At 72.9% G+C, this 100,746-nt stretch carries 84 protein-coding genes, 1 tRNA gene and 1 pseudogene (1 of these 86 running past the window's edge); 54 read left to right on the top strand and 32 right to left on the bottom strand.

Annotated elements, in window-relative coordinates:
• Positions 1–79: pseudogene (locus tag AB0I41_RS09980) on the bottom strand (alkaline phosphatase); the annotation flags it as partial.
• 27 nt (positions 80–106) lie between these two features.
• Between AB0I41_RS09980 and AB0I41_RS09975 the strand changes: the two are divergent.
• Positions 107–571, top strand: coding sequence for a PPOX class F420-dependent oxidoreductase (locus tag AB0I41_RS09975; protein WP_357104284.1), 465 nt, complete (start codon positions 107–109; stop codon positions 569–571).
• A 3-nt stretch (positions 572–574) separates the two neighbouring features.
• Here the strand turns inward: AB0I41_RS09975 and AB0I41_RS09970 are convergent, their stop codons facing one another.
• Positions 575–1,216: an NAD(P)H-binding protein gene (locus tag AB0I41_RS09970; RefSeq protein WP_357104281.1), complete on the bottom strand. Its 642-nt coding sequence runs from the start codon at positions 1,214–1,216 to the stop codon at positions 575–577.
• A 206-nt stretch (positions 1,217–1,422) separates the two neighbouring features.
• The gene (locus AB0I41_RS09965; protein WP_357104278.1) at positions 1,423–2,655 is read right to left on the bottom strand and encodes a serine hydrolase domain-containing protein; all 1,233 of its coding nucleotides are present in this window, start codon (positions 2,653–2,655) and stop codon (positions 1,423–1,425) included.
• A 77-nt stretch (positions 2,656–2,732) separates the two neighbouring features.
• Here AB0I41_RS09965 and AB0I41_RS09960 point away from each other — a divergent pair, with 77 nt between their 5' ends.
• From AB0I41_RS09960 to AB0I41_RS09950, 3 genes are all read left to right on the top strand, one after another.
• Positions 2,733–3,326: a pentapeptide repeat-containing protein gene (locus AB0I41_RS09960; RefSeq protein WP_357104275.1), complete on the top strand. Its 594-nt coding sequence runs from the start codon at positions 2,733–2,735 to the stop codon at positions 3,324–3,326.
• Positions 3,327–3,429: 103 nt separating this feature from the next.
• Complete coding sequence (locus tag AB0I41_RS09955) at positions 3,430–3,780, top strand: DUF1330 domain-containing protein (RefSeq protein WP_357104272.1); 351 nt, start codon at positions 3,430–3,432, stop codon at positions 3,778–3,780.
• 74 nt (positions 3,781–3,854) lie between these two features.
• Entirely contained in the window at positions 3,855–4,814 is a 960-nt protein-coding gene (locus AB0I41_RS09950) for a hypothetical protein (protein WP_357104269.1), read from the top strand.
• 31 nt (positions 4,815–4,845) lie between these two features.
• Here AB0I41_RS09950 and dacB read toward each other — a convergent pair whose 3' ends face one another.
• The gene (dacB, locus tag AB0I41_RS09945) at positions 4,846–6,429 is read right to left on the bottom strand and encodes a D-alanyl-D-alanine carboxypeptidase/D-alanyl-D-alanine-endopeptidase (RefSeq protein WP_357104267.1); all 1,584 of its coding nucleotides are present in this window, start codon (positions 6,427–6,429) and stop codon (positions 4,846–4,848) included.
• Between the two features lie 301 nt (positions 6,430–6,730).
• Here dacB and AB0I41_RS09940 point away from each other — a divergent pair, with 301 nt between their 5' ends.
• Positions 6,731–7,012 (top strand): iron-sulfur cluster biosynthesis family protein, encoded by a 282-nt coding sequence (locus AB0I41_RS09940; RefSeq protein WP_357104264.1) that lies wholly within the window; start codon positions 6,731–6,733, stop codon positions 7,010–7,012.
• Between the two features lie 157 nt (positions 7,013–7,169).
• On the opposite strand, the gene AB0I41_RS09935 is transcribed toward AB0I41_RS09940, so the two are convergent.
• Positions 7,170–8,066, bottom strand: a complete 897-nt coding sequence (locus tag AB0I41_RS09935) for a sigma-70 family RNA polymerase sigma factor (RefSeq protein WP_357104261.1) — start codon at positions 8,064–8,066, stop codon at positions 7,170–7,172.
• Positions 8,067–8,116: 50 nt separating this feature from the next.
• On the opposite strand from AB0I41_RS09935, the gene AB0I41_RS09930 reads away from it, so the two are divergent.
• Together AB0I41_RS09930 and AB0I41_RS09925 are read left to right on the top strand one after the other, a co-directional pair.
• Positions 8,117–8,713 carry a dihydrofolate reductase family protein gene (locus AB0I41_RS09930; RefSeq protein ID WP_357104258.1) on the top strand — a complete coding sequence of 199 codons (597 nt, stop codon included), beginning with the start codon at positions 8,117–8,119 and terminating at the stop codon, positions 8,711–8,713.
• A 151-nt stretch (positions 8,714–8,864) separates the two neighbouring features.
• Positions 8,865–9,443 carry an NAD(P)H-dependent oxidoreductase gene (locus AB0I41_RS09925; protein ID WP_357104256.1) on the top strand — a complete coding sequence of 193 codons (579 nt, stop codon included), beginning with the start codon at positions 8,865–8,867 and terminating at the stop codon, positions 9,441–9,443.
• A gap of 37 nt (positions 9,444–9,480) precedes the next feature.
• Here AB0I41_RS09925 and AB0I41_RS09920 read toward each other — a convergent pair whose 3' ends face one another.
• From AB0I41_RS09920 to AB0I41_RS09910, 3 genes are all read right to left on the bottom strand, one after another.
• Positions 9,481–10,086, bottom strand: coding sequence for a PepSY domain-containing protein (locus AB0I41_RS09920; protein ID WP_357104254.1), 606 nt, complete (start codon positions 10,084–10,086; stop codon positions 9,481–9,483).
• Positions 10,087–10,176: 90 nt separating this feature from the next.
• Entirely contained in the window at positions 10,177–11,457 is a 1,281-nt protein-coding gene (locus AB0I41_RS09915) for a HAMP domain-containing sensor histidine kinase (RefSeq protein WP_357104252.1), read from the bottom strand.
• Positions 11,454–12,152: a response regulator transcription factor gene (locus tag AB0I41_RS09910; RefSeq protein WP_357104249.1), complete on the bottom strand. Its 699-nt coding sequence runs from the start codon at positions 12,150–12,152 to the stop codon at positions 11,454–11,456. The genes AB0I41_RS09915 and AB0I41_RS09910 overlap by 4 nt, the downstream gene beginning before the upstream one ends.
• A gap of 103 nt (positions 12,153–12,255) precedes the next feature.
• Between AB0I41_RS09910 and AB0I41_RS09905 the strand changes: the two genes are divergently transcribed.
• From AB0I41_RS09905 to AB0I41_RS09890, 4 genes are all read left to right on the top strand, one after another.
• On the top strand, positions 12,256–12,729 hold the full coding sequence (locus AB0I41_RS09905; RefSeq protein ID WP_357104246.1) for a septum formation initiator: 474 nt from the start codon (positions 12,256–12,258) through the stop codon (positions 12,727–12,729).
• 170 nt (positions 12,730–12,899) lie between these two features.
• The gene (locus AB0I41_RS09900) at positions 12,900–13,307 is read left to right on the top strand and encodes a hypothetical protein (protein ID WP_357104244.1); all 408 of its coding nucleotides are present in this window, start codon (positions 12,900–12,902) and stop codon (positions 13,305–13,307) included.
• 249 nt (positions 13,308–13,556) lie between these two features.
• Entirely contained in the window at positions 13,557–13,949 is a 393-nt protein-coding gene (locus AB0I41_RS09895; protein WP_357104241.1) for a cupin domain-containing protein, read from the top strand.
• A gap of 55 nt (positions 13,950–14,004) precedes the next feature.
• Positions 14,005–15,789 carry a glycoside hydrolase family 15 protein gene (locus AB0I41_RS09890; RefSeq protein ID WP_357104239.1) on the top strand — a complete coding sequence of 595 codons (1,785 nt, stop codon included), beginning with the start codon at positions 14,005–14,007 and terminating at the stop codon, positions 15,787–15,789.
• Between the two features lie 18 nt (positions 15,790–15,807).
• Here AB0I41_RS09890 and AB0I41_RS09885 read toward each other — a convergent pair whose 3' ends face one another.
• Positions 15,808–17,007, bottom strand: a complete 1,200-nt coding sequence (locus AB0I41_RS09885) for a threonine synthase (RefSeq protein ID WP_357104236.1) — start codon at positions 17,005–17,007, stop codon at positions 15,808–15,810.
• A gap of 14 nt (positions 17,008–17,021) precedes the next feature.
• Positions 17,022–18,071, bottom strand: a complete 1,050-nt coding sequence (locus AB0I41_RS09880) for a DNA polymerase ligase N-terminal domain-containing protein (RefSeq protein ID WP_357104232.1) — start codon at positions 18,069–18,071, stop codon at positions 17,022–17,024.
• Between the two features lie 86 nt (positions 18,072–18,157).
• Between AB0I41_RS09880 and AB0I41_RS09875 the strand changes: the two genes are divergently transcribed.
• From AB0I41_RS09875 to ctaD, 7 genes are all read left to right on the top strand, one after another.
• Positions 18,158–18,943, top strand: a complete 786-nt coding sequence (locus AB0I41_RS09875) for an aldo/keto reductase (RefSeq protein WP_357104229.1) — start codon at positions 18,158–18,160, stop codon at positions 18,941–18,943.
• Positions 18,944–19,657: 714 nt separating this feature from the next.
• Positions 19,658–22,780 carry a DNRLRE domain-containing protein gene (locus AB0I41_RS09870; protein ID WP_357104227.1) on the top strand — a complete coding sequence of 1,041 codons (3,123 nt, stop codon included), beginning with the start codon at positions 19,658–19,660 and terminating at the stop codon, positions 22,778–22,780.
• A gap of 92 nt (positions 22,781–22,872) precedes the next feature.
• Entirely contained in the window at positions 22,873–26,376 is a 3,504-nt protein-coding gene (locus AB0I41_RS09865; protein ID WP_357104301.1) for a LamG-like jellyroll fold domain-containing protein, read from the top strand.
• A gap of 106 nt (positions 26,377–26,482) precedes the next feature.
• Positions 26,483–33,313, top strand: coding sequence for a polymorphic toxin-type HINT domain-containing protein (locus tag AB0I41_RS09860; protein WP_357104224.1), 6,831 nt, complete (start codon positions 26,483–26,485; stop codon positions 33,311–33,313).
• 94 nt (positions 33,314–33,407) lie between these two features.
• A complete protein-coding gene (locus AB0I41_RS09855) occupies positions 33,408–33,785 on the top strand; it encodes a hypothetical protein (protein ID WP_357104221.1) in 378 nt (125 codons plus the stop codon).
• Positions 33,786–34,305: 520 nt separating this feature from the next.
• Complete coding sequence (locus AB0I41_RS09850; RefSeq protein ID WP_357104219.1) at positions 34,306–35,412, top strand: FAD-dependent monooxygenase; 1,107 nt, start codon at positions 34,306–34,308, stop codon at positions 35,410–35,412.
• Positions 35,413–35,541: 129 nt separating this feature from the next.
• Positions 35,542–37,299: a cytochrome c oxidase subunit I gene (gene ctaD / locus AB0I41_RS09845; protein WP_357104216.1), complete on the top strand. Its 1,758-nt coding sequence runs from the start codon at positions 35,542–35,544 to the stop codon at positions 37,297–37,299.
• Positions 37,300–37,724: 425 nt separating this feature from the next.
• Here the strand turns inward: ctaD and AB0I41_RS09840 are convergent, their stop codons facing one another.
• The 5 genes from AB0I41_RS09840 to AB0I41_RS09820 all read right to left on the bottom strand — a co-directional run bounded on the left by AB0I41_RS09840 (position 37,725) and on the right by AB0I41_RS09820 (position 45,160).
• On the bottom strand, positions 37,725–39,155 hold the full coding sequence (locus AB0I41_RS09840; RefSeq protein WP_357104213.1) for a M28 family peptidase: 1,431 nt from the start codon (positions 39,153–39,155) through the stop codon (positions 37,725–37,727).
• Between the two features lie 148 nt (positions 39,156–39,303).
• Positions 39,304–40,518 carry an MFS transporter gene (locus AB0I41_RS09835; protein WP_357104210.1) on the bottom strand — a complete coding sequence of 405 codons (1,215 nt, stop codon included), beginning with the start codon at positions 40,516–40,518 and terminating at the stop codon, positions 39,304–39,306.
• A gap of 78 nt (positions 40,519–40,596) precedes the next feature.
• Positions 40,597–41,163, bottom strand: coding sequence for an isochorismatase family protein (locus AB0I41_RS09830; protein WP_357104207.1), 567 nt, complete (start codon positions 41,161–41,163; stop codon positions 40,597–40,599).
• A gap of 15 nt (positions 41,164–41,178) precedes the next feature.
• The gene (locus tag AB0I41_RS09825) at positions 41,179–42,465 is read right to left on the bottom strand and encodes a nicotinate phosphoribosyltransferase (RefSeq protein ID WP_357104205.1); all 1,287 of its coding nucleotides are present in this window, start codon (positions 42,463–42,465) and stop codon (positions 41,179–41,181) included.
• A gap of 16 nt (positions 42,466–42,481) precedes the next feature.
• Entirely contained in the window at positions 42,482–45,160 is a 2,679-nt protein-coding gene (locus AB0I41_RS09820) for a LuxR C-terminal-related transcriptional regulator (protein ID WP_357104202.1), read from the bottom strand.
• A 200-nt stretch (positions 45,161–45,360) separates the two neighbouring features.
• Here AB0I41_RS09820 and AB0I41_RS09815 point away from each other — a divergent pair, with 200 nt between their 5' ends.
• The 13 genes from AB0I41_RS09815 to rdgB all read left to right on the top strand — a co-directional run bounded on the left by AB0I41_RS09815 (position 45,361) and on the right by rdgB (position 56,488).
• A complete protein-coding gene (locus AB0I41_RS09815) occupies positions 45,361–46,935 on the top strand; it encodes a hypothetical protein (RefSeq protein WP_357104199.1) in 1,575 nt (524 codons plus the stop codon).
• A 115-nt stretch (positions 46,936–47,050) separates the two neighbouring features.
• On the top strand, positions 47,051–47,341 hold the full coding sequence (gene clpS, locus AB0I41_RS09810; protein ID WP_357104196.1) for an ATP-dependent Clp protease adapter ClpS: 291 nt from the start codon (positions 47,051–47,053) through the stop codon (positions 47,339–47,341).
• A 2-nt stretch (positions 47,342–47,343) separates the two neighbouring features.
• Positions 47,344–47,838, top strand: a complete 495-nt coding sequence (locus tag AB0I41_RS09805; RefSeq protein WP_357104299.1) for a DUF2017 domain-containing protein — start codon at positions 47,344–47,346, stop codon at positions 47,836–47,838.
• A 54-nt stretch (positions 47,839–47,892) separates the two neighbouring features.
• Positions 47,893–48,381 (top strand): M67 family metallopeptidase, encoded by a 489-nt coding sequence (locus AB0I41_RS09800; protein WP_357104193.1) that lies wholly within the window; start codon positions 47,893–47,895, stop codon positions 48,379–48,381.
• Between the two features lie 61 nt (positions 48,382–48,442).
• Positions 48,443–48,790, top strand: a complete 348-nt coding sequence (locus AB0I41_RS09795) for a MoaD family protein (RefSeq protein WP_357104190.1) — start codon at positions 48,443–48,445, stop codon at positions 48,788–48,790.
• An 11-nt stretch (positions 48,791–48,801) separates the two neighbouring features.
• Entirely contained in the window at positions 48,802–49,767 is a 966-nt protein-coding gene (locus tag AB0I41_RS09790; RefSeq protein ID WP_357104187.1) for a pyridoxal-phosphate dependent enzyme, read from the top strand.
• 193 nt (positions 49,768–49,960) lie between these two features.
• Complete coding sequence (locus tag AB0I41_RS09785; protein ID WP_357104185.1) at positions 49,961–50,707, top strand: MBL fold metallo-hydrolase; 747 nt, start codon at positions 49,961–49,963, stop codon at positions 50,705–50,707.
• Positions 50,708–50,782: 75 nt separating this feature from the next.
• Positions 50,783–51,532, top strand: a complete 750-nt coding sequence (locus AB0I41_RS09780) for a hypothetical protein (RefSeq protein WP_357104182.1) — start codon at positions 50,783–50,785, stop codon at positions 51,530–51,532.
• Between the two features lie 159 nt (positions 51,533–51,691).
• Complete coding sequence (locus AB0I41_RS09775) at positions 51,692–52,534, top strand: hypothetical protein (protein ID WP_357104180.1); 843 nt, start codon at positions 51,692–51,694, stop codon at positions 52,532–52,534.
• A gap of 204 nt (positions 52,535–52,738) precedes the next feature.
• A complete protein-coding gene (locus tag AB0I41_RS09770) occupies positions 52,739–53,878 on the top strand; it encodes a glycosyltransferase family 1 protein (RefSeq protein WP_357104177.1) in 1,140 nt (379 codons plus the stop codon).
• 14 nt (positions 53,879–53,892) lie between these two features.
• Positions 53,893–55,077 carry a glycosyltransferase gene (locus tag AB0I41_RS09765; protein ID WP_357104174.1) on the top strand — a complete coding sequence of 395 codons (1,185 nt, stop codon included), beginning with the start codon at positions 53,893–53,895 and terminating at the stop codon, positions 55,075–55,077.
• A 9-nt stretch (positions 55,078–55,086) separates the two neighbouring features.
• A complete protein-coding gene (gene rph, locus AB0I41_RS09760) occupies positions 55,087–55,815 on the top strand; it encodes a ribonuclease PH (protein ID WP_357104171.1) in 729 nt (242 codons plus the stop codon).
• A gap of 52 nt (positions 55,816–55,867) precedes the next feature.
• Positions 55,868–56,488 carry an RdgB/HAM1 family non-canonical purine NTP pyrophosphatase gene (gene rdgB, locus AB0I41_RS09755; RefSeq protein WP_357104169.1) on the top strand — a complete coding sequence of 207 codons (621 nt, stop codon included), beginning with the start codon at positions 55,868–55,870 and terminating at the stop codon, positions 56,486–56,488.
• Between the two features lie 103 nt (positions 56,489–56,591).
• Here the strand turns inward: rdgB and AB0I41_RS09750 are convergent, their stop codons facing one another.
• Positions 56,592–57,473 carry a LysR family transcriptional regulator gene (locus AB0I41_RS09750; RefSeq protein ID WP_357104167.1) on the bottom strand — a complete coding sequence of 294 codons (882 nt, stop codon included), beginning with the start codon at positions 57,471–57,473 and terminating at the stop codon, positions 56,592–56,594.
• A gap of 116 nt (positions 57,474–57,589) precedes the next feature.
• Between AB0I41_RS09750 and kdgD the strand changes: the two genes are divergently transcribed.
• From kdgD to AB0I41_RS09710, 8 genes are read left to right on the top strand one after another with little or no spacing between them, the layout of a single operon-like run.
• Positions 57,590–58,504 carry a 5-dehydro-4-deoxyglucarate dehydratase gene (gene kdgD / locus AB0I41_RS09745; RefSeq protein WP_357104165.1) on the top strand — a complete coding sequence of 305 codons (915 nt, stop codon included), beginning with the start codon at positions 57,590–57,592 and terminating at the stop codon, positions 58,502–58,504.
• Between the two features lie 3 nt (positions 58,505–58,507).
• The gene (locus tag AB0I41_RS09740) at positions 58,508–60,127 is read left to right on the top strand and encodes an aldehyde dehydrogenase (NADP(+)) (RefSeq protein ID WP_357104163.1); all 1,620 of its coding nucleotides are present in this window, start codon (positions 58,508–58,510) and stop codon (positions 60,125–60,127) included.
• Between the two features lie 44 nt (positions 60,128–60,171).
• On the top strand, positions 60,172–61,527 hold the full coding sequence (gudD, locus tag AB0I41_RS09735; RefSeq protein WP_357104160.1) for a glucarate dehydratase: 1,356 nt from the start codon (positions 60,172–60,174) through the stop codon (positions 61,525–61,527).
• 38 nt (positions 61,528–61,565) lie between these two features.
• Positions 61,566–62,582 carry a tripartite tricarboxylate transporter substrate binding protein gene (locus AB0I41_RS09730; RefSeq protein ID WP_357104158.1) on the top strand — a complete coding sequence of 339 codons (1,017 nt, stop codon included), beginning with the start codon at positions 61,566–61,568 and terminating at the stop codon, positions 62,580–62,582.
• 2 nt (positions 62,583–62,584) lie between these two features.
• Positions 62,585–63,160: a tripartite tricarboxylate transporter TctB family protein gene (locus AB0I41_RS09725; protein ID WP_357104156.1), complete on the top strand. Its 576-nt coding sequence runs from the start codon at positions 62,585–62,587 to the stop codon at positions 63,158–63,160.
• 27 nt (positions 63,161–63,187) lie between these two features.
• Positions 63,188–64,747 carry a tripartite tricarboxylate transporter permease gene (locus AB0I41_RS09720; protein ID WP_357104154.1) on the top strand — a complete coding sequence of 520 codons (1,560 nt, stop codon included), beginning with the start codon at positions 63,188–63,190 and terminating at the stop codon, positions 64,745–64,747.
• 2 nt (positions 64,748–64,749) lie between these two features.
• A complete protein-coding gene (locus tag AB0I41_RS09715; RefSeq protein WP_357104151.1) occupies positions 64,750–65,919 on the top strand; it encodes a mandelate racemase/muconate lactonizing enzyme family protein in 1,170 nt (389 codons plus the stop codon).
• A 33-nt stretch (positions 65,920–65,952) separates the two neighbouring features.
• The gene (locus AB0I41_RS09710) at positions 65,953–66,876 is read left to right on the top strand and encodes an AEC family transporter (protein ID WP_357104149.1); all 924 of its coding nucleotides are present in this window, start codon (positions 65,953–65,955) and stop codon (positions 66,874–66,876) included.
• Positions 66,877–66,921: 45 nt separating this feature from the next.
• Here AB0I41_RS09710 and hutH read toward each other — a convergent pair whose 3' ends face one another.
• Genes hutH through AB0I41_RS09680 form a run of 6 tightly spaced genes read right to left on the bottom strand, consistent with a single transcriptional unit; the run spans position 66,922 to position 74,791 of the window.
• The gene (gene hutH / locus AB0I41_RS09705; RefSeq protein WP_357104146.1) at positions 66,922–68,460 is read right to left on the bottom strand and encodes a histidine ammonia-lyase; all 1,539 of its coding nucleotides are present in this window, start codon (positions 68,458–68,460) and stop codon (positions 66,922–66,924) included.
• Positions 68,457–69,626: an imidazolonepropionase gene (hutI, locus tag AB0I41_RS09700; RefSeq protein WP_357104143.1), complete on the bottom strand. Its 1,170-nt coding sequence runs from the start codon at positions 69,624–69,626 to the stop codon at positions 68,457–68,459. Before hutI ends, hutH begins: the two co-directional genes overlap by 4 nt.
• A 30-nt stretch (positions 69,627–69,656) precedes the next feature.
• The gene (locus AB0I41_RS09695) at positions 69,657–71,018 is read right to left on the bottom strand and encodes a formimidoylglutamate deiminase (RefSeq protein ID WP_357104296.1); all 1,362 of its coding nucleotides are present in this window, start codon (positions 71,016–71,018) and stop codon (positions 69,657–69,659) included.
• A complete protein-coding gene (locus AB0I41_RS09690) occupies positions 71,015–72,214 on the bottom strand; it encodes an allantoate amidohydrolase (protein ID WP_357104141.1) in 1,200 nt (399 codons plus the stop codon). Before AB0I41_RS09690 ends, AB0I41_RS09695 begins: the two co-directional genes overlap by 4 nt.
• Positions 72,211–73,923, bottom strand: a complete 1,713-nt coding sequence (gene hutU, locus AB0I41_RS09685; protein WP_357104139.1) for a urocanate hydratase — start codon at positions 73,921–73,923, stop codon at positions 72,211–72,213. Before hutU ends, AB0I41_RS09690 begins: the two co-directional genes overlap by 4 nt.
• A gap of 13 nt (positions 73,924–73,936) precedes the next feature.
• Positions 73,937–74,791 (bottom strand): MurR/RpiR family transcriptional regulator, encoded by an 855-nt coding sequence (locus AB0I41_RS09680; protein WP_357104137.1) that lies wholly within the window; start codon positions 74,789–74,791, stop codon positions 73,937–73,939.
• A gap of 188 nt (positions 74,792–74,979) precedes the next feature.
• Between AB0I41_RS09680 and AB0I41_RS09675 the strand changes: the two genes are divergently transcribed.
• From AB0I41_RS09675 to AB0I41_RS09640, 8 genes are read left to right on the top strand one after another with little or no spacing between them, the layout of a single operon-like run.
• Positions 74,980–76,281 carry a hypothetical protein gene (locus AB0I41_RS09675; RefSeq protein ID WP_357104136.1) on the top strand — a complete coding sequence of 434 codons (1,302 nt, stop codon included), beginning with the start codon at positions 74,980–74,982 and terminating at the stop codon, positions 76,279–76,281.
• A 35-nt stretch (positions 76,282–76,316) separates the two neighbouring features.
• Positions 76,317–79,886: an SGNH hydrolase domain-containing protein gene (locus tag AB0I41_RS09670; RefSeq protein WP_357104134.1), complete on the top strand. Its 3,570-nt coding sequence runs from the start codon at positions 76,317–76,319 to the stop codon at positions 79,884–79,886.
• 5 nt (positions 79,887–79,891) lie between these two features.
• Positions 79,892–81,040: a glycosyltransferase gene (locus AB0I41_RS09665; RefSeq protein WP_357104132.1), complete on the top strand. Its 1,149-nt coding sequence runs from the start codon at positions 79,892–79,894 to the stop codon at positions 81,038–81,040.
• A complete protein-coding gene (locus AB0I41_RS09660; protein WP_357104129.1) occupies positions 81,027–82,517 on the top strand; it encodes a hypothetical protein in 1,491 nt (496 codons plus the stop codon). The genes AB0I41_RS09665 and AB0I41_RS09660 overlap by 14 nt, the downstream gene beginning before the upstream one ends.
• Positions 82,510–83,724, top strand: coding sequence for a glycosyltransferase (locus AB0I41_RS09655; RefSeq protein ID WP_357104126.1), 1,215 nt, complete (start codon positions 82,510–82,512; stop codon positions 83,722–83,724). The genes AB0I41_RS09660 and AB0I41_RS09655 overlap by 8 nt, the downstream gene beginning before the upstream one ends.
• Entirely contained in the window at positions 83,721–84,974 is a 1,254-nt protein-coding gene (locus AB0I41_RS09650) for a hypothetical protein (protein ID WP_357104123.1), read from the top strand. Before AB0I41_RS09655 ends, AB0I41_RS09650 begins: the two co-directional genes overlap by 4 nt.
• Before the next feature lie 28 nt (positions 84,975–85,002).
• Positions 85,003–86,271, top strand: a complete 1,269-nt coding sequence (locus tag AB0I41_RS09645) for a DUF1800 family protein (RefSeq protein WP_357104121.1) — start codon at positions 85,003–85,005, stop codon at positions 86,269–86,271.
• A gap of 2 nt (positions 86,272–86,273) precedes the next feature.
• Complete coding sequence (locus AB0I41_RS09640) at positions 86,274–87,527, top strand: DUF1501 domain-containing protein (RefSeq protein ID WP_357104293.1); 1,254 nt, start codon at positions 86,274–86,276, stop codon at positions 87,525–87,527.
• An 18-nt stretch (positions 87,528–87,545) separates the two neighbouring features.
• On the opposite strand, the gene AB0I41_RS09635 is transcribed toward AB0I41_RS09640, so the two are convergent.
• Complete coding sequence (locus AB0I41_RS09635) at positions 87,546–88,850, bottom strand: sugar transferase (protein ID WP_357104290.1); 1,305 nt, start codon at positions 88,848–88,850, stop codon at positions 87,546–87,548.
• 360 nt (positions 88,851–89,210) lie between these two features.
• The gene (locus AB0I41_RS09630; RefSeq protein WP_357104118.1) at positions 89,211–90,287 is read right to left on the bottom strand and encodes an LCP family protein; all 1,077 of its coding nucleotides are present in this window, start codon (positions 90,285–90,287) and stop codon (positions 89,211–89,213) included.
• Positions 90,288–90,415: 128 nt separating this feature from the next.
• Between AB0I41_RS09630 and AB0I41_RS09625 the strand changes: the two genes are divergently transcribed.
• Positions 90,416–91,249 carry a class I SAM-dependent methyltransferase gene (locus tag AB0I41_RS09625; RefSeq protein ID WP_357104116.1) on the top strand — a complete coding sequence of 278 codons (834 nt, stop codon included), beginning with the start codon at positions 90,416–90,418 and terminating at the stop codon, positions 91,247–91,249.
• Positions 91,250–91,316: 67 nt separating this feature from the next.
• Here the strand turns inward: AB0I41_RS09625 and AB0I41_RS09620 are convergent, their stop codons facing one another.
• From AB0I41_RS09620 to bcp, 4 genes are all read right to left on the bottom strand, one after another.
• Complete coding sequence (locus AB0I41_RS09620; RefSeq protein ID WP_357104113.1) at positions 91,317–91,847, bottom strand: GNAT family N-acetyltransferase; 531 nt, start codon at positions 91,845–91,847, stop codon at positions 91,317–91,319.
• A 64-nt stretch (positions 91,848–91,911) separates the two neighbouring features.
• Positions 91,912–91,998: transfer RNA gene (locus AB0I41_RS09615), tRNA-Leu, on the bottom strand.
• A gap of 148 nt (positions 91,999–92,146) precedes the next feature.
• Positions 92,147–92,695 carry a hypothetical protein gene (locus AB0I41_RS09610; protein ID WP_357104111.1) on the bottom strand — a complete coding sequence of 183 codons (549 nt, stop codon included), beginning with the start codon at positions 92,693–92,695 and terminating at the stop codon, positions 92,147–92,149.
• 31 nt (positions 92,696–92,726) lie between these two features.
• Positions 92,727–93,203 carry a thioredoxin-dependent thiol peroxidase gene (gene bcp, locus AB0I41_RS09605; RefSeq protein ID WP_357104108.1) on the bottom strand — a complete coding sequence of 159 codons (477 nt, stop codon included), beginning with the start codon at positions 93,201–93,203 and terminating at the stop codon, positions 92,727–92,729.
• A 123-nt stretch (positions 93,204–93,326) separates the two neighbouring features.
• On the opposite strand from bcp, the gene AB0I41_RS09600 reads away from it, so the two are divergent.
• Genes AB0I41_RS09600 through AB0I41_RS09585 form a run of 4 tightly spaced genes read left to right on the top strand, consistent with a single transcriptional unit; the run spans position 93,327 to position 95,994 of the window.
• Positions 93,327–94,043, top strand: a complete 717-nt coding sequence (locus tag AB0I41_RS09600; RefSeq protein ID WP_357104105.1) for an energy-coupling factor ABC transporter permease — start codon at positions 93,327–93,329, stop codon at positions 94,041–94,043.
• Positions 94,040–94,441 (top strand): PDGLE domain-containing protein, encoded by a 402-nt coding sequence (locus AB0I41_RS09595; RefSeq protein WP_357104103.1) that lies wholly within the window; start codon positions 94,040–94,042, stop codon positions 94,439–94,441. The genes AB0I41_RS09600 and AB0I41_RS09595 overlap by 4 nt, the downstream gene beginning before the upstream one ends.
• Before the next feature lie 15 nt (positions 94,442–94,456).
• Positions 94,457–95,227 (top strand): cobalt ECF transporter T component CbiQ, encoded by a 771-nt coding sequence (gene cbiQ / locus AB0I41_RS09590; RefSeq protein ID WP_357104101.1) that lies wholly within the window; start codon positions 94,457–94,459, stop codon positions 95,225–95,227.
• Positions 95,224–95,994, top strand: coding sequence for an ABC transporter ATP-binding protein (locus AB0I41_RS09585; RefSeq protein WP_357104099.1), 771 nt, complete (start codon positions 95,224–95,226; stop codon positions 95,992–95,994). Before cbiQ ends, AB0I41_RS09585 begins: the two co-directional genes overlap by 4 nt.
• A 181-nt stretch (positions 95,995–96,175) precedes the next feature.
• On the opposite strand, the gene AB0I41_RS09580 is transcribed toward AB0I41_RS09585, so the two are convergent.
• Genes AB0I41_RS09580 through AB0I41_RS09565 form a run of 4 tightly spaced genes read right to left on the bottom strand, consistent with a single transcriptional unit; the run spans position 96,176 to position 99,142 of the window.
• Entirely contained in the window at positions 96,176–97,288 is a 1,113-nt protein-coding gene (locus tag AB0I41_RS09580) for a hypothetical protein (RefSeq protein ID WP_357104097.1), read from the bottom strand.
• Positions 97,285–98,001, bottom strand: coding sequence for a thioredoxin domain-containing protein (locus tag AB0I41_RS09575; protein WP_357104094.1), 717 nt, complete (start codon positions 97,999–98,001; stop codon positions 97,285–97,287). Before AB0I41_RS09575 ends, AB0I41_RS09580 begins: the two co-directional genes overlap by 4 nt.
• On the bottom strand, positions 97,994–98,518 hold the full coding sequence (locus AB0I41_RS09570; RefSeq protein ID WP_357104091.1) for a MauE/DoxX family redox-associated membrane protein: 525 nt from the start codon (positions 98,516–98,518) through the stop codon (positions 97,994–97,996). Before AB0I41_RS09570 ends, AB0I41_RS09575 begins: the two co-directional genes overlap by 8 nt.
• 33 nt (positions 98,519–98,551) lie before the next feature.
• Positions 98,552–99,142 (bottom strand): sigma-70 family RNA polymerase sigma factor, encoded by a 591-nt coding sequence (locus tag AB0I41_RS09565; protein ID WP_357104089.1) that lies wholly within the window; start codon positions 99,140–99,142, stop codon positions 98,552–98,554.
• A gap of 107 nt (positions 99,143–99,249) precedes the next feature.
• On the opposite strand from AB0I41_RS09565, the gene AB0I41_RS09560 reads away from it, so the two are divergent.
• Both AB0I41_RS09560 and AB0I41_RS09555 read left to right on the top strand, forming a co-directional pair.
• The gene (locus tag AB0I41_RS09560; RefSeq protein ID WP_357104087.1) at positions 99,250–99,894 is read left to right on the top strand and encodes a zf-HC2 domain-containing protein; all 645 of its coding nucleotides are present in this window, start codon (positions 99,250–99,252) and stop codon (positions 99,892–99,894) included.
• 44 nt (positions 99,895–99,938) lie between these two features.
• A protein-coding gene (locus tag AB0I41_RS09555; RefSeq protein WP_357104086.1) for a copper resistance protein CopC crosses the window boundary here: on the top strand, positions 99,939–100,746 show its beginning. Its footprint extends 860 nt past the window's final position; 808 of the gene's 1,668 nt are visible here — the first part of the coding sequence; it begins with the start codon at positions 99,939–99,941; its stop codon lies beyond the right edge, outside the window.

Raw genomic sequence — 100,746 nt, 5'->3', positions numbered from 1 at the left:
TCAGCGCATTGGTGACCACGGTCAGCTGGGCGCCCTCGGCGCTGGTGTTCAGGTCGGGACGGACGGCCAGGGGGCGCGCGCCCCCGCGGCCTGGTAGAACCGACGCATGGCACGCACCATCGCGAGCAACACCCGGGTCGACCGGGACGCCCTGATCGAGTTCATCCGCCCCCGGCACAAGGTCCTGCTGATGACCACCCGGTCCGACGGCCGGCCGCAGTCCTCCCCGGTCTCCTGCGGCGTCGACGCCGAGGGCCGGCTGGTGATCTCCACCTATCCGGAGCGGGCGAAGGTGACCAACATCCGCCGCGACCCGCGCGTCTCCGCGTGCGTGCTCTCCGACGACTGGAACGGCCCCTGGGTGCAGGTCGACGGCACCGCCGAGGTGCTCGACCTGCCGGAGGCCCTGGAACCGCTGGTGGACTACTTCCGCGGCATCTCCGGCGAGCACCCGGACTGGGACGAGTACCGGCAGGCGATGGTCCGGCAGGGCAAGTCGCTGATCCGGGTCACCATCGACAGCTGGGGGCCGGTCGCCACCGGCGGCTTCCCGGCGCGGCTGGCCGACTGACGCTCAGTACGCGGCGGTGAACCGCATGTTCTCGAAGCGCGGGTTCTCGATCTCGTCGACGATGGCCACCGCCAGGTCCTCGTAGGTCAGCACCGAGCGCCCGCGCTCGTCGACCACCGGGTGCTCGGTGCCGGTGCGGTAGCGGCCGGTCCGCTCGCCGGGATGGAACTCCAGCGGCGGCGGGGAGAGGTACGTCCAGGTCAGCCCGTCGGGCGAGGAACGGTAGAGGGCGAGGGCGTCGGCCTGGCCCAGCGCCGCGTCGCGGTACTCGTCGGGGAAGTCCGGCTCGTCGAGGAACCGGGTGTCGTTCGGCGTCAGCAGCGTCGCCCCGCCCCCGACGTGGATGAGCCGGGGCGGGTTCGGCACGTCCCGCAGCACGGTGACCAGGTTCTCCGCCGCGTCCCGCCAGAGCGCCCGCTCCCCGCCGCCGATCGCCACCACGATCACGTCGGCCCCGGGGGCCAGCTCCCGGACGCTGCGCGCCGAGGTGGCGTCCCCGGTCACCACGTGGACCCCGGCCGGCAGCCAGGTGGCCGCCTCCGGGCGGCGGACCACCGCCGTGACCCGGTGCCCCCGACCGGCCGCCTCCGTGACGATCCGCGAGCCCGCGGTGCCACCCGCGCCGTACACCACGACGTTGCTCATGCCGACACTCCGCTTCGCTTCGTGCCGCCATGAGGCACCATCGCGCTGAGCCTGACGATTCGCTCGCTGCGCTCGCTCATGCCGACACTCCGCTTCGCTCCGTGCCGCCATGAGGCACCATCGCGCTGAGCCTGACGATTCGCTCGCTGCGCTCGCTCATGCCGTCCAGGCTATGGACCGGCCCGGCCGCCCGTCGGCGGAACGGCTCAGTCGAGCAGGGCGGAGTAGACCAGCTGGCGCAGCTGCGAGCGCAGCGGGTACGTGCTCGACGGCATCAGCTGGGTGAACAGCAGCGCGGTGACCTCCTCCGCCGGGTCGACCCAGAACGCGGTGCTGGCCAGGCCGCCCCAGTAGTACTCGCCGACGCTGCTGGGCACCCGGGCCGGCACCGGGTCCTGCACCACGGCGAAGCCCAGGCCGAAGCCGATGCCGTCCAGCACCGTCTCGGCGAACCCCGCCGGCTCGAACGACGCCAGGTCGCCGCCGCCGGGCAGGTGGTTGCGGGTCATGTAGCGCACCGTGCGGGGCCCCAGCAGGCGTACGCCGCCCAGCTCGCCGCCGCGCAGCAGCAGCTGCGTGAACTGGTGGTAGTCGGCGGCCGTGGAGACCAGCCCGCCGCCGCCGGAGAGGCAGTCGGGACGGTTCAGCGCGGCGGCCCCGATCCGGTCGGCGCGGATCGCCCGGCCGGTGCCCGGGTGCGGGGTGTAGAGGGCGGCGAGCCGCTTGGCGTCCGGCTCGTCGACCCACCAGCGGGTGTCGGTCATGCCCAGCGGGGTGAGGATCCGCTCGGTGAAGAACTCGTCCAGGCTCTGCCCGGAGACCACCTCGACCAGCCGGCCCAGCACGTCGGTGGAGACGCCGTAGTTCCAGCCGGAGCCGGGCTGGAACATCAGCGGCAGCCGGGCCATCCCGGCCGAGGCGCCGGCCAGGTCCAGCCCGGGCGGCACGCCCAGGTCGTAGCCGGCGGCGCGGTAGAGCGCGTCGACCACCGAGGTCTGCGCGAAGCCGTACGTCAGGCCGGAGGTGTGGGTGAGCAGGTGCCAGACCCGGATCGGCTCCGTCGCCGGCACCGTGTACGCCTTGAGCGCCGAGCCCTTGTCGAAGACCCGGACGTCGGCGAACTCCGGCAGCCAGCGGCTGATCGGGTCGTTCAGCTCGAAGTGGCCCTCCTCCCACAGCATCATCGCCGCGACGGAGGTGATCGGCTTGGTCATCGAGTAGATGCGCCAGAGGGTGTCCCGCTCCACCGGCGCGCCGGTCTCCACGTCCCGCATGCCGTACGTCGAGGAGTGCGCGATCTCGCCGCGGCGGGTGACCACGATCTGCCAGCCGGCGAGCCGGCCGTCGTCGACGTACCGGCCGAAGTGTTCGTCGATGCGCGCGAGCCGCGCGGGGTCGAAGCCGATGAGGTCCGGGTCGGTGGTGCGTGCCACGCTCACGTCGCGAACCTACTAGTCGGTACGCCGCCGGCGGAAGGCCCACCGCCGCTGTCGGTGCCGGCGCATAGGGTGGTGCGATGCCCGAGCCGACCGAGGACGTCACGTTCCGCCACCAGGACTGGTACGCCGAGGAGCTGGTCGACCGGCATTTCGTCAGCTGTGTCTTCCACGACGTCGACCTCACCGAGGCGGTCAGCCGGGGCGCGTCCTTCACCGGGTGCACCTTCGGCAACGTGCGGTTCAACTCCTCCCGGCACGTCGACTCGGCCTTCACCCGCTGCGTGTTCCGGCGGTGCAACTTCTTCGAGGCCGAGTTCACCGGCTGCAAGCTGGTGGGCAGCACCTTCGAGCAGTGTGACCTGCGGCCGTTGCGGGTCGACGGCGGCGACTGGTCGTTCGTCGCGCTGCCCGGGGCCGACCTGCGCGGAGTGAGCCTCACCGGCGTGCGGATGCGCGAGACGGACCTGACCGGGGCCAATCTGACGGGGGCCACGGTGACCGGCGTGGACCTCTCCGCCGCGCAGCTGCACGCGGCCCGGCTCACCCGCGCCGACCTGCGGGGAAGCGACCTCACCGCGCTCGACCCGACCGCGGTGGAGCGGGCCGGGGCGATGATCGACGCGGAGCAGGCGGTCGTGCTGGCCCAGGCGCTCGGCTTCGAGATCCGCTGACCGGCGCGACCACTTACCCGAGAGGTAATCGACGCGGCCCGGTGACCGACGCAGAATCGTCCCCAGTGGCCCGGCGACACGGGCCGATCCCACGGGAGGGACGATGCCCGCCTTCGCGCTGGCCCACCTGCGCACACCGCAGATCAACGAGGACGTCCTCGAGTACATCGAGAAGATCCAGTCCACTCTCGACCCGTACCAGGGCCGGTTCCGGGTGCACGGCACCGAGGTGGAGGTGAAGGAGGGCGACTGGCCCGGCACCGTGGTGATCGTCGAGTTCCCGGACGTCGAGCGCGCCCGGGCCTGGTACGAGTCGCCGGCGTACCAGGAGATCCTGCCGCTGCGCACCCGGCACATCGAGGGCTCGACGCTCATCGTCCAGGGAGTCGGGCCGGACTACGACCCGCGCCGTACCGCCGCCCGACTGCGGGAGGCGCACGAAGTCACCGGCTGAGTCCCACCGGCGGGGGAGCACCGCCCCTCCCCGTCGGGAGCCCGCGCGTCCCGGCTGGCGACAGGCTGGACGGCATGACACTCAGCCTGCCCACCGGCACCCGTCCCGCTCTGCTGCCGTACGCCGTCGGGGCGTGGGCCGCCGGCTACGGCGCCCTCCGCCTGGCCTGGGCGGTGACCGGCGCGCCGGAGTTCCCACCGCTCGGCACCGACCTGGTGGTCTTCACCGGTTGGTGGGCGGTGGCGCTCTGCGCTGCCGCCGGGCTGGTCGCGGCCGGCCTGGCGACGGCCCGCTCGTGGCGTCCAGCGCTGGCAGTCGGCGGCTGGGTGGTCTGCGTGGCGGTCGTGGCCGCCTGCGCGCTGCTCCTGCTCGACCTCGTGGGGCTGCTGATCCTGCATCCGTTCGCCGGATTCACCGTCGCCGGCTTCGCCAGCCGGCTCGGCGCGCTGACCGGCGCGCTGCTGCTGCACGCGGCGCTGGTGCAGCATCGCCGCCGGTTCCGGTCGGACTGCCGGGAGTGTGGCCGGACCGGCCCGGTGGCAGTGCCGGGGACGGGTGTGCCGGGCTGGGCCCGCGCCGGGGCCTGGCTGGCGGTCGCCGGTTGCCTGGTGCGGCTGGCCGCCCAGGCGGCGGCCGGCTTCGGCGAGGTGCCGCTGGCGCAGGGCGCCTCGATGGTCGCCTTCGAGGTGGGTTTCCTGCTCGCCGGGGTGCTGCTGCCGCTGGCCCTGGTGCACTCCTGGGGACGGATCTGGCCGCGCTGGGTGCCGCTGCTGGCCGGCCGGCGGATCCCCCGCCCGATGCTGCTCGTCCCGGCCACGGTCCTCTCGGTAGGCCTGGTCGTCTACTTCGGCGTCGGCCTGACCCAGCTCGCCGTGGAGACCGTCGCCGGCACCTTCGACGGTGAAGGGCACTACTCGCTGGCGTTCTTCTGGGTGGCCGAGCTGGGTTACTGGGTCTGGGGTTGGGGCCTGGGCGCCGCCGCGTGCGGATACCACCTGCGCACCCGGCGGCCCTGCCCGGACTGCGGTCGGTGAGGGCCCCGCAGACGCGGGGCCCTCACCGCGCTCAGCAGGCGATCGGCTTCACCCAGGAGCACTCCAGCCCCTCGGGGGCGCGTGGCGCGTCGGGCGCCACCGGCGGCGCCACCCGCGCGGTGGTCACGCTCTTTTCGGTGTACGACGCCAGCGCGATCGCGATCTGGTCCTCCAGCCCCTTCACCGACGAGGCCAGGTAGTTGTTGAGCACCACCGAGAAGGCCAGCACCCGGCCGTCGGCGTCGGTGACGTAGCCGGACAGGCCGGAGACCCCGGTCAGGCTGCCGGTCTTGGCGTGCACGTTGTTCGCCGCCGGCGTGTTGCGCATCCGGCTGCGCAGCGTCCCGCCGACGAAACGTTCGGCGTTGCCGGCGATCGGAAGGGCGTCGTACCAGTCGGCGAACCAGGGCTCGGCGCGGACCGCCGCGAGCAGGGCGACGAACTCGGCCGGCGGGATGAAATTGCGCCGGGACAGCCCCGAGCCGTCGCGCTGGCGCAGGGTGCCGGTGTCCATGCCGGTGTCGGCGACGTACCCGCTGATCGCGGTCAGCCCCGCCGACCAGGTGCCCGAGTCGGAGATGACCCGGCCGATCTCCTTGGTCAGCACCTCGGCGTGCCCGTTGTTGGACAGCTTCAGGAACGGCACCATCAGCTCGGCCAGGGTCATCGAGTCGTGCCGGGCCACCGGCGTCGCGTCGGCCGGGGTGGCCCGGCCGAGCACGGTGTTCCCGAGCACCCGCACCCCGTGCCGGCGCAGCGCGGCCCGGAAGACGTCGGCGGCGTACCCGGTGGGCTCCCAGACGGTCATCCAGTCGCTGGACGGGTCGTCGCCGATCGCGATCTGGCCGGTGACCACCACGGTGTTGGTGCCGTGCTCCCGTTCGAAGGCGATGGTGGTCCTGCCCTCGGCGACCGTCTCGGCCCGGTTGTCGATCCGCACGTAGCCGTTGGGTGGCGTCATGGTGACCGTCGGCGGGGCACCGGCGGTGGCGGCCGGGGCGGCGTGCACGATCACGGTGCCGGCGTCGTAGTCGGTGTCCGGGGCGACGGTCAGCGCGGAGACCTGCGCCGAGTAGTAGTACGACTCGTCGTCCCACGCCCAGTCCGGACCGAGCCGGGTGCGGTCGTAGCGGGTGTCGTCGGCGACCAGGTTGCCGGTCACCACCCGTACGCCGCTCGCGGCCACCTCGGCGGCGAGCGCGTCGTAGTCGGCGGCGAGCATCGTCGGGTCGCCGCCGCCGCGCAGGTAGAGGTTGCCGGAGACCATCCCGGCCCGGTGCTGCCCGGTGGTGCGCACGTCGGTGGTGAACCGGTGCCCCGGGCCGAGCAGTTCCAGCGCCGCGGTCGAGGTGAGCAGCTTGGTGTTGGAGGCGGGGATCAGTCGGCGGTCGCCGTTGCGGTCGTACAGTGTCTGCCCGGTGGCGGTGTCCACGACGACCACTCCGGCCTGCGCGCCGGTGAGCCGGGCGTCGGCGAGGATCGCGTCGATGGTGGCGTGCAGCCGGGTGGCCGCCGGGGTCGGCGACTCGGCGGTGGCGGGAAGGGCGCCGGCGGCGGCCACGGTGGCGGCGAGCGTCGCCAGTGCCAGGCTCCGGGTAAAGAGACGACGATGCATGCGTTGACGCTGCCATGGAGATTTCCGCCGGGCAAGACTTCGCGCCGAAGGTTTTTTCCGGATCCCGGTCCTCGGCCCCAGCCTAGCGACGATCGGGCCGCTGAGGAGTGGAAACGCCAGGCGTGCGAGCGCTCCCACAGAGCCCGCTCTATTTGACGGACGCCCGCCCAGGGGGCACCGTGGGGTGAGGGGGCCATTGCGATGCGCCCCGATTCGCCGGGCAACGACCGGTTCGCCACAGGTGCGCGCTTCGCCACTCCGCGCGACGTCCCGCTTCCGAGAACCCACGAGGAGTCCCGCCATGCTCACCATGACCGACAACGCCGTGCTCGTGATCCGCGACCTCGCCCTCCAGCAGGACGTCGCCGAGGACGGCGGGCTGCGCATCGCCGCCGACACCGACGCCGGCTCGCTCACCATCGAGCTGGTGCCGGAACCGGTGCGGGGCGACCAGGTGGTCGACAACCAGGGCGCCCGCATCTTCCTCGACCCGGACGCCGCCGAGCTGCTCCACGAAACCTCCGTCGACGCGGTGGTCGACGAGGAGGGCATCGTGCAGTTCGGCTTCACCGAGAAGGAGTGACTCAGCCGGCGCGGCCCGGTGCGCCTCGCCGCCCGGTGCGGCCGGGTGGGACGCCCGCGTTCCTCCTCGCCGCGCCACGGGCCGGGCGGCTGGTCCCGGGCCGGTCAGGTGAGCGCGGCCAGGCCGGAAACCGTCGCGGGAAGCCGCCGACGGCGAACTAACGGCTCAGGCTCGCCGGGAGGCCGAACGCGGCGAACAGGCCGGGTGCCTCGAACACGTCCATCGCGGCGAGGAGGCCCGCCTCCGGGCGCAGCACGATCAGCGCGAAGGGGCGGAACGCGGTGTCGCCGGCGCCGTGGACGTAGGCGGCGGCCGTCGGCTGGCGGTTCGCGGCCGTCGGCAGCATCCGCCACCGGCCGGGGGTGTTCATGTCCCGGCGCAGTGCCCGGGCGACTGCGGCCCTGCCGGTCCACTCGCCGACCCCGGGCTCGATGGTCAGCCGGACGTCCTCGCGGAGCAGGTCGACCACGCCCTGCGGGTCGGCCCGTTCGTGCGCGGCGATGTACCGCTCCAACAGCTCGCGCTGCGCCGAATCCGGAACGCCTGCGGGCGACCACTCCAGGCGACCGCCCGGCCACTGCTCGCGCAACGTCGCCCGGGCCCGCTGCAGGGCGCTGTGGACCGCCGGCACACTCGTGTCGAGCAGGGCGGCTGCCTCGCTCGCCGACCAGGACAGCACGTCGCGCAGGATGAGCACGGCCCGCTGGCGGGGCGGCAGCAGCTGGATCGCGGCGAGGAACGCCAGGGAGATCGTCTCGCGGCCGACGGCCACCGCGTCGGGGCCGGGACGCTCGTCGAGCAGCTGGTCCGGGTACGGCTGCAGCGGCGGAGCCGTGCGCCGCAGGGTGTCCAGGCAGGCGTTCGTGGCGATGCGGTACAGCCAGGTCCGGGGGCTGGAACGCTCCTCGAACGCGTCCCTGGACCGCCACGCGCGCAGGAACACCTCCTGCACGTGGTCCTCGGCCGCGTCGAACGACCCGAGCAGCCGGTAACAATGGACCTGCAGTTCGCGGTGGTACCGGCGGGTCAGGTCCGTGAACCTCGTGGCGTCCACAGCTACCTTCATACCCGTACCGACGAAAAAAGCCGGCCGGATCATCGGAGATGTTCCGGCCGCCGTACGTCTACCCGGGTATGGCGATTGTTGAGGTGGACATCTCGATGTCGGTGGACGGGTTCGTCACCGGGCCCGACCTGGACGAATGGCCCGGCTTCGGCAAGGGCGGCGAGCGGTTGCACGCGTGGCTCGAGTACGACGAGGGGCGGCGGCTGAGCGAGGCGACGTTCGCCGCGTCCGGCGCCGTCGTGACGAGCCGGTCGGTGTACGAGGCGACCGGCGGTTGGGGCGACGACGGCTTCTACCGGATGCCGGTCTTCGTCGTGACCCACCGGCCGCACCCGGTGGTGCGCAGGGGCGACACCACGTTCACGTTCGTGACCGGCGGGGTCGCCGCCGCGATCGAAGCGGCCGCGGCCGCCGCCGGCGACAAGCGGGTCCACGTGATGGGCGGCGCGTCGGTCGTCCAGCAGGCGCTGCGGACCGGCCTGGTCGACCACCTGCGACTGCACGTCGTCCCGCTGCTGCTGGGGTCCGGCACCGCCCTGTTCGACGGTGCCGGCCCCGAGCTGGAACATCTGGACACGGTGGACACTCCGGAGGCCACCCACGTGACGTACCGGATCGGGCGGGCCAGACCCTGACCGGCCCGGCCGACGGCTGCGCGCCGGCCAGGGGTGCGGTGGACGCTGCGGGCTCATCCCGCTCCATGATCCACGAGGCGTGGTCTAGGGGTGGGCCGGCCGGCCGGGCCGTGCTTGACTGGCCGGTGCCGCCGACGGTCGAGGAGCGCCGATGCCGCAGGACACCCGGATCCTGCTCGTCCCGGGAAGCACCCGGGCCGGGTCCACCAACACCGCCGCCCTGCGCACCGCGCACGCCCTGGCCGTGCCGGGGGTGGCCACCACGTTGCACGACGCGCTGCGTGAGCTGCCCGCCTTCGACCCGGACCAGGTCGACGCGCCGCCCGCCCCGGTGGTGGCGCTCCGCGCCGCGCTCGCCGCCGCCGACGCCGTGCTCTTCTGCACCCCCGAGTACGCCGGCACCCTGCCGGGCAGCTTCAAGAACCTGCTCGACTGGACGGTCGGCAACGGCGACCTGTACGGCAAGCCGGTGGCCTGGGTGACCGTGGCCGCCCCGGGGCGCGGGGGCGGAGCGGAACAGACCCTGCGGATGGTGCTGGGCTACCTCAACGCCGAGATCGTCGAGCCGGCCTGCGTACGCCTGCCACTGCCCCGCGACGGGGCCGGCGCCGACGGGTTGCTGGCCGACGCGGAACTGCGGGCCGGCCTGGCCGACGTGCTGGTCCAGCTCGGCGCGCACGTCGACCGGGCCGCCGCCGTGCCGGCCTCCGGTCCGCCCACCCGTCCCTAGTTTGGAGACCGGCGGGCGAACCGGCTGTCGCGACGACTCAGTCGTCGTCGCCGTGCCGGTCGCCCCCGTGGTCGTCGCCGCCGTGCCGCCGGTCGTCGTCCCCGTCGTCCGTGCCGCCCCGCCGGTCGCCACCCCGGTCGTCCGTGCCGGTCGCGTCGTCGCGGTGGCGATCGGCCGCGCCGGGCGCGTCACCGCCCCGGTCGTGCGCGCCGGGCGCGTCGTCGGCGCGCCGACGGTCCGGGGCGGTCCGGTCGTCGCCGGCCTCCTGCCGGACGCGCAGCACCCCGCCGGTGACGCGGTCGACGTGGACGTCCCAGCCGGCGGCGCCGGCCAGCACCTCGACGCTCCACACCGCACGGCCGTGTTCCCGCTCGGCCTCGACGTCGACGACCCGCCCGCCGCCCACCGCGGCGAGGGCGATCGCCCCGGCCCGGTCCCGGTCGACCCCCTCGCCGGCCGGCGCCACCCCGACGGTGGACGGGCCGTCGTCCGGCGTGGGGCTGTCGTCGACGGCTGCGGCGGCGAGGGCGGCGCTCGGGGCGCGGACCGCACGGTCGGCGGCGGTGACGCCGAGGGCCGCGCCGGTCACCGCCAGCACCGCCACGCCGCCGGCCGAGGCCAGGATCAGAGAGGTACGTCGCATGATGTTCCACCTTCCGTCGGTCCGTTCGCTGTCCTGTCGAGCATCGACCGGGGGCGGATAGCGGCGCGCTGTCCCGACGCTAAACGACGGTTATCCCGGCGGCGGGCGCAGCCGCAGCCGCACCTCGGCCCCGCCGCCCGGCCCGGCGCCGAGTTCCAGGTGACCGCCACCGGCCCGGGCCGCCCGGTCGGCGATGTCCAGACCGAGTCCGGTCGACCCGGCCCCGCTGGACCCCCGCCGGGCCGCCCCGGCCGGCAGCCCCGGCCCTTCGTCGGCGACGGTCAGCAGCACCCCGCCGGCGTCCGCCGCCAGCCGCACGGCGAACGGCGTGCCGTCCGGCGTGTGCGCGAAGACGTTGCCCAGCAGGGCGTCCACCACCGCCGCCAACTCGTCGGCGGCCACCCCGACCGGCAGCGGCCCCCGCGCCAGCTCCAGGTCCACCCGCCGGCCGGTGTCCTCGGCCAGCACCGACCAGAACGCCACCCGCTCGGCGACCACCGCCGCCGCGTCGCTCACCGCCCGGCCGGCGGCGGCGGGCGAGCTGCGCCAGCGGGCCTCACGGATCAGCCCGGTGACCGCCCGTTCCAGCCCGTCGACGGCGGCGGTGACCCGGGCGGCGTCGTCCGGGTCGCGCAGCGACTCCGCCTCCAGCCGCAGTGCCGTCAACGGGGTGCGCAGCCGGTGCGACAGGTCCGCCACCTGCTCGCGCTCCTCCCGCAGCAGCACCTGGATCCGGCCGGCCAGGTGGTTGAGCGCACCGGCCACCTCGCGCAGCTCCGCCGGTCCCGCCGGGCTGACCCGGGCATCCAGCTCGGCGTTCGCCAGTCGGTGGGACACCATGGACAGCTCGGTGATCGGCCGGGTGAGCGAGCGGGCCAGCCGGTCGGCGACCACCAGGCCGACCACCACCAGGAGCGCGCCGAGCAACGCCAGCACCGTCCACGCCCGGGTCACCCCGGCGGTCAGCTCGGCGCGGGGCACGACCGTACGGATCACCGCGGCGCCCTCCGGCCGTCCCTGGACGGCGATGACCACCTCCCGTCCGCCGTCGGACTCCGCGGTCAGGCTCTGCCCCCGCGCCGCCAGGGCCACCGCCGGCGTACGGGGCGCGGCCGCCCCCAGCACCGTGCCGTCGGGCAGGAAGACGGTGACCGGCCGGCCCGAGTCGGCGACGAGCTGCTCGACGGTGATCCGGACGATGTCGAGTTCGGCGGTGCCGACCACCGGCACCAGGCTCTGCGCGTCGGCCGTCGCCCGCACGGTCGCCCGGTCCTCGGCGACGGTGCGGACCAGCAGCGCCAGCGGCACCAGGAAGGCGACCAGGGTGAGCACGCTGACCGACGCGACCAGCAGCGCCAGCCGTCGCCTCACCCGACGGCCCCGGGCGGCGGCGTCAGCCGCACCCCGACACCCCGCACGGTGTGCAGGTAGCGGGGCTGCTGGGCGTTCTCGCCGAGCTTGCGGCGCAGCCAGGACAGGTGCACGTCGACGGTCTTGTCGGCGCCGCCGTACGGGATCCGCCACACCTCGGTGAGCAGCTCCCGTTTGGTCACCACCTGCCCGGGCCGGGCGGCGAGGTGGTGCAGCAGGTCGAACTCGCGGGGCGTGAGCTCCACCGCGACGCCGTCCAGGCTGACCTGGCGGGCGCGCGGGTCGATCCGCAGTCCGCCCACCACCAGCGCCGGATCGCCGTCGCGGCCCTCGGGGGCGGCCCGCCGCAGCACCGCCCGGGCCCGGGCGTCCAGCTGCGCCGCGGTGAACGGCTTGACCACGTAGTCGTCGGCCCCGGCGTCCAGGATCCGGACGATCTCCCGCTCGTCGTCGCGCGCGGTGGCCACGATGACCGGCACGGAGCTGACCGCCCGGAGCATGCGCAGCAGTTCGGCGCCGTCCAGATCGGGCAGTCCCAGGTCGAGCACGACGAGGTCCGGCCGGTCGTCGAGCGCGTCCCGCAGGCCGGCCAGGGCGGTGGAGGCCGCGGCCACGGCGTGCCCACGGTCGCGCAGCGCGCGGATCAGCGGCGTACGGATGGTGAGGTCGTCCTCGATCAGCAGCAGGCGGGCCACACGTGGAAGGCTAGTTCCCGGCGCCGGTCCCGGCCGCCCACCACAACCCTCCCTTAACCATGCGCTGGGCGCGCCGCAACCTGACGTCGGGCACACTCGGGGGATGCCCGGTCGCTCCCTCCTCGCCGTCGTCGGTTGGCTCGTCACCGCGGCCGCCGCGCTGCTGGTCGGGTTGGCGGCGATCCAGCTGGTGGGCGAAAGCATCAGCGGCACCCCGGGCGGGGTGCGCAGCCGGGAGGAGGTGCTGCGGGCGCTCGCCACCCCGCAGCCGTCCGTCGGCGGGGCCACCCCGCCGGCCGCCGGCCCGGTCCCCTCCGGCACCCACCCCGGCCCCGGCGTCACCTCCGCCGCGGGCGCCCGCCGGGTGCTCGCCACCACCGGCGGGACGGCCGTGGCCGAGTGCGGGCCGTCCGGGGTACGGCTGGTCTCCTGGGCCCCGGCGCAGGGCTACCAGGTACGCGACGTCGACCGGGGCCCGGACGAGCACGTCGAGGTCCGGTTCGCCGGCCCGGGGGGCGAGGACGAGCTGAAGGTCGTCTGCGCCGGCTCCCCGCCCGTGCCGCAGCGCCGGGACTGAGGGCGTAACCGCAGGTCAGAAGCCTTGACTGTCAGCCACCCGACAACTCGTCGACTGGTTGGGGAAGCCCCGCCCGGCATAGCTTCGACAGCAAGCACCCGGTCGGTCACCGCCGGCCCTCCGCACCACCTCATCGCTGCCCGGCACCACGGCCAGCACGGAGGAGCAACATGCCTCGCATCAGTCCGCGACGCCGACCGGCCACCCAGCCCGCACCCGGCCGGGACGACGCCGCCCTCGCCGACGACCAGATCACCTCGTGCCGGCAGGTCGGCCTGCCCGCGTCCGCGCGGATGCTCTACGCCGTCGTCAACGCCAACGGCACCCTGGCCCGGGGGCTCGGGGCCGCCTCCGCCGCCCGGCTCGCCACCGGGATGTACCAGGTGGTCTTCGACCAGGACGTGACCGCCGCCGGCTACCTGGGCACCATCGGGCTGGCCGGCGCCGCCGGGGTCGCGCCCACCGGCGGCATCACCGTGGCCGGCCGTACCGGCATCCAGAACGGGGTCTTCGTGCAGACGTTCGCCGGGGACGGCAGCGCCGCCGACCACCCGTTCCATCTGGCGGTGCTGGCCTGAAACGAGCCCGGACACGGGCGCACGGCGCCGCCCGACCCGTGGGTCGTCACGTCGCCGCGCTCCGGCCGTCTCCCACCACCGCAGCCATCCGGCGGTACGCCAGCGGGGACCTGGCTCGACAGCCGCGCGCACGCGGCCGTCAGTGTGCTCGATGCCCGTTGCGCGGGATGCCAAACCTCGGGCGGGTGGGGAATTCCACCATCTGCCGGTCCCGGCGTGACGGGGGCCCGGGCCGGGTATGAGCGCGCCATGGAGCATTTCACGATCGCCACCGTCGCCCAGAAGAGTCCCGACTTCCGCCGGGTGCTCTGGACCGGGGAGAAGACCCAGCTCGTCATCATGACCATCCCGCCCGGCGGCGAGATCGGCGAGGAGGTCCACGAGGGGACCGACCAGATCCTGACCTTCGTCAGCGGCACCGGCGAGGCCCGGGTCGCGGGGGAGACCAGAGAGGCCGCCCAGGGCGACCTGGTGGTCGTGCCGGCCGGCACCAGGCACAACTTCGTCAACACCGGCCCGAACCCGCTGGTGCTCTACACCGTCTACGGCCCGCCGGAGCACGCCGACCAGGTGGTGCACCGGACCAAGGAGGAGGCCGACGCGGCGGAGGCGGCCGGCGAGGACGAGCCGCCGACGTCCTGACGGCCCCGGCCCCGCCGGCCGGCCTGAACCCGGTCGCTCCGGGTACCTAAAGCGGGTGGACCAGCCGACGATCTCCGACTACGGGTTCCTCTCCGACTGCCGCTCGGGGGCGCTGGTCGGCCGGGACGGCTCGGTCGACTGGTGGTGCCCCGACCGCTTCGACGCCCCCTCGGTCTTCGGCCGGCTGCTCGACTCAGAGGCCGGCTACTGGCGGCTGGCGCCGCTCGGGCCGTCCCGGGTGCAGCGCGCGTACCGGCCGGACACCCTCGTGCTGCGGACCGTCCACCACACCCCGGAGGGCAGCGTCGCGGTCACCGACGCGCTCGCGGCCGAGGTGGGCGCCCGCGGCCACCAGCTGGGCATGAACTCCCCGGCCGTGCTGCTGCGGGTGGTCGAGGGGCTCAGCGGTCGGGTCCGGATGGGCCTGGACTTCGCGCCCCGACCGGAGTACGGCCTGCTCACCCCGTACCTGCACGAGAAGCCGGACGGCGCGGTGGTGGCCGTCGCCGGCCCGGTCGCGCTCACCCTGAGAAGCGGCGGGCCGGCCCTGCGCGCCGGCCCTGACCGGGTCCGGCAGGAGTTCGAGGTCGCCGCCGGGCAGTGTATCGGTTTCGACCTGGCGTACGCGCCGCTGTACGGCGCCCCACCCGCCCGGCTCGACCCGCTGACCACGCTCGCCGAGACGGTGCAGGCGTGGGAGGCGTACCGGGAGAGCCACGGCTACGACGGCCCGTACGCCGAGCAGGTGCGCCACGGCGCCACCGTGCTCACCGGCCTGACGTACGCCCGCAGCGGCGCGGTCGCCGCCGCGCTGACCACGTCACTGCCGGAGCGGCGCGGCGACGACCGCAACTACGACTACCGCTACTCCTGGCTGCGCGACTTCGCCATGACCATGCGGGCGCTCTGGGTGGCCGCCTGCCCGTCCGAGGCCGACCGGCTCTTCGCCTGGGCGGCCCGCTCGATCGGCCGCGTCGGGAACCAGCCGGTCCCGGTCCTCTTCGGTCTGGAGGGGGAGCGGGACATCTCCGAGCACGAGCTGGACCACCTGCGCGGCTACGCGGGCAGCCGCCCGGTGCGGACCGGCAACGACGCCTGGCGGCAGCGGCAGCTGGACGTGCCCGGTGAGGTGATCTTGGGGGTCTGGCGAATGCACGAGCATCTCGGCGAGACCTTCGACGAGGAGCTGCGGGAGATGGTGGTCGGGCTGGCCGAGCAGGTCGCCGCGACCTGGCGGCTGCCGGATCGCGGGATGTGGGAGACCCGGGACGTCGACCGGCACTACCTGTCGTCCAAGGTGTTCTGCTGGGTGGGCCTGCACCGGGCAGTCGAGCTGGCGCCCAAGCTGGGCGAGCGGGCCGACGCGCGGCGCTGGGCGGCGATCCGCGACGAGATCCGCGAGACAGTGCTGCGGGACGGCTGGAACGACCGGATCGGGGCGTACACCGGGTCCTTCGGGTCGGCGGAGCTGGACGCCTCGGTGCTCCTCCTGCCGATGATGCGGTTCCTGCCCGCCACCGATCCCCGGATGCGCTCCACCATCGAGGCGGTCGAGCGGGAGTTGGGCACCGACCAGGGTCTGGTGCGACGCTGGGGCAGCGATCCGGCCGGCTTCGTGATCTGCTCGTTCTGGCTGGTGGAGTGCCTGACGATGGCGGGCGAGGAGGACCGGGCCCGGCGGCTGTTCGAGCAGATGCTCGGGCACGCCAACGACGTCGGTCTCTTCGCCGAGCAGGTGGACCTGAGCACCGGGGAGCAGTTGGGCAACATGCCGCAGGCGCTGTCGCACATCGGGCTGATCAACGCGGCCTGGCGGTTCATCGATCCGATCTCCGGCTGAGCGCCGCAGCGCCTGGTCTCAGACCTCCACCTCCACCAGGGGTACGCCGGAGACGTCCACCGTCTCCGGGTACTTCAGCCCCGCCCCGGTGTTCAGCACCACCACCCGCTCCCCGGCCCGGATCCAGCCGCCCGCGCGCAACTGTCGGGCGGCGGACAGGCAGGCCGCCCCCTCCGGACAGAGCAGCAGCCCCTCCCGGGCGGCGAAGTCCCGCAGGTCGGCCAGGATCTCCGCGTCGTCCACGGCGAGCGCCGTGCCGCTGCTCTCCCGCAGCGCGCCCAGGATCAACTCGTCGCCGAGCGGGGCGGGGACGGTGATGCCGAAGGCGACGGTGTGCGCGTCCGCCCAGGGCTCCACCCGCTCCTGCCCGGCGGCGAAGGCCCGCACCACCGGGGCGCACCCGGTGGACTGCACCGCGACCAGGCGGGGCAGCTTGTCCGCCACCCAGCCCAGCTCGCGCAGCTCGTGCATCGCCTTGTGGATGCCGATCAGCCCGACCCCGCCGCCGGTGGGATAGATGATCACGTCGGGCACCTGCCAGCCGAGCTGCTCGACGATCTCGTACCCCATGGTCTTCTTGCCCTCCAGCCGGTACGGCTCGCGCAGCGTGCCCGCGTCGAAGACCGCCCCGCCCGAGCCGGCGACCAGCTTCGCCACCCACCGGCCGGCGTCGCTGATCAGCCCGTCCACCAGGCGCAGGTCCGCGCCCGCGGCCAGGCACTCCCGCCGACAGATGGTCGGCGCGTCCAGCGGCATGGCGATGGTGGCGCCCATGCCGGCCCGGGCCGCGTACGTCGCCCAGGCCGCCCCCGCGTTGCCGTTGGTCGGCATGGCGATCCGCTCGACGCCCAGCTCCCGGGCCCGGCTCACGCCGACCGCCGCGCCCCGCGCCTTGAACGACCCGGTCGGCGTCAGCCCCTCGTCCTTCACGATCAGGTCCGGGATCCCGATCTCCGCCCCGTACGCCGGGGCGCGCCACAGCGGCGTCCAGCCCTCGCCCAACGTGGTGACGTGCCGCTCGTCGGCCACCGGCAGCACCTCGCGGTAGCGCCACAGGTCGGCGGGGCGCAGGCCGAACTGCTCCGGGGTCACCGCCGCGGCCACCGCCGCCAGGTCGTAACGGGCCAGCAGCGGCGACCCGCACCCACACAGGTTGGCCAGCCGGCCGGCGTCGTGCTCCCGCCCGCAGCGCGGGCACTCCAGGTGGGTCAGGTACACGATGCTCCTCGCCGTCAGCTCGCCTCGATGCTCAGCCAGCGCCGGCTGCGTCGACCCGGCTCGTAGACCGAGTCCAGCCGCTTGGCCACCACCCCGGGCAGCCCCTGCCCCCGGGCCGTCTCCAGCGCCTCGGCGCCGGTGCCGGGGAACCACGGCGGAGTCTGCCAGTGCGGCCCGGCCAGCGCCAGACCGTCGAGCAGCTCCCGGCGCTGCGCGTACGGCACGTCCGTGCTGGCCACCCCCTCCAGCCAGAGCAGGTCGAAGAGCAGGAACTGCGCGCCGGGGGCGCCGGCCCGACCCGCGCGGGCCGGGCGGACCCGGCCGGCGGGGTCGATCCGGACCAGCACCCCGTCCAGCACGGCCTCCGTCGGGGCCAGCGCCTCGGCCATGTCCCGCAACCAGGGGTACGCCCCGGTGACGTCCTCGTCGGTCTCCGACAGCAGCCGCAGCCGGCCGCCCGACACGTACGCCATCGCCCGCACCCCGTCCCAGCGCAGCTCGTAACCCCAGTCCGTGCCGTCGGTGGGCAACCGGCCGGACGGGGTGGGACGCATCGGGCGGACCAGCTCCGGCATGCTCGTCCAGCCGGGCGGGGGCGGGTCGGTACGACGGACCATCCAGTCGCGGCCGTCCCGACCGCCGATGGCGAACAGGACGTAGCGGCCGCTGGTCCGTTCGCCGTGCAGCACCACGATCACCTCGTCGTCGCGCCACTTCTCGCAGCGGTAGGTGCCCCGGTCGTGCACGGTCATCGTCCCGCCGCCGTACTCGCCGGCCGGGATCTCGCCGTGGAAGTCGAGGTACTCCATCGGGTGGTCCTCGGTGTGCACGGCCAGGTGGTTGCGCCCGGTGTCCCGGGGCAGGCCGCGGGGCACCGCCCAGGAGGCGAGCACGCCCTCGCGCTCCAGTCGCAGGTCCCAGTGCAGCGAGCGGGCGTGGTGCTGCTGGATCACGAACCGGGCCTCGCCGGCCCTCCTGCGCCGGCGCGGCCGGTCCGGTGGCACCGGCTCCGGGGTGCGGGCCGCGTCCCGCTTGCGCCGATACTCCTCCAGCCGGTCCGCCACACCGGCATTCTCCGGCAAACCGCCCTGTTCCGCCGGTTGCCCGATTCCAGGGCATGTCACCGGCGATCACGGGTAGAACGGTCGGTATGGAACACCTCGACCAGCCCACCGCGCTGCTGCCCGGCGACGTCCGGATGCCGCTGCTCGGCTTCGGCACCTGGCAGGCCACCGGCCGGGCCGGGTCCGACGCCGTGCTGGCCGCCCTCGACGCCGGCTACCGGCACATCGACACCGCCACCATGTACGGCAACGAGGAGGAGGTCGGCCGGGCGGTCAAGGAGAGCGGGCTGCGCCGGGAGGACATCTTCATCACCACCAAGCTGCCGCCGGACCGGGTGGGCCGGGAGCGGGAGACCATCGAGGCGAGCCTGCGCGCGCTCGACACCGGGTACGTCGACCTCTGGCTGATCCACTGGCCGCCGTCCCCGCCGGCCGACAGCATCCCGGTGTGGCGGGAGCTGCTCGCCGCCCGGGACGAGAACCTGACCCGGGCGGTCGGGGTGAGCAACTACGGCACCGCGCAGATCGACGAGCTGATCCAGGCCACCGAGGAGAACCCGGCCGTCAACCAGATCCGCTGGAGCCCGTCCCTGTACGACCGGCAGCGTCACCTCGAGCACCGCAACCGGGGCGTCGTGCTGGAGGGCTACAGCCCGTTCAAGACCAGCGACCTGTCCGACCCGGTGCTGACCCGGATCGCCGCCGCGCACGGCGTGTCGCCGGCGCAGGTGGTGCTTCGTTGGCACATCGACCACGAGATCGTGGTGATCCCGAAGTCGGTCACCCCGGAGCGGATCCGGGCCAACGCCGATATCTTCGATTTCTCGCTGACCGCCGAGGAGATGCGCGACATCGACGCGCTCGGCAGCTGAGCGGACGATGCCATTACCACTCTGGTTGCGGTTCCGCCAGGTGTCGAAGAGTGGAATGGTCGGCGGTTCGGTGGATGCCGTCGAATCGTTCGGCTGAACCGGAAGAAATTCCATTCGTACGGGCGTGCGAATGCCCTGGTGAGGCGGGCTGATCGCCAGGTTTACCTGCATCGATGGCTTCGGGCTGTCGGCGAAAAGTGGCCGCCGGCCCCTCGGGTCGACCCGTCTCGCCGCGCCCGTCCCGACTTGCCGGCGTGTGGTCGGCGGCGCTGCGGGGCCTGTCGTCCGGGCGGCAGTTCCTGCGATTGGCGGGTGCCCCCGGGGTCTCCGGTCCCTTGTGTTCGGCCGCGCAATCTCCAGGCGGTGGTGTGCCATTCACCGCGCGCTGCCCGGGATCGAATCCGCTGCATCAAAGCATTGATTAATCTGAATTAGATCGACCACTTACCGCATTTCACCCGGCCCCGCCGCGTGCCCGCCGACACGCCCGGAAGGAAGCCCTACGAACAGCCAAGACTCCGGTGAGTCACCAGGCGCGGCGAGAGGTCCGTATCGCGGCTTTCATCCTCACAGTTCGTAACCATGCTTGTGCGGTCCGCTCCACGATCCCTACAGTCCCGGTGCAACACACAACTGGAGACTCACGGGGGAGGATTCGTGGCACGTCATAAGACTGCCACCGTCCGTTCATGTCTTGCGGCAGGCGTTGCCGTGATGACGGCGGTCGCATTGTTCGGCATATCCGGGGAACCGGCGGCGTATCTCGCCGCCGGCCCGGATGGCGTGACGGGTGGCGTGGAGAGCAGGTCCGACGAGGCGGTGTCCCTGCGGACCGCCCGCGAGACCGGCAAGCCGGTACGGGTCAAGAGCCTCACGTCGGAGACGACGGAGGTCTTCGCGCTACCGGACGGACAGTTCCGGGCGGACATCGCCACGGGCCTGCAGCGGTTCCGCCGGGGCGGTGACTGGATCCCGGTGGACCTCACGCTCAAGGCCGCCGCGGACGGGTCCGTCGCACCGGTGGCGCACCCGAACGACCTGCGGATCTCGGGCCAGGCCGGCACCGGCCAGCACGAGTTGGCCGCTGTCGGCGTCGGCGCCTACCGGGTGGCCATGGGCTGGTCGGGTGCGCTGCCCGCGCCGGTACTCGCCGGCAACCGGGCGACCTACGTGGACGCCCGCCCAGGCGTGGACCTCGTGGTCGAGGCGACCCGGGCGGGCTTCGAGCAGTTCCTGGTCGTCAAGACCCGCGAGGCCGCCGCCCAGGTGGAGACGGTCACCTTCCCGTTCAGCGGCCCCGGCGTGGCCGGGTCGAAGCGGGACCGGGACGGGTCGATCGCGATCACCGACCGGGCCGGCAAGGAGACCGCGCACATCCCCGCCCCGCTGATGTGGGACGCGAAGACGAACAAGATCACCGGTGCTCCCGCCGTGGAGAAGCCCGTCCGCACCGAGCTGGCGAAGCGCGGCGACGCCGTCGAGCTGACCCTGGTCCCCGACCGGGCCTGGCTGCGCGACCCGGCCACCGCGTACCCGGTGACCATCGACCCGACGGTCAACCCGCTGGGCACGACGTTCGACACGTACGTGCGGGAGACGGTGGGCACCGACAAGAACCAGGAGGCGGACCTCCAGATCGGCCTGCTGGCGACCTCGCCCGCCACCCTCACCCGGTCGTTCCTCACCTGGGACACCACGGTCCTCGCCGGCAAGCAGATCAACTCGGCGACCGTGTCGTTCTGGAACTTCTGGTCGCACACCTGCACCGCGACCGCCTGGGAGATCTGGACCACGGGCACGTCGACCTACACGACGACCTTCACCAACCAGCCCACCTGGGAGGCCTTCGACGCGAAGTCCACGGCCACCCTCGGCGGGTCGACCTGCGCCGACGGCTGGGCCAACATCGACGGCAAGAGCTTCTTCCAACGGGCCGCCACCGCGAACAAGACCCGCGCCGGCATGGGAGTGCGGGCCACCGACGAGACGGCGACCGCCGGCTTCAAGCAGTTCCGGTCCCGCGAGGGCGCCGCCGCCGCCGAGGACCCGAAGGCGTCGGTCACCTACAACTCCTGGCCGACCGTCACCTCCCGGGCCACCGTCCCGGCCACCAGCTGCGTGACCGGCTCGAGCCGACCCACGGTCAACACCCTGACCCCGCAGCTCAAGGCCACCGTCTCCGACGGTGACGGCACCGCGATGACCGTCACCTTCGAGTGGTGGGCGATGAACGCCGACACCCCGATCGGGTCGGCCGTCTACAGCAGCGTCGCCTCCGGGGCCACCGCTGCCACGACCGTACCGGCGGGCGCCTTCGTCGACGGCGGCATCTACCGCTGGCGGGTCAAGGCCGCCGACGGCGTCTCCGGAAGCGACATCTGGTCCTCGTTCTGCGAGATGCAGGTTTACACCACCGTCGCGCCGGTGACCGGCTGCACCAGCGGCACGGACAGCGACTTCAACGGCGACGGCATCGCCGACGTCGCGATCGCCGACCCCGAGGCCACCGTCAACGGTCTGGTCCGGGCCGGCCGGATTCACGTCACCTACGGCGGCGGCACCACCGTGCACACGCTGCACGAGGGCGTCGCCAAGGTTCCCGGCGCGCCCGAGGCGGGCGATCGCTTCGGCACCTCGATCTCCAGCTACGACGCCAACAACGACGGCTGCACCGACCTGGCGGTCGGCGTGCCGAACCAGAACATCAGCGGCCAGGCCTACGCCGGCGCGGTGTACGTGCTACTCGGTTCGCCCGCGGGTCTGGCGCAGGGACCGGCCTCGCTGGTCTACCACCAGGACGTCACCAACGTCCCGGACGCGGCCGAGTCAAACGACTGGTTCGGGTACGCGGTGGCCGGGAGCCGGACCGCCAGCGGCGAGCCGTACCTGGTCATCGGCGTACCCGGTGAGGGCCTCTCCGGCGGCGCGTTGGCGGGCATCGTCCACTACATTCGGGGCAACCTGAACCTGGCGCTCAGCCAGGGCGCCGGCCTCCCCGGCGGGGCGGAGATCGACGACCGTACCGGCTACGCGGTGGCGGCCTCCAAGTACCACTGGGCCGTCAGTTCCCCAGGCGAGGCGATCGGCACCGAGGCCTTCGCCGGAGCGGTGAACGTCTTCAGCCAGACGTTCGTCGGCGGACTGCCCACTCTGGCCGCCGAGCTGAACCAGAACCAGGCGAACGTCTCCAACGTCTCCGAGGCCGACGACAACTTCGGCAAGTCGATTGCCATCGCCCCGTACCGACCGGTCGGCTCGCCGGCCGGCACCGCCGACTCGCTGGTCGTCGTCGGTGTTCCGGGTGAGGACATCACCGTCGGGTCGACGTACACCGCGGACACCGGTCTGGTGCACCGCTTCCACGTGAAGGCAGCCAACACCTACACCGAGCTTTCGGCGATCACCTACTCCTCAGAGGACGGCGACTACCTGGGCGAGAAGGTCGTCGCGGTGAACACCAGCCCGGCGGCCGAGGGCACCAACTCGACCATGTTCATCGCGATCGGTGTCCCGGGCGAGGACGCGGGCACCTCGACGGTCGACTCCGGCCGGGTGCGGGTCTTCCCCGCGCTGGCCGATCCGATCGGGACGCTGGTCACGATCGAGCGCAACGGGTCGAGCCTGCCGGGCAGCATCCGGGCGAACGAGATCGTCGGCACCTCGCTCGGGGCCACCTCACAGCAGCTACTCGTCGGCACGCCATACGGCGACGACGCCGTCTACGGCTTCACCTGGTCGAGCCTGGCCGGCGGGTCGACGACCCCGTCGGCGACCTGGCAGCCCGGCGCGAACGGCTTCCCCACCGGCAACAGCACCTTCGGGGCGGCGGTCAACTGATGGAACGCATGAATTCGCACAGTCACACGGGGGAGGACCTGAGGGTGGCCCGTCGTACGAGAAAGCGGGGTCGGCTCTTCACGCTCGGCCTCATGGTGGGCCTCGCCGGCCTGCTGTCCAGCACGGCCTACGTCGAGCAGTGGGCTTCCGAGCCGGTGCCGGTGCCGGTCGCCGCAATGGAGGAGAACCCGGTCCGGGACACCGAGCCCGAGGCGCTCCTGGCGGCCGCGTCGCTCAACCAGCCGGTCGAGGTGCTCGCGGAGCGGAGCGAGTTCCGCGACGTCTTCGCTCAGCCCGACGGCACGCTGATCGCCAACGAGTACAACCAGGCGGTCCGGGTGCTCCAGGGCGACAGCTGGGTGCCGACCGACGCGACGCTCGTCGCCCAGCCGGACGGCACCTTCACGCCCACCGCGACGCTGCTCAACATGCGGCTCTCCGGCGGCGGCAGCACGCCGCTGATGGTCGCCGAGCGGGACGCGCGGGTCATGACGCTGACCTGGCCCAACCCGCTGCCGACGCCCACCCTCAACGGGGCCCAGCTCATCTACCCCGAGGTGTTCACGGACGTCGACCTGGTCGCCAACGTGACCGTCGAGGGCTTCTCGCACGTCCTGGTGCTCAAGACCCCGGAGGCGGCGAACCTGCCGGAGCTGCAGACCCTCAAGCTCGGGGTGACCGGTGAAGGCCTGGACATCCAGGAGACCGCGGACGGCGGCGTCGTCGCCCTCGATCCCGCCACCGCCAACCCGGTGATGGAGGCCGACGCTCCGACCATGTGGGACAGCGGTACCCAGGAGGGCACCCCGCCGGACGGCGGCGGGCTGCGTTCCTCCGCTACGACCGACGCGGAGACCACCGTCGGCGACGACCCGAACGCGGCCTCCGCGCAGGGGCCGGGGGACAACTCCCGGGTCGCCCAGGTGGGCCTCGACTACACCCAGGGCACCCTCCGCCTCACCCCGGACCCGGCGATGCTCGCCGACCCGGACACCACCTACCCGGTGTACGTGGACCCGGTGTGGCAGAGCAGCACCAACAGCGCCTGGGCGATGGTCGACAGCGGCTACCCCAACGAGGAGTACTGGAAGTTCGACACCAAGCGGCACGAGCGCATCGCCCTCTGCCCGAACTACTGCAACAGCTCCAAGGTCAAGCGCCTCTTCTACCGCCTCGCCACCCCGTACGCCGGCAAGACGATCCTGTCGGCCACCTTCCGGGTGACGTTGCAGCACGTCTACAACTCCACCGCCCGGGCGGCGGCGCTCTACCTCATGCCGGCGGGGATCAGCACCTCCACCAACTGGAGCAACCAGCCCGGCGGCTCCAGCTGGTCGACCGCCACCCACCTCGACACGAACTCCCCGACGAGCGTCCAGTCGACCTGCACCTCGACCAACCAGAACACCGAGTGGGACGCCAAGGTCGCGGTGCAGCAGGCCGTGGCGAAGGGGTGGAGCAACGTCACCCTCGGCATGAAGTCGGTCAACGAGAGCGACTCCACGCACACCAAGCGCTTCTGCGACAACGGCGTGCTCTCGGTCCGCTACAACCGGGCGCCGCTGATCGCCAACCTGTCGGAACTGACCATGTCGCCCGGTGGCGCCTGCGTCTACGCCACAAACGTGCCCTACACCCCGGAGGTGCCGCGACTCGACGCGATCATGCGTGACCCGGACCACTCGTCGTCCCACACCGAGCAGATCCAGACTCAGTTCAAGGTCACCTACACCCCGCCAGGTGGGACGCTCCAGACGCTCACCTACACCACGCCGTACAAGGCGAGCGGATCCAAGTTCAGCTACTACGTGCCCAAGACCATCCCGCAGAACGTCACGATGTCCTGGGAGGTCCGGGCATTTGACGGCGTGAGCTGGGGTCCGTGGAGTTCCGACGGCTCTCGCAACGTCTGCCAGTTCATCTTCGACGCCACCAGCCCGAGCGCTCCGGACGTCGACTCGGCCGAGTACCTCCCGCTGGACAGCACCGACACCACTGCCGACTGTCTCGACGACGACCAGTGGCGTGGGTCGATCGGCGTGGTGGGCAGCTTCACCTTCGACTCGGCGGCCACGGACGTCGTCGAGTACCAGTACAACTTCAACGGCGGGCCGACCATCTCGGTGAAGCCGACCATTTCCGGTGGCCCGGTGACCATCCAGTGGACTCCGGACAAGGAGGGCCCGCGGCAGCTCTTCGTCAAGGCGGTTGACGCGGCGAAGCGGGCCAGCTCCCCCGCTGCCTGCACCTTCCGCGTCGGCAAGCGTCCGCCGGTGTCCCAGTGGCCGATGGCCGACGTGGCGGGGGCGGCCTACGCCAACGACGTGGCAGGCCCGAACGACGCCAAGGTCGGCAGCGGGGTCACCTTCGCCTCCGACAACAACTTCGGCCAGTGGGACCGGTCCGCCGTGTTCGACGGCACCTCCAACGCCTACATGGTCACCGACAAGTCGGTCCTGGCCGACACGTCGCAGAGTTTCGCCATCACCGGCTGGTTCCGGGTGGACGACGTCAACCGGCGCCAGGTGGCGGTCAGCCAGGACGGCACCGGCGAGCCCGGGTTCAGCCTCGGTGTCGACCAGGGCACCTGGTTCTTCCGGATGCCGACCAACGACGTCCTCAACCTGGGCGAGTGGAAGGTGACGGCGGGCGCGGCCACGACCGAGTGGACCTTCGTCACGGCGATCTTCGACGGCCCGAACAAGAAAATCTCACTCCAGGTCGGGGCTGCCGCCCCGGTTGTCAAGGACCGGCGCTCGCTGGTCCGGGCCCGTGGTCCCCTCCAGCTCGGCCGCCACACCTACAAGGGCGGTGGGTACTCCGACTTCTGGAAGGGGGGCATGGCCGACGTCTCGGTCTTCGACCGGCCCATCGTGACCGAGGATTCGACCGGGCTGCAGAAGCAGGTGCTGGTCCGTAAGGGCTACTGGCAGGTCAACGACCAGGTCAGCAAGCAGAGCCCGGAGGTGGACGGGGGATCGCCGCTGCTTCTCAGCCAGGAGAGCATCCTGGCGAAGACCCCGACTCCGATCGGCCGATTCGTCGGCACCGGCCACCTGCGGCTGATGGGCAAGGCGGACCAGTACGCCGAGACGTCCAGCGCCGTCGTCGACCCCACGGGCAGCTTTACCATCACCGCCCGGGTACGGCTCACCAGCAGCTCCGTCGGCCACCCGATGACCGCCTTCTCCGTCAAGGGCACGAACAACACCACCATCGTCGTGCGGGCCAACGGCGACGGACAGTGGGAGTTGGCCGCGACCACGGAGGACAAGACGGGCGCCCAGTTCACCCCGGTGGAGACCGGCGCGATCGCGTCGCGGTCGAACTCGGGCAACCACCTCGCCCTGGTCTACAACGGTTACACCCGTGAGCTCGTGCTCTGGGTCGACGGCCAGTCGACGGCGCTGCCTCCGCTGGCCAACCCGTTCACGCCGACGTCGATGACCAGCCTCCAGTTCGGCCGGGCCATCATCGACGGCGTGGCGACCGAGCACCTGTCGGGAAGCCTCGACGAGATCCGCGTCTACGACGGTGTCGCCGACAAGGTCAAGATCGACAAGATCCGCGTCATCGGCGAGAACCGCAACATCTGAGATCCCCGGCGTCGGGGCCGTCCTTCCGGGACGGCCCCGACGCCTCCTGCTTTCGGTCCCGATCGATTTCTTCTTTCCTTTCCGAATCGACCCCTGGGGAGGGTGGATGTTCTCCCGAGTCCTGGTCGCGTCCGGCGCTATGCGGCGCCGGGTGGTGCGACCGGTGTCCTGGGCGATGGCCGGTGTGATGAGCGTGAGTCTCATCCAGGTGGCCACCGCTCCCGCCTCGGCCGCGGCGGAGCGTAAACGCCCGACGGCCACCGACGTCGGCAAGACCGTTGCCAACCGTGCCCCGCTCGGCGTGAAGCCGCGCAAGGGCAACCCGGCGGCCGATGCCGCCACGACAACCCCCGCCAAGGTCACCTGGCCGGCGGCGGGCGCCACCGAGATCGCCGTACCCGCTGCTCCCGCAGCCGTGCCGGCGCAGGCCGGCGCGCGTGCCGGAGCCCCGGCCACCGGGCCGGCTGCTACCGGCAAGGCCGGCGGTCTCGCCGTGTCGGTGTCGGCCGTGGCCGCTTCCGCCCCGAAGACGGACGCCAAGGCGGCAGCGCCGTCCTCCACTCCGACCTCCGCGCCGAGCAAGGTCCGCATCGAGGTGCTCGACCGCAAGGCCTCCGAGCGGGCCAAGGTCGACGGCCCGCTGGTACGGGTCAGCCGCGCCGACGGCCAGCAGGCCGCCGGCGACATCCAGCTCGGCGTCAGCTATGACGGCCTGGCCGGCCTGTACGGCGGTGACTTCGGTGCCCGCCTCAAGCTGGTCAAGCTGCCGGAGTGCGCCCTCACCACGCCGGAGAAGGCCGGGTGCGCGCCCGAGCGGCTGCCGACCGTCAACGACGGTGAGCACAAGACCGTCTCGGCGAAGGTGAGCGCTGCGGCGACAAGCACCACCTTCGCGCTGACCGCCAGCGAGTCCTCGTCCCAGGGTGACTACGGCGCGACGAAGCTCACCCCGTCGTCGAAGTGGTCGGTGGCCCCGTCCACCGGTGGCTTCTCCTGGACGTACCCGCTGCGTACACCCCCGGTCGCGGGCGGCGGAGCACCGGGTATTACCCTGGCCTACTCTTCGCAGTCGGTCGACGGCCGCACCGCGGCGACCAACAACCAGGGCTCGTGGGTGGGTGAGGGCTTCAACTACGAGCCCGGCCACATCGAGCGCCGGTACAAGTCCTGCGCCGAGGACGGCCATGACCAGTACGCCGACCAGTGCTGGTCCCACGACAACGCCACCATCCTGCTCAACGGCAAGTCCACCGAGCTGGTGAAGAGCGGCAGCACCTGGAAGTTCGCCAACGACGACGGCTCGAAGGTCGAGCGGTCCACCGGCGCGGTGAACGGCGACAACGACGGCGAGAGCTGGAAGGTCACCACCACCGACGGCACCGAGTACTACTTCGGGCTGAACCGGCTGCCCGGCTGGACCACCAACATGGAGGAGACCAACTCCGCCTGGACGGTCCCGGTCTTCGGTGACGACGCCCTGGAGCCGTGCAACAAGGCCACCTTCGTCGACTCGTACTGCGACCAGGCGTGGCGGTGGAGCCTCGACTACGTCAAGGACCGCTACGGCAACGTCAGCTCCTACTACTACACCCGCGAGACGAACTACTACGCCCGGGCGGCCAAGACCGACGTCAACGGCGTGTCCTACCACCGGGGCGGCTATCTCAAGCGGATCGACTACGGCGAGCGCGACGGGGCTGTCTACACCACCAACGCCCCGGCTCGGGTGCAGTTCGAGGTGAAGGAGCGGTGCCTGCCGGCCGGCAACATCGACTGCGACCCGCAGGACCTGAACGCCACCACCGCGCCGTACTGGCCGGACGTGCCGTTCGACCGCAACTGCAACGCGAGCACCAAGTGCCGGCTCGACCAGGCCACCCCGAGCTTCTGGACGCGGGCCCGGCTCACCGGCATCACCACCGAGATCCGCGAGGGCGCCGGTTGGACGCCGGTAGACAAGTGGAAGCTCGACCACCTGCTCACCGACAACGGTGACGCGTCCCGCACGCTCTGGCTCAGCAAGATCACGCACACCGGCATGTACGGCTCGGGTGCCGACATCACCATGCCGTCGGTGGAGCTCGGCGGCCTTCAGTTGCCGAACCGGATCGACAAGTCCGACGACAACATCTCCCCGCTGATCCGTTTCCGGCTGGCCACCGTCTGGACCGACTCGGGCGGCCAGATCGACGTCAACTACAAGGCCCCGGACTGCGGCGTCGGGAACCTGCCGACCGAGGGCAACAGCACGCAGCGCTGCTACCCGGTCAAGTGGAACCCGCTCGGCAGCGGCAGCGATATCACCGACTGGTTCCACAAGTACGTCGTCGACAAGGTCATCGAGACGGACCGCACCGGCGGCGCGCCGGACATGGTCACCAAGTACGACTATCTGGACGGCGCCGCCTGGCGGAAGTCACAGCCCGACGGCATCTCCGACACCAAGGACCTCACCTGGAGCGACTGGCGCGGCTACGGCCGGGTCGTCGTGACCGCCGGCAACGGCCAGACCTACACCACGAAGACCGAGTACCGCTACTTCCGCGGGATGCACGGCGACAAGTTGCCGAACAGCACCGACACCCGGGACGTCAGCGTGACCGACTCCACCGGCGGCACGTACGTCGACTACGACGAGTTCTCCGGCAACCAGCTCGAGACCCGCTCGTTCGACGGCGCGGCCGAGGTGAGCAAGACCATCACCATCCCATGGCGGCACAACACCGCCACCGAGTCGCACACCTGGGGCGACAGCAAGGCGTGGCTCACCAACACGCAGACCACCCGTGACCTGATCGCGCTGGCGGCCGGCGGCTGGCGGGAGACGAAGGCGACCACGACCTTCGACACCACCTACGGCCGCGCCACCATGAGCGAGAGCCTCGGCGACGTCGACGTCACCGGTGACGAGGCCTGCACCCGCACCACCTACGCGGACAGCACGGCCGGATACCTCCGCAACCTCGTGTCGCGGGTGGAATCCGTCTCGGTCAAGTGCGCGGACACCCCGGACCGCAAGACGCAGGTCGTCTCCGACACCCGGACGCTCTACGACGGCAAGGCCTTCGGGGTCGCGCCCACAGTGGGCAACCCGACCAGGTCCGAGCGGCTGAAGAGCCACGACGGCGCCACGGCCACGTACATCATGGCCGCGGAGGGCACCTTCGACTCCTATGGCCGGCCGAAGACCGCGACCGACGCGATGGGCAAGGTCACCCGGACCGACTACACCGAGACGAACGGCCTGACCACCAAGGTCGTCGAGACCAACCCGCTCACCCACGTCACCACCACCGAGTACGCCCCGGCCTGGGGCAGCCCGGTCAAGCAGACCGACCCGAACAACCTGGTCAGCCAGCTCGAGTACGACGCGATGGGCCGGCTGAACAAGGTGTGGATGCCGGACCGCACCGGCGCGGTCGGACTCGACCCGAGCATCAAGTACACGTACCTGATCCGCACCGACAAGCCGGTCGCCATCAAGACCGAGCGGCGGCAGAACGACGGCAGCTACAGCGTCGAGTACAAGCTGCACGACGGCCTGCTGCGCCCGCGCCAGGTGCAGACCGAGGGGCCGAACGGCACGCGGATGATCGCGGACACCATCTACACCGCGACCGGCAAGCTGGACCGGACGTACGCGACGTACAACGCCGCCGGCGCGCCGACCGACACCATCTTCCCGGTCACCATCGGGGAGGTCGACGGCCAGACGTTCTACGTCTACGACGGCGCGGACCGGGTCACGGACGAGATCTTCTCCGTGGCCGGGAACGAGAAGTGGCGCACCACCACCACCTACGGCGGTGACCGCGTCTCGGTCGACCCGCCGCAGGGCGGCACCCCGATCACGACGATCACCAACGCCCTGGGGCAGACGACCCAGCTGCTGCAGTACAAGGGCGTTGGGCCGTCGGGCGCGTACGACAAGACCGAGTACACCTACACCCGTTCCGGTCAGCTGGACACGGTCAAGGACCCGGCCGGCAACGTCTGGAAGCACGAGTACGACCAGCTCGGCCGCAAGATCAAGTCGATCGACCCGGACGCCGGCACCTCGACGATCAAGTACGACAACCTGGACCGGGTCACCAGCACCACCAACGGTGTCAACGAGACGGTCAGCACCACATACGACGAGGTCGGTCGAAAGACCGCCGTCTACAAGGGGGCCGCGGACACCGGGACGCTGCTGAGCGCCTGGACGTACGACCTGGAGATGTTGGGCCAGGCGTCGTCGAGCACCCGATACGTCGACGGGGCCGAGTACACCACGTACGTCGGCAGCTACGACGAGTTCTACCGGCCGCACGCCACCTACTACGACGTGCCCGCGCACGCCGGCCCGGAACTCGCGGGGCTGTACACCTTCTCCACCGAGTACAACCCGGACGGCACGGTGGCCTCCGTCGGTGTATCGGAGGGTGGTGGCCTTCCCTTCGAGGCCATTGCCTACACCTACGACAGCCTGCAGCGGGTGACCGCGTCCGAGGGCGACGCGTCGTACCTGACCGACGTCGACTACTCGTACACCGGTGAGGTCATCCAGACCGAGACGGCGCTGGGCGCCAACAAGGTCTGGTCGACCTACCAGTACGAGCAGGGCTCCAAGCGACTGGTCGGCCACCGACTCGACCGCAGCGGCGCGCCGATCATCGACATCGACGCCCGCTACACCTACGACCCGTCCGGCAACATCACCCAGATCGTCGACACGCCTTCGAGCACCCGGGACGTGCAGTGCTTCACCTACGACTACCTGCGCCGGATGGAGCGGGCCTGGACGTCGAACAGCACTGCCACCGACCCGTGCGCCGGCGGCCCGTCAGTCACCGGTGTAGGTGGAGTGGCGCCTTACCACCACTTCTACACGTTCGACGTGGTGGGCAACCGGAAGACCGAGTCGCAGTACGGCACGGACGGCAGCACCCAGATCCAGCGCACGTACACGTACCCGACCGCCGGTACGGCGCAGCCGCACACCCTGCGCCAGATGACCGAGACCACCCCGCAGGGTGACCGGCTCCACACGTACGACTACGACACCGCCGGCAACACCAAGCGGCGGACCAAGACCGGCGAGGACCAGACCCTCGCCTGGGACGCCGAGGGCAACCTCGAGTCGGTGACCGACGCGGCCGGCAAGAAGACCAGCTTCGTCTACGACGTCGACGGCTCCCGGATGCTCCGCAAGGAGCCGAACGTCACCACCCTCTACCTGCCGGGTATGGAGATCCGGCTCAACCACACCACCAGGGCGACCGAGGGCACCCGCTACTACGGACTGCCGGGTGGGGCCAGCATCGTCCGCAAGCTCAACGGCCTGTACTACGTCGCCAACGACCACCACGGCACCGGCCAGGCCACGGTCGATGAGACCGGGGCGATCGTCCACCGGCGAAGCACTCCGTTTGGCGAGGCCCGCGGCACCCAGCCGTCACCAGAGCAATGGCCCACAGAGAAGGGCTTCGTCAACGGCAACGAAGACTCGACCACGGGTCTGGTCAACATCGGGGCCCGGGAGTACGACAAGGTCACCGGCCGGTTCATATCGGTCGACCCGGTCGTGGACATCAGCGACCCGCAGCAGATGCACGGGTACGCCTACGCCAACAACAACCCCATCTCGTTCTCGGACCCCGACGGACTGAAGGCCTGCTCGGACGACGCCTGTGGACCGGGTGCCGACTACGAGGACATGTACGGCAACTACCACGAGGTCAAGGGGCACAACGACGGTTGCCACGGCTGCTCCGGCAGTTGGGATCCTGCCGCTCCCAACGAGTACAAGCCGCAGAACTACGGCAAGATCTGGGGCCAGGACAACAATGCTGCTGCGGCCGAGCGGCTGCGCCAGGAGCGGATTGCCAAGGCGAAGCAGAAGCTGCTCAGCGCCGCCAAGGCGCTCGCCAAGATTGTCATGGACGAGCTTGGCATCACGGACGCTCTGGACTGCTTCCTCAAGGGTGACATGGGTGGCTGCATCAACACGGCCATCAACGTTGCGGGCTCTCTGGTGGGTGGTGTGCTCGGCAAGCTCGCCACGAAGTACGGCGCGCCATGGAAGTGGGCGAAACTCGCTAATCTCTCGAAGAGGATCAGTAACCTTCTCGGGGATCTTGTAGGTGGCGTAAAGGACTTCCTCAAGTTTTCGAAGAGGTGTGACAGCTTTGCTGCCGGCACTTTAGTTCTTCTTGCCGACGGCACGAGAAAGCCTATCGAGGAGCTTGAACCCGGAGACAAGGTCTGGGCTACGGATCCCGTGACCGGAAAAACCGAGGTCAAGCCGGTCGTTGCGACCCACATCAACCTCGACGTCCACTTGACGGACTTGACTCTCGCAGTCGACGGGCAGGGCGAATTCCTGGTTCAGGGCACTCAGACTCATCCCATCTGGAGCGAAGATCGGGGCGACTGGGTGGACGCGGCGAAGTTGGTGCGGGGTGAGCGACTGCTCGCTGCGACTGGCGTGCCCGTATCGGTGAGTCGGGTCCACTCATACGAGGGGTCCGAGGTCAGGTACAACCTCACCGTTGATGACACTCACACGTACTATCTGTTTGCAGGCGACGCCCCGGTCCTTGTCCACAATTGCGATATCACCGTCTATCACTACACGGACAAGAAGGGCTTCAATGGCATCAAGAGTCAGGATCCCTATCAGATTCTGCCCGGGGACTCGAAGAATGGTGCCGGCCCCTTCTTCAGCACGAAGAGCCCGGCACAGTTGACCGAACCCGGAGCGTTCAAGAAGTTGGGCATCACCTCGGCGAAGTCGGAGTATGTTCTCGAGATGCGTGTCCCGAAGTCCGCTCTGAAGCCCTTGCGAGGTGGGCGGGGCCAGTTCATCCTCGAGGCTCCCGGCGGGCTGACGGTGCCGCGACGTAACGTGAGCTTCATCGGGAAGACCGAGGATTGGTTCCGGCGCAATGATTAGTGGGCGTGACCGGGTGCTCGTTGTCCCGGGTGATGTCAGGGCGAGGATCGAAGCTTTTCTCCGACGATGGGCCATCCGTTGGCCGGAAATGCGAGTGTCTGTATTGGCCGAGGGGGTGGAGGGCGGTTTTGCTGAATGGTCGGCCGGTGCCCAGATGCCCGCTCGGCGCGGTGAGGTACTACTGGCAAAAAACCGCGATATGGAGCTGAGGTGGGAGCGGGACGGTTATTTTATCGAAGGTGATGAAGGTCCGGTCGCTATTCTCTATGAACCGGCTGCGTCGCCTTCGATGACCATGCTCGCCATTGATGACCCCTACTGTCGCGGAGGCAGCTTTCTCTACGAGCCCTACGAGGTGACCCTGCTTGGTCGAGGGATGTCTCTGGTGACCCTGGTGACTCCTCAGGATTCATCGCTCTTTGAAACTGAGGTAGTCGCCGAGTTCGCTGCGGATGATTTGCTCGGTTCCTGAACTACCTTGCTGGCGTCTGTCATCGATTGAATATGCGCGGGTAAATCACCATGGTGCGGGGTGTGGTCCTGTTGGGACCACACCCCGCACCTTGCGTTCTCAGGCCCAAGAGCAGGCGGCCCCCGTTCAGCGAGAAGCTGGTCGGCGACGAGGGCACGAAGCCGGGAGCGTTCCCAAGTTATTCGACACATTTACACGTCCGAGCCTCGTGTCGAGCTGTGCACGCCCCCCCCTCTCTCTCCTTGTCAGACCACCTCGCCGCACCCGTCCGGTTGCACTCCTGTTGCGCGAGGGGCGGGCCGCCGAGGGGTGAAGCCGCAGATCATCCAGGGGGTGGGAGGTGCCGGCGTGCCGGATGATGGTGGATCGGCCGGGCGGGGACATGAATCCCGTACGCGAATGGTGGCGCGGGTCCGAGGATCGCGTGCGGCAGGGCCGATCAGGCCTACCGTGCGTCGATCGCGCGGAGTAGTGTCTTGCCTCCAACGCGTGCCGAACCCCTCCGGAGGCGTACACCACCATGGGTGGCTCCCCCCTGCGCATCCTCGTCGTCGGCGCGGGCATCGCCGGTCTGGCCGTCGCCCGGGCGCTACGGATGGCGGGTTTCCGGCCGGACGTCACCGAGAAGCTCCCCCCGAACGGGCTGGTCGACACCGGCCTCTTCCTGCCGGGCAACGCCGACCGGGCGCTGCGCCGGCTCGACCTGGACGGCCCGGTCCGCCGGCTCGGCCAGGTGATCCACCGGCAGCGTTTCCTGGACGCGGCGGGCGAGCCGCTCTGTGAGGTGGATCTCGACGCGCTCTGGGCGGGGGTCGGCGAGTGCCGGGCGCTGCCCCGGCGGGACCTGTACCAGGTGCTGCTCAGCGGCGCCGGCGGCGCGGTCCGGCACGGTGCCGAGGTCAGCTCCGTGGAGCTGCTGCCGGGCGGCGTCGCGGTCACCTTCACCGACGGCACCGGCGGCGAGTACGACCTGGTCATCGGCGCCGACGGGCCCCGGTCGGCGGTGCGCTCCCTGGCCGCGCTCGGCGGGCCGCCCCGTCCCGCCGGCCAGGTCGTCTACCGCGCCGTGGTGCGGGACGGCCCGGAGATCACCGACTGGACGGCCCTGCTCGGGCAGCGCGCCGGCTTCCTGGTGGTGCCGATCGGCGCGGGCCGGCTGTACTGCTACGCCGACGAGGCCGGCACGGCCGCCCCGGCGGATCCGGCCGCCCGGCTGCGCGAGCTCTTCGGGGAGTACGGCGGACCGGTGCCCGCCGTGCTGGACGCGCTGCGTGACGTCCAGGTGGGGCTCACCGACGAGGTCGAGCTGGGCCGCTGGCACCGCGGTCCGGTGCTGCTCGTCGGCGACGCCGCGCACGCCACCGCGCCGACGCTGAGCCAGGGAGCGGCGATGGCGCTGGAGGACGCGGTGGTGCTCGCCGAGTCGCTGACCGCGGCCGGCAGCGTCGAGGCGGCGCTGGAGGCGTACGAGAGTCGTCGCCGCCCGCGTACCCGATGGGTGCGGGACCGGACCCGCGACCGCGACCGGACCCGGGACGTGCCGCCGGCGCTGCGCGACCCGCTGCTGCGCGGGCGCGGCGGGCGGATCTTCCGGGAGCACTACCGGCTGCTCGTCGACCCGCTCTAGAGCGGTCGTCCATCCTGCCCCACCACCCCGATCGGCGCACCCACCTGCCGGGGACTATCCTCCTTGCGGATGACGGCTCGCAGATAGAAGCGCGTGCCGAGCGGGACAACCGAGAACCGGAGGCCATTCGTGACCACCGTCGCACCCAAGCCGGTCGTGACCCGGCCATGGCCGGTCCGAGAGCCGGTCAAGGGGTCGGCCATCGCGCGGCTGCTGCGCACCACGGACGCGAAGCAGATCGGGATCATGTACATGGTCACCGCGTTCGTGTTCTTCATGATCGGCGGCCTGATGGCCCTGATCATGCGTGCCGAGCTGGCGCGGCCGGGCCTGCAGTTCCTGTCGCCCGAGCAGTACAACCAGCTGTTCACGATGCACGGCACGATCATGCTGCTGTTCTTCGCGACGCCGATCGTGTTCGCCTTCGCGAACTATGTCGTGCCGCTGCAGATCGGCGCCCCTGACGTCTCGTTCCCCCGGCTCAACTCCTTCGCCTACTGGCTCTACCTCTTCGGTGGCACCATGGCGACGGCCGGCTTCGTCAGCCCGGGTGGCGCCGCCGACTTCGGCTGGACCGCCTACACCCCGCTGAGCAACATGGAGCACTCGCCGGGGGTCGGCGGGAACCTGTGGGTGATCGGCCTGGTCGTCTCCGGTCTGGGCACCATCCTCGGCGCGGTCAACCTGATCACCACGATCCTGACCCTGCGCGCCCCGGGCATGACCATGTTCCGGATGCCGATCTTCACCTGGAACATGCTGGTCACCAGCCTGCTGGTGATCCTGGTCTTCCCGCTGCTGGCCGCCGCGCTCCTGGCGCTCGCCGCGGACCGGCTGATCGGCGCCCACGTGTACGACCCGGCCACCGGCGGGCCGATGCTCTGGCAGCACCTGTTCTGGTTCTTCGGGCACCCCGAGGTGTACATCATCGCGCTGCCGTTCTTCGGCATCATCAGCGAGATCATCCCGGTCTTCTCCCGTAAGCCGATCTTCGGCTACAAGGGCCTGGTCGCCGCGACCATCTCCATCGCCGCGCTGTCGATGAGCGTCTGGGCGCACCACATGTTCGGCACCGGCCAGGTCCTGCTGCCGTTCTTCAGCTTCCTGAGTTACCTGATCGCCGTGCCCACCGGGATGAAGTTCTTCAACTGGCTCGGCACCATGTGGCGGGGCCAGATCACCTTCGAGACGCCGATGCTCTTCTCGATCGGCTTCCTGGTGACCTTCCTCTTCGGTGGTCTCACCGGTGTGCTGCTGGCCAGTCCGCCGCTCGACTTCCACATCCACGACTCGTACTTCGTGGTGGCGCACTTCCACTACGTGCTCTTCGGCACGATCGTGTTCGCCGTCTTCGCCGGCATCTACTTCTGGTTCCCGAAGATGTTCGGCCGGATGCTCGACGAGCGGCTCGGTAAGATCCACTTCTGGCTGACCATGATCGGCTTCCACACCACGTTCCTGGTGCAGCACTGGCTCGGCGCCGAGGGCTTCCCGCGGCGTTACGCCGACTACCTGCCCAGCGACGGCTTCACCACGCTGAATATGATCTCCACCATCGGTGCGTTCATCACCGGTATCTCGACCCTGCCGTTCATCTGGAACTGCTGGAAGTCGTACAAGTCCGGCCCGGTGGTCGAGGTCGAGGACCCGTGGGGCTACGGCAACTCGCTGGAGTGGGCCACCAGCTCCCCGCCGCCCCTGCGCAACTTCGACCGGATGCCGCGGATCCGCTCCGAGCGGCCGGCCTTCGACCACAAGTTCCCGGAGCTGGCCGCCGGCCATTCCCTGGCCGGTCCGCCGGAGGGCGGCGCCAAGCCGCTGACCAGCGAGTCGGACGGCGGAGCCAGCTACACCGAGGACACCGCCGGTAACCTCGACCAGCGCTGACGCACCGCACGCGACACCGACGACGGGCGCCGCACCCCTTCCGGGGTACGGCGCCCGTCGCCGTACCGGCCTCGGCGGCAGCCCGCCGTTCTGGCGCCCGGCTGGGGCCTACGTGTCGTCGGCATCCGCCGCCTCTGCTGGTGCGGTCACGGAGCGTCGCGTTGGCCGGGTGCGGATGTATTCCTGAGCAATATGCCTGCCAGTCATAAATATGCCTCTCAGGTATATCGCTCATTGGGCATGCGTCTGACCGCCGCTACACGCCCGACTCCACCGCGGCCGGCCTTCGACCACAAGTTCCCGGAGCTGGCCGCCGGCCAGACCCTCGGCTCCACGTACGACGGGCGCCGCCCCCGTCGGGGACGGCGCCCATCGCCTTTTGTCTTCCCGCCCGTGGACCGTCGCCGGCCCACGGGCGGGACCCGTCAGCGGGCCGTCGCGTACGCGGCGCAGCCGATCAGCTCAAGCGACACCTGGAGCCGCTCCAGGCTGATGTTCTTGGCGATCGTGTCCTCCGGCGTGTGGTACGGCGGCTCCAACAGTGCCGGGGTCTCCTCGCCGCGCCACGAGAAGTTGGCACTGGCGATGCCGACCTGCTGGAAGGACTGGTGGTCGCTGGATCCGCGCTGCGTCACCGGCGAGACCCGCGGGTCGTAGCCGAGGCGGACGGCGGCGGCCGCCACCTCGTCGGTGGCCCGGTTGGACTGCCCGGTGAACGAGAGCAGCCAGTAGCGCGTCGCCGGGTCCCAGCTGGTGGCGACCATGTCGTTCTGGTAGACCGCGAGGAACCGGTCCCGCTCCGCCTGAGGGAGTTCCGCGACGTGGTGGCGGGAGCCGAGCAGCCCCTGCTCCTCCGAGCCCCACAGGGCGAACCGGAGGGTGGCGTTGACCGGGATCGCCCGCAGCACGCGGGCCAGCTCGAGACAGAGCACGGTGCCGGAGCCGTCGTCGTTGGCGCCGGGAGCGCCGATCACCGTGTCGTAGTGGGCGCTGACCATGACCACCGGCCCACCGGCACCGGACGGCCCCACCCGCTCGGCGATGACGTTGTGCGAGGTCAGGTCGCGGTGCGCGGTGGTGGCGATGGTGAGCGTGAGCCGACCGGTGGCGACCAGGTCACGCAGCCGGTGCTTCTGCGCCTGGGCGACCCCGACAACCGGGATCGGCGCCGGCGAGTTGGCCGAGCCGGGCAGGGTCGGCGAGAACGCCGCGGCCCGCCGGGGCGCTACGGCGTCGGCCGGCAGGAACACGACGGCGGCGGCCCCTCGGGCCTGGGCGGTGGCCACCAGCTGCTCGCGCCGCGACGACACGTAGTCGATCAGCACGATGCGACCGGTGACGTCCGCGGGGTAGTTCTCGGGTGCGCCCGCGCCCACGTCCACCACGTCGCCGCTGACGGTGGTGTCCAGTGCGGCGTGCGCAGAGGCGCCGGCCTGCCAGCACAGGTCGGTGGGGAGTCCGGCCGGCGAGCTGAGCTGGGCGAGGAACTTGTCCGCCACGGCGAACGGTTGCAGACGCGTGTCGTACCCCAGGTGGTCCAGCGTCCGGGCGATGTAGTCGGCGGCGCGACGCTCGGAGGCCGTCCCGCCGATGCGCGGTCCGATGTCCTCGCTGAGGACGCGCAGATGCGACAGCGCCCGCTCGGCCGAGACCTGAGCGACCACTGTGCGGTCGTCGGGGGTGAGGGTCGGCGGCCGCTGTGCGCCGGGCCGCTCATCGGTGGCCGCCCAGGCCGGGGCGGGAAGGGCAACGGTGGCCGCGCCACCGAGGGCGACCGTCAGCATCCGCCGCCGGCTCACGGTGGAGCGCGACGAATCGGTGGCGGGTGTGGCGGGTTTGACGCTGTATGAGGGCATGCGTGCTCCTGATCTGATCCAAGGGTTGAGCTCGGTCTGAACGATGCGTGACCGAGCTCACCAAGATCCGACGCTATCCCGTCGGCCCACCCGCTCCAAGATCCGTTTGGCTGCGTCAAGTGGCCAAGAGGTCGAGGTGGGCGCGGCTTCAGCCGGTCACGGTTGCCACGTCGAGGCCGCCGGCGTCGTCGGCCGTGACCCGGCGCCACCGCAGCTCGGCGAGGCCTACGACGGCGGCTACCACTACGCCGATCGCGCCGGTCACCGCGAAGCCCCAGAGCGGCGCCGAGGCGTCGATCACCGCACCGGCCAGCGGGGCGCCCATCGCGATGCCGACGGTGACCGCCGAGCCGTGCAGGCCCATCGCCTCGCCGCGGACGGACGCCGGGGCGAGCCGGCTCACCGCGTCGGAGGTGGCCGCGATGGTCGGGGCGCAGAGCGCGCCAGCCGGGATGAGGACCAGGCAGAGCAGCCACCAGTGGCCGCCGCCCAGCCCGACCGGGATGGTGCAGAGGCTCAGCGCTGCCATCAGCGCCAGCGGGGAGAAGGTGCGGTGCACGGCCCCGTACGCGAAGCCACCGACCAGCGACGCGACCGCCCACATGGTGAGCACGGCGCCGGTCCAGCCGACCTCGCCGCTGGCCCGCAGTACGGCGACCACCGCGACGTCGGTGCCGCCGAGTACCAGGGTGGCCGCGCCGCTGACCGCGAGCACGGCCAGCATGCGGGGGGTGAGCCACTCCCGCCGGGGCGTGCGGGGCTGCGGCCCGGCCGGCTCACCGGCGCTGCGGGTGGGCGGGTTGAGCAGCCAGAACGCGATGCCCGAGGCGACCACGCCAGCACCGACCGCCCAGAGGGTGGTGCGCGCCGAGACGGTGGTGGCCAGCGCCACGGCGAGCGCGGGCCCGACCATGAACGACAGTTCGACGGACATCGAGTCCAGCGCGTACGCGGGGCGCCGCCGGTCCTCCGGGGCCAGCGCGGCGATGGACTGGCGGATCATCGAGAAGATCGGCAGGGCGAGCAGGCCGGCGAGGAAGGCGGCCGGTAGCAGCAGGGGCAGCGAGAGTGCCGGCGCGCCGGCCCAGAACACCGCCTCGGCGACGGTGGTCAGGGCGACCACCGGGCGCAGGCCGCGCCGGTCGACCAGGCGGCCGAGCAGCGGCGAGCCGAGCGCCGCCCCGACGGTCATCGCGGCGCCGACCAGGCCGGCCGCGCCGTAGCCGCGGCCCAGGTCGAGCACCACGAAGAAGGTGAGCGTCACCCCGGTCGCGGTGAGTGGGATGCGGGCCAGCACGGACACCAGCAGCAACGGCCGGAGCCCGGGCAGGGCCAGCGTCTGCCGGTAAGGCGTCAAGTTCACGATGGTCCGTACCTCCGGCGGTCATCCTCGACCGGTGGTACGACATCGGCAAGCGATTACCGGCTCAAGCGGCCCTGATCACAGGCTGCCGCGCAGGGTGACTCCGGCGCCGTCCATCGCCCGCAGCGCCACGTCGAGGGTGTCCGGTGCGACGGCGGCGGTGAGGTCGAGCAGCACCGTGGTGGCGAAGCCCTCCCGGGCGGCGTCCAGCGCGGTGGCCCGGACGCAGTGGTCGGTCGCGATCCCGACCAGGTCGACCCGGTCCACGTCGTGCCGCCGCAGCCAGTCGGCCAGGCACCCACCGTCGTCGGCGTGCCCCTCGAAGCCGGAGTACGCGGCGGCGTGCTCGCCCTTGTGGAAGATCGCCTCGACCCGGCCGGTCTCCAGGGCGGGGTGGAACTCGGAGCCGGCGGTGCCGACGACGCAGTGCCGGGGCCAGGATTCGACGTAGTCCGGCGGATCGCCGAAGTGCGGGCCCGGGTCGACGTGGTAGTCCTTGGTGGCGACCACGTGGTCCCAGCGGTCCGGCTCGGCGGCGAGCAGCCGGGAGACGCCGGCGGCGACCCCCGCGCCGCCGGCGACGGCGAGGGAGCCGCCCTCGCAGAAGTCGTTCTGCACGTCCACGATGATCAAGGCGTTTGCCATCGGAGCGCCCCTTCCTCAGCTTGCCGGAACGACGGTGACCGGCACCGCCGGGTCGCCGCCGGAGAGCTTGAGCCCTTCCCACGGGATGGAGATCAGACACTGTCGCAGGTGCTCGCGGGACTCGTCCAGCGAGGGCAGCGCGACCGGCTCGCCGTCGATGATGAAGGAGCGCTGGAGCAGGCGGTCGTTGGGCTGCCGGTCCGGCACGCCCTGCGGCACGATGACCTCCTCGGTGGCGGTGCCGGTGGGCTTGTGCCGGCGTACCGCGACCTTCCGGCCGCCGATGGTGGCCTTCTGCTCGGAGCGCTTGACCACCGGCCGTCCGTCCACCTCGACCAGCTTGTAGACCAGCCCGGCGGTGGGCGCGCCGGAGCCGGTGACCACGGCGGTGCCGGCGCCGTACATGTCCACCGGCTCGGCGGCGAGGGCGGCGATGGCGTACTCGTCGAGGTCGCCCGAGACGATGATCTTCGTCTCGGTGGCGCCGAGCGAGTCGAGAAGTTCCCGGGACTGCTGGGCGATCACCGCCAGGTCGCCGGAGTCGATCCGGACGGCCCGCAGCTCCGGCCCGGCCACCTCGATCGCGTTGTGGATGCCCTGGCTGATGTCGTACGTGTCGACCAGCAGCGTGGTGTCCTTGCCCAGCGTGGCGACCTGCGAGGCGAACGCCGCCTTCTCGTCGTCGTGCAGCAGGGTGAAGGCGTGCGCGGCGGTGCCGGCGGTGGGGATGCCGAAGCGCTGGCCGGCGGCGAGGTTCGAGGTGAACCGGAACCCGGCCAGGTACGCTGCCCGCGCCGCGGCCACCGCCGCCTCCTCGTGGGCCCGCCGGGCGCCCATCTCGATCAGGGTGCGGCCACGGGCCGCGGTGACCATCCGGGCGGCGGCGGCGGCGACCGCGCTGTCGTGGTTGAGCACCGACAGCACCAGCGTCTCCAGCACCACGCACTCGGCGAAACCGCCGGAGACGGTGAGGATCGGCGAGCCGGGGAAGAAGAGCTCACCCTCGGCGTATCCGTCGACGTCGCCGGTGAAACGGTAGCCGGCCAGCCACTCGGCGGCCCGGTCGTCCACCACCCCGGTGCGGCGCAGGAAGTCCACCTCGTCGGCGTCGAAGCGGAAGTCGCGGATCAGCTCGACCAGCCGGCCCGTCCCGGCGACCACCCCGTAGCGGCGCCCGGCGGGCAGCCGCCGGGTGAACACCTCGAAGGCGCAGCGCCGTTCGGCGGTGCCGTCTCGCAGGGCCGCGCCGACCATGGTCAGCTCGTAGTGGTCGGTCAGCAGCGCGGGGCGAAGGGTGTTCACCTCCCCAGCCTAGAGTTCACGCCGGTTCCGCGCCGTCGTGGCCCGTGAGCGATCGCAGCGCAGCGGGCAGCTCCGCCCGCCCGGTGATGCCGAGCTTGCTGTAGACCCGCTGGAGGTGGTTCTCCACGGTGCGGGTGGACAGGAACAGCCGTTCGGCGATGGCCCGGCTGGTCACCCCCGCGGCGGCCAGCCCGGCGATCTGCCGTTCCCGGTCGGACAGCGCCGGCCGCAACGCCTCCAGCGCCGGCGTGTGGATCTGGTCGCAGCCGCCGAGCAGGCCGGCGAGTCGCTGGTGGGCGGCGCCGGCCGAGGCGGCGCGTTCCCGGCGCAGTTCGCGCAGCGCGGTCGCGGCCGCCTCGGCGGCCCAGACCGCCAGGTCGAGCGCGGCGAAGCCGTCGGCCACCGCCAGCAGTTCGGCGTCGTCACCGGCGACGGCGGCCCGGGCGTAGCGGGCGAGCAGGGGCGGCAGCACCCCGTCGACCCGCTCGGAGAGCTCGGTCAGCCGCTGCGCGACGGTGCGCCGCCCGCCGTCGGTGCAGGTCGGGCCGACCGGCGCCGCCGCCTGCCCGAACCGGACCAGGTCGTGCAGGACCAGCACCTCGTGCGCGGCGAAGCCGTCGGCGCGGAGCCGGTCGGCCAGGTTGCACAGGTGCTCGGCGGCGCCCGGCAGGTCGCCGCCGGCGGCCAGCACCGCGCCGCGGGCCTGCTCCAGCCAGGGGTAGAGCACCACCATGCCGGGGGCGTGGGTCCGGTCGGCCTCGGCCATCGCCTCCGCGGCGTGTCCGGCCTCGCCGCGCAACGCCGCAGCCTGGGCCCGTTCGGCCTGCGCCAGCCCGGCGTAGACCCGGCTGGTGGCCAGCACCGCGCAGGCGCCGAGGCTGACCTTCAGCGCCTCGCCGCTGCGGCCGCGCAGCCGGGCCGCGTGCGCCTGCAGGATCGCCAGGTAGCCGGTGCCGAGCCGGAAGTCGCCGGCGCCGGCCAGGTCGGCGAACTCGTCGGCGGCGATCGCGTCGATGCCGGCCAGGTCGCCGGCGAGGGCCAGCCGGGTGCCCCGGGCCAGTTCCATCGCCAGCTGGAGGTAGGGCATGTCGTTGCGCCAGTGCGGCGCCTCCGCCGCCACCCGGGCGATCGCCGTCGCGCTGCGCCGGAACTGCCCCCGCGCCGCGTCCAGGTGGGCGATGGTGCAGCGGGCCAGCTCCCGGGCCGACACGCTGGCGGCCGGGCGGTCCAGCACCGACCGGGCGAGCCGGAGCGCCGCCGTGGAGTCCATTCCGTGCAGCCGCATGATCGCTTCGAAGGCGCGGACCCGCGCCTGGTCGCCCGGGTCGGTCAGCCCCGCGCCCGCCTCGGCGATCTCCGCCACGGTGGACTCCCGGCTGAACCCCCAGTAGCTCACCATGCCGCGCACGGTCAGCCAGCGGCTGCGCCGCCGGTCGCAGTCGATCTCGCCGGCCACCGCGTCGAGCACCCGGATCGCCTCGTCGGGACGGTCGGCGAACATCAGGATGGTGGCGAGCAGTTCCGTGGCGTCGAAGCCGCCGCCGGCGTCGAGCGCCGCGCGGGCCAGCCGGGTCGCCAGGGGTACGTCGTACCGGGCGAACGCCTGGGCGGCCGCGCCGAGCAGCAGCGTGGCGTCCTGGGCGGTGCCCGAGTCCAGCCGCCACACCGCGACCCGGAGCAGGTCGCCCCGTCGCCGCGCGCCGACCAGCTCCAGCAGTTCCGCCAGGCGTGCCTGCAACCGCCGGGTCCGGCTGACCGGGCAGCGGCGCCGCATCATCTCGCCGTAGAGCGGGTGGGCCAGCCGGACGTCGAGCCGCCGGTCGTCGCGGGCCATGGTGATCAGGCCGCGCTCCTCGGCCAGCTCCACGTCGGCCGGGTCGGCGGCCTGGTTCAACAGGGTCAGGCCGAGGGGCTCGCCGAAGGCGACCAGCTCCACCACGGCCCGGACGCCCGGCTCCAGCCGCTCGATCCGGGTGTCGATGAGGTCGGTGAGGCTGGGGGCCAGCTCCAGCCGGCCGGTCCAGCGCCAGACTCCGTACTGGCGGTCCAGCTCGCCGCCGCCGGAGGCGGCCAGCACCAGCTCGCGCAGGAGCAGCGGGTTGCCGGCGGAGAGCCGGAACAGCCGGTCGGCCGAGCCGGCGTCGACGGGACCGTCCAGGATGGCCGCGAGCAGGTCGGCCGTCTCGGCCGGGCCGAGCGGGGCGAGCTCGAAGTGCTCGACCAGGTCGTCGGTCCAGAGCGCCCGGATCGGCAGCGGCACCTGCTCGCCGTTGCGCAGCGTCCCCAGGATGGTGGTGTTCTCCTGGCGGGCGAGCAGGTGGACCAGCGCGGCCGACGGCGGATCGAGCAGGTGGGCGTCGTCGATGGCGAGCACGATCCGCCGGCCGGCGGCCTGTTCCTGCAGCAACTCGACGCCCCAGCGCAGCACGCCGGCGGAGGAGAGGCCCTGCGGCTGCTCGGCGGGGAGCACCTGGGCCAGCCCGCCGAACGGTAGGGCGGCGGTGGCGGTGCTGGCCGCCACGTACCAGATCGCATAGGAGTCGGCGGGCAGCGCGCCCACCACCTCGCGCAGCAGTCGGCTCTTGCCGATGCCGGCCCGGCCGCTGACGAAGAGCCCGCGCCCCTCGGCTCCTTCCACCGCCGAATGCAGACGGTCAAGTTCGTCTGTTCGGCCGACGAAGCTCCACCGACTCATCGGAGCAGCATATCGACGTGAATCCGTCCGCGTGTGCACCGTCACGCTACGAAGTTGAGTAATCTCGTCGTCACCGGTAAGTATCCGCGGTGTTTCATGAGGGTCGGTGTCGGCCCATACCCTTCCGGAAGCCGGGTGCCACCGCCCCGGACGTCCATGCGGGCGGCTCACCGCCGTACGCCCGCCACGGGAGGCCACCGATGAGACCCGGTCCACTCCCCGGGGTCGACGTGCCTGACGACGTGTCCGACAGCCCTGGCGGCGCGGCCGAGCTGGCCCGCTGCGGTCCGCTGCCCACCCGCCTCGGGGTCACCGAGCCCGGCCCCGACGAGCCGCTCACCGTGGTCGCCGCCGGCCCCGCCGCCGCGGCCCGCCGCGAGGTGCTCGCCGCCCTGCTGGGCGTCGCCCCCGGCATGCTCGACGTGCCGGCGGGCAGCTGCCTGCTGGTCCGGCACGCCCGGGTCGCCACCCGTGCGATGTACGTGCCGGGCTACCGGCAGCCCCTCTCCTACGGCGCCGACCAGGAGGCCGCCGGTCCGGCGCTGGCCCGCCCGCCGCGCCGGGTCGAGCTGAGCCTGCCCGAGCCGCTGCTGCGCCACTTCATGGTGCTCGACACGCCGGACGCCGACACCCTCGGGGTGGCCGGCGGCCGGGTGCTCCTCGACGCGGTGGGCCGCGGTGGTGCGCTGCTCTACGTCATCGGCGCCGACCAGGCCTTCACCGCCGTCGAGCTGCACCTGCTGGCCGAGGTGGCGCGGGCCCGGGTCGAGGTCTTCTTCGTGGTCACCCCAGGCGCAGGTGGCTGGGCGCCGGCCGAGGGGGCGTCCGGGACGGACGACACGGAGGCGCCCGTCCCGTCGCCCCGCGACGCGTCGTCCGAGGTCGGGGCCCTGCTGGACCCGGCGGAGCTCAGCGTCGAGGCGCACCGGGCGGCCCTGCTCGCCGCCGTGCCGACCCTCGCCGGCGCCCGCTGGCTTCCGGTCCACCGCGCGGAGCATCCCGGCCTGCGCCGGGCCCTGGTCGGCTGGGCCGCCGACGAGGTGCTGCGCCGGGGCAGCCGGCAACCACCCGTGCTGCCCGGCGCCCACGCCCGGGTGGCCGTCGTGCCCGACGCGGACGCGGGGGACTGGTCGGAGCGGCTGGAGCGGCAGACCCGCACCTGCGCCCGCAGCATCCGCCAGCACCTCGCGCTGGAGCTGGCCAACGTCCACCTGCGGGCGGTCCAGGAGATCGTCTTCGGGGTGGGCTGCGCGGGCCTGCCGCAACTGCTCGACCGGGAGATGGAGGCGCTTTCCCTGCTCGCCACCGCCCAGTGCGACCAGGCCGTCCGCGCGGTCATCGACGGCGCCGCCGCGAGCGTCCTCGGCGCGCCGCTGGCCGAGGGGGTCCGGCAGCGGATCGCCGCGGCCGTCCGGTGGGGCCTGGCCGACCAGCCGCAGGGCCGGGACCTGGACCGGGTGTTCCTGGTCACCAGCACCGCCGGCGTCGGCGAGCTGGCTGGCGCGGGTGCGATCGACGCTCTGGCCGGCCATCCCGGGGCGGACCGCGCCGAGGTGCTGCCGCCGGTCGCGGTGGCGCTCTCCGGTGGGTGCTGGCAGCACTGGCGCACCCCGGGCAACAACGACCCGGATGCCGCCCGGTCCTGGGCCCAGCGTGCCCTGCGTGAGGTCGAGCTGGAGTTGTCCCGCGAGGTGTCCCGGCGCTTCGAGGCGGTCCGTCTCTCCCTCGGCGCGGTGCTCTCCGATGCCGTCGACCACGGCATCCTGCTCGCCTGAGCGCGGCGGCGTCGCGTCGTCGCCCCGCCCGGTCCTCGCCGCCCGCGAGGGTGATCCCGGCCGCCCCGGCGTTCCGGTTCATCGGTTCGCCGAATCCGGTGGCACGATGGGGGGCATGGCCGCTCCACAGGTTGCACCGGTCGAGACGCCGGACACCGACGAGGTGCCGGTCTCGGACCGGCCTTGGGTGACGATCGTCTGGGACGACCCGGTCAACCTCATGACGTACGTGACCTGGGTCCTCCAGAAGCTCTTCGGATACAGCCGGGAGAAGGCCGAGAAGCTGATGCTGGACGTGCACCACAAGGGTCGGGCCGTGGTCTCCAGCGGCGCCCGGGAGCGGATGGAGCACGACGCGTCGCAGCTGCACGCGTACGGGCTGTGGGCGACGGTGGACCGCTCGTGAGCATGTTCCGCCGCCAGGGCGGCCGCTACGTCGCCACCTTCGCCGTCGATGAGGTGCGCGTCCTGCGCAAGGTCGCCTCCGAGGTGGTCGGGCTGCTCACCGACGGGTTCGACCACACCGACCCGGTGGTCGGGCGGCTCTTCCCCGACGCGTACCCGGACGACCCGGCCAACACCGCGGAGTTCCGCCGGTACACCGAGGGCGACCTCAAGACCGCCAAGATCGACCAGGCCGGCGCGATCCTGGCCGCGCTGCCGGACTCCGCCGGCGGCGAGGTGCGACTGGACGCCGAGGCCGCCGAGGCGTGGCTGCGGGCGCTCAACGACGCCCGCCTCGCCATGGGTGTCCGGCTGGAGATCAAGGACGGCACCGACCTGGGCGAGGAGCTCGACGACGCGGTCGCCGAGGACCCGACCTCCTCCCGGGTGTTCCAACTGTCGGTCTACGCCTATCTGGGATATCTGCAGGAGTCCCTGCTCAACGCCCTGATCGACTGAGTGTGACGGTCACCGCCTCGCAGTCGGCGGTGGGTGGGCGCTAGGCTGGGCCACGTGCTGAGCATCGACCGGTCGATCGTCGAGGCGATCGTCGCCCACGCGCGCCGGGACCACCCGGACGAGGCGTGCGGCGTGGTCGCCGGCCCTGCCGGCAGCGACACCCCCACCCGGCACATCCCGATGGACAACGCCGCGCGTTCGATGACGTTCTACGAGTTCGACTCGATGGAGCAGTTGCGGGTGTGGCGGGAGATGGACGACCGCGACGAGGAGCCGGTCGTCATCTACCACTCGCACACCGCGACGGAGGCGTACCCGTCCCGCACGGACATCGCCTTCGCCGGCGAGCCGGGGGCCCACTACCTGCTGGTCTCCACCCGCGAGTCCGACACCGAGGAGATCCGCTCCTTCCGGATCGTCGACGGTGTGGTGGCCGAGGAGCCGGTGCGGATCGTGGACGCCGCGGTGGACCCGCACGCGGTCCAGTCCTACATGTTCGGGCAGAGCCCGGCGACGGTCGACTACGAGTGTTCCGGCCGCTGACCTTCAGCGCCGTCCACTTCCGTCCGTCACCGAGGCACACCCGATCAAGGAGCACGACATCATGGCCATCGAAATTCGCATCCCCACCATCCTGCGCAGCTACACCGGCGGCGCGAAGGTCGTCGAGGGCGCCGGGGACACCCTGGGCGACCTGCTCACCGACCTGGACTCCCGGCACGCCGGCCTGAAGGCCCGGCTGGTCACCGACGCCAACGCGCTGCACCGCTTCGTCAACGTCTACGTCAACGACGAGGACGTCCGCTTCCTCGGCGCGCTGGACGCCAAGCTCAACGACGGCGACAGCGTGACCATCCTGCCGGCCGTCGCCGGTGGCGCGTTCGGCTTCGCGGCGGCTGCGGCCATCGCGTCGCACGGCGCCAGCCGCCGCGCGGCCGTCGTCGCCCGCTGACGGCGGTCGTCATGGCGCGGTACGACAGCCTGCTCGACGCCTGCGGCGGCACCCCCCTGGTGGGGCTGCCCCGGCTCTCGCCGGCGGTGCCCAAGGGGGCACCGCCGGTGCGGCTCTGGGCGAAGCTGGAGGACCGGAACCCGACCGGCAGCATCAAGGACCGGGCGGCCCTGTTCATGGTCCGCGCGGCCGAGGAGGCCGGCCGGCTCCGGCCGGGCGACACCATCCTCGAACCGACCAGCGGCAACACCGGCATCTCGCTGGCCATGGTGGCCAAGCTCCGCGGCTACCGGCTGGTCTGCGTGATGCCCGAGAACGTCTCCACCGAGCGGGTCCAGCTGCTCCGGATGTACGGCGCGGAGATCATCTTCTCGCCGGCCGCCGGCGGCTCGAACCAGGCAGTCGCCACCGCCAAGCAGATCTCGGCGGAGCACCCCGACTGGGTGATGCTCTACCAGTACGGCAACGAGGCCAACGCCCGGGCGCACTACGAGACGACCGGGCCGGAGCTGCTGCACGACCTGCCCACGATCACCCACTTCGTGGCGGGCCTGGGCACCACCGGCACCCTGATGGGCACCGGCCGCTACCTGCGGGAGAAGGTCGACGGCATCCAGGTGGTCGCGGCCGAGCCGCGCTACGGCGAGCTGGTCTACGGCCTGCGCAACATCGACGAGGGGTACGTCCCGGAGCTCTACGACGCCACCGTGCTGTCCCGGCGCTTCTCCGTGGGCACCCGGGACGCGGTGCTGCGCACCCGGCAGTTGGTGGAGGTCGAGGGCATCTTCGCCGGCTTCTCCACCGGGGCGATCCTGCACGCCGCCCTCGCGGTCGCGCACGAGGCGGTGCGGGACGGCCGCCGCGCCGACGTCGCCTTCGTGGTCTGTGACGGCGGCTGGAAGTATCTCTCCACCGGCGCCCACGGCGGCACGCTCGCCGACGCCGAGGACGCCCTCGAAGGCCAGCTCTGGGCGTGACGCCCGGCCCCGGGCCGGCCGGTCCGCGCCGGCCGGCCCCGCGGGTGTCACGTTGATGACAACTTCCATTAGATGATTCTTGCCCCGCCGTCGCTGCGCGTAGGCTGCGCAGCGTGGCGTACGCGTCGGTAGAGATCATCGGCGAGGCTGACACCGGCGTGTCGACTACGTTCAGTTATGGCAGGGCGACCGGATGAGACTCACCGTTCTCGGCTGCGCGGGTAGCTTTCCCGGCCCCGAGTCCCCCTGCTCCGCCTATCTCATCGAGGCGGACGGCTTCCGCCTCCTGGTCGACTTCGGCACCGGGTCGCTGTCCACCCTCCAGCGCTACGCGGGGCTGCACGCCCCGGACGCCATCCTCCTGACCCACCTGCACTGCGACCACATCCTCGACGCCGCCTCGTACGTGGTGGTCCGCCGGTACGCCCCCGACGGGCCGTACCCGTCCCTGCCGGTGTACGCCCCGTCCGGCGCGCCGGACCGGCTGGCCGCGGTCTACGACCAGGAGGACAGCACGGTCGAGGACGTGTACCAGTTCTACGGCCTGCAACCCGGCACCTTCCCGATCGGCCCGTTCATTGTCACCGTCGACCGGATGAACCACCCGGTCGAGACGTACGGGGTGCGCCTGGAGCACGGCGGGCGGGTGCTCTGCTACTCCTCGGACACCGCGCCCTGCGAGGCGCTGTTGCGGCTGGCCCAGGACGCCGACGTCTTCCTCTGCGAGGCGAGCTACCTCGACGGCATGGAGAACCCGCCGGACCTGCACCTCACCGGCCGGGAGGCCGGCGAGGCGGCGACCAAGGCGGGGGTCGGCCGGCTGCTGCTCACCCACCTCGTGGTCGCCTGGGGCAGCGAGTCGCGCACGGTCGAGGCCGCCGCCAGCACGTACGCGGGGCCGCTGGAAGTGGTCCGGGCCGGCGCCGCGTACGACGTCTGAGCGGGCGGGACGGCATCCCGCCGGGCCTCTGCGCGGGGCGGCGGCCACGGCGTCGGCGCATCTATGATCACCGCCGTGACGGACCCCTCCCTCGGCGTGCCCGGGCCCGGCGCGCCCGGTCCCGGCCAGCCGCCTGCCGCCGGCCCGGCATGGCCACCGACCACCCCCGGCCAGCCCGCCGCCCACCCGCCAACCGGTCCCCGTCCGCCGGGGATGCCGGCGGGCCACCCGGCCGGTGCCCCACCGCAGGGACCCGTGCCGCCGCCGGCCGGCTGGCCGGCGGCGGCGCCCGGCGCGGTCCCGCCCGGGCCCGTGCCGCCGCCGAACGCGCCGCGGCGCAGGTCCAGGGTGTGGTGGATCGTGCTGCCCCTCGTGCTCCTGCTCGCCCTCTGCTGCTGCGGCGGAGCGGGCTGGTTCGCCTACGACGAGTGGGGGGAGGACTGGTACGACATGCGGCAGCGCCGGGAACTCCAGGAGAGCCTCGGCGTGCCGGAGGGATTCCAGTTGTCCGCCGTCCACGAGCAGGGCGGCAGCATCGACACCCTGACGGCGTCGTACCAGGTCAGTTGCGACCAGCGGGAGAACTGCCAGAGCGACGGGACGATGCACATGTACCGGTGGATGCTCACCGCCGGGGTGCAGAACATCACGATCGACGTGGTCCGGAAGTGCCTGCGCGACCGCGGCCGCCCCGACGGGCCGGGATGCCGGTGGGACGGCGCCCGCGACGGCTGGATGGTGACGGCCTCCACGGCCGGCTGGACGCGGGACGCCGCCGGTGCCCACGGCCTGACGCTGGAGTTGACCATCGGCGGACGGGCCTGACCACTCTGGGCGTCGGCCGGGTGGGCGGCAACCTGCCGTGGTCGACTCCGTCGTGGTGGCCCACCAGGGTCGGGTCGGACCGGGCGTCGGCACGGCGGCTGCCCGCCCTCGGTGGACCGGGGGCCTCGAAGACGGCGTCGTCCCTTTAGGATCTCGCCCGTGAGCGACTCCCCGTCCGATGCGGCCGGCTGGCAGCCCCAGCCGCCAACCCCGCCGGCGGGTCCGCCCGGCCCACCGTTCCCGTCCGGCCCCGCCGGGCCCTGGCCGGGCCACCCGGCCCCGGCGCAGCACCAGCCGCCGGCGGCAGCCGGACCATATCCGCCGGCACCCCCGGCGGGCGCGTACCCGCACCCGCCGGCGCCGCAGCCGGTCGCCGCGCCGTACCCGCCGTCGTCGGCGGCCGGTCCGGTTCCCGGGCCCGCGCCGTTCGCCGCCGGGCCGTACCCGGCGGCCGGCCAGCCGGTCGGGTACCCGGCGTCGGCCACCCTCCCGCCGGCCGGGCCCACCCCGGCGCCGCCGCGCCGGTCCACCGGGCTCCGGGTGTTCTTCGTCGTGCTCGCCGGGCTGCTCGCGCTCGGGCTCTGCGTCGGCGGCGGCATCGCCGGATACCTGGGCTGGTTCGTGCCCGGGCAGGACATGGCCAAGCGCAAGACGATCCTCACGGACCGGGGGCGGCCCGCCGGCTTCACCTCCGACGGGCTCGTCGAGGGCGACGACGCGTCCCAGCAGGTGTACCGGTTCACCTGCCCAGCGGGCCGGTGCCCGGTGGACCTCGGTGAACGGGTGCACGACTGGCTCACCGCGGCCGGCGCGCGGGACGCGAAGATCGAGGACGTGACGCGCTGCGTGGAGCACGGCTTCCAGTACGGCGGTCCCACGTGCACCTGGACGTGGCGGGTGAACGGTTGCCGGGCGTCCGCCACCACGACCGGGCTGGACCGGGTGCCGCGCGGCTGGGACCGGCCGCTCGTCCTCAACGTCCGCGTCGAGGAGTGCGACTGAGCAGGGACGGGGCCGGGCGGTGGCCGGTCGGGACGGGACGCGCCCGCTCCAGCCGACCCTGCGCCCGGGCCGGCGCCGGCCACGGCGTCTGACCAGGCACGTCCACCCGAGAGTGATCCACCGACGCGGATTCGTGCGGAACTGTTCGCCGCCGCGTCAGCGGCCCGTCGGTTGACGCACCGTTGACCCCTGCACGGTGGGGCCATGCGGATCGCCATCGTGACCGAGTCGTTCCCGCCGGACGTCAACGGTGTCGCGCACTCGGTCGTCCGGGCGGCGGAACACCTCGTGGCCCGGGGCCATCAGCCGCTGGTCATCGCCCCCGCCCCACCCGGTGCCCGGCGCGGCCCCGGCGACCGGCACGCGTACCAGGTGGTGCGGATCCCGAGCGTGCCGCTGCCGCGCTACCAGGGCTTCCGGCTCGGTGTGCCGGGCGCCCGGCTGAGCGAGGCGCTGCTCGCCCACACGCCCGACGTGGTGCACCTGGCCAGCCCGTTCGTGCTCGGCGCGCGCGCCGCGACGCTGGCCCAGCGGCACGGGCTGCCCACCGTCGCGGTGTACCAGACCGACGTGGCGTCGTACGCCCGCGCGTACCGGGTGGGCTGGGGTGAGGCGGCCGCCTGGCGTCGACTGCGGGAGATCCACAACTCGGCGCACCGCACCCTGGCCCCGTCCACCCGTGCCGCCGCCGACCTGATCGCCCACGGCGTACGGCGGATCTGGCTCTGGCGCCGGGGGGTCGACGCCGTTCGGTTCACCCCCGACAAACGCTGTGCCGCCCTGCGCCGGGCGCTGGCGCCCGACGGCGAGGTCCTGGTCGGCTACGTGGGGCGCCTCGCGCCGGAGAAGCGGGTGGACCTGCTGGAAACGACCTCGCGGCTGCCCGGAGTGCGGGTCGTGGTGGCCGGTGACGGCCCGGCCCGGCAGCAACTGGAACGCGCGCTGCCCCGGGTGCGCTTCCTCGGCGTACAGCACGGCGACGACCTGGCCCGCCTCTACGCCAGCCTGGACGTGTTCGTCCACACCGGACCGCACGAGACGTTCGGGCAGACCGTGCAGGAGGCGTCGGCCAGCGGCGTGCCGGTGGTCGCGCCGGCCAGCGGGGGCCCCGTCGACCTGGTCGAGCCCGGGGTCACCGGGCTGCTGGTGCCGCCCGCCGACCCGGCCGCCCTGGCCGACGCGGTGGCCGGGCTGGTCGCCGACGCGAGCCGGCGGACGGCGTACGGGGCCGCGGGGCGGGCCGCGGTCAGCCGGCACAGCTGGGGACTCGTGGGCGACGAGCTGATCGGGCACTACCGGGCCGTCCTGGCCGGCGTACCCGCCGCCGGGCGGCCCGCCGCGTGATGGCCGGGCGGGGGTTGCGGATCGTACGGCTGGCGAATTTCGTCTCCGGTCGGTCCGGCGGGCTGCGTACCGCGCTGCGCCACCTCGGCGAGGGCTACCGGGACGCCGGGCACGAGCCGGTGCTGGTGATTCCCGGCGACCGGGCGGGCGTGACCCGGCACCCCTGGGGACCGATGATCACCCTGCCCGGGCCGGCGCTGCCCGGCAGCGGCGGTTACCGGGTGCTGACCGACCGGGCGGCGGTGCGGCGGCTGCTCACCCGGCTGGCGCCGGACCGCCTGGAGGTGTCCGACCGGAGCACCCTGCGCTGGACCGGCACCTGGGCGCGGGCCCACGGGGTGCCGTCGGTGCTGGTGTCCCACGAGTGCCTGACCGGCCTGCTCGGCCAGTGGGGGATGACCGGGTCGGCCGCCCGGCGCGTCGCGGACCGGCTCAACCGACGGACCGTCGCGGCGTACGACCGGGTCGTGTGCACCACCCGGTGGGCGGCGGAGGAGTTCGCGCGGATCGACGCGCCCACCGTCGACCTGGTGCCGCTCGGTGTGGACCTCACCACGTTCCGCCCGGAGCGGGCCGACCGGGCCCTGCGCGAGCGGTACGCCGACGACACCGAGGTGCTGCTGGTGCACTGCGCCCGGCTCTCCACCGAGAAGCGGCCGGGGCTGGCGATCGACGCGCTCGCCGCGCTGCGCCGGGCCGGTGTGCCCGCGGTGCTGGTGATGGCCGGCGACGGACCGCTGCGCGGCACGCTGGCCCGGCGGGCGGCCCGGCTGCCGGTGCACTTCACCGGGTTCCTGCCCGACCGGTCGGCCGTCGCCGCGCTGCTCGCCACCGCCGACGTGGTGCTGGCGCCGGGCCCGGTGGAGACGTTCGGCCTGGCCGGTCTGGAGGCGCTGGCCTCCGGCACACCGGTGGTGGTGAACGCCGCCAGCGCGCTGCCCGAGGTGGTCGGCGGGGCCGGCGTCGCCGCGTACGGCACGCCCGCCGCGCTGGCCGACGCGGTGCTCCGGCTGCTCGACCGGCCGGCGGCCGCCCGGCGGGCCGCCGCCCGCGCCCGGGCTGAGGAGTTCGGCTGGCCCGCCGCGGTCGCCGGTTTCCTGCGGGCGCACGGCGCGGACGTGCCCGTGCCGTCCCCGGCCGCGGCGTCGGGCACCACCGCTGAGGGCACCCCGGGGCGGTTGGATCATCCGACCGCATAGGGTGCAGGCATGGCGCGACCTGACGGGCGGCTGCCCGACCAACTCCGACCGGTGACCCTGACCCGCGGCTGGAGCACCCATCCGGAGGGCTCCGTGCTCGTCGAGTTCGGCGGCACGCGGGTGCTCTGCACCGCCAGCGTCACCGAGGGGGTGCCCCGCTGGCGCAAGGGTTCCGGGCTGGGCTGGGTGACCGCCGAGTACGCGATGCTGCCCCGGGCCACCAACACCCGCTCGGACCGGGAGAGCGTCAAGGGGCGCGTCGGTGGTCGTACCCACGAGATCTCCCGGCTGATCGGCCGGAGCCTGCGGGCGTCGATCGACCTCAAGGCGCTGGGCGAGAACTCGATCGTGCTCGACTGCGACGTGCTCCAGGCCGACGGCGGCACCCGGACGGCGGCGATCACCGGCGCGTACGTGGCGCTGCACGACGCGGTGACCTGGCTGGCCGGGCGCAAGGCGCTGGCCGGCAGGCCGGAGAAGGTGATGCACCGGTCGGTGGCGGCGGTCAGCGTCGGCATCATCGCCGGCGAGCCCCGGCTCGACCTCAACTACCTCGAGGATGTGGCCGCCGAGGTGGACATGAACGTGGTCTGCACCGGCGAGGGCGAGTTCGTCGAGGTGCAGGGGACCGGCGAGGACGGCGTCTTCTCCCGGGAGCAGCTCGACGCGCTGCTCGACCTGGGACTGTTGGGCTGCGTGGAACTGGTCGAGGCGCAGCGGAAGGCACTGGCATCGTGAGCGCGAGGAGTGAGCTCGCGAGCCCCGCAGTCGCGAACGAAGGTGACTCAGCATGAACAAGGTCCTGCTCGCCACCCGCAACCGCAAGAAGCTGATCGAGCTCCAGCGGATCCTCGACGGCGCGCTCGGCGCGCACCGGATCGCCCTGATCGGCTTGGACGACGTCGAGGAGTACCCGGAGCTGCCGGAGACCGGCCTGACCTTCGGCGAGAACGCGCTGATCAAGGCCCGGGAGGGCTGCCGGCGGACGGGCCTGCCCACCGTCGCCGACGACTCCGGCCTGGCGGTCGACGCCCTCAACGGCATGCCGGGGGTGTTCAGCGCCCGCTGGGCCGGCCGGCACGGCGACGACCGGGCCAACCTCCAGTTGGTGCTGGACCAGGTCGCCGACGTGCCCGACGAGCACCTCGCCGCCTCCTTCGTCTGCGCCGTCGCCCTGGTGCTGCCGGGCGGCAAGGAGCACCTGGTCGACGGCCGCCAGGCCGGCCGGTTGCTGCGCGCCCCGCGCGGCGACGGCGGTTTCGGGTACGACCCGATCTTCCTCGGCGACGGCCAGGACCGGACCAACGCCGAGCTGACGCCGGAGGAGAAGGACGCGGTCAGCCACCGCGGCAAGGCCCTGCGCGAGCTGGCCAAGCTGGTCGCCAAGGTGCTGCCGCCGCCCGTCGGCTGACCGCCGGCCCGCCGCGGCGTCGGCGTGCCACCCCACCCCGGGCCCGCCGTGGCGTCGGCGTGCCACCCCGGGCCCGCCGTGGCGGCGGGCGCCCGGTGGTGTGCTAGGTCGTCACCTTCGCCAGCAGGGCGGCCAGCGCCGGGTTCTGGTGGTCGGCCCGCCACACGCAGTGCAGTTTCACCGTGCCCTCCTCGATGTCCCCGACGTCGAGGAACGCGAGGTTCTCCAGGCGCAGCGCCGACGCCGACCGGGGTACCAGGGCCACGCCGAGATCGGCGTTGACCACGGACAGCAGGGTGTGCACCTGGCTGATGTGCTGGACGTACCGAGGGGCGACCCCCGCCTGGTGGAAGGCCGCGACCACCAGTTCGTAGAAGTACCACGCCTCCGACGGTGAGTAGGTCACCACGTCGTGCTCGGCGATGTCGGCCAGTTCCGGCGGCCGGCCGAGGCGGGTGAGGGGGTGGTTGCGGGGCGCCGCCAGCACCAGCGACTCGGTGTGCAGCAGGCGGGATGCCAGCAGGTCGGACCGGGGCACCTCGCGGACCAGCCCCACCTCGATCTCGTCGGCCAGGATCGCGTCGAGTTGCGCCCGGGTGACCATCTCGGTGAGCACCAGGTCGACCCCGGGCAGGTGCTCGGCCGCCGCGGCGATCCAGCGCCCCAGCACCGTCAGGGCGGACACCGCGGTGAAGCCGATCCGGATGGATCCGGCCGTCCCGTCGGCCACCCGTCGCGCGTTCAGTGGGGCGGCCGCGGCGAGCGTCAGCAGCCGCCGGGCCTCGTCGAGGAACACCCGTCCGGCGGGGGTGAGCGCGACGCCGGTGGAGGTGCGCTCGAACAGCACCAGGCCGATGCCGCGCTCCAGGCGCTGTATCTGGCGGCTGAGCGGGGGCTGCGTCATCCGCAGCCGCAGTGCCGCCCGGCCGACGTGGCCCTCCTCGGCGACGGCAACGAAACCCCGCAGTTGATCAAGCGTGAACACGGCAGCTCCAGGGGTGATGCCGGAAAGGTATCAGGCTATGCCCAACTCGTGTTGGACCGGTATAAGCGGAGGTGGTTAACCTCGCGCTCACCTACTCGAAACAGGAGTTGAGCGTAATGACGCGTTACACCCCCGAAGAGCTTCAGCGCGCGCTGGGGAGCGGGTTGCTGTCCTTCCCGGTCACCCACTTCACCGACGAGCTGCGGTTCGACGAGGCGGCGTACCGCGCCAACCTGGCCTGGCTCTCCTCGTACCCGACGGCGGGCCTGTTCGCCGCCGGCGGCACCGGCGAGTTCTTCTCCCTGACCCCCGAAGAGGTCGGCCGGGTGGTCCGCGCGGCGGTCGAGGGCAGCAGCGGAGCGATGCCGATCCTCGGCCCGGCGGGTTACGGCACGGCCCAGGCCGTCGAGATGGCCCGCGACGCCGAGCGGGCGGGCGCCGACGGGATCCTGCTGTTCCCGCCGTACCTGACCGAGGCGAGCCAGGACGGCCTCGCCGCCCACGTCCGGGCGGTCTGCGCGGCCACCTCGCTGGGCGTGATCGTCTACCACCGCGCCAACGGCGCGTTCGAGGTGCCGACCGTGGCGACGCTCGTCCGCGACTGCCCGAACCTGATCGGATTCAAGGACGGGGTCGGCGACATCGAGCTGATGACCCGCCTGTACGCGACGGTGGGCGACCGGCTGCTCTACATCGGCGGCCTGCCCACCGCGGAGACGTTCGCCCTGCCCTACCTCGAACTCGGGGTCACCACCTACTCCTCGGCGATCTTCAACTTCGCTCCGGAGTTCGCCCTGGACTTCTACACCGCCGTGCGGGCACAGGACCGCTCCGGCGTCTACACCCGGCTCAACGAGTTCGTGCTGCCTTACCTGGAGATCAGGAACCGTAGGTCCGGCTACGCGGTGTCGATCGTCAAGGCCGGCATGCGGGCCGTCGGCCGCCCGGCGGGCCCGGTCCGGCCGCCGCTCACCGACCTCACCGCTGACGAGCTGAGCACGCTCACCACCCTCATCGAGAAGGTGAGCTGACCCGTGACCACCACCGATGCCGTCCCCACCCCGGTCGACACCGCCCTGACCGGTGCCATGCTGATCGGCGGCAGCGCCGTGCACGGCGGCGCGGGCGAGGTACGCGCGGTGGACCCGCGCACCGGGAGCCAGCTCGAACCGTCGTACGGGCTCGGCGGCGCCGCCGAGGTGGACCGCGCCGCGGAACTCGCCTGGGCCGCGTTCGACGGCTACCGCCACACCGACCTGGAGACCCGGGCCGCCTTCCTGGAGACCATCGCCGCCAACATCGAATCCCTCGGCGACGCCCTGATCGACCGGGTGCAGGCGGAAACCGGCATCCCGGCGGCGCGTGTGCTGGGCGAACGCGCCCGCACCTGCAACCAGCTGCGCCTGTTCGCCTCGGTCGTCCGCGACGGCAGCTGGCTCGGCGTACGGATCGACCCGGCCCAGCCCGACCGCACCCCGCTGCCGCGGCCGGACATCCGCCAGCGCCGCATCCCGCTGGGCCCGGTGGCGGTCTTCGGGGCGAGCAACTTCCCGCTGGCGTTCTCGGTGGCCGGCGGCGACACCGCCTCGGCGTTGGCCGCCGGTGCCCCGGTCGTGGTCAAGGCGCACGACGCCCACCCCGGCACCTCCGAGCTGGTCGGACGGGCGATCCAGGCCGCGGTGCGCCAGCACGGCCTGCCCGAGGGCACCTTCTCGCTGCTGTTCGGCGACGGTCCCGGACTCGGCGCCGCGCTGGTCCGCCATCCCCGGATCAAGGCGGTGGGTTTCACCGGATCCCGCGCCGCCGGGTCGGCGCTCGTCGCGGCGGCCGCCGCGCGTCCCGAGCCGATCCCCGTCTACGCCGAGATGTCCAGCGTCAACCCGGTGATCGTGCTGCCCGGCGCCCTGGCCGAGAAGGGCGCCGAACTGGGTACCGCGCTGATCGCTTCGGTCACCACCGGCGTCGGCCAGCTGTGCACCAGTCCGGGGCTGGTCCTCCTGCCCGACGGTGACGGCCTCGACGAGTTCCTCACGGCGGCCGCCGACGCCGTCCGCACCTCCCCGGCGGCGCCCATGCTCACCGCGGGCATCTGCGCCGCCTTCACCGCGGGCGTGGACCGGCTCGCCGCGACCGAGGGCGTCACCGCCGTGGCCCGGGGCGCCGGGGACGCCGCGATCGCCTCGGCCGGCCGTGCCGGGATCTTCGTCACCGACGCCGCCACCTTCCTGGCCGACCCGGCACTGCACGAGGAGATCTTCGGTGCGGTGACGGTGGTGGTCCGGCTCACCGGCAGCGAGCAGCTGCGGGAGGTCGTCGAGCGGCTCGACGGTCAGCTGACCGCCTCCGTCCACGCCGCCCCCGGCGACCACGACGAGGCGCGGCGGCTGCTGCCCCTGCTCGAGCTCAAGGCCGGTCGGGTGCTGTTCAACGGCTGGCCGACCGGGGTCGAGGTGGGCCACGCCGTGGTGCACGGCGGCCCCTTCCCGGCCACCTCCGACTCCCGCACCACCTCGGTCGGCACCCTGGCGATCGACCGGTTCCTCCGGCCGGTCAGCTACCAGAACGTCCCCGCCGAGCTGCTGCCGGCCGACCTCGCCGACGACAACCCGCTGGACCTGTGGCGGCGCGTCGACGGACGACCGGGACGGCGGTGACCCGTGGCCCCCGCCGGACGAGCGACCACCAGGAGGTGCGAGCCATGACAACCAGCACCCTGCCATCGGGCAGCGGCTCACCGGTCGTGACCGAGATGCGGGTCGTGCCGGTCGCCGGTCACGACTCCATGCTGCTGAACCTCAGCGGCGCACACGGGCCGTTCTTCACCCGCAACATTGTGATCCTTACCGACACGACGGGCCGTCTCGGCGTCGGCGAGGTGCCCGGCGGCCCGGCCATCACGCAGACCCTGCGGGACGCCCGCGACCTCGTGGTCGGCCGCCCGATCGCACACCACCACGCCGTCCTGGACGCCGTCCGGCACCGCTTCGCCGACCGCGACGCCACCGGGCGCGGCGCGCAGACGTTCGATCTGCGTACCACCGTCCACGTGGTCACCGCGCTGGAGGCGGCGCTGCTGGACCTGCTCGGGCAGTACCTGGAGGTCCCGGTGGCCGCCCTGCTCGGCGACGGCCGGCAGCGCACCAGCGTGCCGACCCTGGGCTACCTGTTCTTCATCGGTGACCGCAACCGCACCGACCTGGCGTACCGGGACGAGCCGGAGGCTGCCGACGACTGGCTGCGGCTGCGGCACGAGGAGGCGCTGACCCCGGAGGCCGTCGTCGCCCTGGCGGAGGCGGCCCGGGCCCGCTACGGCTTCCGAGACTTCAAGCTCAAGGGCGGCGTCCTGCCCGGCCCGGTGGAGGTCGAGGCGGTCACGGCGCTGGCCGCCCGGTTCCCGGACGCCCGGATCACCCTCGACCCGAACGGCGGCTGGCTGCTGGACGAGGCCGTCCAGCTGTGCCGGGGCCTCCGCGACGTGCTCGCCTACGCCGAGGACCCGTGCGGCGCCGAGGGCGTCTTCTCGGCCCGCGAGGTGATGGCGGAGTTCCGGCGCGCCACCGGCCTGCGCACCGCCACCAACATGATCGCCACCGACTGGCGCGAACTGGGCCACGCGGTACGCGCCAACGCGGTCGACATTCCCCTGGCCGACCCCCACTTCTGGACCATGAACGGGTCGGTGCGGGTCGCCCAGCTCTGCGAGGCGTGGGGACTGACCTGGGGTTCCCACTCCAACAACCACTTCGACGTGTCGTTGGCCATGTTCACCCACGTCGCCGCCGCGGCGCCCGGGGACATCACCGCCATCGACACGCACTGGATCTGGCAGGACGGCCAGCGACTCACGAAGAACCCGCTGACCATCGCCGACGGCGCCATCGAGGTCCCCACCGCGCCGGGCCTCGGCGTCGAACTCGACCTCGACCGGGTCGAGGCGGCACACGAGCTGTACCTCAAGCACGGCCTCGGCGCCCGAGACGACGCGGCGGCCATGCAGTACCTCATCCCCGGCTGGACCTTCCACCCCAAGCGTCCGTGCCTCGCCCGGGGCTGACCCCCACCACCCCCTGAGAAGCTCACCGAGGAGCTGTCATGAAATCCCCCGCCCCGTCCCGCACCACCTCCCGCCGCCGGATCCTGGCCGGCCTCGCCGCGCTGGCCGTCCTTCCGGTCGCCGCCTGCAACGGAGTGCAGGGCGGCAAGGACGCCGCCGGCAGTGACTACCCGAGCCGCGCGGTGCAGTTCACCGTGCCCTTCTCGCCCGGTGGCAGCGGCGACCTGATCAGCCGGGCCGTCGCGAAGGCCGCCGAGAAGCCCCTCGGGCAGTCGGTCGTCGTCACCAACAAGCCCGGCGCCAACGGCGCGGTCGGCGGCAAGGAGGTGCTGGCCTCCACGCCGGACGGCTATAACATCGCGCTGCTGGTGAAGTCGCTGTTCGCGATCACCCCGCTGGCGGTGAAGGACCCGACCGCCATCCAGCCCGACAAGATGAAGATCATCACGACCCTGACGCAGGAGGACTACGTCCTCGTCGTGAACGCGGCCTCGCCGTACAAGACGCTGGATGACCTGCTCAAGGCGCCGTCCGTCAGGTACGCCACCACCGGGGTGGGCACCGGCGCCCAACTGTCCCAGGCGCTGCTGTTCAAGGCCGCCAACGTCAAGGCCACCGACGTGCCGTTCGACGGCGGCGCGCCGGCCACCACCGCGCTGCTCGGCAAGCAGGTGGAGGCGCTGTCCGGCTCCCTCGCCGAGACCATGCCGCAGATCAAGGCCGGCAAGCTCCGCCCGCTGGCCATCTTCTCCGAGAAGCGGAGCGCCTTCCTGCCCGACGTCCCGACCGCCCAGGAGAAGGGCTTCGACGTCGTGGTCGACCAGCGCCGGTTCATCGTCGCCCCGCCCGGCCTGCCGGACGCGGTCGCCACGAAGCTGACCGACGCCTTCGCGGAGGCCCGTAAGGACGCGGCGTACGACACGTTCCTCACGGACAACTACATGGAGCGCTGGGAGGTCTCCGACCAGGAGGCGCGCCAGCACCTGACCGACGCGGCGAAGGAATACGCGGACCTCACCAGCAAGTTCGGGCTCACCTTCGGATCCGGGAAATAGCGGTGAGTGGGACCGGAGCGCACGTGGCGGCCAACGGCGTACCGGCGCAGGCCAACGGCGTACCGCCGGAGGCCGATGGCGTACCGCCGGAGGTCGAGCGGCCCGCGACGGAGCCGCCCGGGGAGGAGCTTCCCCCGGGTGGCCCGGTCCTCGCCACCGTGGCGGGGGTCGTACCGGTCCTGACCGGGCTGGTCGCCTTCTGGCTCGCCCGTGGCCTGGGGCTCGGCACGCTGACCGACCCCGGGCCGGGCCTGTGGCCGACGATCGTCGCGGTGCTCCTCGTGGTCAGCGGAGCCGCGATCGTCGCCCGCGCCCGGCGGACGACGGACACCGAGGCCTTCACCCGGGGAACCGGTGTCGTCCTCGTCGGCGCGGCCAGCCTCGCCCTCTACGCGTTCCTGTTCGAACTCGTCGGCTTCGAGATCCCCACCGTGCTCGTGCTGGTGCTCTGGCTGAGGTTCTTCGGACGCGAGAGCTGGCGCACCACCGCCCTGGTGTCGCTGCTGACGACGGCCGCCCTGTACGCGCTGTTCATCACCGCGCTCGGGGTGCCGTTGCCCCACCTGATCGTCATCTGACCCACTCCGGCCGAGAGGAGATCCACCATGGACCTGACCCCAGTGCTGTCCGGGTTCGCGGTGGTGTTCGAACCGCAGAACCTGCTGTACTGCCTGCTCGGCGTGACGCTGGGCATGCTGGTGGGGGTGCTGCCCGGGCTGGGCCCGGCGGCCACCATCGCCATCCTGCTGCCGATCACGTACGGCATCGAACCCGCCGCGGCGGTCATCCTCCTCGCCGGCATCTTCTACGGCGCCCAGTACGGCGGGACGATCACCTCGGTCCTGCTCCGGCTGCCCGGCGAGGCCTCGACCGTGGTGTCGGCGCTCGACGGGTACCAGATGGCTCGGAAGGGCAGGGCCGGCTCGGCGCTGGGGATCGCCGCCATCGGCTCGTTCATCGGCGGTACCGCGTCGATCATCCTGCTGACCCTCATCGCACCCCTGGTCGCCGACTTCGCGCTGCAGTTCGGGCCGGCCGAGTACACGCTCCTGGCGCTCATCGGCATCTTCATGGTCGCCACCCTCAGCAGCGGCTCCCTGGTCAAGAGCGTGGCGGCGGCCGGCGTCGGGCTCCTGCTCGCCACGGTGGGCCTGGACCCGATGGTGGGCACGCCCCGCTTCACCTTCGGCAGCGACCAGCTCGCCGACGGCATCGACTTCGTCATCGTCGCCATGGGGCTGTTCGGGGTGGGGGAGATCCTCTACAACCTGGAACACCGGCTCCGGCCCCAACCCGCCGTGCTGTCGTTCGGGCGGGCCATCCCGACCCGGCTGGAGTGGCTGCAGTCCCGGCTGGCCGTCCTGCGGGGATCGGTCGTCGGTTTCGTCCTCGGGGTGCTCCCCGGCGGTGGCGCCACCATGTCCTCGCTCGTCGCCTACGCCGTCGAGAAGCGGGCGGCGAAGGACCCGTCCCGCTTCGGCAAGGGGGCGATCGAAGGGGTCGCCGGGCCGGAGAGCGCCAACAACGCGGCGGCGACCTCGTCGTTCATCCCGCTGCTCACCCTCGGCGTCCCGGCGAACGCGACGATGGCCGTGCTCTTCGGCGCGCTGCTGCTGCAGGGCATCCCGCCGGGACCGCAGCTCATCGTCGACCACCCCGACGTGTTCTGGGGAGTCGTCAACTCCATGTACGTCGGGAACATCTTCCTGCTGCTGCTGAGCATCCCACTGATCGGCGTGTTCGTCCGGCTGCTGCGGGTCCGGGCCGCGATCCTGGCACCGCTCACCGTCCTGATCACCATGGTCGGGGTGTACAGCATCCGCAACAACGTGTTCGACATGTTCCTCGTCGTCGCGCTCGGCCTGTTGGGCTACGGGATGAAGAAGCTCGGCTTCGAGCCCGGCCCGTTCGTGCTGGCGTTCGTGCTCGGCGAACTGCTCGAGTCGTCGTTCCGACGGTCCATGCGCCTCTTCGAGGGCGACTTCACCGGCTTCGTCCAGCGCCCCGTCTCGGCCTCTCTCGTCGCCCTGCTGGTGCTCACCGTGGTCGTCGTGCCGGCACTGCGGGCGATCCGCGGCCGGCAGGCGGCGCAGGTCGAGCACGACGTGGCGACTCCGTCCCCCGACGGCGGCCTCGCCGTCGCGTCCACCCGATCCGAGGAGTGATGGTGACCCTTCCCGCCAAGGCTGCCGCCCCGGCCCCCACCTCGTCCGGCGACCGCATCGCCTGGGTCGGGCTCCGCCTGGTGTACCTGCCGCTGCGGACGCCGATCAGCGACGCGAAGGTGCTGACCGGCCGGCAGAAGCCGCTGACCGAGGTGGCCTTCCTGTTCGCCGAGATCGTCACCACCGACGGCCACCACGGCCTGGGCTTCAGCTACTCGAAGCGGGCCGGCGGCCGAGGACTGTTCGCGCACGCCGCCGAGGTGGCGCCGGAGCTCGTCGGTGAGGACCCCAACGACATCGCCCGGCTGTGGAAGAAGCTGGTCTGGGCGGGCGCCTCGGTCGGCCGCAGCGGCCTGGCCACCCAGGCGATCGCCGCGCTCGACATTGCCCTGTGGGACCTCAAGGCCAAGCGGGCCGGCCTGCCCCTGGCCAAGCTGCTCGGTGCCCACCGCGACTCGGTGCCCTGCTACAACACCTCCGGCGGATTCCTCTCCAGCCCGCTGGAAAAGGTCCTGGAGAACGCCCGGGCGCTGGTGGCCGGCGGCATCGGCGGGATCAAGATCAAGGTGGGCCAGCCGGACACCACCGCCGACCTGAAGCGGGTGACCGCGGTCCGGGAGCTGCTCGGCGACCGGTTCCCCCTGATGATCGACGCCAACCAGCAGTGGGACCGGCCCACCGCGCAGCGGTTCGGCCGGGCGATGGAACCGCTCAACCTGGTGTGGATCGAGGAGCCGCTGGACGCGTACGACGTCGAGGGGCACGCCCGGCTGGCCGCCTCCCTGGACACCCCGATCGCCACCGGGGAGATGCTGACCAGCCCCGCCGAGCACTGGCGGCTGATCGAGGCCGACGCGGTGGACTTCATCCAGCCGGACGCGCCCCGGGTGGGCGGCATCACCCAGTTCCTGCGGATCACCACGCTGGCCGACCACAAGGGCCTGTCGATGGCGCCGCACTTCGCCATGGAGATCCACCTGCACCTGTCCGCCGCGTACCCCGGTGAGACGTGGGTGGAGCACTTCGACTGGCTGGAGCCGCTCTTCAACGAGCGGCTCGAACTCCGGGACGGCCGGATGGTCGTGCCCGACCGGCCCGGACTCGGGGTGACGCTCAGCGAACAGGTCGACGCCTGGACGGTGGCCCGGACGGAGACCGGCCCACGGCCCTGACCGGTCGGGCGCCGGCGGTGGAGGGAAGCCCACGTGCAGGATGTGCTCAACGGATTCGCCGTCATCGTGGCCGTGATCGCCGTCGGCTACCTCCTGGGCCGGGGCGGTGTGCTGGGTCCCGAGGCGGGGGCTGTCCTGTCCCGGGTGGCGTTCCTCGTGGCGACCCCGGCGCTGCTCTTCGGGACCGTGGCCCGGGCCGACCTCCACGCGGTCATCTCGGCCGTCCTCGTCGTCACGGTGGTGAGCGCCACCACCGTGGCGGCACTGTTCGTGGCGGTCGCCACGGTGCGGTGGCGCCGACCCGTCGCCGAGACGACGATCGGCGCCCTGGCCTCGTCGTACGTCAACGCCGCGAACATCGGCATTCCGATCGCGGTCTACGTCCTCGGCGACGCCTCCTACGTCGCGCCCGTGCTGATGTTCCAGCTCGTCGTGATGGCGCCGCTCGCGTTCGTCGTCCTCGAGTCCACGACGGGTCCGCGGCGGCGGTCACCGGTCGCGGCGGTCACCCAGCCGCTCACCAACCCGGTCACCATCGCCTGTGTCCTGGGCCTGGTGGTCGGTCTCACCGGCTGGGTGCCGCCGGAGCCGGTCATGCGGCCCGTCGAACTCGTCGCGGCGATGGCGGTCCCCGCCACGCTGCTCGCCTACGGCCATTCCCTGTACGGCGCGCCGACCCCCGGGTCCGGGGACACCGGACCGGAGGTACGGCTCGCGGTGCTGTTGAAGGCGGTGGCCCAACCGGTGGTCGCCTACCTCGTCGCCCGCTTCGCGCTGAGCCTGCCGCACGGCATCGTCCTGGCCTGCACGGTCACCGCCGCGCTGCCGACCGCGCAGAACGTCTTCGTCTACGCGGCCCACTACGGCCGGGGCACGGTCCTGGCGCGGGACTCGGTGCTGCTCTCGACCGTGGCGGCGCTGCCCGTGCTGGTCGGCGTGGCGGTGCTGGCGAGCTGAGCCGACGGTCGGACCAGCCGCGAGCCGGCTACGGCCCGCGGCGGCTCAGCCGAGCGGGCCGACCTCCCGCTCGATGGCGGCCCGCAGCTCCGGCCCGGCCAGCACCGTCCGGGCGGCCTCCATCACCGGGGCGAGGAAGACGTCCGGCCCGGGCTCGCCGGCGATCGGGCCCAGCGCCTCGACCGCGGCCCGCCCGGCCGGGGACGGGGTGAGCGGGGCGCGGAGCTGGAGTGCGCGTACGGCGGCCAGCAGCTCCACGGCGAGCAGGCTGGTCAGGTTGTCCAGCACCGTGCGCAGCTTCTTGGCCGCCGCCCAGCCCATCGAGACGTGGTCCTCCTGCATCCCGCTGGTGGGCAGCGAGTCCACCGAGGCGGGGGCGGCGAGCCGACGGTTCTCCGCGACGATCCCGGCGGCCGTGTACTGGGCGATCATCAGGCCGGAGTTGACCCCGGCGTCGGGGGAGAGGAACGCCGGCAGCTCCCGGTTGCGGGCCACGTCGAGCAGCCGGTCGACCCGGCGCTCGGCGATGGCGCCCACCTCCGCGGCGGCGATGGCCAGGTAGTCGGCGGCGAAACCGAGCGGCGCGCCGTGGAAGTTGCCGGTGGACTCGACCCGCCCGTCGGGCAGCACCACCGGGTTGTCGACCACCGACAGCAGTTCCCGCTCGGCCACCGTCACGACGAAGTCCAGCGTGTCCCGCGCGGCGCCGGCCACCTGCGGGGCGCAGCGCATCGAGTACGCGTCCTGCACCGCGTGCGCCAGGTCGTCGCGGTGCGAGTCCATCACCCGGGAGTCCTGCAGCAGCCGGTGGATGTTCGCCGCCGACGCGGCCTGGCCGGGGTGCGGCCGGATGGCGTGCAGCTCGGGCAGGAACGGCCGCTCCGAGCCGAGCATCGCCTCGATGGCCAGCGCGGCGGTCACGTCGGCCATGGTGAACAGGTGCCGGGCGTCGTGGATCGCCAGCAGCAGCATGCCCAGCATGCCGTCGGTGCCGTTGATCAGCGCCAGCCCCTCCTTGGCGGCCAGCGCGATCGGCTCCAGCCCCACCCGGCGCAGCGCCTCGGCGGCGTCCAGCCGCTCGCCGGCCGGGCCGAGCACCCAGCCCTCGCCGAGCAGCACCAGCGCGCAGTGGGCCAGCGGCGCCAGGTCGCCGGAGGCGCCGAGCGAGCCGTGTTCCGGCACCCACGGCGTGATCTCGTGGTTGAGCAGGTCCACCAGGGCCTCGGCGACCAGCGGGCGGACCCCGGAGTGGCCGAGCGCCAGCGAGCGGACCCGCAGCAGCATCATCGCCCGGACCACCTCGCGGGGCATGGGCGCGCCGACCCCGGCGGCGTGCGAGCGGATCAGCGCGTGTTGCAGCTCGGCCCGCCGCTCGGGCGCGACGAAGGTGTTCGCCAGCGCGCCGAAGCCGGTGGAGACGCCGTAGACGGGTCGGCCGGCGGCCTCGATCCCGTCCACGATGGACCGGCTGGCGGTCATCGCGTCCACGGTGGCCGGGTCGAGGACGACCTTGGCGGTGCCGCGGGCCACGGCGAGCACGTCGGCGGGGGTGATCCCGGTGGGCTGGATGCATACGGTCGTCATTGCGGCACTCCGTTGTGCAGAACGTGGCGGATCAGTGGCACCCCCGGCCGGTAGGCCAGGTGCAGGTGGGACGGGGCGTCCAGGACCACGAGGTCGGCCCGGGCGCCCGGGGTGAGCACCCCGACGTCGTCGCGGCGCAGCGCCCGCGCGCCGCCGGCGGTCGCCGCCCAGACGGCCTCCGCCGGGGTCATCCGCATCTCGCGTACGGCGAGCGCGACGCAGAACGGCATCGACGAGGTGTACGACGAGCCGGGGTTGCAGTCGGTGGCGAGCGCGACGGTCACGCCCGCGTCGAGCAGCCGGCGGGCGTCCGGGTACGGCGAGCGGGTGGAGAACTCCGCCCCCGGCAGCAGGGTGGCGACGGTCGGCGAGCCGGCCAGCGCGTCGACGTCGGCGGCGGTCAGGTGGGTGCAGTGGTCGACGCTGGCCGCGCCCAGCTCCACCCCGAGCCGCACCCCCGGCCCGGGGCCGAGCTGGTTGGCGTGCACCCGCACGCCCAGCCCGGCCGCCTGCCCGCAGGTGAGGATCGCCCGGGTGTGGTCGGCGTCGAAGGCGCCCCGCTCGCAGAAGACGTCCACCCAGCGCGCGTACGGGGTGGCGGCGGCGAGCATCGGCCCGCAGACCAGCCCCACGTAGTCGTCGGGGCGGCCGGCGTACTCGGCGGGGACGACGTGCGCGCCGAGAAAGGTGGTCTCCTCGCTGACCTCGGCGGCGATCCGCAGCGAGCGGGCCTCGTCGGCGACGGTGAGGCCGTACCCGCTCTTGATCTCCATGGTGGTGGTGCCCTGCCGTGTCGCCTCCCCGCGCAGCCGGCGCACGGTGGCCCGCAGCTCCTCGTCGGAGGCGGCCCGGGTCGCGCCGACCGTGGTGCGGATGCCGCCGCCGGTGTACGGCTGCCCGGCCATCCGGGCCGCGAACTCGGCGGCCCGGTCACCGGCGAAGACCAGGTGGGCGTGGCTGTCCACGAAGCCGGGCAGCACCGCGGCGCCGCCGGCGTCGAGCCGCCGGTCGGCCGCCGGGGCGTCCCGGGACGGGCCGATCCAGGCCACCCGGCCCTCCTCGACCAGCAGCGCAACGTTGCGGCGGATGCCGAGCGGGCCGTCCTCGCCCACGCCGGCGGAGTTGGTGACCAGCTCCCCGATGTCGTCGACCAGCAGGCTGCTCACGCCGCGCCTCCCGTCCCGGGCCGTTCCGGCTCACTCCTCGCGCGCACCGGTCACCTCCTTGACGGCGGCGTGCAGTTCGTGCGGCACGTCCACGGTCAGGTGCCGGCCGTCGCGCACCACCTGCCGCCCGTCGACCACCACCGCGCTGACGTCCGCGGCGGTCGCGGCGAAGAACGCGCCCACCGGCGGCACCCCGGCCGTACGGGCGGTGTCGAGCCGTACGGTGACCAGGTCGGCGCGGTCGCCGACGGCGAGCCGGCCGGCGTCGGCCCAGCCCAGCGCGGCGTGCCCGCCGGTGGTCGCGGCGGCCAGCAGGTCGACGGCGGTGAAGTGCCCCCGCCGCCGGGTGCGCAGCCGCTCGTCCAGTTCGACCGCGCGCGCCTCCTCGAAGAGGTCGACCACGGCGTGGCTGTCACTGCCCAGGCTGAGCGGGCTGCCGGCCTCGGCCATCCGCCGGGCCGGACCGATCCCGTCGGCCAGGTCCCGCTCGGTGGTGGGGCAGAGGCAGACCCCGGTGCGGCTCTCCCCGAGCAGCGCCACGTCCGCGCCGGTCGGGTGGGTGGCGTGCACGGCGGTGACGTCCGGGCCGAGCACCCCGTGGTCGGCGAGCAGCCGGGTCGGGGTGCGGCCGTGCACCGCCCGGCAGGCGTCGTTCTCGGCGGGCTGCTCCGACAGGTGCACGTGCAGCGGCGCGCCCCGCTGGTCGGCCCAGCCGGCGACGGTGGCGAGCTGTTCCGCCGGCACCGCGCGGACCGAGTGGATCGCCGCGCCCACCCGGGCGTGACCGCCCTCCGGGATGAACGCGGTGACCCGGTCCGCCCAGCGCAGCGCGTCGCCGTCGCCGAAGCGCCGCTGCGGCCCGACCAGCGGGGCGCCGTCCACCGTGGCGGTCAGGTAGCAGGTGTCCAGCAGGGTGATCCGGATGCCGGCCTGCGCGGCGGCCTCCACCAGCGCCGCCGACATCGCGTTCGGGTCGTCGTACGGGGTGCCGCCGGGGCCGTGGTGCAGGTAGTGGAACTCGCCGACGCAGGTGATCCCGGTCAGCGCCATCTCCGCGTACGCGGCCCGGGCCAGGGCCAGGTACGAGTCCGGGTCGAGCCGCTGCGCGACCGCGTACATCCGGTCCCGCCAGGTCCAGAAGTCGCCCCGCCCGCTGTGGGTGCGCCCGCGCAGCGCCCGGTGGAAGGCGTGCGAGTGGGCGTTGGCCAGGCCGGGCAGGGTCAGCCCGGGCAGCCGGACGGCGTCACCCAGCACCTCGACCCCGGCGGTGGGACCGTCGGCGGTCAGCGGGGCGACGGCGGTGATCCGCCCGTCGACCGCCTCGATCAGCACGTCCGGGGTGGGTTCGGCGTGGTCGGGCAGCCAGGCGTACTCGGCCAGCCAGCGGGTCATCGGCATGCCAGCTCCTCCAGTACCCGGGCCAGGGCCGCCACCCCGGCGGCGCAGTCGGCGTCGCCGGCCGACTCGGCGGGGGAGTGCGACACCCCGGTCGGGTTGCGCACGAAGAGCATCGCGGTGGGCAGGTGCGCGGCCAGCACCCCGGCGTCGTGCCCCGCCCCGGTGGGCAGCACCGGCGCGTCGAGCAGCCGGGCCAGCCGGTCGGCCAGCCCGCCGTCGAAGGCGACCAGCGGGGTCGCCGACTCCTCCGTCAGCGTCAGCTCCGTGCCGTCCCGCTTCGCCCGCTCGGCGGCCTTGGCGTGCACCGCCCCGACCAGCCCGTGCAGGGTGTCCGGCTCGGCCGCCCGGGCGTCCAGCCAGCCGGTCACCCGCGACGGGATCGCGTTGGTGGCGTTCGGCTCCACCGACACCCGGCCCACGGTGGCGTGCGCGTCGCGCAGCCGGGCCTCCTTGTTCGCGGCGAGGACCGTGAAGGCGTACGTCAGCATCGGGTCGCGGCGGTCGGCCATCCGGGTCGTACCCGCGTGGTTGCCCTCGCCGTGGAAGTCGAAGCGCCAGCGGCCGTGCGGCCAGATCGCGCTGGCGACGGCGACCGGGGCGTCCCGCTCGACCAGCGCGCGGCCCTGCTCGACGTGCAGCTCCACGAAGGCCGCGAAGCGGCCGAGCAGGCCCGCGTCGGCGCCCGCCGGGCGGTCACCGAGCGCCTCGGCGAAGCTCACCCCGGCCGCATCGCGCAGCCCGGCCGCGCGGTCCACCGCGATCTCCCCGGTGAGCAGCCGCGACCCCAGGCACGGTACGCCGAACCGGGCCCCCTCCTCCTCCACGAACGCGGCCACCGCGATCGGCCGGTCCGGCACGACATGCGCCGCCCGCAGCTCGTCCACGGCGAGGAACGCGCTGACGATGCCGAGCGGCCCGTCGTACGCCCCGCCGTGCGGCACCGAGTCGAAGTGGCTGCCGGTCAGCACCGCCCCGCCGCCCGCCGGGTCACCCCACCAGGCGAAGAGGTTGCCGTTGCCGTCGGCGGTGACCGGCATGCCCCGGCGGTCGGCCTGCTCGCGGAACCACTCCCGTAGCCACAGCTCCGGCTCGGTCAGCGCGTAGCGCAGGTAGCCGCCGCTGCCGGCGTCCCGCCCGACCGGCGCGATCTCGTCCCACAGCGCCCGGAACCGGCCGGCCAGGTCGGTCACGCGGCACCTCCGTTGTTCGCGGCTGCGGGGCTCCGCTGCGCTGCACTCCTCGCGCTCACGGCACCCTCCGCCATCGGCACCCGCACCCCGGTCCGCTCCGCGACCTCGCGGGCGGCCTCGTAGCCGGCGTCCACGTGCCGGATCACGCCCATCGCCGGGTCGTTGGTGAGCACCCGCTCGATCTTCTGCCCGGCCAGCGCCGTGCCGTCGGCGACGCAGACCTGCCCGGCGTGGATGGACCGCCCGATGCCCACCCCGCCGCCGTGGTGGATGGACACCCAGGACGCCCCGCTGGCGGTGTTGACCAGCGCGTTGAGCAGTGGCCAGTCGGCGATCGCGTCGGAGCCGTCGGCCATCGCCTCGGTCTCCCGGTAGGGACTCGCCACGCTGCCGCAGTCCAGGTGGTCCCGGCCGATCACCACCGGCGCGGACAGCTCACCGGAGGCGACCATCTCGTTGAACCGCACGCCCGCCTTGTCCCGCTCGCCGTACCCGAGCCAGCAGATCCGCGCCGGCAGGCCCTGGAAGGCGACCCGCTCGCCGGCCATCCGCATCCACCGGGCCAGGGACTCGTTCTCCGGGAACAGCTCCAGGATGGCCCGGTCGGTGGCGGCGATGTCGGCCGGGTCGCCGGAGAGCGCCGCCCACCGGAACGGGCCCCTGCCCTCGCAGAACAGCGGCCGGATGTACGCCGGCACGAAACCGGGGAAGTCGAACGCCCGCTCGTAGCCGGCGAGCTGGGCCTCACCCCGGATCGAGTTGCCGTAGTCGAAGACCTCCGCCCCCGCGTCGAGGAAGCCGACCATCGCCTCGACGTGCTTCGCCATCGACGCCCGCGCCCGGTCGGTGAACTCGGCCGGCTTCGCCGCCGCGTAGTCCCGGGCGTCGGCCAGCTCCACCCCCACCGGCAGGTACGACAGCGGATCGTGCGCGCTGGTCTGGTCGGTCACCACGTCGATCTCGACGCCCCGCGTCAGCAGCTCGGGGAAGACGACCGCCGCGTTGCCGACCACCCCGACGCTGAGCGCCCGGCGGTCCCGCTTCGCGGCCAGCACCCGCTCGACCGCGTCGTCGAGGGAGTCGGCGACCTCGTCGAGGTAGCGGTCGTGCCTCCGCCGCTCCAGCCGGCTGCGGTCCACGTCGACGATCAGGCAGGCACCGCCGTTCATGGTGACCGCGAGGGGCTGCGCCCCACCCATCCCGCCGCAGCCGGCGGTCAGCGTCAGCGTCCCGGCCAGCGTGCCGTCGAACCTCTTGGCCGCGACGGCGGCGAACGTCTCGTACGTGCCCTGGAGGATGCCCTGGGTGCCGATGTAGATCCACGAGCCTGCGGTCATCTGCCCGTACATGGTCAGGCCGAGCTGTTCGAGGCGGCGGAACTCCGGCCAGGTGGCCCAGTCACCGACCAGGTTCGAGTTGGCCAGCAGCACCCGGGGCGCCCACTCGTGGGTGCGCATGACCCCCACCGGGCGGCCGGACTGCACCAGCATCGTCTCGTCGTCGCGCAGCTCGGTCAGCGTGCGCACCAACGCGTGGTACGACGGCCAGTCCCGGGCGGCCTTCCCGGTGCCGCCGTAGACGACCAGGTCGTCCGGGCGCTCGGCCACCTCCGGGTCGAGGTTGTTCATCAGCATCCGCAGGGCGGCCTCCTGCGGCCACCCCTGGGCGGTGCGTGTGGTGCCGCGGGCGGCGCGGACGGGCTGGTGCATCTCGGAACTCCTCTCAGCCGAGGAACAACTGGCGGCGGGCGGCGGACGACTCGAACGCCTCCAGGCGGGCCTGCGTGTCCGCCGGGGAGGCGTCGCAGATCGCCTGGAGGACCACCATGGCCAGGGTCATCGGGGCGGTGTGCAGGTCGAAGACGAGGTCGGTGCCGACGGCGGCGGGCAGCACCAGTTCGGCGTACTCGGTCGCGGGACTCACCGGCGAGTCGGTGATCGCCACGACGGTCAGTCCGGCGTCCCGCGCCTCGCGCAGCGCCTCGAAGGTCTCCCGCGGGTAGCGGGGCAGGACGAAGGCGAGCAGGGCACTCGCCCCGGCCGCCGCCGCCTGCTCCAGCCGGTCGGTGAGCAGGCTGCCGCCGTCGTCGAGCACCCGGACGTCCGGGTGCACCTTCGCGGCGAAGTAGGCGAAGTACGCGGCCAGCGGCGCGGCCGCGCGCAGCCCGAGCACCGGCAGTGGGCGGCTCGCCGCCAACAGGTGCCCGGCGGTGGCGAGCCGGTCCCGGTCGGCCAGTTCGCCGGCGAGCCGGTCCAGGTTGGCGATCTCGGCGCGGACCGCCCGCTGGAGCTCGTTGCCGTCTCCCGCGTCTCCCGCTCCGTCCGCGCCGGCGGTCACCTCGCGCAGCCGGCGGCGCAGCGCCGGGTAGCCGTCGTGGCCGAGCGCGACGGCGAACCGGGTCACCGACGGCTGGCTGACCCCGGCCAGCTCGGCCACCTCGGCGGCGGAGAGGTATGCCGCGGCGGCGGCGTGCTGCACCAGGCAGTGCGCGATCCGCCGCTGGGTGGGGGTGAGCCGCACGCCGTGGAACAGGTCGAGCACCCGGTCAGGGGGTGCGGCGACAGCTCCGTCATTCATGTGGTGACTCTATGCATAAAAACTTTCAGAGCGCAACCGCCGCCCGCCCGGTCACCCCCGCCCGTCCGCCGGTCGTCCACACAGGAGGAAGCGCTGGTTGTGCGGGTTGCGGTCGCCGGCTGCCGGCGACCGCCGGGCTGGCGGCGTTTCTGTACTATCCGCACGGCGGGTGAGCAGAGGAGTGGGGCATGCAGCCGGACGTTCCGTACAGGTTCACCGAGGTGATGGGCGTTTGCCAGGTCGGCAGAGCCTGGTGGGCCGTCGACGGGCAGGACCGGCTGGTGACCGTCGCGGTGCTCGAGCCGGTGGTCGCCGACGACCCGGCCTGGCGCCGGGCGTTCGCCGACATGGCCGACGCGCTGGCCGCTCCGGGCGGTGGCGGCGGGCCGTACCTGGCCGCCGACTTCGAGGCGCCCGCGCCCTGGGTGGCGTACGCGGCCGATGGCGGGCCGGGTGCCGACCGGCTCTTCCTCGCGCTGGGTCACGAGATCCACAGCGAGGAGCCGGGCGAGGACAGCACCGTGGCGATGCTCCAGGTGCCCCCGGCGCAGCAGTCGCAGCCGGCTCCGTGGGCGGTGCAGGGGGACCCGACGCAGGTCTCCGCCCCACCGCAGCCCGTGTCGACGCCCCCGGTGTCAGCGCCGCCGCACCAGGCGCCGCCGGTCTCGGCCCCGCCGCAGCCGGTCTCCACGCCCCCGCACCAGGTGTCCGGGCCGCCGGTGTCGCCCGCGTACCCGCAGCCGACCAGCGGCCCGCCGTACGACCCGTTCGCCTCCACCGACCGCCGGATCCAGCCCTCCGCGCCGCGGCGGCGCCGGACCGGCCTCTGCATCGGGATCGCGGTCCTGGTCCTGGTGATGATCGCCGGCGCCGGTGGCGCTTTCGTCTGGGCGAGCTCGGACGGCCCCGGCAAGCCGAAGACCGCCGCCTCCACCAGCCCGGCGCTTCAGCCGGAGCAGAAGTCGCCGCCTCAGTCGCCCGGCATCGAGCCGCCGAGCGCGGGCGAGTGGCCGAAGGAGTGGCCCAAGTTCAACCCGGGCGACGCGGTACGCACCTTCTCCGATTTGGAGGGCCTGGGCTTCACGCTGAAGGTGCCGGCGGAGTGGGACTGCACCCCAGCCGGCCGCGCGCAGGGCTTCGTCAAGTACAACTGCGGCCTCTCGAACGACAAGCAGCAGATCGGTGGCGAGCTGATCGTGCGGGACTGCCCGGTGCCGTGCGACACGCAGCGGCAGACCGCGATGCGTCAGGAGGAGGACGCCTGGGGCCTCCAGTGGATGCGGGGCAGCCAGTTCGTCTCCTACGCCGACTCCAGCAAGCTCGAGCTCGACGGTGAACGCCGGTACGGCCTCGTGATCGTCGCGTACTGGCGCGGCGGGGACACCGGGCAGATCGACCGTCAGCTCGTCTTCCGGATGACCTCCCCGACCGACGGGGCGGGCCGGCTGCGCCGGGTGGCCAACCACCTCCGCGACACGCTGATCTTCTGACCGAGCCGACCCTTCATCGTTCGCGGAGATCCGACATGCCCTCTGGTACGGCCTTGGCGCGTCGGTTCGCCGTCCTGCTCGGCACCATCGCTATCGGTTACGCCAGCGCCGTCCCCGCTGCGGCGGCGGTGCCGACGTACGCCCGGAACGAGCCGGCGGTCGCGGTGGCGACCCCTTCCACCGTCTTCCTCGAGGCGAGGTACGTCGGTTACCTCCGGAACACTGCCAGCGGCGCCCTGGTCCGTCCCGAGCCGGTGGTCGTGGTGCGCCGGTGCAGCGGCGTGGTGGTGAACCCCGACGGCTACGTGGTGACCACCACCGTTTGCGTACAGCCGAGCCGGGAGGTGCTGCTCGTCAACGCCCTGTACCGGCTCGGCCGCACCCTCGTGCAGCAGAACGAGCTGACGGCGGAGCGGTTGGACGGTTTCGTCGCCGGCCTCAGAGATTCGTCCACGTTCACCGGTGTGAAGCGCGGCACGACGCCGACCCTGCGGCTGACCGGGCAGTTCGGCGCGGCGACCTCCGGGGACAGCGCCGCCCCGGCCGTCGCCGGCGTGGTCACGAAGGCGCTACCGGCGGTCGACGGCAACGTGGCCCTGGTGAGGCTGCGTCGCGCTGGCCTCGCGGCCATCGAGCTCGCGACCGCCCCCGACCTGCGCACCGGGTCCACAGTGGACATCCTCGGCTACGCGCTCGACGAGACCACTGACGACTCCGCCACCTACACCGCGCGCAACCGGACGGTCGAGGTAATCGGGCGCACCGGGACCAACCGCACCGGCGTGGCCGGGCAGATCGGCCCCGACTCTCGGGGCGGCCCGGCCGTGGACGCCGCCGGCCGGCTCGTCGCGCTCCTGGACACCGACACGTCCGCCGATGGCGAACCCATCCGCGATCTGATCGTCACCGCCAACATCGAGCGGCTCCTCGACCAGAGCGGTGTCGACAACCGGCTGAGCGAGGTCGACCGCACCTTCCGGTCGGCCCTGAACGTCTACTTCGCCGGCCGGTACTCACAGGCGATCGAGCGGTTCGACGACGTCCTCACCCAGGACCCCGGACACGTCGCGGCCCGGGCGTACCGGCAGCGGGCGCAGGAGCGGCTGAGGCTGGACGGCGACGCCACGGAGAACGCAGCGAACTGGTGGTTGTACCTGCTCTCCGGCGGGGGCGGCGTGCTCGTCATCGGCGCGGTGAGCTTCCTGCAGCGCGCGCTCGGCCGCCGGTTGCGGCCGGCCGTGTCGGGCGGACCGGACCCGGATGCCGTCGATGCGGCCCCGAAGGGCGCCGGCGCGGAGCCGCCGGCCCGGGAGGCGGTCACCCCGCTCGATCCGGTCCCGCCGGCCGCGACCGCCGCGCCGGTGCCGTCGTCGCTGGAAGACACGGTCGTGCTGGCCCTGCCGGGGACGGGCAGGACGGACCTGCCCGCGCCGTCCTCGATGGACGACACGGTGGTGCTGAACCGGCCCGAGGCCCGGCCACCCGCGCCGGCGCAGGAGCCGGCCGACACCGACGACGCCGTACGTGCGACGCCCGCCGACGCCGCACCCGAGGCACCGCGCGAGCGGCCGCGGGGCGCGTTCCGCCCGGACATCGAGGGCCTCCGCGCGCTCGCCGTCCTGCTGGTGGTGCTCTGGCACGCCGGTGTCCCGTACGTCTCCGGCGGGTTCGTCGGGGTGGACGTCTTTTTCGTCATCTCCGGCTATCTGATCACCACCGGGATGGCGGCCGAGGTGGCCGCCCGGGGCCGGCTGTCGCTCGGCCGGTTCTGGGCGAGACGGGCCAAGCGACTGCTGCCTAGCTCCGCGCTCGTCCTGCTCGCGGCCCTGGTCCTGACGTACCTCCTGCTGCCGGCCATCCGCTGGCGGGACACCGCGTGGGACGTCGTGAGCAGCGCCCTCTACCTGGTCAACTGGCGGCTCGCGGAGCAGTCGGTCGACTACCTCGCCGCCGACCAGGCCCCGAGCATCGTGCAGCACTACTGGTCGCTCGCGGTCGAGGAGCAGTTCTACCTGGTGTGGCCGGTGCTGTTGGTAGGCGTCGCCTGGCTGGCCCGGCGTGGACGCGCCCCGCACTCCGGGTTCCGCACCCTCGCGCTCGGCGCGGTGGGCGTCGTCTGGGCGGCCTCCTTCGCCTGGTCGGTGCTGCTGGTCGAGACCGACCCCGGTCGGAGCTACTTCGTCACCACCACCCGGATGTGGGAACTCGCGGTCGGTGCGCTGCTCGCGCTGGCCCCGCTGCGGCGGCTGTCCGGCGCGGTCGCGTCGGCGGCGGGTTGGCTGGGCGTCGCGGCCATCGTGGCCTCCGCGGTGGCCCTCGACACCACGACCCCGTTCCCGGGCGCGATGGCGCTGCCGGCCACCGTCGGGGCGGCCCTCGTCATCGCGGCCGGGGCGACCGAGCGGTACGGCCCGGTCGCGCTCCTGCGGCTGCCGCCGATGCAGTTCCTCGGCGGCGTCTCGTACACGCTCTATCTCTGGCACTGGCCGCTGCTGGCGGTGCTCACCGCGCGAATGCCCGACCCGGGCCTGCCGGCCGTGGCGGCCACCGTGGCCCTCTCCGTGGTGCTCGCGTACCTGACCAGCCGGTTGGTGGAACGGCCGGTCTGGCACTCGCCGCAGCTTGCGGTGCGACCGCGGGTCGCGCTTGCGGTCGGGGCGGCCTGCACCGTGCTGTCGGTCTGCGCGGGCCTGGCCTTCCAGGTCGCCACCGGTCCGGCCGCGCCGGACAGCGCGGCCATGCGCAACGCGCTGGGCGCCGCCGTGCTGACCGCGGACGACACCACCAGCGTGGGGGTGCCCGTCGACCGCGTCCCGTCGGTCGTGCCCGACCCTTCGGTGGCCCGGGACGACCTGCCGTCGGTCTACGCCGACCGGTGCCACGCCAGCCAGGCCGAACGCAAGGTGCTGCGCTGCGCGTACGGCGCCCGGGAGTCCGCCGTCACCGTCGCCGTGATCGGCGACTCGCACGCCGCGCAGTGGGTGCCCACCCTGCGGGCGGTGGTGGAACGACGGAACTGGCGGCTGCTGACGTACACCAAGTCTCAGTGCCCGGTCCTCGACGTCGAGGTGGTCGGCGGGGACGGCCAACGCCCCAACGTCAGCTGCGTGGACTGGAACCGGGACCTGCGCGCCAGGCTCGCCGCCGACCGCCCGAACCTGGTCGTGACCACCAGCTACAACTACTCCGCCTACCGCGACGGCCGGACGCTGAAGGGGGCGGAGGGCCGGGCGGCGCTGGTGGACGGGATGCGCCGGACCTGGCGGTCGCTGGCCCAGGTCGCCCCGTTGGTGGTGCTGCGGGACACCCCGGCGCCGCGCCTGGACGTCGCGGAGTGCGTGTCGGCCCATCGAGAGCAGCTGACCAGGTGCGCGGTGCCGCGCGACGACGCTCTGGCCGGCATCGGTCCGCTCCAGGTGGACGCGGCGAAGGGCCTGACGGGCGTACGGCTGGTCGACCTGAACGACGCCATCTGTCCCGCCGACCGGTGCGCGGCGGTCATCGGCGGGGTGCTCGTGTACCGCGACACGAACCACCTGACGGCGACGTACGCGCGGACGCTGGCGACCCGGCTCGACGAGCAGTTGCAGATGGTGATGGGGTGAGCGGAATGATCAGCAGGGACAGCGGCGTCGCCGAGGCCGGTCCTGCCGGCGGGGGCGCGGGTGGCCCGCTGCTGGCCGGCCGGTCGGTCGCCCTGGTGCACGAGTGGTTCGGCGCCACGGGCGGCTCGGAGAACGTCTTCCTCGCCATCCAGGAGGTGCTGCCGGACGCGACAGGGTTCGTGCTGTGGCGTGACCGCGACGCGCGACGCGGCCTCGACCTGCGGGAGTCGTGGCTCGCCCGGACACCGCTGCGGCGGTCCAAGGCGCTGGCGCTGCCGTTGATGCCGCTGACCTGGCGAACTCTGACCCGCGAACGGTTCGAGGTGGTCATCTCGTCGAGCCACGCCTTCGCGCACACCGTGAAGTTCCGGTCCTCCCCGGACGCGCGCTACCTGAGCTACATCCACTCGCCGGCCCGCTACCTGTGGAGCCCGGACTTCGACGGCCGGGGCTCGAAGGGAATGCTGACCGTGCCACGGCGCGTGCTGCAGGGCGCCGACGTTCGGTTGAGCCGGCACGTCGACAGCTACGCCGCCAACTCCCGCGAGGTCCAGGCCCGGATCCAGCGGTTCTGGAAGCGCGACGCCCGCATCATCCACCCGCCGGTCGACGTGGACTATTTCACCGACGCCCCGGCGGCCGAGCGCCGGCAGGACCGCGGCTACCTGCTCGGGGTCGGGCGCTGGATCCCGTACAAGAAGTTCGACCTGATGATCGAGATCGCCGAGGCCGCCCGGATGCCGCTGGTGATCGCGGGGTCGGGGCCGGAGGAGGAGGCCCTGCGCCGGCAGGCGGGGCGGGTCGGGGTCCCGGTCACCTTCGAGCGGCAGCCGTCCCGGGACCGGCTCCGCGAGCTGTACTGGGGGGCGAAGTGCCTGCTCTTCCCCACCCACGAGGACTTCGGCATCATCCCGGTGGAGGCGATGACCTGCGGCACGCCGGTGCTCGGGCTGCGCCGGGGCGGGGTGCTGGAGACGGTGGTCGAAGGCGAGACGGGGTTCCTGGTCGACTCGAACGACCCCCGGGAGTACGCCGCCATGCTCGGGCACGTCGACGGACTGGACCGGGACCGGGTCCAGGCCCACGCCGCCCTGTTCTCCGCTGCGGTCTTCCGCGCGAACGTGGCCTCGTGGGTGGCCGATGAGACCTCCTGACGTCGCCGTGGCCGCCGCGCACCCGCGGCGGCCGTCCGGCCGCTCCCTGGTCGCGGCGGTCGCGTTGCTGGCCGTCGTCACGGCCCTCGGCGTCACCACCGTGCTGCCCCGCCCGACCGTCGCCGGGGCGCTCGGCCTCGTCGTGGTGGCGGTGTGTCTGGCGGCCCTCTACCAGACCACCCGGTCGGAGTCGTTCACCCCGGTCTCCGTCACGTTCTGGGCCTTCGTCACGGTCTGGGTCGGCTTCGCGCCGTTGCTGCAGATCCGGGACCGGCGCGTTCCCTGGCCCGACCTGCCTCTCGACCAGTACTACGTCAGCGCGCAGGTCATCCTCCTGTTCGCGGTCGTGGCCTACTGGGCCGGCAACACCCGCCGCCTGCCCGCGCCGCGCCCGAACACCTCGCCACGGACCCGGGTCACCATCGAGAAGGCGCTGACCGTCACCGTCACCGCCGCCGTCCTGGCGGTCGTCTGCCTGCCAATGACCGGCGGTCTGGCCGTCCGGTTCATCAGCCGCGACGACCTCCAGCGCGCCATCGCGGCGGCGGGCCTGAAGAGCCGGCAGGACCTGGCGCTGCTTGGCCTGCTCAGCACCTTCCCGGCCGCGGTCGCCGCGGTCGCCCTCGTGCTGTGCCTGCTCTGCTGGCGGAGCCGGAACTTCGCCGGCCCGAAGGCGCGGTGGATCCTGCTGGGCACCACCGCCGTCGCGGTCCTCCTCAACGTCATCTACAACAATCCGCTGTCCGCCAACCGGTTCACCGCCTTCGGGGTGATGCTCGCCGCCGGCCTGGCGATCGTGCCGTTCGAGCGGCAGCGCTGGCGGACCCTGTTCTCGCTCGGCATGCTCACCGGGCTCGCCGTGCTCTACCCGCTGGCGAACCTGTTCCGCAACGCGCGGTCGCGCGGCAACCTCCGGTTGGGCCTGGACGCGTACTACACCTGGGACTTCGACGGGTTCCAGCAGACCGTGAACGTCGTCTACCACGCCCGGGTGCACGGCCACACGTGGGGCCACCACCTGGTCTCGGCGCTGCTGTTCTGGGTGCCCCGCTCCTGGTGGGAGGGGAAGGCGATCCCGGCGGGCAACGCGGTGGCGGCCGGCCGGGGCTACGGGTTCCAGAACCTGGCCCTGCCGTTCTGGGCCGAGACCTACCTGGAGTTCGCCTTCGTCGGCGTGGTGGTGCTGTTCTTCTTCTACGGCAGGCTTGCCCGGCGACTCGACCGCGCGTTGACGGCCACCCCGGCCGGGCTCGGGACCGCCCTCACGGTCACCTTCGCCGCCTTCCAGATCGGCCTGCTGCGCGGTCCCCTCGGCGCGCAGATCCCGTTCGTCGGCGCCGCGTTCGCGGTGCTCGTCGTGGGCGTGCTGGCCCTGCCCGACCCGGGCTGGCGGCTCACCCGACCGCCCCCACCGGTGGACCACGGCTCCCCGGCCGCCGCACCCACCGGACCAGAGGAGATGGCGCACAATGACTGAACCACGGCCCAGGATCGCCATCCTCGCCGACTGGTGGTGGCCGGACGAGGTCGGCGGCGCGGAGCGGTCCGCCCAAGCGGCCGCGCGGGAACTGGCCGGCTTCGCCGAGGTGTCGGTCTTCGTGCCGTCCACCGCCGACAACATGTACTCCGACGGTCCGCTCACCGTGCACGCCGTGCGCCGGCCCTTCGCCCGGCGGCAGCACGCGGACACCCGGGTCCGGCGCGGGCTGGAGTTCCTGACCGCCTGGCTGCTGCCCCTGGTCGCGTCGCGCCTGACCCGCCGGATCGGGGCGTTCCGGCCCGACGTCGTGGTGGCCACCAACATCTCCCGCACCGGTCCCTGGCTGCCGCGCTGGGTGAAGGCGCGCGGACTGCGGTACGTCCGGGTCTTCCACGATCTGAGCGACACCTGCTGGCGTCGGTCCCGGCTGAAGGACTCGCGGACCTGCGAGACGGTGTGCGGGGAGTGCCGGGTCAAGGCGGAAATCATGCGGGGCGCCACCCCGCGCGGCGCGGTGAGCGTCTGTGTGTCCGGCTTCGTCCGCGACGAGCTCGTCGACGCGGGCCTGACCACCCCGGCGGCGAGCCTGATCGGCTATCCGCTGATCGGCCCGGCGGAACCGGTACGCCCGGCGCGGCGCATCGGCGAGACCCAGCTCGTTGTCGGCTACCTCGGCCGGATCGACCCGGTGAAGGGCATCGAGTCGGCGATCCGTACCGCGGGCGCGTACCAACGGAACACGGGCACCGGGGTGCGGGTGCTGGTCGCGGGCGAGGGACAGCCCGACTACACGCGGACGCTGGCCGAGCTGGCCCGGTCGGAGGGGGTCGCCCTGCACCTGCTCGGCCGCATGACGGTCGACGCGTTCTGCGACTCGGTGGATGTGGTCCTCATCCCGTCCCGCTGGATGGAGCCGTTCGGCCGGGTCGCGGTCGAGGTCGGGCGTACCGGGAGACCGATGCTGGTCTCGCCGCTCGGTGGCCTGCCGGAGGCGGCTGCCATCTCCGGCGGCGCCTACGCGTACGCGGACTTCCAGGATCCGGAAGGGGCCGCGGTCGCGCTCGGTGAGCTGCTGGCCGGCGCAGCCCCCCCGGCCACCCGGGCGGGCGGCGATGCGGCGATCACACTGCCGCAGACCGTGGTCGCCGCCACCCGTCGGGCGTGGGCCGGTGCGGACGACGCGACGGGCGGACGGCGGCCGTGACCAGAACGATCGCCCCGCCGCGTACCGGTGGGCGGAACTGGGCCCGGCTCGCCCTTACCCTCGGGCAACTGGCCCTCATGGGCACGGGTCTGATCCTCAGCCTCTCCCTCGGGTACGCCGGTGACCTGTCCGCGGTCGGCGCCACCGCGCCCGCGATGCTGGTGTTCCAACTGACCTGCGGTGTCCTGCAGCGGTCCCTCGCCGAGGCGACGCTGCTCGCCGAGGCACAAGCCGAGCGGGCGGCCGATCGGACGGACTGCCGGCGGTCGGTGGCCGCCGCGTTCACCGGCGGGCTCGTCGGAGCAGGGCTGGCGGTGGCGTCGGCGCTCGCCGTTTCCGGTGGGTCGATCGAGCTGGCCGTCGCCTACGCGGCCGGCATTCCGTTCGCGCTGGCGCTGGACATCGGCCGGGCCGCCGGCGTGGCGGCGGGCGCCGCCCGGGCGGTCTTCGTGGAGACGGCCGCGTGGCTGGCCGCGCAGCTGGTCCTGATGGTCGTCTTCGCCGCGGCCCGCTCGCCGCTGGCCATCTGCCTGTCCTGGGCCGCCGTGAACGCGGTGTTCTTCCTGGCCGCCGCCGGCCGACCCGAGCGGCGGCCGCTCTTCGCCGGGCTGGCCGGGTGGGTGCGTTCGCGGCGGGGCGTAATGGGCGCCGCCTCGCTGGACGCCCTGCTCGTCGGGCTCACCCCGGTGCTCGCCATGCAGGTCACCGCCTTCGTCGCCGACGCCGTCACGCTCGGCCTCATCCGCATCACCCAGCAGCTGTTCGGGCCGTTGGCATTCGTGTCGATCACCTTCCGCCGGGTGCTGGTCTACCAGCGCAAGGCCGCCGTCGACACGACCCGGGGGCAGGATCTCCGCGACGGGATGCTGGCGTCGGCGCTGATGACCGCCGGTTCGGTCGTCCTCGGGGTGGCGGTGTTCGTCGGGCAGGGGTTCGTCCCCGCGCTGGCCTTCATCCCCGCCGGGTGGGTCCTGGTCGCAGCCGGGCTGGAGAAGGCCGCCCTCGGGTTCTCCTACGGCTGCTCGCTGAGCAGGTTCGTGCGCGGCGAGTTCGACCTGCTCCTGCGCGCCCGCTACGTCATGCTGGGCCTGACGGTGCTCGCCGCGCCGCTGCTGACCGTCGTGATCGGCGCGTCCGGTTACCTGATCGCCGCATCGGTCGGCATGGTCGTCTACTCGCTCGTCCTCGTCGCGCTGCCGGCTCGCCGCCGTCCACCGACACCTGTCGCGTCGGGTGCCGGCCTGTCCTGATGAGAGGCTCTCGGCTAGGTTGTCGGTAATGAGCGACAGTGTCGGCCTGCTGCTGCGGCGTGCCGGATTCGGCCCGACCGCGGTCGAGCTCGCCGCCGCCCGCCAGGCCGGCTACGCCGCGGCGCTGTCCGGACTGAGCGCGCCGCCCGGCCCGGACGTCGGGGCGACCGGCGCGCCCATCCCGGACCTCGGGCCCGACGCGTACGCGGGCAAGCGTGACCTGACCTACGAGGAGAAGGTCAAGCTGGAGGACCTCCGCACCGCGCAGACCGAGCAGATCACCGAGTGGTGGTTGAACCGGATGACGGTTGCCAGCCACCAGGCCGTCGAGAAGCTGGTTTTCTTCTGGCACGGGCACTGGGCCACCTCGGTCAAGAAGGTGCGCAGCCCCCAGCTCATGCTGAGCCAGCACCGGACCCTCCGCGGCGCCCCGGACTTCACGGTCATGGCCCGGCGGATGGTGGTCGACGCGGCGTTGAACCACTACCTGGACGGGCACCTCAACACCCGGCAGGCGCCCAACGAGAACCTCGCCCGCGAGCTGTGCGAGCTGTTCGTCCTAGGGATCGGCAACTACACCGAGAAGGACGTCAAGGAGGCGGGGCGGGCGCTCACCGGCTGGCGGTTCAGCCTCACCATGGGCCGGTCGGTCTTCGACCCGAAAGCCCACGACCCGGGCCGCAAGACCATCCTGGGCCGGACGGCGAACTTCACCGCGCAGAGCCTCGTCGACCTGTTGCTGACCCAGGAGGCCTGCCCACGGTTCATCGCCGCCCGCCTCTGGTTCCGGTACGGCTCGTCCGCCAAGCCCATCCCGAAGGGCCTCCAGGAGAAGATGGTGCGCGCCTTCCCCGCACCGATGGCCATGCTCCGGGTGCTGCTCGCGGACGAGGCGTTCCAGGCGACGGCCGGCACAATGGTGAAGCAGCCGGTCGAGTGGCTCGTCGGCGTCCTGCGGCAGCTGGGGGTGCGGCCCGCCAGCCTCACCCCGGAGACCCGCAAGGCCGTCCTGCACGACCTGGAGAACCTGGGGCAGTTGCCTTTCGCGACCCCCAACGTGGGCGGCTGGCCCGCCGGCGGCGCCTGGCTGACGTCCGCCGCGGCCCAGGTCCGGTTGCGGCTGGCCGGCCGGATCGCCGAACAGGCGCCGGTCGACCAGTTGACTCCGGAGAGCCTGGCGTACCTGCTCGGCGTCGACGGGTGGACGAACCGCACGTACGCTGTGTTGCGGGGTACGCAGGACCGGCGGCAGTTGTTGACCCTGGGGTTGGTGAGCCCGGAGTACCTGGTGACATGACGATGGATGCATTGACTCGACGTCGGTTCCTGCTCGCCTCGGGCGTTACCGCGGGCGGCGCGCTCGCGGCGGGCGCCGGGGGCATGGGGATCGCCCACCTGCTGCGGACCGCGGGACAGGACGCGTCCGCCGCGCGGTCGAAGAAGCTCGTCCTGGTGACGCTGTACGGCGGCAACGACGGGCTGAACACGGTCATTCCCTACACCGACCACGCCTACCACTCGGCCCGGCCGGAGCTGGCGTACGACGCCGCGAAGGTGCTGCACCTGGACGACACCCTTGGCCTGAACCCGGTCATGCGGGGCATGAAGCAGCTGTGGGACGAGAAGCGGCTGGCGGTCGTACTCGGGGTGGGCTACCCGCGACCGGACCGCAGCCACTTCCGATCCATGGACATTTGGCAGACCGCGTCCCCGGCCGAGCCGGTGACGACCGGCTGGGTGGGCCGCTGGCTCGATGGCACGAAGGCCGCGCCGGAGGCCGCGGTCAGCTTCGAGCCGGTCCTGCCCCCGGTGCTCGCGGGGCAGACCCGGGCCGGTTCCTGCGTCAGCGTCGGCGGCCTCGAACTGCCCCCGGGCATCACCGCCGACGCCGTCGCGGCCCTCGGTCGCGGGGAGCCCGGGGAGCCGGAGCTGCAGGCCCGCGCGGCCCGCGCCTACGGCGACCTGCTCCGTGTCGAGCGGCTGGTCCGCAGCGCGGAACAGCACCAGAGCCCCTCCCCGGACAACGCGGACGAGGAGGTCCTGACCACGGGTCCGGGCAGCCGGAGCGTCCTGGAGACTCAGTTGGCGCTGGTGGCCCGCTGCGTCGAGGCCGGTGTGCCCACCCGGGTCTACTCGGTGAGCCTCGACGGGTTCGACACCCACGCGATGGAGCGGGCAGGCCACGAGAGCCTGCTCACCCGGCTCGACCGCGCGTTGTCGGCGTTCGTGGCACGGATGGCGCGGACTGAGGCGGGACGCCAGGTGACCGTCGTCGTCTACAGCGAGTTCGGCCGGCGGGTACGCGCCAACGCCTCCCAGGGCACCGACCACGGGACGGCCGGACCGGTGTTCGTGCTCGGGCCGACGGTGGCCGGCGGGTTCCACGGCGAGCAGCCGAGCCTCGCCGACCTGGACGACGGCGACCTCAAGGCCACGATGGACTTCCGGGACGTCTTCGGCACGGTCCTGACGTCGGTGCTCGACGCCGACCCCGACCGCTACGTGGGCAGCGGCTACCGGACGAAGCCGCTGCCGCTACTCACCGCCGACTGAGGACAGGCGGGTGACCGCTCAGCGGCCGCCCGCCCGGAACACCTCCGCGATGGTCCGCAGGATCACCTTGACGTCCAGCCAGAGCGACCAGTTCTCGATGTAGTAGTTGTCGAACCGCGCCCGATCGGAGATCGGCGTGTCGCCCCGCAGCCCGCTGACCTGCGCCAGCCCGGTGAGCCCGACCGGGACCCGGTGACGCATCGCGTAGTTCGGGTACTCGGCGGAGAACTTCTCCACGAAGTACGGCCGTTCCGGTCGCGGCCCGACCACGCTCATCTCCCCGCGCAGGATGTTCCAGAGCTGGGGCAGTTCGTCCAGCGACGTACGGCGCATGAACCGTCCGATCGGTCCGACCCGCCGGTCGTGCGCGATGGACCAGTTCGTCTGCGACTCGTGCTCGTCGACCGGGCGCATCGACCGGAACTTGATGACCTGGAACGGCTTGCCGTACCGGCCGATCCGCTCCTGGCGGAAGAAGACGCCCCGGCCACCGTCGAGGAACGTCGCGACCATGCAGAGCAGGAGCAGCGGGCTCAGCACGAGCAACGCCAGTGAGGCGAGGACCACGTCGGACGCTCGCTTGATCGCCCACCGTGGCCCGGACAGGGTGAGGTCACCGATCTGGACGATCGGGATGGCGCCGACGTGGTCGGGGTATCCGCCCTGGGACCGGGATCCCCAGAGGCGGGGGACCGCCCAGAGGTCACAGCGGGCGTTGACCGGACGGAGCAGGAACTCCATCACGGTCGCGTCGGGGCAGTCCGGATCGGCGATGATCAGGACTTCGCACTCCGCGAGCCGGACGAGCTGCTCCAGGTCGTCGAGGGTGCCGATCAGCGGCAGCCCCCCGGCGTCCTGCCGCGACGGCGCGTCGACGCAGCCGACGAACCGCAGGCCGTACTGGGGGTAGCGGCGGAGCAGCCGGGCCAGCTCCACGCCGGTCGGGCCGCCTCCGACAATGATGGCGTTGTGTTCCAGCCACCGGCGCTTGCGCGCCACGATGGTGAGTGTCCTGGTGCAGGCCCGCCCGATGATCACCAGTCCCGCCGAGAACGCCACGCCGTGCATGAACCCGCTGACGTACGGCACCGAGTCGTGGCGCTCGGCCGCGATGATGGCCACCACCGCGCCGGAGGCCAGCAGGCGCCCGCAGAGGCTCGGCAGCTCGTCGAGGATGCTGAGGTGACGGCGGGCCCGGTAGAGCCCGCCGGTCGCGAAGACCGCCACCGTGAGGGCGGCGTTCGCCAGGGTCCCGCGCCAGTAGCTCTGGCTCAGCAGCAGGGGAGCGAGCAGCGCGGTGAGGTCGACGGGGAGGGCCAACATCCAGGCCCGGAGCCCGCGCGTCCGCTTCGAGGCCCGCGAGCTCGCGTATGGCAGCACCGCGGTGGTGTCGAGACCGGCGCGCGCCGCCGCCGGGGCCGTGGGCTCGCTGGGCAGCCGGATCGAGGGGATCCCCGCGAGGATTCCCTCGTCACCCACCACGTCGGGCGGTGACGTGACGGTCCCCTGTGGTGCCTCCTGGAGCTGCGCCGTGGCGGCAGCCGGACTTTTTGTCGCCGAATGGCCTGGCATTGTCGATTCTCCCCCGTGACGGCCCGGGGCCCGCTTGACGCAGGCCCCGGGCGATCGAAGGATACGAGCGGCTCAGTCACACCACCACAGCCGGCACGGCAAAGTGAAGTCCTACTTTCCGGCGGAAACAATCCGCTCGACCGAGTCGTCGCGGACCGCGTCGAACAGATCCTTGGCCTTCGCGTTGTCCGGGAACACCACGCTCTCGCTGCCGACCCGGCCCGTCCCCTTCACCGGACAGGTGAAGAAGCCGAGGTTGCCGCCGCGCAGGTGGCGCAGCTCCATCGCCAGGTCCACAAGCGACATCGACTTGTCCACCGCGACGGAATTGGCCGTGGCCTTCACGAACGAGTTCAGCTTGGTGGGGCTGCTCAGCGTGCCACCCGACGCGGCCTTGTCGAGGATCGCCTTGATGACCTGCTGCTGGTGCTTGATCCGGGCGAAGTCGCCGTTGGCGAACGCGTAACGCTCGCGGGCGTAGTCCAGTGCGGCGGCCCCGTCCATGGTCTGCCGACCCGCGACGAACTCGCGCTTGCCGCCGGGGTTGAGCGAGTGGGTCGAGGTGAAGCCCTTCTCCACGTCGATCTCGATCCCGCCCAGGGCGTCGACGATCTCCTTGAAGCCGGCGAAGTCCACCATCGCCACGTGGTCGATGCGGACGCCGGTGAACTGCTCCACCGTCTGCACCATGAGCGGCACGCCGCCCCACGCGTAGGCCGCGTTGATCTTGGCGTCGCGGCCACCCCGGCCCTCCTTCGAGCGCGGGATGGGCGTCCAGGTGTCCCGCGGGATCGAGATGAGCTGGGCGCTCGACCGGTCCTTCGGCAGGTGGGCGAGCATGATGGTGTCGCTCCGGGAGCCCCCGGTGTTCTCCGGGTCGCGGGTGTCGCTGCCCAGGATCATGATGTTCATCGCGCCCTCGGCGACCACCTGCGGACGGGACTCCTCGGGCACCCCCGTGAACGCGTCGACCCGGTCGATGGAGGAGTTGACCGAGCGGTAGTACAGGCCGCCCGCGATGAGCCCGCCGCCGGCGAGCAACGCCACCACCAGCAGCACGATCAGGGCGATACGCCGGCCGCGCCGGCGGCGCGGAGCCGGTCCGGACGGCTGACCCGCACCGTCGAAATCCACGTCGGACGCGGTGGAGCGCGGTTCGAAGTCGGCGAGCTGTTGGCGATCTGACATGCCCGCGATGCTACTGAACCACGATTCCACGCGGGGACCCTCATCCGGTCGGTCGGCCCCGGCCCACCCGGTCGGTGCGTCGAAACTGTCCTCGGCGGTATTCATCTTCGCCTGGTACAACCGCACGGATGGATGCCACGAAGCTCCGGCGGGCCGTCGCCCGCACCCCCCTCGCGCCGGTCGCCGCCTTCCCCAAGCGGCTCGCCCGGGTCGCCCACCACGACGCCAAGGTGCTCCGCACCACCACCCGGTGGCTGTTCACCTCCCGTGAGCACCACAACTACACCTACGAGCTGACGAAGCTCAGCCGGCAGCACCTCGCCTGGTTCGTCAGCGTGGTCTGCGACGTGCCGGTCGGGCAGGTCCGGGCGTACGTCGAGGAGATCGAGAAGGACGACACGCTGCGCGGCCACATCGAGCGGGCCACCGCCGGCGCGGCCCGTCGCGGCCTGGCCGACAAGCAGGTCCGGTACGCCCGCCGGGTCGGCTGGTACGCCATCGTCCGCGCCAGCAGACCGGCGCACGTGGTCGAAACCGGCGTCGACAAGGGCCTGGGCAGCTGCGTGCTCGCCGCCGCGCTGCTGCGCAACGCCGCCGAGGGGCACCCGGGGCGGCTCACCTCGCTGGACATCAACCCCGAAGCCGGCTACCTCGCCCGCACCGCACCCTGGTCCGAGGTGGTCGACCTGGTCATCGGCGACTCCATCGCCTCCATCACCGCGCTGGACCGCCCCGTCGACCTGTTCCTGCACGACAGCGACCACAGCCGGGCGCACGAGAAGCGCGAGTTCGAAGCCGTGGAGCCGGAGCTGGCCCCCGGCGCGATGCTGCTCACCGACAACGTCACCCACACCGATGTGCTCGCCGCCCACGCCGAGCGCACCGGGCGGCGCTTCCTCGCCTACCGGGAGACCCCGCTCAACCACTGGTACCCGGGGGACGGCATCGGCGTGGCCTGGTGAGGCTCGCCGCGATCCACACGCAACCGGTCAAGGGCCGCCGCCGGCTGGACCGCGACGATCCCCTGTCTCAGTCCGCCGGCCGGTCCAGGTCCCGCCACATGAAGATCTCGTCGCGGTCGTCGGCCGGCGCCACCCGCAGCGCGGCCGGCAGCCGCCCCACCTCCCGGTAGCCGAGCCGGTCGTAGAACTTCTCCAGTCCCAGCCCGCCCCGCACCGTCACATGCAGCGCCTGCCAGCCCAACTCGGGGGCGCGGCGGGCCGCCTCCCGCATCAGGTCGAGGCCGTAGCCCCGGCCCTGGGTGTCCGGGTGGACCATCACCCGCTTGAGGATGCCCCAGTGCGTCTTCAGGCCGAACCGGTTGTCGGCGAAGACCAGCACCGCGACGGGGCGGTCGCCCTCGTACCCGACGAGCAGCCGGTCCGGCCCGTCGGTGACGTCGGTGAAGGCCTGCTCGGCGACCGGGCGGACCTCGGCGGCGGTGACCGGGGCGACGAAGCCGACCGCGCCGCCGGCGTTGGTGACGTCGACCCAGAGGTCGACGATCCGCTGGCGCAGGTCAGGGGTGAGATCGGGGTCGAGGACGAAGCGCAGACTCACCCGGCCATCTTGACGAACAGGCGCGGCGTGAGGCCACGATCGTGACGCGGCTGACAGTGCTTCCTGGTGCGGGAGAGGGGATTCGAACCCCCACGTCCTTTCGGACACGGGCTCCTAAGGCCCGCGCGGCTGCCGCTTACGCCACTCCCGCCGACCCGCTCAGTTTAGAGCGTCGGGTCTCGGCGGTGGTGAGCCCTGCCCCCGGCAGTATCAGCAGGACGGTGCTGTGACTGATCACCGAGGTGTCACCCGCTGACTGTGACACCGTGCTGGCGATCTTCCGGGCGCCGATGTCTGGGCTACGGCGCCGCCTTGGGCAGTAGTCCGCCAGGATGCTCGTCCGACCCGTCCCCGGACGGGAGCCGCCGTGCCCGCTCGGCACCCTTGTTGCGGCCGGCGTAGGTGGCCGTCTGACTGTGGCAGTTGGGGCAGAGCAGCCGGAGGTTCGGCGGTCGGTTGTCGAGGAAGTCGCCGTTGACGTGATCGACGTGCAGGATCAGCGGTCGGCCCCGCCACATCGGCCCGATGGCGCACTCCTCGCACTCCTCGGGAACACCGATGTCGCGCAGTGCCCACTTCAAACGGGTACCCGGTGTGCGGCGGGCATCCTGCGGCAAGCTCACCAGCAGTAGCGAGGAGGTGGTTCGTCGTTCGCCGCGGCGTCCCCGGTTGTGCGCGCTGCCGGTGAAGTGCGACGTGTCGATGCCGAACCGCTTCAACTGCCGACTGATGTGCGCGTGCGACCCACCGCTGAGGCGCACCCCGAGCAGGCGCATCACCCCGGCGATGCTCTGCGCGGCGGCGGCTGCCTGTGCGAGCGCCTCGGGCGTATACCTGTACCGGACCACGTACGGACCGTAGCGGCCGGGTGTGACGGCTTCAGTCGAGGCCGAGGTCGCGGCGCAGCTTCGCCACGTGCCCGGTGGCCTTGACGTTGTAGAGGGCCCGCTCGATCTTTCCGTCCGGGTCGATGACGAACGTCGAGCGGATCACCCCGGTCACCGTCCGGCCGTACGACTGCTTCTCGCCGTACGCGCCGTACGCGGTGAGCACCGCCTTGTCGGCGTCGGCGACCAGCGGGAAGGTGATGGCGTCCCGCTCGCGGAACTTGGCCAGCTTCTCCGGCTTGTCGGGGGAGATGCCGACCACCTCGTAGCCGGCGGCCTGGAGCGAGGCGAGCGAGTCGCGGAAGTCGCAGGCCTGCTTGGTGCAGCCGGGCGTCATCGCGGCCGGGTAGGCGTACAGGATGACCCGGCGGCCGCGCAGGTCGGCCAGGGAGAGCGTCTCGCCGGTGTCGGTCGGCAGGGTGAAGTCGGGGGCGGGGTCGCCGGGGGCGAGGCGGTCGGGCGCGGTCATGGCAGCGACCTTACCGCCGCCCTGGGCGGTGGCGGGCGACGCGCGCCGGGAGCTTGGTGATCAAGAACATGGCTTGTTGCCAAGTCTTGGCAACAACATGGTCTGCCAAATAGGCTGTGCAGTGTGGAAACCCTGGCGATGCACATCTCGAACGGGATCATCAACGGTCCGGTGGCGGGGATCTTCGCGGCCGTCGCACTCGCCGCGCTGACCTTCTGCGTGCTGCGCGGCCGGCGTGACCTGGACGACCGGCTGGCCCCGATGGCCGGCCTGGTCGCCGCCTTCATCTTCGCCGTGCAGATGCTCAACTTCCCGATCCTCACCGCCGGGGTGAGCGGCCACCTGCTCGGCGGCGCGCTCGCCGCGCTGCTGGTCGGCCCCTGGGTGGGCGCGCTCTGCGTGGCGGTGGTGCTGGTCGTGCAGGCGCTGGTCTTCGGCGACGGCGGCGTCGCGATGCTCGGCCTGAACATCACCAACATGGCGATCCTCGGCACCGCCGCGGCGTACCTGCTGATCGCCGGGCTGCTGCGGGTGCTGCCCCGCACGCCGGCCGGGCTCGGGGTGACCGCGTTCGTGTCCGCGCTGCTCAGCGTGGTGGTGGCGGCGCAGGGCTTCGTCTTCCAGTACTGGCTGGGCGGCACCACCGACCTCGGTGGCAACATCACCGGCCTGGCCGGCACGATGGCCGGGGTCCACCTGTTGATCGGCATCGGCGAGGGCCTGATCACCGCCACCACCGTCGTCACCGTCGCCAAGGTCCGCCCCGACCTGGTGTACGCGCTGCGCGCCCTGAAGCCGGCGACGCCGGCGCCCGTCCCGGCTGTCGGAGGTGTCCGGTGAAGAAGCGTTCCTGGGGGTTCCTCGCGGTCGGCCTGCTGGTCGCGCTCCTGCTGGCCGGCGTGGTGAGCAACTACGCCTCGTCCCATCCGGACGGGCTGGACTCCTCTCTGCTCAAGGGCTGCACGGTCGACGCCGACGGCGAGATCACCGGCGGCTCCTGCCCGGCGCAGCAGACGAAGGACCACGAGCTGGCCGACAGCCCGCTGGCCGACTACGGCATCCGCGGCGTCGGCAACGACTTCCTCTCCACCGGCCTGTCCGGGGTGTTCGGCGTGCTGCTCACCTTCGCCGTCGGCGGGGGCGTCTTCTGGCTGCTGCGCCGGCGTGGCCCGGCCCGGCCCGACGATGCCGACGGTGCCCCGCGCGAGGACCGGCAGCCGGCCGGCACCGCCGGCTGAGCAGGGGGTACGCGGATGGGCGCGGGACACGCGCACGTGCTCTACCGGGATGCGGCCTCCCCGGTGCACCGGCTGGCCCCCGAGGTCAAGATCGCGGCGATGGTGCTCTTCACGGTCGCGGTGGTGGCCACCCCGCGCGAGGCGTTCTGGGCCTTCGGCGGGTACGCCCTGCTGGTCGCCGGGGTCGCCGTGCTGGCCCGGGTCGGGCTGCGCCGGCTGCTGCTGCGCGCCACGATCGAGCTGCCGTTCGTGCTGTTCGCGTTCGCGCTGCCGTTCCTGGGCGCGGGGGAGCGGGTGCCGGTCGCCGGGCTCAGCCTCTCCGTCGACGGCCTGTACGGCGGGTGGAACATCCTCGCCAAGGGCACCCTCGGCGTACTCGCGTCGCTGCTGCTGGCCGGGACCACGACGACCCGTGACCTGATCCTCGGCCTGGACCGGCTGCGCTGCCCGCAGATCCTCACCCAGATCGCCACGTTCATGCTGCGCTACCTGGACGTGCTGGTCGGTGAGGCCCGCCGGATGCGGGTGGCCCGGGTCTCCCGGGGCGACGACCCGCGCTTCCTGTGGCAGCTGCGCGGCTTCGCCGCCGGGGTGGGGGCACTGTTCCTGCGTGCCTTCGAGCGCGGCGAGCGGGTCTACCTGGCGATGGTGTCGCGCGGTTACTCCGGCCGGATGCCGGCGGTCTGGCAGGGCGCGGGCGCGGCCACCGCCGGGCAGTGGCTGGCCGGGGCGACCGTGCCGCTGGCGGCCGTCTCCATCGCCGTCACCGCCGTGGTCCTGACATGATCGGGTACGTGCAGACCGCTGTCTCGCTGGACGTCCGCGGCGTCCGGTACGCGTACCCGGACGGTCACGTCGCCCTGAGCGGGGTGGACCTGACCGTGCCGCGCGGCGAGCGGGTGGCCCTGCTCGGCCCGAACGGCGCCGGCAAGACCACCCTGGTGCTGCACCTCAACGGCATCCTCACCCCGACCGAGGGGACGGTCAGCGTCGGCGGGCTGACGGTGACCCGGGACCGGGCCGAGCTGGCCGAGGTCCGCCGTCGGGTGGGGATCGTCTTCCAGGACCCGGACGACCAGCTCTTCCTGCCCACGGTCGCCGAGGACGTGGCGTTCGGCCCGGCGAACCTGGGGCTGCGCGGGGCGGAGCTGGCCGAGCGGGTGGACGAGGCGCTGGCCGCGGTGAAGATGAGCGAGCACCGGGACCGCGCCCCGCACCACCTCTCCTTCGGTCAGCGGCGTCGGGTCGCGGTGGCCACCGTGCTCGCCATGCGCCCGGAGATCCTGGTCCTCGACGAGCCCTCGTCCAATCTCGACCCGGCCGCCCGGCGGGAGCTGGCGGAGATCCTGCGCGACCTGCCGGTGACCCTGCTGATGGTCACCCACGACCTGCCGTACGCGGCGGAGCTCTGCGAGCGCGCGGTCATCCTGGACGCCGGCAGCATCGTCGCCGACGCTCCCACCCCGGACGTCCTCGGCGACGCCGACCTCCTCGCCCGGCACCGCCTCGAACTTCCCTACGGCTTCACCCCGCACTCCCTGCCCCGCCCCTAATGGGACCCCGCCCCCCTCCCCACCCCGCCCCCTCCACCCGCCCCAAGATCCGCACACTTTCAGAGAAAGAGTGGCCTCCCGAGCCGTGGAGGCCACTCTTTCCGTGAATTTGCGCGGATCTTGGGGCGGGCGCGGCGCGGCCGGCGGGCGGGCGCGGGGGGTGGTGGGGGTGGGGTGGGGGTTACGGGGTGGTGGGGGTGGGGGTGGGGTGGGTGGGGGCGGGGTGGGTGGTGGGCAGGCGGGAGGCGGCGTGCAGGCGCAGGACGCCGGCGCCGACCGCGCCCGCGCCGCCCGCGACGATCAGCACCAGCAGCACCCGGGCGGCGGTGGCCGACCAGGGGAAGGGGGCGACCGCGCGGGAGAAGACGCTGAGATTGGCGAAGCCGGCGAAGAGGGCCAGGCAGGCGCCGGCCAGCGCCAGCGCGAAGTCGGCCGCGGCCGGCCGGCGGGCCAGCGCGTAGCCGCCCGCGGCGATCGCGCCGAGCCCGGTGAGCAGCGGCCAGATCTGCCCGGTGAGCAACCCGGCCAGCACCCCGCCGACGCCCTCCGCGCCGGCGTCCAGCTCCCGCCCGACGACCAGGACGACCGCCGCCGCGCCGCCGAGCGCCAGCAGCGCCCCGACCGCGCGCAACGCATGGTCCCCGGCCACCGAGCCGGCCGGCAGCAGCCCGGCCGCCCCGACGGCCAGGAAGCCGAGGGTGGCGGCCATCCACCAGGGGTACGGGTCCGGCGGCGGCACCCAGTCCAGGGTGCCCCGGATCTCCACCTGCTCGGTGCCGTCGCGGACCGGCACGGTCCAGTCGCGGATCCGGTGCGCGCGGGTCGGGTCGGCGGCGGCCTGCGCCGGCGGCCCGGACTCCCGCCACAGGGCCCGCTGGTCGTGCCAGCGCACCCGCGGCTCGTCGGCGATCCGCCGCCACTGCGGCGGCGCGGCCGGGTCCGTCTCGGGCGGCAGCGCGGTGTCGCCGGCCACGGTCCGGTTCAGGTAGGTCGCGGGGGAGCGGGTGTTCTCGTACGTGCCGCCGGGCCCCACCCGCAGGTACGGCTCACCCGAGTAGCCGATCACCTCGACGTCCCGGCCGGTGCGGTTGACCAGCTCCAGCCGGGCGCCCGCCTCGACGGCCCGTACCGTCAGTCCGGGCCGGGCCGGGGTGAGGCCGGTCACCTCGGTGCGGTAGTCGGTGCCGTCGGGGGCGTCCGCGCCGTGCGCGGCGGCCGGCGTGGCGAGGGCGAGCAGGGTGACGAGGGCGGCGGCGGCGACCAGGCCGGCCCGCCGGAGCAGGACGGCGATCACTTGCCGGCCGCCTCCACCGCCGCCGTGATCCCCGCCGGGCTGCGGTCGGCGACCTCCTTGCCGTTGACCTTGATGGTCGGCGTGCCGGTGACGCCGGACCTGCTGGCATCCTCGGTGACCTTCCCGGTCCACGGCTTGTACGTCCCGTCCTTCACGCAGGAGCCGAAGTCGTCCCGGTTCAGGCCGACGCCCGCGCCGATGTCGATCAGCTCGTCGTTGCTCAGCCCGGCGCTGCCCTCCGCCGGCTGCCGCGCGAAGAGCGCGTCGGTGAACTCCTTGAACTTGCCGCCCTGGGCGGCGCAGCCGGAGGCGGCCGACGAGCGGGTGGAGTACTCGGTGGTGGAGAAGCGGTTGAGGTAGGCGACCGGGTGGAAGACGACCCGGGCCTTGCCGGCGCTGACCAGCTGGTCGATGGTCGCGCCGCTGACCTGCTGGAACTGCTTGCAGGCCGGGCAGAGGTAGTCCTCGTAGAGGTCGATGGTGACCGGGCCGCTGCCGATGACGATGCCGGTGCCGGCGTCGTTGGCGCCGCGCGGTGCGGTGAACTCGTGGGGGCGCTGGCTGGACCAGACGCTCCAGCCGATCAGGCCGGCGATCACCAGCACCACGACCGCGCCGACGGACGTCCAGAGCGTCCGCTTGCGCCGCCGCTCCCGGGCCAGTTGCGCGCGCACCACCCGGGCCGCGTCCCGCTGCCCCTTGCGACTACTCATCGTTGTCCTCCACGGCGGGTTCGCCCGTCAGCCAGCCGTCCACCGAGACGGGGGTGCGGGGCCAGATCAGCAGGAATCCGGCCAGCGCCAGGAATCCCAGGTCCCGGAGGATCTCCGGGAGGTAGCTCGGGGCCTGCCCGGCGGCGAGCTGGCCGCCGCTGCCGAAGCAGCCGCAGTCGATGGCCAGGCCGCGGCTCCAGGCCGAGACGATGCCGGTGACGAAGACCACCAGCAGCGCGGCGGAGACGCCGGCGGCGAGCCGGGTGGCCAGGCCGAGCAGCAGGATCAGGCCGAGCGCCAGCTCCACGAAGGGCAGCGCCGCGCCGATCACCGTGGCCACGTCGTACGGCATCACCTGGTAGGCGTTGACCGCCCGCCCGGAGGCGGCCAGGTCACCGACCTTGGCGGCGCCGGCGACCAGCCAGACGGTGGCCAGGCCGAGCCGGGCGGCGAGGCCGATCCAGGGACGGACGGCGGGCCAGCGACTGGCCCGGATGCGCGCTGCGGTCACGGTCATTGGTCGTCGCGTCCGGCCGGTAAGTTCCACCGCTCAGCCGGCCAGTGCTTCGCCGACCGCGTCGACCAGGTCGTGCCGGGCCCGGGCCACCCGGGAACGGATGGTGCCGACGGGTACCCCGGCCACGGCGGCGGCCTCGGCGTACGACAGGCCGAGCAACTGGGTCAGGACGAACGCCTCGCGGCGTTCGGCCGGGAGCCGGCTGACCAGGTCGGCGGCGCCGAGGTGCCCGGCCGGGTCCGGGTACGGGCGGCCGGTGTGGGCGTCGGCGGCCAGCCGCTCGTCGAGGCGGCGCCGTCGGACCACGGTGCGCAGGTGGTCGGCGCAGGCCCGGCGGGCGATGCCGAGCAGCCAGGTCCGCACGCTGGCGCGCCCCTCGAAGCCGGGCAGCGCCCGGAACGCCCGCAGGTAGGTCTCCTGGGTGAGGTCGTCGGCGCTGTCCGGGTCGACCAGTGCGGCGGTGAACCGCCACACCTCGGCCTGGGTGGCCCGGACGAAGGCGGCCTGGGCGAGTGGATCACCGTCGCGGGCGGTCAGCGCCCAGTGCGTCGCCGTGTCGCGCGCAGCGTCGGGCGCCGCGCCGGGGCGGCCGGCGGCGGCGGTGTCGCGCGGGGCGGGGATCACGCCACCCGAGGTTACGCGGCCTACCCGCGGCGAGCAGGGTCCTTCGGCCCTTCTATGGCCCGGCCCACGTCGGGAACTTTTCCGCCCCGCCACCCGACTACCTGCTCATGAAGTGCGACGACGTACGCGTGGCGCTGTCGGCGCGGCTGGACGGCGAGGACCCGCAGGCACCGGCCGCGGCGCTGGACGCGCACACCCGGACCTGCTCGGACTGCCGCTCCTGGCTGGCCCGGGCCGAGCAGGTGACCCGGCTCACCCGGGTCCGTTCCGTGCAGGTGCCGGACCTGACCGCCCGGGTGCTGGCGGCGGTCGCCGCCGACCCGGTGCTGGCCGGGCGTACGCCGGCGGCCGTCCGGGCCGCCCGTCGGCAGGTGCTGCGGGTCGCCGTGGCGGTGGCCGCGGTGGCCCAGCTCGCCATCGCGCTGCCGATCCTGCTGGCCGGGCTGGGGGTGGCCGCCGACCCGCACACCAGCCGGGAGATGGCCTCCTTCGACGTGGCCCTCGCGGTGGGCTTCGCGCTGGCCGCGTGGCGGCCGGAGCGGGCGCGGGCGTTCCTGCCGGTGGCGCTGGTGCTGGCGCTCTGCCTGGCCGCCACCAGCGTGGTCGACATCGCCAACTCGACCACCGCGCTGGTGCACGAGATCGGCCACCTGGCCGCCGTGGTGCAGGCGGGCCTGCTCTGGGCGCTCGGCCGGGTCAGCGGCGAGCCCGACCGGCCCTGGTCGCGCGCCGTCGCGGCGGGGCGCGGGTGAGCCGGACGGGGTGGGGTCGCCAGCGGGGCCCCGCGTCGGCGAGCATGGCCGGCATGAACGTCGTCGATCGTCGCTGGTTCGCGCGACTGGGCACCGCCGCCGGCCTGCTGGTCACCCTCGTCGCGCTGCTGCTCGCCCCGGCCACCCCGGCCAGCGCCCACGCCGTGCTGGTCAGCAGCAGCCCGGTCGCCTCGGCCGTGGTGCCGAGCGCCCCGCCCGAGGTGGTGCTGACCTTCAGCGAGTCCGTGCGCAAGGTCACCGGCAAGATCCGGGTCATCGCCCCGGACGGCTCCCGGGCCGACCGGGGCGAGCCCACCTTCGAGGGGTCGGTGGTGACCGTGCCGGTGGACCCGTCCGGGCCGCGCGGCACCTACCTGGTGAGCTACCGGGTGATCTCCGCCGACAGCCACCCGGTCTCCGGCGCGTTCACCTACTCCGTCGGCGCGCCCTCGGCGCCACCCACCGACTCAGGGGTGGACAGCCGGGCGAATCCGGTGGTGGACACCGCGGTGAAGGTGGCGAAGTACCTGGGCTACGTGGGCCTGCTGCTGGTGGTGGGTCCGGCCCTGGTGCTCGCCGCGCTCTGGCCGCACCGGCTGTCCCGCCGCGGCCCGGCCCGGCTGGCCTGGGCGGGGACGGGGCTGCTCGCCCTCGCCACCCTGGCCGAGCTGTGGTTGCAGGTGCCGTACACCGCCGGGGGCGGGCTGACCGACGTCACCGGGGACGGTCTCTGCGAGGTGCTGGGCAGCACGTACGGCACGGCGCACCTGGTCCGCCTGGGCCTGCTCGCGGCGGCGGTGTTCCTGCTGCGCCCGTTGACCCGGGGCCCGGTCGGTCGTACCGACGCGCTCA

This window comes from Micromonospora sp. NPDC050200 (genome assembly GCF_040656135.1).
GTDB lineage: Bacteria > Actinomycetota > Actinomycetes > Mycobacteriales > Micromonosporaceae > Micromonospora.
Note: the sequence above shows the minus strand (reverse complement) of the source record. Positions and strands in the feature narration are given on the sequence as shown.

Excerpts from the sequence above, each read along its gene's own strand:
- AB0I41_RS09975 (WP_357104284.1), top strand. The coding sequence starts at position 107 with ATGGCACGCACCATCGCGAGCAACACCCGGGTCGACCGGGACGCCCTG.
- AB0I41_RS09970 (WP_357104281.1), bottom strand. The coding sequence starts at position 1,216 with ATGAGCAACGTCGTGGTGTACGGCGCGGGTGGCACCGCGGGCTCGCGG.
- AB0I41_RS09960 (WP_357104275.1), top strand. The coding sequence starts at position 2,733 with ATGCCCGAGCCGACCGAGGACGTCACGTTCCGCCACCAGGACTGGTAC.
- AB0I41_RS09955 (WP_357104272.1), top strand. The coding sequence starts at position 3,430 with ATGCCCGCCTTCGCGCTGGCCCACCTGCGCACACCGCAGATCAACGAG.
- AB0I41_RS09950 (WP_357104269.1), top strand. The coding sequence starts at position 3,855 with ATGACACTCAGCCTGCCCACCGGCACCCGTCCCGCTCTGCTGCCGTAC.
- dacB (WP_357104267.1), bottom strand. The coding sequence starts at position 6,429 with ATGCATCGTCGTCTCTTTACCCGGAGCCTGGCACTGGCGACGCTCGCC.
- AB0I41_RS09940 (WP_357104264.1), top strand. The coding sequence starts at position 6,731 with ATGCTCACCATGACCGACAACGCCGTGCTCGTGATCCGCGACCTCGCC.
- AB0I41_RS09930 (WP_357104258.1), top strand. The coding sequence starts at position 8,117 with ATGTTCCGGCCGCCGTACGTCTACCCGGGTATGGCGATTGTTGAGGTG.
- AB0I41_RS09925 (WP_357104256.1), top strand. The coding sequence starts at position 8,865 with ATGCCGCAGGACACCCGGATCCTGCTCGTCCCGGGAAGCACCCGGGCC.
- AB0I41_RS09920 (WP_357104254.1), bottom strand. The coding sequence starts at position 10,086 with ATGCGACGTACCTCTCTGATCCTGGCCTCGGCCGGCGGCGTGGCGGTG.
- AB0I41_RS09905 (WP_357104246.1), top strand. The coding sequence starts at position 12,256 with ATGCCCGGTCGCTCCCTCCTCGCCGTCGTCGGTTGGCTCGTCACCGCG.
- AB0I41_RS09900 (WP_357104244.1), top strand. The coding sequence starts at position 12,900 with ATGCCTCGCATCAGTCCGCGACGCCGACCGGCCACCCAGCCCGCACCC.
- AB0I41_RS09895 (WP_357104241.1), top strand. The coding sequence starts at position 13,557 with ATGGAGCATTTCACGATCGCCACCGTCGCCCAGAAGAGTCCCGACTTC.
- AB0I41_RS09875 (WP_357104229.1), top strand. The coding sequence starts at position 18,158 with ATGGAACACCTCGACCAGCCCACCGCGCTGCTGCCCGGCGACGTCCGG.
- AB0I41_RS09870 (WP_357104227.1), top strand. The coding sequence starts at position 19,658 with ATGACGGCGGTCGCATTGTTCGGCATATCCGGGGAACCGGCGGCGTAT.
- AB0I41_RS09865 (WP_357104301.1), top strand. The coding sequence starts at position 22,873 with ATGGTGGGCCTCGCCGGCCTGCTGTCCAGCACGGCCTACGTCGAGCAG.
- AB0I41_RS09860 (WP_357104224.1), top strand. The coding sequence starts at position 26,483 with ATGTTCTCCCGAGTCCTGGTCGCGTCCGGCGCTATGCGGCGCCGGGTG.
- AB0I41_RS09850 (WP_357104219.1), top strand. The coding sequence starts at position 34,306 with ATGGGTGGCTCCCCCCTGCGCATCCTCGTCGTCGGCGCGGGCATCGCC.
- AB0I41_RS09840 (WP_357104213.1), bottom strand. The coding sequence starts at position 39,155 with ATGCCCTCATACAGCGTCAAACCCGCCACACCCGCCACCGATTCGTCG.
- AB0I41_RS09830 (WP_357104207.1), bottom strand. The coding sequence starts at position 41,163 with ATGGCAAACGCCTTGATCATCGTGGACGTGCAGAACGACTTCTGCGAG.
- AB0I41_RS09820 (WP_357104202.1), bottom strand. The coding sequence starts at position 45,160 with ATGAGTCGGTGGAGCTTCGTCGGCCGAACAGACGAACTTGACCGTCTG.
- AB0I41_RS09815 (WP_357104199.1), top strand. The coding sequence starts at position 45,361 with ATGAGACCCGGTCCACTCCCCGGGGTCGACGTGCCTGACGACGTGTCC.
- clpS (WP_357104196.1), top strand. The coding sequence starts at position 47,051 with ATGGCCGCTCCACAGGTTGCACCGGTCGAGACGCCGGACACCGACGAG.
- AB0I41_RS09805 (WP_357104299.1), top strand. The coding sequence starts at position 47,344 with ATGTTCCGCCGCCAGGGCGGCCGCTACGTCGCCACCTTCGCCGTCGAT.
- AB0I41_RS09795 (WP_357104190.1), top strand. The coding sequence starts at position 48,443 with ATGGCCATCGAAATTCGCATCCCCACCATCCTGCGCAGCTACACCGGC.
- AB0I41_RS09790 (WP_357104187.1), top strand. The coding sequence starts at position 48,802 with ATGGCGCGGTACGACAGCCTGCTCGACGCCTGCGGCGGCACCCCCCTG.
- AB0I41_RS09785 (WP_357104185.1), top strand. The coding sequence starts at position 49,961 with ATGAGACTCACCGTTCTCGGCTGCGCGGGTAGCTTTCCCGGCCCCGAG.
- AB0I41_RS09770 (WP_357104177.1), top strand. The coding sequence starts at position 52,739 with ATGCGGATCGCCATCGTGACCGAGTCGTTCCCGCCGGACGTCAACGGT.
- rph (WP_357104171.1), top strand. The coding sequence starts at position 55,087 with ATGGCGCGACCTGACGGGCGGCTGCCCGACCAACTCCGACCGGTGACC.
- rdgB (WP_357104169.1), top strand. The coding sequence starts at position 55,868 with ATGAACAAGGTCCTGCTCGCCACCCGCAACCGCAAGAAGCTGATCGAG.
- kdgD (WP_357104165.1), top strand. The coding sequence starts at position 57,590 with ATGACGCGTTACACCCCCGAAGAGCTTCAGCGCGCGCTGGGGAGCGGG.
- gudD (WP_357104160.1), top strand. The coding sequence starts at position 60,172 with ATGACAACCAGCACCCTGCCATCGGGCAGCGGCTCACCGGTCGTGACC.
- AB0I41_RS09730 (WP_357104158.1), top strand. The coding sequence starts at position 61,566 with ATGAAATCCCCCGCCCCGTCCCGCACCACCTCCCGCCGCCGGATCCTG.
- AB0I41_RS09720 (WP_357104154.1), top strand. The coding sequence starts at position 63,188 with ATGGACCTGACCCCAGTGCTGTCCGGGTTCGCGGTGGTGTTCGAACCG.
- hutH (WP_357104146.1), bottom strand. The coding sequence starts at position 68,460 with ATGACGACCGTATGCATCCAGCCCACCGGGATCACCCCCGCCGACGTG.
- AB0I41_RS09695 (WP_357104296.1), bottom strand. The coding sequence starts at position 71,018 with ATGACCCGCTGGCTGGCCGAGTACGCCTGGCTGCCCGACCACGCCGAA.
- hutU (WP_357104139.1), bottom strand. The coding sequence starts at position 73,923 with ATGCACCAGCCCGTCCGCGCCGCCCGCGGCACCACACGCACCGCCCAG.
- AB0I41_RS09680 (WP_357104137.1), bottom strand. The coding sequence starts at position 74,791 with ATGAATGACGGAGCTGTCGCCGCACCCCCTGACCGGGTGCTCGACCTG.
- AB0I41_RS09675 (WP_357104136.1), top strand. The coding sequence starts at position 74,980 with ATGCAGCCGGACGTTCCGTACAGGTTCACCGAGGTGATGGGCGTTTGC.
- AB0I41_RS09670 (WP_357104134.1), top strand. The coding sequence starts at position 76,317 with ATGCCCTCTGGTACGGCCTTGGCGCGTCGGTTCGCCGTCCTGCTCGGC.
- AB0I41_RS09665 (WP_357104132.1), top strand. The coding sequence starts at position 79,892 with ATGATCAGCAGGGACAGCGGCGTCGCCGAGGCCGGTCCTGCCGGCGGG.
- AB0I41_RS09660 (WP_357104129.1), top strand. The coding sequence starts at position 81,027 with ATGAGACCTCCTGACGTCGCCGTGGCCGCCGCGCACCCGCGGCGGCCG.
- AB0I41_RS09655 (WP_357104126.1), top strand. The coding sequence starts at position 82,510 with ATGACTGAACCACGGCCCAGGATCGCCATCCTCGCCGACTGGTGGTGG.
- AB0I41_RS09645 (WP_357104121.1), top strand. The coding sequence starts at position 85,003 with ATGAGCGACAGTGTCGGCCTGCTGCTGCGGCGTGCCGGATTCGGCCCG.
- AB0I41_RS09640 (WP_357104293.1), top strand. The coding sequence starts at position 86,274 with ATGGATGCATTGACTCGACGTCGGTTCCTGCTCGCCTCGGGCGTTACC.
- AB0I41_RS09635 (WP_357104290.1), bottom strand. The coding sequence starts at position 88,850 with ATGTTGGCCCTCCCCGTCGACCTCACCGCGCTGCTCGCTCCCCTGCTG.
- AB0I41_RS09630 (WP_357104118.1), bottom strand. The coding sequence starts at position 90,287 with ATGTCAGATCGCCAACAGCTCGCCGACTTCGAACCGCGCTCCACCGCG.
- AB0I41_RS09625 (WP_357104116.1), top strand. The coding sequence starts at position 90,416 with ATGGATGCCACGAAGCTCCGGCGGGCCGTCGCCCGCACCCCCCTCGCG.
- bcp (WP_357104108.1), bottom strand. The coding sequence starts at position 93,203 with ATGACCGCGCCCGACCGCCTCGCCCCCGGCGACCCCGCCCCCGACTTC.
- cbiQ (WP_357104101.1), top strand. The coding sequence starts at position 94,457 with ATGGGCGCGGGACACGCGCACGTGCTCTACCGGGATGCGGCCTCCCCG.
- AB0I41_RS09585 (WP_357104099.1), top strand. The coding sequence starts at position 95,224 with ATGATCGGGTACGTGCAGACCGCTGTCTCGCTGGACGTCCGCGGCGTC.
- AB0I41_RS09575 (WP_357104094.1), bottom strand. The coding sequence starts at position 98,001 with ATGAGTAGTCGCAAGGGGCAGCGGGACGCGGCCCGGGTGGTGCGCGCG.
- AB0I41_RS09570 (WP_357104091.1), bottom strand. The coding sequence starts at position 98,518 with ATGACCGTGACCGCAGCGCGCATCCGGGCCAGTCGCTGGCCCGCCGTC.
- AB0I41_RS09560 (WP_357104087.1), top strand. The coding sequence starts at position 99,250 with ATGAAGTGCGACGACGTACGCGTGGCGCTGTCGGCGCGGCTGGACGGC.